The sequence below is a fragment of the Paractinoplanes rishiriensis genome (assembly GCF_016862375.1).
Classification (GTDB): Bacteria; Actinomycetota; Actinomycetes; order Mycobacteriales; family Micromonosporaceae; genus Actinoplanes; species Actinoplanes rishiriensis.
On record NZ_BOMV01000039.1, the window covers coordinates 172,276 to 258,391 of the forward strand.

The window sequence follows — 86,116 nt, forward strand, 5'->3', positions numbered from 1 at the left end:
CCTCCTCGGCGACCGACGAGGTCACCGCCGAGGTGCCGATGTTCGCGTTGACCTTCACGAGGAACCGCGACCCGATCACCATGGGCTCGGACTCCGGGTGGTTCCGGTTGGCCGGCAGCACCGCCCGCCCCGCGGCGATCTCGGCCCGCACCAGTTCCGGCTCGACCCCCTCACGGATCGCCACGAACGCCATCTCCGGCGTCACCACGCCGGCCCGGGCCGACGCGAGCTGGGTGCGCCCGCTCCGCCACGGCGCCCGCAACGGCGGCAGCCCGACCTCCGGATCGCTGCCCGGCCCCGACGTGTCGTACAGCCGCACCGGCTCGTTGCCGTCGCTCAGCACGACCTCGGTGAAGGGGACTCCTTCGACGTACACCTTGCGCCTCATACTTTCCTCCCTAATCAGTACAAAGCGGACGACGGGAAGCAGCACTGATCCCCGGTCCGGGCCTCCTCATCGATCAGGCGAAGTGGTCGAGCGGTCCGGGCCCGGCGCCCAGCTGCCACTTCTGACCACCGGCGAGCGCCGCGGTCACGTACGTCTTGGCCGCCCGGACCGCCGCCGGCACCGGATCACCGAGCGCGAGCCGCACCGCGACGGCCGAGGAGAAGGTGCACCCCGACCCGTGGTTGTTGCGGGTGTCCACCGGCTCACCGCGCAGCACCGAGGTGACCCCGTCGTGGTGCAGCACGTCGATGGCCAGCTCGCTGCCGGTCACCACCACCGCGCGGGCACCCCCGGCGGCCAGGCGTTCCGCCGCCCGGGACATCTCCTCGGCCGTCTCGACCGGGCTTTGCGAGAGGGCGCCGGCTTCGTGCCGGTTGGGCGTCAAGACACAGGGGTACGCGAGCAGCGGCGCCACCGCACCCACCTCACCCAGCCGTGACCCGGACGTGGCCACCAGCACCGGGTCGACAACCAGGTTGGGCAGCCGCGCAACCCGCTCCACGATCACCGCCGTGACCGCCGGGTCCCCGATCATCCCCACCTTGACCGCCGCCACGTCGAAGTCGGCCAGCACCGCATCAATCTGAGCCGCCACGATCGCCGCCGGCACCGGATGGATGGCGGTGACCCCCTGCGTGTTCTGCGCGGTGATGGCGGTGATGACCGAGGTCCCGTACGCCCCCAGCGCCGCGAACGTCTTGAGATCAGCCTGAATCCCCGCGCCCCCACCGGAGTCGGACCCCGCGATGGTCAACACCACGGGCGGTGTCACCACCTCACCCCCACGCCGTCACCCGGCGCTGCCGGCCGCAGCATTCCTACCGCACCGGCAGCGACCACCGCCGGAGCCGGCCGTGCCGTCGCGAGGGCCGAGCGGGCCGCGCCGAAAGCCGTCGCCAACGCGCGGGCCGTGGCCTCCGGGTCGGGTGAGCGCAGCACCGCGCCCAGCACCGCGATCCCACTCGCGCCGGCCGTCGCGCAAGCCGCCGCGCGCGACGGCGAGTCGATGCCGCCCAGCGCCAGCCACGGCACCCCGCCGGCCAGCGCCGCCGCACCCGCCGGCCCGAGCGCCGGACCGTAGCCGGGTTTCGTCGCCGTCGGGTAGATCGGCGAAAGCGTCACGTAGTCCGCATCGGACAAATCCGGGACGCCGTGACAGGAGCGGCCGACCAGGGACAGTCCCGGCGCCGGCATCGGATCGGCGGACGCCAGGTGCACCGCGTCCGCGCCCAACGGGTCCGGGCCGGCCACGATCAGCCGGCCCGGGGGCAGCAGATCGCGCAACTCGACCGCCAGACGGCGGCGTTGCGCGTACGGCAGATCCCGATCGCGCAGGACCACCCACCCGGCGCCACCGCGGACCGCGGCCGCCACCACCTCGATCAGCGGCCCGGCGGCGAGCCGCCGGTCGGTGAGCACCACCAGGCCCATCGGGGTCACCACTGCGCCAGCCCTTCGTCCGAAGTGGACGCCACCGCGTGGTAGCGCCGCGGAATCCGGCCCGACGTGTACGCCAGCCGGCCCGCCTCGACCGCGTGCCGCATCGCCGACGCCATCCCGGCCGGGTTGTCGGCCCTGGTCACGGCGCTCGCGATCAGCACCGCGTCGCAGCCCAGCTCCATCGCCAGCGCCGCGTCCGAGGCCGTGCCGATGCCCGCGTCCAGCACCACCGGCACTTCGACCGCCTGGCGGATCAGCCGGATGTGGTGCGGGTTGCAGATGCCCAGGCCGGAACCGATCGGCGAGCCGGCCGGCATCACCGCGGCACAGCCGACGTCGGCCAGGCGGCGGGCCAGGATCGGATCGTCGCTGGTGTACGGGAGGACCGTGAACCCGTCCGCCACCAGGGTTTCCGCCGCCCGCAGCAGTTCCACCCCGTCCGGCAGCAGGGTGCGCTCGTCACCGATCACCTCGAGTTTGATCAGGTCGGTCTCGAACGCGTCCCGGGCCAGGTGGGCCGTCTTGACCGCGTCGCCGGCCGTGTAGCAGCCCGCGGTGTTCGGCAGCACCCGCACGCCGGTCCGGTCGAGCATCGGCAGCAGCCCCGGCCCGGCCGCCTCGACCCGCCGCAGCGCCACGGTGACCAGCCCGGTCCCGGACGCGACGATCGCCTCCTCCAGCGCTACCAGGCTGTTCGCTCCGCCGGTGCCCAGGATCAGCCGGGAGTTCCCGAAGAACATGTCAACCTCCCTGCGCCGCGGTCAGCACCTCGACCCGGTCGCCGTCCGTGAGCGGCACCGTCGCCCAGGTCGAACGCGGCACCACCGTCCCGTTGACCGCGACCGCCACCCCGCGGCGCGCCTCGGTGACCCGCTCCACCAGGGCCGCCACCGACAGGTCGTCGCCGCCCTCGATCACGTCCCGCCCATTGACCGTCAACCTCATCGGAACCTCCCCGGCGCGAATTCGGCGAGCAACGGATCGGCCACCCCGTCGGCCACCAGCCCCGCGATCAGCTCGGCGGTGACCGGCGCCAGCAGCACGCCGTTGCGGTGATGCCCGGCCGCCACCACGACCCGGTCGTCGAGCCGGCCGAGCAGCGGCGCGTTGTCCGGCGTGCCCGGCCGGTGTCCCACGGTCGTCTCGGCCAGTTCGTGTTCGGCGAGCTGCGGCACCAGGTCGACGGCCGCGCGCAGCAGGTCGAGCACGCCGCCCGCGGTCACGGTGGCGTCGGTCCGCTCCTCCTGGGTCGCGCCCACCACGATCTCGCCGTCGGCGCGTGGCACCAGGTAGACCTCGCGACCGTCCACCGTGGCGTCCAGCACGTGCCGCAGCAGCCCCGGCTCGCCGCGCAGCCGCAGCACCTGCCCCTTCACCGGCCGGATCGGCAGCCCGGTCAGCCGCGCGGTGCCGCAGCCGGCGGCGACCACCACGGTCCCGGCCTGCACCTCGTCGAGCGACTCGACCCGCTTGGCGACGATCCGCCCGGCCAGCCGATCGCGCAGCGCGGCCACCACCCGGCGCGGGTCGACCTGCCGCTCCCCCGGCGCGTGCACCCCGGCCCGGATCCGCGGCGACAGCGCCGGTTCCCGCTCGCGCAGTTCGGAGGGCCGCAGCACCGGCAGCTTCTGCCGGGCCCACCAGCGCGCCCTCTCGGCGACGTCATCGGCGGTCAGCGCCAACCCGAGCGTCCCGGTGCCGTCGTAACCGACGTCCACCCCGAGTCCGGCGGCAAAGTCCGGCCAGAGTCCGGCCGATCGATTCATGAGTACGCCGAGAGCCGGCCCCTCGAACGCCGACTCCCCACCCGGATGCAGCATCCCGGCCGCTACGTGCCAGGCCCCGGTTTCCCCGTCGTCCAGGACGGTGACGTCGACCCCACGCTGCACCAGCCGCCAGGCGATAGCCAGCCCGATGATCCCGCCCCCGACAATCGCGACGCTCATGAGAGCACCACTCCGAGGGCAGCACCACCGCGAAAGCCGCACCGCACCGCGCTCACGACGCGCTCACCCGAGAAGGCGCGGCGCCCGGCCTCGACGACAACGCCGCCAGAAGTTCGACGGCGGCCCCGGCCGGGTCAGCCGCGATCGCCGACACCGCAGCCACCCCGTAGCAATCCAGCGTCGCCGCGCGTTCCGGGGTGATGCCGCCGATCGCGATCACCGGCGTCCCCGGCACCGCCGCGGTGACGGCCGCGATCCCGGCCGGTCCGATCGGCGCCGGCAGACCGTCCTTCGTGGACGTCGCGAATGCCGGCCCCACCCCCAGATAGCTGGCGCCGTCCGCCACCGCGGCGCGTGCCTGCTCCGGATTCCGGCAGGTGGCGCCCAGCACCGCGGAGGGTCCCAGCACCCGCCGCGCCGCCGCCACCGGCAGATCGTCCGCGCCGACGTGCACGCCGTCGGCCCCGGCCGCCAGCGCCACCCCCACCCGGTCGTCGACCAGCAGGAGGGCGCCGGCCGCCCGGCACAGCGGCAACGCCGCAGTCGTCAGGGCGTACGCCAACCGATCTGAGGTTTTGATCCTGATCTGGACGGCGACCGGTCCATGGCCGACCGCGCCGCGCACCACGTCGAGGGAGTCGGTGACGATATGCAAACGAGGAAACAACGAACGCTCCTCCCTGCGCCGGCATGATCCGGATCAGGTTCGACGGTCGGGGGCCGCGTCAGCCCCCCTCTCAGCCCGGTGCTCCGGACTCCCGTGGGGTTGTGTTGTTTCGGACCATAACCGGTCCGTTACCGAATGCGCTACCGCACGTCCCAGACCGGCTCTGGGGTCTCGATCACTTCGCCGTCGCTCTGGAACAGCACGAACCGATCGAACGACCTGGTGAACCAGCGATCGTGGGTGACCGCGATCACCGTGCCCTCGAACAGCCGGAGGCCCTCTTCCAGGGCTTCCGCCGAGGCCAGGTCCAAGTTGTCTGTTGGTTCGTCCAGCAGCAGAACGGTCGCCCCTGACAGTTCCAGCAGAAGCACCAGGAACCGGGCCTGCTGCCCGCCGGACAGCGTGCCGAACCGCTGGTCACCCTGCCCGGCCAGCTCGTACCGGTTGAGCGCCTTCATGGCACCCGCCCGGTCCATGCCGGACCGATGGTCGTCGCCCCGCCAGAGGATCTCCACGAGGGTCCGATCGAGCAGTTCCGGCCGGTCGTGCGTCTGCGAGAAATGACCGGGCCGCACCCGCGCACCGAGCCGCGCCACACCCGAGTGCGCCACGTGTGCCAGCGGTGCACCGTCGACCGGTTTGTTTTCCGCCTCGGGGTCGGTGCCGCCGGCCGCGAGCAGGCGCAGGAAGTGCGATTTCCCGGTGCCGTTCGCGCCCAGCACCGCGACCCGGTCGCCGTACCAGATCTCCAGGTCGAACGGGAAGGTCAGGTTGTCCATCTCCAGCTGCTCACAGATCACCGCGCGCTTCGCGGTCCGGCCGCCGCGCAGGTTCATCCGCAGCGACTGCTCCTTGGGCGGCAGCGGCGGCGGCCCGGCCTCCTCGAACTTGCGCAACCGGGTCTGCGCGGCCTGGTAGCGCGAGGCCATGCCGTCGTTGTACGTGGCCTTCTGCTTCAGCGTGAAGACCAGCTCGCGCAGCTTCTGGTGTTCCTCCTCCCAGCGCCGCCGGGTCTCCTCGAGCCGCTCGTGCCGGTGCACCCGGGCCTCGTGCCAGGACGCGAAGCCACCCGGGTGGGTCCAGGCACTGCCGCCCTCGACGGCCACCACCCGGTCGGCGGTCTGGGCCAGCAACTCCCGGTCGTGCGAGACGTACAGCACCGACTTCGGCGACTCGCGCAACCGGGCCTCGAGCCATCTCTTTCCGGGTACGTCGAGAAAGTTGTCCGGCTCGTCGAGCAGGAGCACCTCGTCGGAACCCCGCAGCAGCAGATCGAGCGCGAACCGTTTCTGCTGGCCGCCGGAGAGGGTCCGGACCGGACGGTGCCGCGACTCCTCCCACGATTTGCCGAGGATCGCGACCGCCACGGTGTCGAACAGCACCTCGGCGTCGTATCCGCCGGCCTCGCCCCAGGCCGCCAGGGCATTCGCGTACGCCAGCTGGCTGCGCTCGGTCTCGTCGAGTCCGGCGGCCGCGGTGGCCACGCGTTCGCCCGCCGCGTGCAGCGGCGGGTCGACCAGCGACAGGGCCAGGTCCTCGAGCGTACGGTCATCGCCGATCATGCCGATGAACTGGCGCATCACCCCCAGGCCGCCGGCCCGCGCGATGCTGCCGGACTGGTTCGGCAGGTCACCCGCCACCATCCGGAGCAGCGTGGTCTTGCCGGCCCCGTTCGGACCCACGAGCGCCACCTTGGCACCCTCACCGACCCGGAACGACACGTCGGCGAACAACTCCCGGCCGTCGGGCAGCACGAATCCTGCCCCGGCGACGTCCACGTAACCCATGAGGGGCCATTCTCCCGGTTGCGGCCGCTGAGGTCAGCCGGTTTTCCGCCGCACCTTCAGCACCCGGAACCCACGCTGGCTGGCCACCCGCTCGACCACCCAGTCCCGCTCGACCAGCCAGGCGTGCAGCGAGTCGCCGCCGAGGTTCCGGTTGATCACCAGCCAGGCGACGCCGTCCGGGGCCAGCCGGGGCAGCCAGCGCTCCATGACCGCGTGCAGTTCGCCCTTGCCGACATGGGTGGGCGGGTTGCTCCAGATCTGGTCGACCACCAGATCGTCCGGCACCTCGTCGGGGGCCGCCACCCGCACCCGGTCGCCGAGGCCGAGGCCGGCGGCGTTCTCCGCGGTCAGCTCGCGGGCCCGGCCGTTCACGTCGACCGCCCACACCTCGGCGGCCGGCGCCTCGCTGGCCAGTACGCAGGTGATCGGGCCGTACCCGCAGCCGATGTCCAGGAAGACCCCGGTGGCGCCGGCGTCCGGCAGGTCGGCCTTGCGCAGCAGCACCGCGGTGCCGGGGTCGAGCCGCCCGGCCGAGAACACCCCGGACGCCACGGTCAGCCGGTAGTCCCGGCCCGCGACGTTGAACTCGATCTCGCCGCGCCGGGCGGGGGTGGCCGGGTCGGTGCTGAAGTAGTGCTCGGCGCTCACCTGGTCAGTCTGCCGCCGGGTGCCGGACCGCCGAGCGCCGGGGTGCCGCACAGCCAGTGCGTTCATCGATCACCATGCGCTCCTACCGTGAAATGCATGCTGTACGGCACCCCTACGCGCGCCACCCACCGCGCGACCGCCGGCGGCGGCTTGGCCCTACCCCTGCGCTCCGCCGGCCAGCATCGTGTCCCGGCCCGCCGGCGCGAACCGCAGCGGACCGCGCACCTGGTGGTCCAGGGCCTGGCCGCAGTGATCGTGCTGGGTCTCACCACGCTGATCGGCTCGTTCATCGTGGCCGACGCGCAGCGGGCCCTCGACGCCACGCCACCCCGCGCGGTCGCCGGCGGCCTCGACTCACGCGCCCTCGACGACGACCCGCTGACGCTCCAGGAGATCTTTCCGGACCGGCGGACGCTGACCGCGCCGGCCGCTCCGAGCACCTACCGGATCGGCATCACGCACACCGACAGCGACTGCCGCACGGCCACCAGTGGCGCCCTCGGCGGGCTGCTCGCCGAGCGCGGGTGCAGCCAGGTGTTGCGGGCCGCGATGTCCGCGCCGTACGGCGACTACCAGGTCACCGCCGGGGTGTTCAACCTGGCCGACGCCGCGGGCGCCGAGGACGTCGACGGCCGGCTGCGGCTGCTGGTGGAGACCGGGGACGGCAACTTCGCCACGCTGCCGGCGGCGGACGCGGCGGCCACCCAGCACGTGGGCTGGCGGGCACACGGCCACTACCTGCTCTACTGCGTGATCACCCGGCCGGACGGGCAGTTGGTCAGCGGCGACGACCCGAACGCCGCCCGGATCACCGCCGACCTGGTCGACGACTACCTGGGCGAGATCATCCTGCAGCGCCGGGCGGCCGGGGTCTGAGTCAGGCACGCAGCCGGCGGGTTGCTTCGGCACGGGCCGCGTACTCGTCGGCGCCGGGATAGCCCACCGCCACCAGGGTGAGCCCGTGCGCCGGGGCCACGGTCACCTCGCTGGAGCGTTCCCGCAGCGTGAGCAGGGTGGCCGGCCAGTGCGGCGGGCGGCGGCCGTCGCCGGCGGTGAGCATCGCACCGACCAGGCTGCGCACCATCGACTGGCAGAACGCGTCGGCCTGCACGGTGGCCACGCAGATCCCGTCCGGGTCCCGGCGCCAGTCCAGCCGGGTGATGGCCCGGACCGTGGTGGCGTGCTCCTTGCGTTTGCAGTACGCGGCGTAGTCGTGCTCGCCGACCAGCCCGGCCGCGGCCTCGTTGAGCAGGGCCAGGTCGAGCGGTCGCAGCCAGCCGAGCGTGTCGTGCCGGCGCAGCGGTTCCGGCCCCCAGGGCGTGTCCGCCACCCGGTACTCGTACCGCCGGAAGGTGGCCGAGAACCGCGCGTCGAACGTGTCCGGCACCGGCGTGACGGTCCGCACCCGCGCGTCCGGCGGCATCAGCGCGGCGAGCCGGCGCAGCAGGGTGCCGTCCAGCCGGGCCCAGTCCTCGTCCGGCAGGTCGATGTGGCAGACCTGGCCGGTGGCGTGCACGCCGGCGTCGGTGCGCCCGGCCACCGTGAGTCCCAGCGGCACGCCGGCACCGACCAGCCGCTCCAGGGCCTCGGTGAGCACGCCCGCGACCGTGCGCCGGGCCGGCTGCGCGGCCCAGCCGGAGAACTCGGCGCCGTCGTATGACACGTCCAGTCGTAAGCGCATGGATCCCATCCGTACAACGGAAAGGCCCGGCACCCATCCGGGTGCCGGGCGCTTCCGTGCGTCAGTTACGCCTTGGCGGTGTCGTCGCCCTCGGCCTGGTCGCCGGGGCCCTCGGCACCCTTGTCGCCGGACGCGCTGACCGGCGGCTCGGCGTCCTGGTCGTCCGCGCGGGCGGCCGGAGCCTCGTCCTCGCGGGCCAGGGCCTCGACCTTGTCCTGCTGCGCGGTCGCCTTGCGGGCGGTCTTCTTGGTCGCCTTGGCCGGCGCCGTGGTGGCCGCGACCTCGAGCTCCTCGACCAGCTCGATGACGGCCATCGGAGCCGCGTCGCCCTTGCGCAGGCCGGTCTTGGTGATCCGGGTGTAGCCACCCGGCCGGTTGCCGTATCGCGGAGCGATCTGCTCGAACAGGGCGTACACGACGTCCTTGTCCTTCACGATGGTCAGCACCCGGCGACGGGCGTGCAGGTCGCCGCGCTTGGCCTTCGTGATGAGCTGCTCAGCCAGCGGGCGTAGCCGCTTGGCCTTCGTCTCGGTGGTCTTGATCTTCCCGTGCCGGAAAAGCTCGGTGGCCAGGTTGGCCAGGATGAGCTTCTCGTGCGCCGGGCTGCCGCCGAGGCGGGGACCCTTGGTGGGCGTGGGCATTTCAGATGCTCCTTGGGGAAAGCCGGAAGGGAGCGAGCTCTAGAGCTGCTCAGTCTCGCGGTAGTCGTCGGTGTCGTAGTCCACGTCGCCGAACGAGTCCACGACGTGCGCGGGGTCGAAGGACGGCGCGCTGTCCTTGAGACCCAGGCCCATTCCGGCGAGCTTCATCTTGACCTCGTCGATGGACTTCTGACCGAAATTCCTTATATCCAGGAGGTCGGCCTCGGTGCGTCCGATCAGCTCGCCGACGCTGTTGATGCCCTCGCGCTTGAGGCAGTTGTAGGACCGGACGGTGAGGTCCAGCTCCTCGATCGGCAGGGCCAGGTCGGCGGCCAGCTGCGCGTCCTGCGGTGACGGGCCGATGTCGATGCCCTCGGCGGTCTCGTCCAGCTCCCGGCAGAGGCCGAACAGCTCGACCAGCGTCGAACCGGCCGAGGCCAGCGCGGTGCGGGGCGAGATGGAGGCCTTCGACTCGACGTCGATGATCAGCCGGTCGAAGTCGGTGCGCTGCTCGACACGGGTCGCCTCGACGCGGTAGGTCACCTTCATCACCGGCGAGTAGATCGAGTCGACCGGGATCCGGCCGATCTCGGCGCCGGTGTTCTTGTTCTGCGCCGCCGTGACGTAACCACGGCCCCGCTCGACGGTGAGCTCCATGTCGAGCCGGCCCTTGCTGTTGAGCGTGGCCAGCTTCAGGTCGGGGTTGTGCACGGACACGCCGGCCGGGGGCTGGATGTCACCGGCGGTGACGTCGCCCGGGCCCTGCTTGCGCAGGTACATGCTGACCGGCTCGTCGTGCTCGGAGCTCACGGTGAGCTCCTTGACGTTCATGACCAGCTCGACCACGTCCTCCTTGACACCGGGGATCGTGGTGAACTCGTGCAGAACGCCGTCGATCTTGATGCTGGTGACCGCCGCGCCCGGGATGGACGACAGCAGGGTCCGGCGGAGGGAGTTGCCGAGGGTGTAGCCGAAGCCCGGCTCCAGGGGCTCGATGGTGAACCGGGAGCGGGTCTCGCTGAGCGACTCCTCCGAGAGAGTCGGCCGCTGGCTGATGAGCACTCGATACTTCTTTCTGTCAGGGCCGCCGCTATATGCGGCCCGTCCTGCAGGTGCCGGCCTGATGGCCGGCACCCGATGAGGGTTATTCAGGGCCGACCCGGACCACAACTTGGCCGCAGGTCGCCGGGGTGATCTCCACCGCCCTGAATAATCCTCATCAGCACTACTTGGAGTAGAGCTCGACGATCAGCTGCTCCTGGACCTGCGTGTCGATGACCGCGCGGGCCGGGAGCGAGTGGATCAGGATCTTCATCTCGCTCGGGATGGGCTCGAGCCACGCCGGCACCGGCCGGGAACCGGCCTGGGCCTGCGCGATGACGAAGGGAGTCATCTCCTTCGACTTCTCGCGGAGCGTGACGATGTCGTGCTCCTTCACCCGGTACGACGGGATGTCGACCTTGACGCCGTTGACCAGGAAGTGCCCGTGCTTGACGAACTGCCGGGCCTGGTCCCGGGACGACGCGTAGCCGCTCCGGTAGACGACGTTGTCCAGTCGCGACTCGAGGATCTGCAGCAGCACCTCGCCGGTCTTGCCGGGCTTGGTGACAGCCTCCTCGTAGTAGCCGCGGAACTGCTTCTCGAGCACGCCGTACGCGCGGCGGGCCTTCTGCTTCTCGCGGTGCTGGAGCAGGTACTCGGTCTCCTTGGTCCGGCCGCGGCCGTGCTGCCCGGGCGGGAACGGCCGGGACTCGAACGGACACTTCGGACCATCGCACTTGCTGCCCTTGAGGAACAGCTTCATCTTCTCGCGGCGGCAGCGCTTGCAGTCCGCACCTGTGTAACGAGCCATCTTTCCTGTCTCTCCCTCAGACCCGGCGGCGCTTCGGCGGACGGCATCCGTTGTGCGGCTGCGGCGTGACGTCGCTGATCTGCCCGACCTCGAGGCCGGCGGCCTGCAGCGAGCGGATCGCGGTCTCCCGGCCGGAGCCGGGGCCTTTGACGAACACGTCGACCTTGCGCATGCCGTGCTCCATGGCCCGGCGCGCGGCGGCCTCGGCGGCCAGCTGCGCGGCGAACGGAGTCGACTTGCGGGAGCCCTTGAAGCCCACCTGGCCCGAGGAGGCCCAGGAGATGACCGCACCGGTCGGGTCGGTGATCGACACGATGGTGTTGTTGAAGGTGCTCTTGATGTGCGCCTGCCCGTGGGCGACGTTCTTGCGTTCTTTGCGCCGGACCTTCTTGACGGCGGCCCCAGCGCGTGCCTTCGGTGGCATAAGTCAGTGCGCTCCTATTACTTCCGACCGGGCTTCTTCTTACCGGCGACCGTGCGCTTCGGACCCTTGCGGGTACGAGCGTTGGTCCGGGTCCGCTGACCGCGCACGGGGAGACCCCGGCGGTGGCGGATACCGGCGTAGCAGCCGATCTCAACCTTGCGGCGAATGTCCGCGGCGACCTCGCGGCGAAGGTCACCTTCAACCTTGAAATTGGACTCGATGTAGTCGCGGAGCTTGACCAGCTCCTCGTCCGTGAGGTCCTTGGCGCGCTTGTTCAGGTCAATCGCAGTGGCGGTCAGTGCTTCGACGGCACGGGTGCGACCGATCCCGAAGATGTAGGTGAGCGCGATCTCCATACGCTTCTCGCGTGGCAGATCTACGCCGACGAGTCGTGCCATAAGCGGGCGTACTCCTCAAGCTGTTCGGAGGTCTGTGCCCGTCCCTCCCGTCTGCCCGGACGGGCCCCGGCCTCCGACCGGGGGTGTAGCCACACGGAGGTGACTGGGACGAGCTTTGGTGTAACGGATCCCGGGCTCAGCCCTGGCGCTGCTTGTGGCGCGCGTCGGTCTTGCAGATGACCATGACGCGACCATGCCGCCGGATGACCCGGCAGTTGTTGCAGATCCGCTTGACGCTCGGCTTGACCTTCACGGTTTGCCTTAACTCTCACTCGGACGGGTTTGTCTGGCGTTTCCGCCGCCCGTCCCCGGTTTACTTGTAGCGGTAGACAATGCGTCCACGGGTCAGGTCGTATGGCGACAGTTCGACCACGACTCGGTCCTCGGGCAGGATGCGAATGTAGTGCTGCCGCATCTTGCCGGAGATGTGAGCCAGCACCTTGTGACCATTGGCGAGCTCCACGCGGAACATGGCGTTCGGCAGGGGCTCGATCACTCGGCCCTCGATCTCGATGGCTCCGTCTTTCTTAGGCATGTCCTCCGCTACCTGACACTGGGGTTCGGGGCTAGCATGCAGCGTCATACCCGAGTTGTTGCCAGCTCGGACCAGCCGCGGCACCCGCGCATCCTCGAAGCGCTGAGGACATGCAGGAGTGGACGCTGCGCGCCAGCTAGCCAGTGTACGCGCGTCGCAGGAGCCACGCCAAACCGGTGTCGCCGTTACCCGGGGTCGGGTGTGTCGGCGCCCCGCAAATGCGACAAACAGGTCGTTAATTGTCCTGTATTGCCGGTTGGTCGGCCTCCGGAGGCCGCGGTTTCGGTGGCAACTCGCCGCGTTCGATCGCCTCGGCGACGAACGCCCGGCGCTGCTCCTTGGTCGGGTTCTCGGGCAGCTCCCCGCGGGCGATGGCCCGGGCCTGCAGCGCCCTGCGCTCCCGCTTGTGCTCGCGCAGCTGCCGCCGGAACACCCGCGCCGCGGCGTACTTGCGCGGCTCACCGGTCGCCAGCCCGCCGGCCGTGCGCAGCAGCAGGATGATGCCCCACGGCCCGAGGAACCAGAGCGGCCAGTAGAAGACCGCCTCCTCGCTGGCCACCGACGTGATCACCCAGATCACCGTGAAGAAGCCGACCGCCTTGCTCCACGGACCCCAGACGTGGCCGAGCCAGGCCGAGCGGATGCTGCTGTCGGAGCCCCGGACCGGCGCCGGCGCGGCGGGCACCACCGGGATCGAGGTGGGCAGGTCGGCCAGCAGGCGGTCCAGGTCGCCGTATGTCTTCGCCGCGTACGCACCCTGCAGGCGCTCGTCGTACTCGGTCAGGTCGAGGCGGCCCTCCTCGAGCGCGGCGCGCAGCTGATCCGCGACCTGCTGCCGATCGTTGTCGGCGGCTCGCATCCGCTCCCGGCCCATGTCCTCCAGCATGCCAGTCCCGTTCCAGCGGCCAACGGTTCGATGGGGCCGGCCGCTCAGCGGCGGTGCGGCCCGCCCTTTCCGAACCACTGGCCGCAGACGCCGAACACCAGCGGGATCAGCATCCAGACCGGCCAGAAGTAGGTCAGGTGCCCGGCGCTTGCACTGGTGATCGCCCAGATAAGGACACAAACCACAATCACTGCGCCGTACGGGCCGGCCCACTGCGCGATTTGACGGGCCGGAGAGGCCGTCTGCGGGGCCGGAGCCGCCGCGGGGGTGTGCGGCTGCACCTGGGCCCGCTGGACCGGCACCGTGCCGGGCAGGTCGGTCAGCAGGCCGTCGAGGTCGGCGTAGGTCTTGGCCGCGTAGGTGCGCTGCAGCCGGTCGTCGTACTCGCTGAGGTCGAGGCGGCCCTCGTCCAGTGCCGTCTTGAGCTGATCCGCGACCGTCTTGCGATCACTGTCGCCGGCTCGCATGTCCTCGCGCCCCATGGGCCTCAGCATGCCGGAAAGTCACGGCTGGCGCGAGGTCACCAAATCGCCCAGGCGGCCCCGGCCGCCGTCCGGCGCGGTGGTCACCCAGACGCCGTCGTCGAGCAGGCACATGGTGTGCTCCACGTGCGCGGCCACCGAGCCGTCCCGGGTCACCACGGTCCAGCCGTCGGCGAGTTCCTGGGTGCGCGGCGAACCCATCGTGATCATCGGCTCGATCGCGAGGCACAGACCCGGCACCAGGCGCGGGCCCTTGCCCGGCTTGCCGTGGTTGAGCACGTGCGGGTCCTGGTGCATCTCGGTACCGATGCCGTGCCCGCCGTAGCCGTCGACGATGCCGTACCGGCCGGCCTTGCGGATCGCCTTCTCCACGTTGAAGGAGATGTCGGTGAGGCGGCCCCGGCCGTTCGCCGCGCCGCGGGCGGCCGCCGCGATGCCGGCCCACATGGCGTCCTCGGCCACCGCGGTCATCGTCAGCAGGGCCGGGTCGGTCGCGCCGACGCCGACGGTGATCGCCGAGTCGCCGTGCCAGCCGTCCAGGATGGCGCCGCAGTCCAGCGAGATGAGGTCGCCCTCGGCGAGGATCTGGTCGGTCCGCGGGATGCCGTGCACCACCTGCTGGTTGACCGACGCGCAGATCGAAGCGGGAAAGCCCTGGTAGCCCTTGAACGACGGAACGGCGCCGGCGTCCCGGATGACCTTTTCGGCGATGGCGTCCAGGTCGCCGGTGGAGATGCCCGGCTGCACGGCCTCGCGCATGGCGTCCAGCGCGGCGGCGACAACCAGGCCGGCACCGCGCATCAGCTCGATCTGCTCGGGTGTCTTCAGCTGGATGTCCAGCTGGGGACGGCGCACGTCAGCCCCCGTACGACCGCAGGGCGTCGATGGCGCGCACGGTCACGTCCTCGACCGGGCCGGTGGCGTCGATGCCCACCAGTTTGCCCTGTGCGCCGTAGAAGTCGACCAGGGGCGCGGTCTTCTCGGCGTACTCGACCAGGCGGTTGGCGATGGTCTCCGCCTTGTCGTCGTCCCGCTGGAACAGCTCCGACCCGCAGCGGTCGCAGATGTTGTCCTTGCTGGTCGGGTCGAACTCGACGTGCCAGATCTTGCCGCAACCGCGGCAGGTCCGGCGGCCCGAGAGCCGCCGGATCACCTCGTCGTCGTCGACCACGAGTTCCATCACGAGGTCGAGCGCCGTGCCGAGGTCGGCGAGGAGCTTGTCCAGCGCCGAAGCCTGCGGCACGGTGCGCGGAAAGCCGTCGAGCAGGAAGCCGTCACCGGCGTCCGGCTCGGCCAGCCGGTCCCGGACCATGTTGATGGTCACTTCGTCCGGAACCAGCTGACCGGCATCCATGTAACGCTTGGCCTCCACGCCCAGGGGGGTTCCCTGTGACACGTTGGCCCGGAAGATGTCTCCCGTTGAGATCTTCGGTACGGCGAGGTGCGCGGCAATGAACTCAGCCTGGGTCCCCTTACCGGCCCCCGGAGGGCCCACCAGTACCAGCCGCACCTACATCGCCTCGCTTCGATGAGAACGATCCTCGCTTGCCGACGACGCGAGAGCCCCCCGGCTCCGCGTCCCCACTAGCGGAGGAACCCTTCGTAGTTGCGCTGCATGAGCTGGCTTTCGATCTGCTTCACCGTCTCCAGACCCACACCCACCATGATCAGCACCGCAACACCACCGAACGGGAAGTTCTGGTACTGCTGCGCGTTCAGCCAGATGAAGAAGAAGTTCGGCATAACCGACAGGACGGCCAGGTACAGCGCGCCCGCCAGCGTGATCCGGCTGAGGATGAAGTCCAGGTAGTCGGCGGTGGGCTTACCCGGCCGGATACCCGGCACGAACCCACCGTACTTCTTCATGTTGTCCGCGACCTCGGTCGGGTTGAACGTGATCGAGACGTAGAAGTACGTGAAGAAGATGATCAAGATGAAGTAGACGCCGATGTAGATGGAGCTGGTGGGGTCGACAAGCCACTTCTGGATCCAGATCTGGTAACCCTTGAGGTTGTTCTGGTCGAAGAACTGCAGGTACAGCTGCGGAAGGTACAGCAGCGACGAGCCGAAGATCACCGGGACGACACCGGCCTGGTTGACCTTCAGCGGGATGTAGGTGGACGTACCGCCGTACATCCGCCGGCCGATCATGCGCTTTGCGTACTGCACGGGAATCCGGCGCTGCGCCTGCTCGATGAAGACGACCAGCCCGATGATGATCAGGACCAGGCCGACGACGAGCAGGAACTTGCCCGTGCCGCTCGACTCCTTGATCGACCAACCCTCGCTGGGGAGGCGAGCCGCGATCGAGGCGAAGATGAGGACGGACATACCGTTGCCGACACCGCGGTCGGTGATGAGCTCGCCGAGCCACATCACCACGCCGGTACCGGCGGTCATGGTCAGCACCAGGATGCTCAGCGTGAGCCACATGGGCAGCCCGGTGTTCTCCGGGATGATCTGCATCTGCGGGTTGCTCTGGTCGCAGACGTTGCCGAACAGCTGGCCGGTACGGGCCAGAGCGACGAACGCCGACGACTGCAACACCGCAAGCCCGAGCGTCAGGTAGCGGGTGTACTGCGTGATCTTGGCCTGACCGGACTGGCCCTCCTTGCGGAGCTGCTCGAGTCGGGGGATGACGACCGTGAGCAGCTGCAGGATGATCGAAGCGGTGATGTACGGCATAATGCCGAGCGCAAAAACGGACAACTGCAGCAGCGCGCCACCTGAGAACAGGTTCAGCAGGTTGAGCACACCACCGCCGGCGTCCTGATCGCTCACAGCGTCAAGACACCGCCGCACGTTGGTGTAAGAAACGCCGGGGCTGGGCAAGGTGGCGCCCAACCGGTACAGCGCAATGATTGCGACTGTAAACAGCAGTTTCTTGCGCAGGTCAGGCGTCCGGAACGCACTGGTAAAGGCGGAGAGCAACTTCATCCTCCTGCGCGAGGTTACCGCCGTATCCGGCGGGTGGGGGAAGGCATCGGTCCGGACGACCGATATCCCTAGCTGGGAACGGACTCTAACAGTCTTGGAGCGCCGCGGTGAGTCACGGTAGGGCTCACCGCGCGTAGGCGCCGATCTGGCCGGTGAAGCACCAGGTCAGACGCCATAAAGGGGATGCTGTCCGAGTGACGCTCTCGCGGCGCCCGGACCAGCACCCCCACAAGCCTCACAGCTCGCTGGTGGAACCACCGGCGGCTGCGATCTTCTCCTTGGCCGACTCGCTGAAGGCGTGCGCCGAAACAGTCAGCGACACGCCGCCCAGCTCGCCGGAGCCGAGGACCTTGACGGGGTGGCCCTTGCGGACCGCACCGGCCTCGACCAGCTCGGCCGGACCGATCTCGCCGCCGTTCGGGAACAGCTCGGCGAGGCGGTCCAGGTTGACGACCTGGAAGACGACCTTGTTCCGGGACCGGTTGCCCAGGCCCTTCACCTTCGGCAGGCGCATGTGGAGGGGCATCTGCCCACCCTCGAACGCCGCCGACACATTCTTGCGGGCACCCGTGCCCTTGGTGCCCCGACCGGCGGTCTTGCCCTTGGAGCCCTCACCGCGACCCACGCGGGTCTTCGCGGTCTTGGCACCGGGTGCCGGGCGGAGGTGGTGAACCTTGATCGCCATTTACTCGACCTCCTCAACGCTCACGAGGTGGTTCACGGCGAAGATCATGCCCCGAATCTCGGGGCGGTCCTCCTTGACCACCACATCGTTGATCCGCTTCAGGCCGAGCGACCGCAGGGAGTCCCGCTGGTTCTGCTTGCGGCCGATACCGGAACGGACCTGGGTGACCTTCAAGCGTGCCATCAGCGCACCGCCGCTTCCGCACGCGCCGCCAGCATGGCGGCCGGCGCCACGTCCTCGACCGGCAGGCCACGGCGAGCCGCGACCTGCTCCGGGGACTCGAGGCCGCGCAGGGCCGCCACCGTCGCGTGCACGATGTTCAGAGGGTTCGAGGAGCCGAGGCTCTTCGACAGCACATCGTGGATGCCCGCGCACTCCAGCACGGCACGCACCGGGCCACCGGCGATGACACCGGTACCGGCGGAGGCCGGCTTGAGGAGCACGACACCCGCGGCGGCCTCGCCGGTGATCGGGTGCGGGATCGTGGCACCGATCCGCGGCACCTTGAAGAAGTGCTTCTTGGCCTCCTCGACACCCTTGGCGATGGCCGCGGGCACCTCCTTGGCCTTTCCGTAGCCGATGCCGACGGTGCCGTCACCGTCACCCACGATCACCAGGGCGGTGAAGCTGAAGCGACGACCACCCTTGACGACCTTGGCGACGCGGTTGATCGCGACGACCCGCTCGAGATGCGGGGTCTTCTCGACGGGCGCGTTGCCGCGACCGCCCTCGCGGCGGTTGTCCCGGCGGTTGCCACCCTCGGTGTTACCGCCGGACCCGCCGCCTCGGCGCTGCTGACCAGGCATTGGTCAATTCCTCCTAGAACTCGAGTCCGGCTTCGCGGGCGGCGTCGGCCAGCGCGGCGATTCGCCCCGCGTACTTGTTGCCACCGCGGTCGAAGATGACCTTGGATACGCCCACGGCCTTGGCCCGTTCGGCGAGGAGAGCACCGACCTTGGTGGCCTGGGCGCTCTTGTCACCCTCGCCGCCCCGCAGGGACGCGTCGAGGGTCGAGGCCGAAGCCAGGGTGTGGCCCTTGAGGTCGTCGACGATCTGCGCGGTGATGTGCCGCGAGGACCGGGTGACGACCAGGCGGGGACGCTCGGCGGTACCGCGGACGTTCTTGCGGACCCGGAAGTGCCGGCGCGCCTTTCCCACGGCACGCTTGGCGGCGACACCGCCGCCATTGCGGCGCTTGAGCAGCGTGGCGGTCACTTCTTACCTGCCTTTCCAGCCTTGCGACGAATGACCTCGCCCTGGTATTTCACGCCCTTGCCCTTGTAGGGCTCGGGCGGGCGGATCTTCCGGATGTTCGCGGCGACCTCGCCGACGAGCTGCTTGTCGATACCGGCGACGGTGAACTGCGTCGGCCGCTCCACCGAGAAGGTGATGCCGGCCGGTGCGGGCACACTCACCGGGTGCGAGAAGCCGAGGGCGAACTCGAGGTCCTTGCCCTTGGCGGTCACCCGGTAACCGGTGCCGTTGATCTCCAGGACCTTCTTGTACCCCTCGGTGACGCCAGTGATCATGTTGGCTACCAGGGTACGCGAAAGGCCGTGCAGCTCCTTGGCCCGACGCTCGTCGTTGGGGCGGTTGACGTGCAGCTCGCCGCCGTCCTTCTGAACCGTGATCGGCTCGGCGACGGTGTGCGAGAGCTCGCCCTTGGGGCCCTTGACCTTGACGGTCTGCCCCGTGATGGTGACATCGACGCCGGCCGGGACCGGGATCGACTTACGTCCGATTCGCGACATGGTTTCTCAGTCTCCAGTTACCAGACGAAGGCGAGGACTTCCCCGCCAACGCTCCGCTTGCGGGCCTGCCGGTCGGTCAGCAGTCCCTGGGACGTCGAAATGATCGCGACGCCCAGGCCACCGAGCACCCGCGGGAGCTCGTCGGACTTGGCGTACACCCGGAGGCCGGGCTTGGAAACGCGCTTGATGCCGGCAAGGCTGCGCTCGCGGTTCTGGCCGTACTTGAGCTCAACGACCAGACGCCTGCCGACAGCGCCCTCCTCGGGCTCCTCGGCCGACCAGGACGCGATGTAGCCCTCTGCCTTGAGGACCTCGGCGATGTTCGCCTTGATCTTCGAGAAGGGCATGGTCACCTTGTCGTGGTACGCCTGGTTGGCGTTACGCAGACGCGTGAGCATGTCTGCGATCGGGTCCGTCATCGTCATGGGTGTTCGTCAACCTTTCTCGCCGCGGTTCCCAGAGACCCGGGCCTACGGCGAAGCGGTATTACAAGTCAGTAGCTCAGCCTTCAGCCCGATTGCGGGCGGTCGGCGGGGCGGTTGGACGGTTACCAGGAAGCCTTGGACACGCCCGGGAGCTCGCCGCGGTGGGCCATCTCCCGGATGCACACCCGGCAGAGGCCGAACTTGCGGTAGACCGAGTGCGGCCGGCCGCAGCGCTGGCACCGGGTGTACGCGCGCACAGCGAACTTCGGCTTCGCGGCAGCCTTCAGGATCAGCGCCTTCTTAGCCATACTCAGTTCTCCTTGAACGGGAAGCCCAGGAGCTTGAGCAGCGCCCGGCCCTCGTCGTCGGTCTTGGCCGTGGTGACCACCGTGATGTCCATGCCCCGCGGCCGATCGATCCGGTCCTGGTCGATCTCGTGGAACACCGACTGCTCGGTCAGGCCGAACGTGTAGTTGCCGTTCCCGTCCAGCTTGCGACCGTCGAGACCGCGGAAGTCACGGATACGCGGCAGCGCGATCGACAGCAGGCGGTCCAGGAACTCCCACATCCGGTCGCCCCGCAGGGTGACCTTGGCGCCGATCGGCATGCCCTCGCGCAGCTTGAACTGGGCGATGGACTTGGTGGCCCGGCGGACCAGCGGCTTCTGACCGGTGATCGTGGTCAGGTCGCGAACCGCGCCGTCGATGAGCTTGGCGTCGCGGGCCGCCTCGCCGACACCCATGTTCACGACGACCTTGACCAGGCCGGGGATCTGCATGGGGTTGGCGTACTGGTACTGCTCCTTGAGCCCGCCGACGACCTCAGAGCGGTACTTCTGCTTGAGGCGGGGCAGCGTCTTGGCTTCGGTAGCGGCAGTCATCAGAGTTCCTTACCGGTCGTACGCGCGATGCGGACCTTCTGGCCGTTGTCGTCGATCCGGTAGCCGATCCGCGTCGGCTTGCCCTGGTCATCCACGATCTGCACGTTCGAGATGTGGATGGGGGCTTCCTGGGTCACGATGCCGCCGGTCTTCGAACCACGCTGCGTGGTGCGGATGCGTTCGTGCTTCTTGACGCGGTTGACGCCCTCGACCAGGACCTTGTCCTGCCGCGGGAAGGCCGCGATGACCTTGCCCTTGGCACCCTTGTCCTTGCCGGCGATGACGACGACCGTGTCGCCCTTCTTGATCTTCACGGTCAGAGCACCTCCGGTGCCAGGCTGATGATCTTCATGAACCGCTTGTCGCGCAGCTCGCGCCCGACCGGGCCGAAGATGCGGGTACCGCGGGGGTCGCCACCGTCCTTGATGATGACGGCGGCGTTCTCGTCGAAGCGGATGTACGAGCCGTCCGGGCGACGCTTCTCCTTGCTGGTGCGGACGATGACCGCCTTGACGACGTCACCCTTCTTCACACCGGCGCCCGGGATGGCGTCCTTGACCGTGGCCACGATGACGTCGCCGATGCTCGCGTAACGGCGGCCGGAACCGCCGAGCACGCGGATGCACAGGATCTCGCGCGCACCCGTGTTGTCGGCGACACGCAGTCGCGACTCCTGCTGGATCACTGGGGTCTCCTATGTCTGCCAGTTCTTCGGGCCTTGCCGAAGCTTGGCGGAACGATGGTCGGAGGGGCCGGCCGGGGGCCGGCCCGACGACTCACTTGGCCTTTTCGAGGATCTCGACGACCCGCCACCGCTTGGTGGCGGAGAGCGGACGGGTCTCCATCAGCAGCACCCGGTCGCCGACGCCGCACGCGTTCTGCTCGTCGTGCACCTTGAGCTTGCGGGTGCGACGCAGGACCTTGCCGTAGAGCGCGTGCTTGACGCGGTCCTCGACCTCGACAACGACCGTCTTGTCCATCTTGTCGCTGACCACCAGGCCCTCGCGAACCTTGCGTGCGTTCCGCGCCGGAGTAGTGGTCACGTTTTCCTCAGTCATGCGGTCACCTCATCCGGCGCGACCGAGAGACCAAGCTCGCGCTCACGCATGATCGTGTAGATCCTCGCGATGTCCTTGCGAACCACCTGCAGCCGACGGTGATTGTCGAGCTGGCCGGTCGCGCCCTGCACGCGAAGATTGAACAGCTCCGCCTTGGCCTCCCGCAGCCGCGACACCAGCTCTTCGCTGGAGAGTTCGCGCAGCTCGCCGGCCTTAACGCCCGCTGCCATCAGCTTTCACCCACTTCGCGCGTCACGATGCGGCACTTCATCGGGAGCTTGTGGATCGCGCGGCGCATCGCCTCGCGCGCGATCGTCTCGTTCGGGAACGACATCTCGAAGAGAATGCGGCCCGGCTTGACGTTCGCCACCCACCACTCGGGAGAACCCTTACCGGAACCCATCCGGGTTTCGGCCGGCTTCTTGGTCAGGGCCTGGTCCGGGAAGATCGAGATCCAGACCTTGCCGCCACGCTTGATGTGGCGGGTCATGGCGATACGAGCCGACTCGATCTGCCGGTTGGTCACGTACGCGGGCTCCAGAGCCTGGATCCCGAACTCGCCGAAGACGACCCGGTTGCCGCCCTTGGACGCGCCGTGGCGGTCCGGGTGGTGCGGCTTGCGGAAGCCCTTCGGGGGCTTACGCGGCATCAGCATGGGTCAGCCCTCCTGCTGCGTTTCAGAGGTGGCCGGCGCCGCGGTGACCGCAGCGTCGGGCACCGACTCACCGGTCGGGGTGTCGGTCCGGGCCTGGGCGGCCGCGCGGCCGGCCTCGGTGCCGCCCGCGGTCGTGCCGGACGAGCCGGAACGGCCACGGCGCGGACGCTCGGGACGGTCACCACGATCGCGGCGCGGACGAGCCGGCGCCTCGGTGACAACCTCACGACCCGGCACGGCGTCGCCCTTGTAGATCCAGACCTTCACGCCGATGCGGCCGAACGTGGTACGCGCCTCGAAGAAGCCGTACTCGATGTTGGCCCGCAGCGTGTGCAGCGGAACGCGACCCTCACGGTAGAACTCGGTGCGGCCCATCCCGGCACCGCCGAGAAGGCCGGACACCTGCACCCGGATGCCCTTGCAGATCGGGTTCTTCATGGCCGACTGGATGGCCTTGCGCATCGCCCGCCGGAAGCTGACCCGGGAGGACAGCTGCTCGGCGACGCCCTGCGCCACCAGCTGAGCGTCCGACTCGGGGCTCTTCACCTCGAGGATGTTCAGCTGGACCTGCTTGCCGGTGAGCTTCTCCAGCTCGCCGCGGATCCGGTCGGCCTCCGCGCCCTTGCGGCCGATGACGATGCCCGGCCGGGCGGTGTGGATGTCAACGCGGACCCGGTCCCGGGTGCGCTCGATGTCCACCTTGGAGATGCCGGCGCGCTCCAGGCCCTTGGACATCATCCGGCGGATCTTGACGTCCTCGCCGATGTAGTCCTTGTAGAGCTTGTCCGCGAACCAGCGGCTCTTCCAGTCGGTGGAGATGCCGAGGCGGAACCCGGTGGGGTGAACCTTCTGACCCATTACTCGGCACCCTCCGTGCTGTTCTGGGACTCGGCCTTGTCGGCCTGCTTCGGCTCAGCGGCCTTGGTGGCCTTCTTCGCCGGCGCGGCCTTCTTCGCCGGGCGGGCCACCTGGACCGCCTCGACCGCGATGGTGATGTGACAGGTGCGCTTGCGGATCCGGTACGCCCGGCCCTGCGCCCGCGGACGGAACCGCTTGAGCGTCGGGCCTTCGTCCACGAACGCCTCGCTCACGAGGAGCGCGTCGGGGTCCAGCCGCTCGTTGGTCTCCGCGTTCGCAATCGCGCTGGCGAGCACCTTGTAGACCTGCTCGCTCGCAGCCTGCGGCGCGAACTGCAGGACGGTGAGCGCCTCCTTCGCGGGCAGACCGCGGACGAGGTTGACCACCCGGCGCGCCTTGTTCGGCGAGATGCGCACGTGCCGCGCAACCGCCCGCGCGCCCGGAAGCACCGGAGCGTCGCCCTTGACTGGCATCGCTGTAGCTCCTTGATCCTCTAATCCGTGTGTCTGCTTTAGCGGCGACGGCTCTTGCGGTCGTCCTTCTCGTGACCCTTGAACGTGCGGGTCAGAGCGAACTCCCCGAGCTTGTGCCCGACCATGGCCTCGGTGATGAACACCGGGACGTGCTTGCGCCCGTCGTGCACGGCGATCGTGTGCCCGAGCATGTCGGGAATGATCGTCGAGCGCCGCGACCAGGTCTTGATGACGTTCTTCGAGTTCTTCTCGTTCTGGACTTCCACCTTCTTGAGCAGGTGGTCGTCGACGAACGGGCCCTTCTTGAGGCTGCGAGGCATCTTCTACTCCCGTTACCCGCGCTTGCGGGTCGCGTAGCGGCGGCGAACGATCAGCTTGTCGCTCGGCTGGCCCTTGCGACGGGTACGGCCCTCAGGCTTACCCGCCGGGTTCACCGGGTGGCGACCACCGGAGGTCTTACCCTCACCACCACCGTGCGGGTGGTCGATCGGGTTCATGGCGACACCACGGACGGTCGGGCGCTTGCCCTTCCACCGCATACGACCAGCCTTACCCCAGTTGATGTTCGACTGGTCGGCGTTGCCGATCTCGCCGACCGTGGCGCGGCAGCGCACGTCGACGCGACGGATCTCGCCGGAGGGCATACGCAGCGTGGCGTACGCGCCCTCACGGCCGAGCAGCTGGATGCCGACGCCGGCCGAGCGGGCCAGCTTGGCGCCACCGCCGGGACGAAGCTCCACACCGTGGATCGTCGTACCGACCGGGATGTTGCGCAGGGGCAGGTTGTTCCCCGGCTTGATGTCCGCGCCCGGGCCGGACTCGACGCGGTCGCCCTGCTTCAGGTCCTTCGGCGCGACGATGTAGCGCTTCTCGCCGTCGGCGTAGTGCAGCAGCGCGATCCGAGCGGTGCGGTTCGGGTCGTACTCGATGTGCGCGACCTTGGCCGGCACGCCGTCCTTGTCCACCCGCTTGAAGTCGATCAGCCGGTACTGCCGCTTGTGACCGCCGCCCTGGTGCCGGGTGGTGATCCGGCCGTGGACGTTGCGGCCGCCCTTCTTGGGCAGCGGAACCAGCAGAGACTTCTCCGGCGTGGACCGGGTGATCTCGGCGAAGTCGGCGACGCTCGAGCCGCGACGGCCCGGCGTGGTCGGCTTGTACTTACGGATAGCCATTGTTTTACAACCCCTTAGCTGACCGGGCCGCCGAAGGCCTCGATACGGTCACCGTCAGCCAGCTTGACCATGGCGCGCTTGGTCGCCTTGCGCTGACCGAAGCCGGTCCGGGTGCGCTTGCGCTTGCCCTCGCGGTTCGCGGTGTTCACGGTCAGCACCCGCACGTTGAAGATCTGCTGGATCGCGATCTTGATCTGGGTCTTGTTCGCGTCCGGGTCGACGAGGAACGTGTACCAGTTCTGGTCGAGAACGCTGTAGCTCTTCTCGGAGACCACGGGCGCGATGATGATGTCCCGCGGGTCGGCGATCGTGGTCACTTGTTCCCCTCCTCGGCCGCCGCGGGCGCACCCAGGAACTCGTCGAGCGCTTCCTTGGTGAAGACCACCACGTCGGCAACCAGCACGTCGTACGTGTTGAGCTGGCCGGACTCGATGAGGTGCACGGTCGTCTCGTTGCGCAGCGACAGCCAGTTCAGCTCGTCGGTGCTGCTGAGCACGACCAGGACCTTGGTCGAGTCGGTCGCCTTGCGCAGGGTCGCGACCGCGGCCTTGGTCGACGGCTTGTCGCCGCTGACGAACGCCTCGACCACGTGCACCCGGCCGTCGCGGGCCCGGTCCGAGAGGGCGCCACGCAGGGCGGCAGCCTTCATCTTCTTGGGGGTCCGCTGGCTGTAGTCGCGCGGCACCGGGCCGTGCACCACGCCACCGCCGGTGAACTGCGGTGCCCGGATCGAGCCCTGGCGAGCCCGGCCGGTGCCCTTCTGCTTGTACGGCTTCTTGCCGCCGCCGGCGACCTCGCCCCGCGTCTTGGCCTTGTGCGTGCCCTGCCGCGCGGCGGCGAGCTGGGCGACGACGACCTGGTGCATCAGCGGGATGTTCGCCTGCACGTCGAAGACGTCGCCGGGCAGCTCGACCGAGCCGGCCTTGGCGCCCTCGACATTGATCACGTCAACCGTGCTCACTTGGCACCGCCCTTCTTGGCCGCGGTACGGACCAGGATCAGCGCGCCCTTGGGACCGGGCACAGCGCCCCGGACCAGCAGGATGTTGTTCTCGGTGTCCACCGCCTGCACGGTCAGGTTCTGCACGGTGTAGCGGCGGTTGCCCATCCGGCCGGCCATCCGGACGCCCTTGAAGACGCGACCCGGGGTGGCGCAGGCGCCGATGGAGCCGGGCGAGCGGTGCTTGCGCTCGACACCGTGGCTGCTCTTGAGGCCGTGGAAGCCGTGCCGCTTCATGACACCGGCGTAGCCCTTGCCCTTGGTCTTACCGGTGACGTCGATCGGCGCACCGACCGCGAACGCCTCGACGGTGACCTCCTGGCCGAGCTCGTACTCGCCGGCGTCGGTGGTGCGCAGCTCCACGAGGTGGCGCCGCGGCGACACACCGGCCTTGGCGTAGTGGCCACTCTCCGGCTTGTTGACCTTGCGCGGGTCGATGGCGCCGTACGCCAACTGGACAGCCGAGTAGCCGTCCTTGTCATCGGTGCGGACCTGGGTCACGACGCACGGGCCGGCCTGAACCACGGTCACCGGGACGACCTTGTTGTTGTCCCAGACCTGAGTCATGCCGAGCTTGGCGCCCAGAATCCCCTTTACTTGCCTGTCCATTAGTCCGGATCCCTACAGCTTGATCTCGATGTCGACGCCAGCCGGCAGGTCGAGGCGCATGAGCGAGTCGACCGTCTTGGGAGTCGGGTCGATGATGTCGATCAGCCGCTTGTGCGTGCGCATCTCGAAGTGCTCGCGCGAGTCCTTGTACTTGTGCGGCGAACGGATCACGCAGAAACGGTTGATCTCCGTGGGCAGCGGCACCGGGCCCGCGACCTGCGCCCCGGTACGCGTCACCGTCTCGACGATCTTCCGCGCCGAGGAGTCGACGACCTCGTGGTCATAGGCCTTGAGCCGGATGCGGATCTTCTGTCCCGCCATGGTGGCTTCTGTTTCCTTCTCTCGATGCCGCTACGTGCGAAAGCGGTGGCTTCCGCATGCCCGCAGGACGGTTGATCCTGCGTTGTCCGACCCCCGCGGTCGGGCGTGTCGCGCCTCGTCTCAGAGAGCAGCTCTGTTCAGCAACTCGACCCACGGGGATCTGGAATGCCTGGGCGGCCAGCAAACACTCGGGCCAGCAAACACGCCCCAGACACCCGGCGAGGGTGGCTGGCACCGTGAAGGCGCCAACCACCCCGCGCGGACGCAACCTGACTAGTATGCCGGATCGACGCCGGCAATGCTAATCGGGGTCACCCGACCCTACTTGTTGATCTTCGTGACCGTTCCGGCGCCGACGGTGCGGCCACCCTCACGGATCGCGAACTTCAGGCCCTGCTCCATGGCGATCGGCTGGATCAGCTTGACCGACATGGTGGTGGAGTCGCCCGGCATGACCATCTCGGTGCCCTCGGGCAGCGTGACGACGCCGGTGACGTCCGTGGTGCGGAAGTAGAACTGCGGGCGGTAGTTCTGGAAGAACGGCGTGTGCCGGCCACCCTCCTCCTTGGAGAGGATGTAGACCTGGCCCTCGAACTCCGTGTGCGGAGTCGTGGTGCCCGGACGCACAACCACCATGCCGCGCTCGACGTCCTCGCGCTTGATACCGCGGAGCAGCAGACCGACGTTCTCGCCCGCGCGGGCCTCGTCGAGCAGCTTGCGGAACATCTCGATGCCGGTGCAGACGGTCTTGGTCGACTTCTCGCGGATACCGACGATCTCGACCTCCTCGTTCGGCTTGAGGATGCCACGCTCGGCGCGACCGGTGACCACGGTGCCACGACCGGTGATCGTGAAGACGTCCTCGATGGGCATGAGGAACGCCTTCTCGGTGTCACGCTCGGGCTGCGGGATCGCGGTGTCCACAGCGCTCATGAGCTCGAGCAGACGCTCGGTCCACTCCTTGTCGCCCTCGAGCGCCTTGAGCGCCGAGACGCGCACGACCGGCACGTCGTCGCCCGGGAACTCGTAGGTGCTGAGCAGCTCACGAACCTCGAGCTCGACGAGCTCCAGGAGCTCCTCGTCCTCGACCATGTCGCTCTTGTTCAGGGCGACGACGATGTACGGAACACCGACCTGGCGGGCCAGGAGCACGTGCTCCTTGGTCTGCGGCATCGGGCCGTCGGTCGCGGCAACCACCAGGATCGCGCCGTCCATCTGCGCGGCACCGGTGATCATGTTCTTGATGTAGTCCGCGTGGCCGGGGCAGTCCACGTGCGCGTAGTGACGCGCCGCGGTCTGGTACTCGACGTGCGCGATCGAGATCGTGATACCACGCGCCTTCTCTTCCGGCGCCTTGTCGATCTCGTCGAACGGGGTGTACGGGTTCAGGTCCGGGTACTGGTCGTGCAGGACCTTGGTGATGGCCGCAGTCAGCGTCGTCTTACCGTGGTCGATGTGACCAATGGTGCCGATGTTGACGTGCGGCTTAGTCCGCTCGAACTTCGCCTTCGCCACTGGTGTCCTCCTGTGGACTGTGTCTTTTCTTTCGCCCGGCACGCCCGATAAGGCGATGGGGACTCTGTCGACTGCTCGCGCGCGTGCGGTTCTCGACGAACCGCACGCGCCTCACCGCTCACACAAAGAGGAAAGCCCCCGCAGCCTTCACGGTGTTGATTTGGCTCACCTCCGGGTGCCCTCCGCTCCGCGCTTCGTTCCTCGCGCGATGCTCACGCACCCGTCGCCTTCGCGATGATCTCCTTCGCGACGCCCTGCGGGACCTCGGCGTAGGAGTCGAACTGCATGCTGTAGCTGGCCCGGCCCTGGGTCTTCGACCGAAGGTCGCCAACGTAGCCGAACATCTCGGACAGCGGGACCAGCGCCTTGACGACGCGGGCGCCGGAGCGCTCCTCCATCGACTGGATGATGCCCCGCCGGGAGTTGAGGTCGCCGATCACGTCGCCCATGTTGTCCTCGGGCGTGGTGACCTCGACCGCCATCATCGGCTCGAGCAGCGCGGGGTCGGCCTTGCGGGCCGCCTCCTTCATCACCATCGAGCCGGCGATCTTGAACGCCATTTCGGACGAGTCGACCTCGTGGTACTGACCGTCGAGCAGCGTCAGCTTGACACCGACCAGCGGGTAGCCGGCGAGCACGCCGTACTGCATGGCGTCCTGCGCACCCGCGTCCACCGAGGGGATGAACTCCCTGGGGATGCGGCCACCGGTGACGGCGTTGACGAACTCGTACGTCGGGCCGTCGGCGCCGAGCGACAGCGGCTCGAGCTTGACGATGACCTTCGCGTACTGGCCCGAGCCACCGGTCTGCTTCTTGTGCACGTAGTCGAGCTTCTCCACGGTGCCGCGGATCGTCTCGCGGTACGCCACCTGCGGCTTACCGATGTTGGCCTCGACGTTGAACTCGCGCCGCATCCGGTCGACGAGGATGTCGAGGTGCAGCTCGCCCATGCCGGCGATGACCGTCTGACCGGTCTCCTCGTCGTTCCAGACGCGGAAGGTCGGGTCTTCCTCGGCCAGGCGCTGGATCGCGGTGCCCAGCTTCTCCTGGTCGGACTTGGTCTTCGGCTCGATGGCGACCTGGATGACCGGCTCCGGGAACGTCATCGACTCCAGGATGACCGGGTTGGCCGGGTCGCTGAGCGTGTCACCGGTGGTGGTCTGCTTCAGACCCTGGACGGCGATGATGTCGCCGGCCTGCGCCGTGGGCCGCTCCTCACGCTTGTTCGCGTGCATCTGGTAGATCTTGCCGATCCGCTCCTTGCGGTCCTTGGTGGAGTTGACCACCTGGGAGCCGGACTCGAGCGTGCCGGAGTAGACGCGAACGTAGGTGAGCTTGCCGAGGTGCTTGTCCGTCTGGATCTTGAACGCCAGGGCCGAGAACGGCTCCGAGTTCGACGGCTTGCGCTGGAGCGGCGTCTCGCCGTCCGTCGCGGTGCCCTCGATGGCCGGGATGTCCAGCGGCGACGGCAGGTACTCGATCACGGCGTCGAGCATGGGCTGAACACCCTTGTTCTTGAACGCCGAGCCGCAGAGCACCGGGTTGGCCTTGCTGGCGATCGTGGACCGCCGGATGGCGGCCTTGATCTCGTCCTGGGAGACCTCCTCGCCCTCGAGGTACTTCTCCATGACCGCGTCGTCGACGTCGGCCAGGGTCTCGATCAGCTTCTCGCGCCACTCGGTAGCGGAGTCGACCAGCTCGGCCGGGATCTCCTCGACCGCGTAGTCCTCACCCTTCTGGGTCTCCCCACGCCAGGTGAGGGCGCGCATGCCGACCAGGTCCACGACGCCGATGTGGTCGCCCTCGAGCCCGATCGGGATCTGGAGCACCAGCGGGGTCGCGTTGAGCCGGTCGATCATCATCTGCACGCAGCGGAAGAAGTCGGCGCCGGTCCGGTCGAGCTTGTTGACGAAGCACATCCGGGGAACGTGGTACTTGTCCGCCTGCCGCCAGACGTTCTCGGTCTGCGGCTCCACACCGGCCACGCCGTCGTAGACCGCCACCGCGCCGTCCAGCACACGCAACGACCGCTCGACCTCAACCGTGAAGTCGACGTGGCCGGGCGTGTCGATGATCTGGATCGTATGGCCCTTCCACTCGCACTTGGTGGCGGCGGAAGTGATCGTGATACCGCGCTCCTGCTCCTGCTCCATCCAGTCCATGGTGGCGGCGCCATCGTGGACTTCACCGATCTTGTACGTGATACCGGTGTAGAAGAGGATTCGCTCGGTGGTCGTGGTCTTACCAGCATCGATGTGCGCCATGATGCCGATGTTGCGTACGTTGGCGAGCGCGTCTGCGGCGGCCACTTCAATCCCTACTTTTCTTCGTCGTCGTCTCTAGGACCGGTACGACTTGCCTAGTGGCCCGGCGGGGAGCCGGGCCGGCAGCGGGTCTTACCAGCGGTAGTGCGCGAAGGCCTTGTTGGACTCCGCCATCTTGTGGGTGTCCTCGCGCCGCTTGACCGCAGCGCCAAGGCCGTTGCTGGCGTCGAGCAGCTCGTTCTGGAGGCGCTCGACCATCGTCTTCTCCCGGCGGGCCTTGGAGTACTGGACCAGCCAGCGCAGGCCGAGAGTGGTCTGCCGCGGGGTACGGACCTCGACCGGCACCTGGTAGGTCGCGCCACCGACACGGCGGCTGCGGACCTCGAGGGTCGGCTTCACGTTGTCCATCGCGCGCTTCAGCGTCACCACCGGGTCGGTTCCGCTCTTCTCCCGGCAACCCTCGAGCGCGCCGTACACGATGCGCTCGGCCAGCTGGCGCTTGCCGGCGATCAGGATCTTGTTGATCAGCTGAGTCACGAGCGGGGAGTTGTAAACCGGATCCGGAACCACGGGGTGGCGCGGAGCGGGGCCCTTACGCGGCATATCAGCTCTTCTCCTTCTTCGCGCCGTAACGGCTGCGGGCCTGCTTGCGGTTGCGGACACCCTGGGTGTCCAGCGAACCACGGACGATCTTGTAGCGGACGCCGGGCAGGTCCTTCACACGGCCACCACGCACGAGCACGATCGAGTGCTCCTGCAGGTTGTGGCCGACGCCCGGGATGTACGCCGTCACCTCGATCTGGCTGCTGAGCTTCACACGAGCGACCTTGCGCAGCGCGGAGTTCGGCTTCTTGGGGGTGGTGGTGTACACGCGCGTGCACACGCCGCGCCGCTGGGGACTTCCCTTCAGCGCCGGCGTCTTGGTCTTACTCGTCTTCGCCTGGCGGCCCTTGCGGACCAGCTGCTGGATCGTGGGCACCGGGTTTCTCCGCTCCCTTCGGCCGCTTTCTTGATCGGCCGCACCGTCTTGTATGTCTCTGTGCGCCGTACGCTCCCCAAATATCGGAGAGTGTCCGGCACCCGCGGTCGGGCGTGTCGTCCGGCTCACGGTCCCGCCGCGCGTGATGTCACGCGCACCGGGTCTTGTCTGTGTCACCGCGATGAACGTCAACGCGGTGAAGCTCGGCGTGCTTTATGTACCCCGTCTCTAACGTTCGACTCGGGCGCACGCACGAGTTGCCCGGGCAAGCCCGGGCACGAGGGGAAAGAGTACCCACCACGAGCACCCAGGTCAAAATCGACAGGTTGCCGACGACCGGGCTGTCACGACGGATATCTCCGAGACAAGTGTACCGGGTGCCTCGCGGCGGTTTACCGCGGTGCCCCAACCCGGCCGTCCGAAGCGCCGAGCGCCCCTCAGGACGACAGCTGCAGCATCAGTGCCAACGCCATCGACAGCGCCGCGATTCCCGCACCGGTGGCTCCACAGCAGATGCCCGCGATGGCCACGCCGTTGCCGGTGAACCGCACCTGGCCGGGCTGCACCGGGCGGCGGACCTGCCGGCGGGCGGCCACACCCACCACGATCGCTCCCCCGCCACCGAGCAGGCTGAGCACCGTGAACGCGCCGGCGGCCTGAGCGCCCCAGCCGGCGTCGGCGCCGAGAAGCCCGAAGCAGAACACCACCACCGACACCAGGATCGATCCGATGCCGGCCAGCAGCGAGCCCACCGCCAGGCCCGACGTGATCGGCTCGACCCGCAGCTGGACCAGACCGAACTCGGTGCCCGGCACGGCCTCGACCCGCTCCGGCTGCCAGCTGTCGGCGGGCGACGTCGGCGGGACGGCCGGCGGGTACGGCTGCTGGGTCATAGAGAAAGCATGTCACCCGTACGGGCCGCGCGGCAGCCCGGCCTAGTCGGTGCCGGGGGCGAAGTCGGGGCCGGCCGGCGAGCTGGCCAGGTGGAGCAGGCCGGCGATCGAAGCCACCACGAGCGTGGCCAGGGCCAGCACGATGCCGATCCAGGCCAGCCGGCGGCCGCGCCGGATCCACGCCCCGCCGGTCAGATAACCCCTGGCGGCGTACGCGTCCCGGGCCGCCTGCCGGGCCAGCACGAGTGCGATCGTGGCGGGAATCACACCGCCGACGAATGCCCCGGTCAGGAAGCCCACCAAGCCCAGAGCGAAGACCGCCCGTGCCTTGGTGGAGCGCTCCGGGTCCGGATCCATCGGGTGGCGGGTAGGTGCCGCCGCGGGGACTGTCACCCGTCCATCCTAAGAACGCCGGCCTCAGAACGCCGGAGGGCGGCCGCGCCAGCGCGCGACCGCCCTCCGAGCAACGAAACCGTCAGCGGTAGGACCCGAAGTCGAAGTCGTCCAGCGGCACAGCCTGCCCGCTGGCCGGCCCGAAGCCGTAGTCGGTCTCCGGGTACCCGGTCATCGAGTACACCTTGGCCTTGGCCTCCTCGGTCGGCTCGACCCGGATGTTGCGGTACTTGCTGATGCCCGTACCGGCCGGGATGAGCTTACCGATGATGACGTTCTCCTTGAGGCCGACCAGCGAGTCGCTCCGCGAGTTGATCGCCGCGTCGGTCAGCACCCGGGTGGTCTCCTGGAAGGAGGCCGCCGAGAGCCAGGAGTCGGTCGCCAGCGACGCCTTGGTGATACCCATGAGCACCGGACGACCGGCGGCGGGCTCGCCACCCTCGCCGACGAGCCGGCGGTTCTCCGACTCGAACAGCGCCCGGTCGACCAGCACGCCCGGCAGGAACTCCGCGGCACCCGAGTCGATGACCGTCACCCGCTTGAGCATCTGGCGGATGATGATCTCGATGTGCTTGTCGTGGATGAGCACACCCTGCGAGCGGTAGACCTCCTGGACCTCCTGGGTCAGGTGGACCTGGACCGCCCGCGGACCCATGATCCGCAGAAGCTCGTGCGGGTCGATGGTGCCCTCGGTGAGCTTCTCGCCGACGCCGACGTGGTCGCCGTCGTGGGCACGGAGCTTGACCCGCTTGGAGATCTTGTCGTACACGATCTCCTCGCTGCCGTCGTCCGGCACCACGACGATCTTGCGCGAGCGCTCGCCGTCCTCGATCCGGATGCGGCCCGGGGTGTCGGCGATGGGCGCCTTGCCCTTGGGCACGCGGGCCTCGAAGATCTCCTGCACACGCGGCAGACCCTGGGTGATGTCCTCACCCGCGACACCACCGGTGTGGAAGGTACGCATCGTCAGCTGGGTACCCGGCTCACCGATGGACTGGGCCGCGATGATGCCGACCGCCTCACCGATGTCGACCCCCTTGCCGGTCGGCAGCGAACGGCCGTAGCAGGCCGCGCACACGCCGAGCTTCGACTCACAGGTCAGCACACTGCGCACCCGGACGTTCTCGATGCCGTTGGCGACGAGGATGTCGACCAGGATCGAGTTGAGGTCCGAGCCCCGCGGCACCACGACGCTGCCGTCCAGGCCCTTGGCGTCGTCGGCCAGGGTCCGGGCGTGCACACCGGTCTCGGCGTGCACGTGCACGACCAGGGTGCCGTCCGCCTCGCGCTCGCCGACCTGCATCGGGATCGCGCGGTCGGTGCCGCAGTCCTCCTCGCGGATGATGACATCCTGCGAGACGTCCACCAGACGCCGGGTCAGGTAACCCGAGTCGGCGGTACGCAGCGCGGTGTCGGCCAGACCCTTACGGGCACCGTGCGTGGAGATGAAGTACTCCAGCACGGTCAGACCCTCGCGGTACGACGAGGTGATCGGCCGCGGGATGATCTCACCCTTGGGGTTGGCCACCAGGCCACGGATCGCGGCGATCTGCCGCAGCTGCAGCAGGTTACCGCGAGCGCCCGAGTTGATCATGACCCAGAGCGGGTTCTCCCGGGGCAGCGCGGCCTCCATCTCCTTGGAGATCTCGGTCGTCGCCGCGGTCCAGATGTCGATCAGCTCGCCGCGACGCTCCTCGCTGGTGATCAGACCGCGCTGGTACTGCTTGTCGATCTGGTCCGCCTCGGCCTGGTAGCGCGCCAGGATCTCGGGCTTGCGCGCGGGGCCGATGACGTCGCCCATGCCGATCGTCACGCCGGACCAGGTGGCCCAGTGGAAGCCGGCCTCCTTGAGCGCGTCCAGGGTGGCCGCCAGGGCCACCTTCGGGAAGCGCTCGGCGAGGTCGTTGACGATCGCCGACAGCTGACCCTTGCGGATCTCGTAGTTCACGAAGCGGTAGCCCGGAGGCAGCGTCTCGTTGAAGATCACCCGGCCCAGCGTGGTCTCGACCAGCAGCGGATCGCCCTCGGTCCACTCCTCCGGAGCGTCCCAGCGCGGGCCGTTGGCGCCGTTGTCGACACCGACCACCTCACGCAGACGCACCTTGATCGGCGCCTGCAGGTGCAGTTCGCCGTTGTCGAAGGCCATCCGCGCCTCGGCGTCCGAGCTGAACACCCGGCCCTCGCCCTTGGCACCGGGCGTCTCGTGGGTCAGGTGGTACAGGCCGATGACCATGTCCTGGGTGGGCATGGTGACCGGCTTGCCGTCGGCCGGCTTGAGGATGTTGTTCGAGGAGAGCATCAGGATCCGGGCCTCGGCCTGGGCCTCGGCCGACAGCGGCACGTGCACCGCCATCTGGTCACCGTCGAAGTCGGCGTTGAACGCCGTGCAGACGAGCGGGTGGATCTGGATCGCCTTGCCCTCGACCAGCTGCGGCTCGAAGGCCTGGATGCCCAGGCGGTGCAGGGTCGGCGCGCGGTTCAGCAGCACCGGGTGCTCGCTGATGACCTCTTCGAGGACGTCCCACACGACCGGCCGCTGACGCTCGACCATCCGCTTGGCCGACTTGATGTTCTGCGCGTGGTTCAGGTCGACCAGGCGCTTCATCACGAACGGCTTGAACAGCTCCAGCGCCATCTGCTTGGGCAGGCCGCACTGGTGCAGCTTGAGCCGCGGGCCGACGACGATCACGGAACGACCGGAGTAGTCGACCCGCTTGCCCAGCAGGTTCTGCCGGAACCGGCCCTGCTTGCCCTTGAGCATGTCGGACAGCGACTTGAGCGGGCGGTTACCCGGGCCGGTGACCGGCCGGCCGCGGCGGCCGTTGTCGAACAGCGCGTCGACGGCCTCCTGCAGCATCCGCTTCTCGTTGTTCACAATGATCTCGGGCGCGCCCAGGTCGATCAGGCGCTTGAGACGGTTGTTCCGGTTGATGACCCGGCGGTACAGGTCGTTCAGGTCGCTGGTCGCGAACCGGCCACCGTCGAGCTGCACCATGGGACGCAGGTCGGGCGGGATGACCGGGACGCAGTCGAGCACCATGCCGAGCGGCGAGTTGCGGGTGTTCAGGAACGCGGCGACGACCTTGAGCCGCTTGAGCGCACGGATCTTCCGCTGGCCCTTACCGGTGCGGATGATCTCCCGCAGCGACTCGGCCTCGGCGTCCAGGTCCATGTTCTCGAGCAGCGCCTTGATCGCCTCGGCGCCCATCCCGCCGGTGAAGTACTCACCGAAGCGGTCGCGCAGCTCGCGGTACAGCAGCTCGTCGGTGACCAGCTGCTTCGAGTCGAGCTTGCGGAACGTGTCCAGCACCTCGTCCAGGCGGTCGATCTCGCGCTGCGCCTTGTCCCGGATCTGGCGCATCTCGCGCTCGCCAGCCTCCTTGACCTTGCGGCGCACGTCCGCCTTGGCTCCCTCGGCCTCGAGCTCCGCGAGGTCCTGCTCCAGCTTGGCGGCCCGCTTCTCGATCTCGGAGTCGCGGCCGTTCTCGGACTGCCGCTTCTCCGCGAAGATCTCGTTCTCGATCGTAGACATGTCGCGGTGACGGGCGTCTGTGTCTACCGAAGTGATCACGTACGAGGCGAAGTAAATGATCTTTTCGAGGTCCTTGGGCGCCAGGTCGAGCAGATAGCCCAGCCGGCTCGGCACACCCTTGAAGTACCAGATGTGCGTGACCGACGCGGCCAGCTCGATGTGACCCATCCGCTCACGGCGGACCTTGGACCGGGTCACCTCGACGCCGCAGCGCTCACAGATGATGCCCTTGAACCGGACCCGCTTGTACTTGCCGCAGTAGCACTCCCAGTCCCGCTGCGGACCGAAGATCTTCTCGCAGAAGAGTCCGTCCTTCTCGGGCTTGAGGGTGCGGTAGTTGATCGTCTCGGGCTTCTTGACCTCGCCGTGCGACCACTGGCGGATGTCGTCAGCGGTCGCCAGGCCGATACGCAACTCGTCGAAGAAGTTGACGTCGAGCACTTGGACTATCCCTCGTGTTTCGTTGCTCGGGTGAATTCAAGGCCGGCGGGTGCGGCCCCGGTCGCCCGGGGCCGCGTCCGTCAGATCTCTTCGACGCTGCTGACACCCTCGTTCGGGCGCCGGGACAGGTCGATACCGAGTTCCTCCGCGGCCCGGAAGACCTCGTCGTCCGTCTCGCGCATCTCCAGGGCCACGCCGTCGCTGGACAGCACCTCGACGTTGAGGCACAGCGACTGCAGCTCCTTGAGCAGCACCTTGAAGGACTCTGGGATGCCCGGTTCCGGGATGTTCTCGCCCTTGACGATGGCCTCGTAGACCTTTACGCGGCCAAGGACGTCGTCGGACTTGATGGTGAGCAGCTCCTGCAGCGCGTAGGCCGCGCCGTAGGCCTGCATGGCCCAGCACTCCATCTCGCCGAACCGCTGGCCACCGAACTGCGCCTTACCACCCAGCGGCTGCTGCGTGATCATCGAGTACGGGCCGGTCGACCGCGCGTGGATCTTGTCGTCGACCAGGTGGTTCAGCTTCAGGATGTAGACGTAGCCGACCGAGATCGGGTCCGGCAGAGGCTCACCGGACCGGCCGTCGAACAGCTGCGCCTTGCCGTCGCCGTTGACCAGCCGCTTCCCGTCGCGGTTGACCAGCGTCGACTCGAGGAGGCCCTTGATCTCCTCCTCCTGCGCACCGTCGAACACGGGGGTCGCCACGTTCGAGTCCGCGGGGGACTCGTGTGCCTCGATCGCCCGCAGCTGGCGCTTCCAGTCCTCGTTCTCGCCGTCCACCGACCAGCCGGTCTTGGCGATCCACCCGAGGTGGGTCTCCAGCACCTGGCCGATGTTCATCCGCGAGGGCACACCGAGCGGGTTGAGCACGATGTCGACCGGGGTGCCGTCCTCGAGGAACGGCATGTCCTCAACCGGAAGGATCTTGGAGATGACGCCCTTGTTGCCGTGCCGGCCGGCGAGCTTGTCGCCGTCCTGGATCTTCCGCTTCTGCGCGACGTACACGCGGACCAGCTCGTTCACGCCGGGGGGCAGCTCGTCGCCGTCCTCGCGGGAGAACGTGCGGACGCCGATCACCGTGCCGGTCTCGCCGTGCGGCACCTTCAGCGAGGTGTCCCGGACCTCCCGGGCCTTCTCACCGAAGATCGCGCGCAGCAGGCGCTCCTCCGGGGTCAGCTCGGTCTCGCCCTTGGGCGTGACCTTGCCGACCAGGATGTCACCGGGCACGACCTCGGCACCGATCCGGATGATGCCGCGCTCGTCCAGGTCGGCGAGCATTTCCTCGCTGACGTTGGGGATGTCGCGGGTGATCTCCTCCGGGCCGAGCTTGGTGTCCCGGGCGTCCACCTCGTGCTCCTCGATGTGGATCGAGGTGAGCACGTCCTGCTGGACGAGGCGCTGCGACAGGATGATCGCGTCCTCGTAGTTGTGACCCTCCCAGCACATGAACGCGACGAGCAGGTTGCGGCCGAGGGCCATCTCCCCGTCGTCGGTGCACGGGCCGTCCGCGATGACCTGACCGGCCTCGATCCGGTCACCCTCGAACACGACCGGCTTCTGGTTGACGCAGGAGCCGGCGTTGGAGCGGCGGAACTTGTGCAGCAGGTAGGTGCGCCGGTGGCCGTCGTCCTGGTGCACCGTCACGTAGTCGGCGCACAGGTCCTCGACCACGCCGCCGACCTCGGCCACGACCACGTCGCCGGCGTCGACCGCGGCGCGGTACTCCATGCCGGTGCCGACCAGCGGCGACTCGGCCTTGACCAGCGGCACGGCCTGACGCTGCATGTTGGCGCCCATGAGCGCGCGGTTGGCGTCGTCGTGCTCGAGGAACGGAATCATCGCGGTGGCGACCGAGGTCATCTGCCGCGGTGACACGTCCATGTAGTCGACCTGCGCGCCCGGCACGTAGTCGACCTCACCGCCCTTCCGGCGGACCAGGACGCGGTCCTCGGCGAAAGTGCCGTCGCTGCTCAGCAGCGCGTTGGCCTGCGCCTTGATGAACCGGTCTTCCTCGTCCGCGGTCAGGTAGTGCACCTCGTCGGTGACCCGGCCGCTCTCCACCTTGCGGTACGGCGTCTCGATGAAGCCGAACGGGTTGACCCGCGCGAAGGTCGAGAGAGCGCCGATCAGACCGATGTTCGGGCCTTCGGGCGTCTCGATCGGGCACATCCGGCCGTAGTGGGACGGGTGCACGTCGCGAACCTCGAAGCCGGCCCGCTCACGCGACAGACCACCGGGGCCGAGCGCGCTCAGCCGGCGCCGGTGGGTCAGGCCCGCCAGCGGGTTGGTCTGGTCCATGAACTGGGACAGCTGGGAGGTGCCGAAGAACTCCTTGATCGCCGCCACCACGGGACGGATGTTGATCAGGGTCTGCGGCGTGATCGCCTCGACGTCCTGGGTCGTCATGCGCTCACGGACGACACGCTCCATCCGGGACAGGCCGACGCGGACCTGGTTCTGGATGAGCTCGCCGACGGTACGCAGGCGACGGTTACCGAAGTGGTCGATGTCGTCGGGCTCGTAGCCGTCCTCACCGGCGTGCAGCCGGCAGAGGTAGTCCACGGTCTTGACGACGTCTTCCTCGGTCAACGTGCCCCGGACGATCGGGACGTCGATTTCCAGCTTCTTGTTGAACTTGTACCGGCCGACCTTGGCGACGTCGTACCTCTTCGGGTTGAAGAAGAGGTTGTCGAGCAGGGTCTGCGCGTTCTCCCGGGTCGGGGGCTCGCCGGGGCGGAGCTTGCGGTAGATGTCGAGCAGGGCCTCGTCCTGCCCGGCGATGTGGTCCTTCTCCAGGGTGGTCATCAGCAGCTCGGACCAGCCGAACCGCTCACGGATCTGGTCCGCGGACCAACCGATGGCCTTGAGCAGGACGGTGACGGCCTGCCGGCGCTTGCGGTCGATCCGGACACCCACGGTGTCGCGCTTGTCGATGTCGAACTCGAGCCAGGCACCCCGGCTCGGGATGACCTTGACGCTGGAAAGGTCGCGGTCGGAGGTCTTGTCCGGCTCCTTCGTGAAGTACACGCCCGGCGAGCGGACGAGCTGACTCACCACGACGCGCTCGGTGCCGTTGATGACGAACGTCCCCTTGGGGGTCATCATCGGGAAGTCACCCATGAACACGGTCTGGCTCTTGATCTCGCCAGTCGTGTTGTTGGTGAACTCCGCGGTCACGAACAGCGGCGCGCAGTAGGTCAGGTCCTTCTCTTTACACTCCTCGATCGAGGCCTTGACCTCGTCGAATCGGGGTGACGAGAAGGACAGCGACATAGTGCCGGAGAAGTCCTCAATGGGACTGATCTCTTCGAGGATCTCTGCGAGGCCCGAATGGGCGTGCGGGTCGTCCGTCGACCGGGCCTGCCAAGCCTCGTTGCCTACCAGCCAGTCAAAAGACTCTGTCTGGAGGGCGAGGAGGTTGGGGACCTCAAGTTGCTCGGTGATCCTGCCGAAAGAGACACGGCGGGGTGCGTAAGCGCTCGACGTACGGCTGGTCTTCGCAGGGCGGGAAGCTGCCAAGATGCGTCCTTCCGAGGACCGGTGCTGCTGATGCGGCTAGCAGCTGCGGTATGCAACTGTTTGCGTTGCCCTCGTTTTGTAGGCACTGTAACGAGCCCGCAGGAAGTCATCCGGGTGGATGTCCTGGCAGGGCTCAAGGCAGAAGGCAGCGCAAACTAGCAGTGTAGCCGCTCGGCTAACCGCTGTCCAGCCCACACCAGAGGGGGCCTGCGGAACAACCCCACGGCCTCTGGACTCCACCCCATTTGACCTGGGGCCTCCATGGAGCCAGTGCCTCGTGCGGGGCCGCTCGAACGCGGCGTATCTCCCTCGGGTGCCGTCTGCCGGAGGCCCGTTGACACCGGACCACCCACAGGGCGGCTGTCGCAAGCGCGGAAGACTTGCTGATGTCAGCGTGCCTGTCAGCGGACACTCAGTCAAGGGCTCCGCCGCGGGTCGGACTCGCGGCGGCGCCCAACGGGCGCGTCCTTGGGACCATACCCAATGAAATGACCGAATAATCGGGCTTTGCCGGTCGGGTGAACGACACCCTCGGACACGGCTCCCACCAGGGACAATGCGGGCAAAAATACGGACGGCGAAGACCCGAACACGGGTCTTCGCCGTCCGCAAGAGAAGCTGTCGAGCGTTAGATCACTTGAGGGTGACCTTCGCGCCCTCGCCCTCGAGCTTGGCCTTGGCAGCCTCGGCCTTCTCCTTGTTGACGCCCTCGAGGATCGCCTTGGGGGCGGCCTCGACGGCGTCCTTGGCCTCCTTGAGGCCCAGGCCGGTCAGCTCACGCACGACCTTGATGACCTGGATCTTCTTGCCGCCGTCGCCCTCGAGGACGACGTCGAAGGAGTCCTGCTCGACGGGGGCCTCGGCGGCCGGGCCGGCCGGGCCGGCGGCCGCGACGGCAACCGGGGCAGCCGCGGTGACCTCGAAGGTCTCCTCGAACTGCTTCACGAACTCGGACAGCTCGATCAGCGTCATCTCCTTGAACGCGTCGAGCAGCTCGTCGGTGCTGAGCTTCGCCATATCTGGCAACCTTTCCTAGCTTTTGTGCTGAATGTCGTTTTGGTTCCGCGCGGCTCAGGCGGCCTCGGCGGAACCGTCCTTCTCGCGCTTCTCCTGCAGGGCGGCCGCGAGGCGCGCCACCTGCGACAGCGGGGCCTGGAACAGGCCGGCCGCCTTGGTCAGGTTGCCCTTCATGGCGCCGGCCAGCTTGGCCAGCAGAACCTCACGAGACTCGAGGTCGGCGAGCTTGTTGACCTCGTCAGCCGTGATCGCGCGACCCTCGAAGACACCGCCCTTGATCTTCAGGACGGGGTTGGTCTTGGCGAAGGCCCGCAGAGCCTTGGCCGCCTCGACCGGGTCGCCGGAAACGAAGGCGAGCGCGGTAGGACCGGTGAACAGCTCGTCGAGGCCTTCGATGCCCGCGTCGGTGGCCGCCCGCTTCGCGAGCGTGTTCTTCGACACGGAGTACTTGGTCTCCCTGCCGAGCGAACGGCGCAGCTCGGTGAGCTGCTTGACCGTGAGGCCGCGGTACTCCGTCAACACGGTGGCCGGCGAGTTACGGAAGTTGTCCGTGAGCTCGGCAACGGCGCTGGCCTTGTCGGCCCGGACCGGCTTGTCCGCCATGTCCCTCCTCTCTCAGTGCTGATGCCACTGGCCGAGAAGGAACCGGAAATGAGAAACGCCCCGGCGCAGGGCGCACGGGGCGAGGCAGGACTCGACGCATGCCGAGGCCGATCGCGAACCGTCCTCCCCTGCGCGGGTCGCCCGCATCCTGCGGGACCTTCGGCCGCGGCGTCCGATCTGGCGAACGGTTGCTGCGGCGACCAGCGGTCTATGGGTGGAACTCCGAGAAGAAAGAGTACGCGCTGGGTCCGCAACCGCCAAATCGGGGCCGTTCCGGGGCACACCGGCGGCCGGGTGGGTGGTCACTCCCCCCGGTCCGCCGCCGGGCTGTCCCGCGGGGCTGGGCAACCCCCTCAGGAGCGGGAGCGGCGCAGCCAGCCGTAGCAGGCGAAGGCCGTCGCGCACCAGGCGACGGCCCAGCCGGTGAGCAGGGCCAGGGTGGCCGCGGCCGGCGGGGTGGACGGGTCGTTCAGCGCCCGCGCGGTGGCCATCACCGGCGGCACCAGCCACGGCAGCACCGCCCCCTGGAGGCCGAGCACCACGACCAGGACCGAGGCCACCGCCAGCACGGCCACCCCGGTGCGGACCTGGCCGGTCACCGCCCGGCTGGCCAGCGCGCCGACCGCGATCGCCGGCGGCACCGCCAGCAGGTGGGCCAGCACGCCCAGGGCCACCCCGGAGGCCACCGGCTCGGTAGTGTCGATGCCGCGGAAGAGCCACGGCGCGACCATGGCGGCGGCGCAGACCAGCACCGCGACGAGAGCGGCGGCCAGCAGGCCGGCCAGCGCCTCGCGGGCCGGGCCGACCGCGAGCCGGGCCAGCCGGCGCTGCACGTCGGGCTCGGTGTCCAGCAGCAGCTTGGTGAGCCAGGCCAGGACCGGGAACAGGACGGCCGCCGAGTATCCGTAGGCCACCGCGGCCGCGGACGCTCCGCCGCCGTACAGGATGCCGAGCAGGGCGATCAGGGCGATCAGTGGGGCCAGCGACCGGCCGCCCCGCAGAAACGCGGCCAGGCGCATCCCGGCGAGCGCGGTCACGGTGCCCCGCTCCCACCGTGGACGTCCTGGTCGCGTACCCCCAAAACGCGGTGACCGGCGGCACGGAGCCGGACCACGGCCTGGTCTGCCTCCCGGCGACGGACCGCAACCTCCACGATCACCTCGGCCTCGTCAGGGCCGTCCTGGTCAGGGCCGCCCTCGGCGGCCGACGCGTGCACCGTCGACTCGGACACCGTCCAGTGCGCCGCGCCCGGCAGGCTGGTGATCTCACCGCGGTGGTCGCTCACCAGCACCGTGCCGCCGGCCGTGGTGACCTCGTCGACGATCTGCGGTATCAGCGTGCGGGCCACCGAGTCGAGGCCCTCCCAGGGCTCGTCGAGCACCAGCAGGCCGGGCGGTATGAGCAGGGCCTGGGCGAGACCGACCTTTTGCGCGGTGCCCTTGGAGAGGTCGGCCAGCCTCGTGCCGGTGAACTCGGTGAGCAGCAGGCGCTCGATCCAGGCGTCGGCCGCGGCCGGATCACGAAGCCCTCGGACCTCGGCCATCCGGTGCAGGTATTGCCGGGTGGTGAACGGCTGGTCGGCGGGGAAGCGCTCGGGCACCCAGCCGATCACCGCGGGCCGGTCGTGGATCACGCCGCGCTGCGGCCGGAGCACCCCGGCGGCCAGTTGCAGCAGCGTCGACTTACCGGCCCCGTTGTGGCCCAGCACCATGACCGTGTGCCCCGGTTCGGCCACGGCGTCCACCGCGCGCAGCGTCCAGCCGGCTCGCCGCGCGTACCGGAACCACACCTGGTCGAACCGCACGCCGGAAGCCTGCCACAAAGAAAGGCCCCCGGGTGTCCCCGGGGGCCTTCGCGCCTTGCTCGATCGGCTCTGCCTGGATCAGGCTTCGGCCTTGAGGTTCTTGACCACGTTGGGGTCGACCGGCACGCCGGGGCCCATGGTGGTGGTGACGGTGACCTTCTTGAGGTACTTGCCCTTGGCGGCGGACGGCTTGGCCCGCAGCACCTCGTCCAGCACCGCCGCGTAGTTGTCGACCAGCTGGTCCTCGGAGAACGAGGCCTTGCCGATGATCAGGTGCAGGTTGGAGTGCTTGTCCACCCGGAAGGTGATCTTGCCGCCCTTGATCTCGTTGATCGCCTTGGTCACGTCCATGGTGACCGTGCCGGTCTTCGGGTTCGGCATCAGGCCGCGGGGGCCGAGGATGCGGGCGATCCGGCCGATCTTGGCCATCTGGTCGGGGGTCGCAATCGCGGCGTCGAACTCGAGCCAGCCACCCTGGATGCGGGCGACGAGCTCGTCGGTGCCCACCTCGTCGGCGCCGGCCGCGACGGCCTCCTCGGCCTTGGCGCCCTGGGCGAAGACGATCACGCGGGCCGTCTTGCCCGTGCCGTGCGGCAGGTTGACCGTGCCGCGGACCATCTGGTCGGCCTTACGCGGGTCGACACCGAGGCGCATGGCGACCTCGACGGTGGCGTCGAACTTGGTGGGGCTGGTCTGCTTCGCGAGCTTGACGGCCTCGGCGGGCTCGTAGAGCTTGCTGCTGTCGATCAGGTCGGCTGCCTTGCGGTAGCCCTTGCTGCGCTGCATTTTCTCGTACTCCTGTGGTTGATGGCGGGGCTCCTCCTGCGAAGCCCCTCCCACTGACTTGCGGTCAGATCTTGGCTTGCGGTCAGATCTTGGTGACCTGGTTGAAGTTGAGCTCCACCGGCGTCTCGCGGCCGAAGATGGAGACCAGAACCTTCAACTTCTGCTGGTCGGCATTGATTTCGCTGATCGAGGCCGGCAGCGAGGCGAACGCGCCGTCGGTGACCGTGACCGAGTCGCCGACCTCGAAGTCGAGGACCTTGATCTCGGGCTTGGCCTTCTTTTCCTCGGCCTCGACGGCCGGGGCGAGCCACTTGAGCACCTCGTCCAGCGACAGCGGGGCCGGCCGGTCGACCCGGTCGGTGGCACCCACGAAGCCGGTCACGCCGGGCGTGTTGCGCACACACGAGTACGACTCGGGGGTGAGGTCCATCCGGACCAGGATGTAGCCCGGGAAGACCTTGTTGTGCACCTGCTGGCGCTTGCCGTTCTTGACCTCGACCTCTTCGCGGGTCGGCACCTCGACCTGGAAGATGAAATCCTCCATGTCGAGGCTGCTGATCCGGGTCTCGAGGTTGGTCTTGACCTTGTTCTCGTAACCGGCGTAGCTGTGCACCACGTACCAGTCGCCGGGGGCGTACCGGAGCTTCTGTCGCAGCTCCTGCACCGGGTCGAAGTCTTCGTCGTCGTCGGGCGCCTCGACGGCGTCCTTCTCCTCGTACGCGGCCTCGACCGACTCGTCGGTTTCCGCCGTAGCCACCGACGAGTCGTCGGCTGGCTGTGCGGTCTCGTCGTCGTACTCAGGCACGCTCGCTCACTTCCAGAAGATCTCGAAAAATCGCCCGGACGGGGCCGGACCTGGCTAGCCGCCGAACGCCCACAGCACGCCCTTACCGAAGGCGTAGTCGAGGCCGGCGACGATGGCGGTCATCACCGTGACGAACACGATCACGATGGTCGTGTAGGTCAGCAGCTCCTTGCGGGTCGGCCAGATGACCTTACGCAGCTCGCCGACGACCTCACGGACGAAACCGCCGATGCGGCCGAACGGACCGCGGCCGGTCTTCCTGGCCTTCGGCTGCTCCTCGGTCCGCTCCCGGACCGCGGTGCCGCCGCCGCGGCTCACCAGTTCGTCGTCGGAGTCCGCAGATCGCTCGTCGTCGGCGACGGCGTCGTCAAACACCTCGTCGTCGGCCGGGTCGCCGGCGTCACCGGGTCGATTCCTCTCGGCCATGGCGCCCCTACTTCCGTCTTCGGTGGTGGGTACCCCCGTCGATGCTCGACCGGCGCGGGGCTCGTGCGGACCGCTGTCCCGGGCGGGCACGTCTGGGAGGATTGCGCAGGGGTGACAGGACTTGAACCTGCAGCCTGCGGTTTTGGAGACCGCTGCTCTGCCAATTGAGCTACACCCCTGTGCGAGGCGGGTCGACCCTGATCAACAACTGCTGAACGCAGGCTGGTTCAGGGGGTCACTGCCCCACGGCGGACCAGTGTACGGGTTCACACTGGGATAGCCCAACCCGGCCTACCGTTTCCGGATGACGGCCTGTGCGAGGGACAGAACTTTCTCGCCCTGACAGGTCGCCGTGAGGGTCAGCCGGGTGCTCCCGTCGGCCGTCACCTCCTTGACCTTGCCGGTCACGACGACCTCGGTGCCCTCGTCCGTGTCGGGCACCGGAACCGGCCGGGAGAAGCGCACGCTGAACTCCACCACCGCGTCCGGCGAGCCGGCCCAGGTGGTCACGGCGCGGCCCACCAGCGCCATCGTGAACATGCCGTGTGCGATCACGCCGGGCAGGCCCACGCTGGTGGCGAACCGCTCACTCCAGTGGATCGGGTTGAAGTCGCCGGAGGCGCCCGCGTACCGGACCAGATCGGCCCGGGTCACCCGGTAGGTCTGCGGCTCGAAGGTGTCGCTCATCGGTGTCACTCCCCCCGCTGCACGAGCTTGGACCAGGCGGTCAGCACCGGCTCGCCGGCCTCGGTGGTGACCTCGGTGCGGGTGGTCAGGAAGTCGTGCCCGCCCCGCGAGCTGATCTCCTCGACCGAGTTCACGCAGACCAGAGCGTCGCCGGCCACCACCGGGCGGGTGTAGGCGAATTTCTGGTCGCCGTGCACCACCCGGCTGTAGTCGAGGCCCAGCTCCGGGTCCTCGATGATCTGCCGGCTCGAGCCCATCGTGACGATGACCGGGAACGTCGGCGGGGCGATCACGTCGGCGTAGCCGAGCGCACGGGCCGCCTCGGGATCGTGGTACTCCGCCTCGGTGGCGCCGATGGCCCGGGCGAACTCACGGATCTTCTCGCGGCCGACGAGGTACGGCTCGGTGGCCGGCCAGCTGCGGCCGGCGAATGCTGGGTCCAGGGGCATGACCCACAAACTACTCTGCGCCGCCCAGATGCTTCTGGACGGCGCAGCTGATGGTGCTCTTAAGTCAGCGGGTCTCGCGGTGCAGGGTGTGCTTGCCGTCCCGGGGGCAGAACTTCTTCAGCTCGATGCGGTCCGGGTCGTTACGGCGGTTCTTCCGGGTGATGTAGTTCCGGTCCTTGCACTCCGTACACGCCAGGGTGATCTTCGGACGGACGTCGGTCGCCTTGGCCACGGCGGGGTGCCTTCCTGCTAACGGGGTTTCACATGACTTTCACGTGTCGACGAACCAGCGTAGACGCTCGGTTGGCCGAACTGCAAAGTGGGCCCCCATCGGAGCCCATCGCAAGTAGCGGTGGCCGGACTTGAACCGGCGACACAGCGATTATGAGCCGCTTGCTCTGCCATCTGAGCTACACCGCCGAGCCAGGCTCTAGTCCAGCGCCTGCGGCGGGGAACGAACCCGGTAGAGCCCCCTTACGGAATCGAACCGTAGACCTTCTCCTTACCATGGAGACGCTCTGCCGACTGAGCTAAGGGGGCGGGCTTACTGCAAGCCCAGCGCGATCTCTTGCTTGCTGCGCACGGGTAAGACTACACGGCCCGCAGCAGGGGGTGAAATCGGATCCCCCACTGGCCTGAAACTCCTGGTCAGATCACCGCTCGGAGCCGGCGGACCTCGCCCGTGGGAGTCGACTCGGGCTCGGTCTGGGCGCTGAACCAGGCCTCCAGGCGCTCGTACGGCAGCGGGCGGCTGAACAGGTAGCCCTGACCGATCTCGCAGCCCATCTCCTCCAGCAGGTCGAGGGTGAGCTCGCTCTCCACGCCCTCGGCCACCACGGTCAGGCCGAACTCGCGGGACAGGCTCACCACGGCCCGGACGATCGCCAGGTCGCCGCTGTCGGTCGCCATACCCTGCACGAAGCTGTCGTCGATCTTTACCTCGTGTACCGGCCACTGCCGCAGATAGGACAGCGACGAGGCGCCGGTGCCGAAGTCGTCGACGCTGAGCCGGACCCCGAGGTCGCGCAGCCGGTAGAGCGTCGGCAGCACCCGCTCGATGTCACCCAGCATGCCCGGTTCGGAGATCTCGAAGGTCACCTGGGCCGCGGCCACGCCGTACCGCTCCAGGAGCTCGGCGACCTGATCGGGGAAGCGCGAGTCGAGCAGGGTGCGGACCGACAGGTTGACGGCGATGGAGAGCGGCCGGTCGGCGTCCGCCCACTCCCGGCAGCGGCGCAGGCCCGCGGTGAGCACCTGCTCGGTGAGCCGGGACAACTGGCCGGTGTGCTCGGCGACCGCCACGAAGTCCTCGGGGGCGACCTCGCCGTGCGCCGGGTGGGTCCAGCGGGCCAGGCACTCGACGCCGACCAGATGACGGTCGGCGAGCGTGACCTTGGGCTGGAAGTAGACGTCCAGCTCGTTGTTCTCCAGGGCCTGGCGCAGATCGGAGGCGATGCCGAGGCGGCGTACCGCCCGGGACTCCAGCGCCGGGTGGAACAGCTGCACGCCGTACGGCAGCACCTTGGCCGCGTTGGCGGCCAGCTCGGCCCGCTGCAGCAACATCTCGGGCTCGCCGCCGTGGTCGGGGTAGACCGAGACACCGACCGCCGTGTCGAGGTCGAGGGTGAGTGCGCCCACCGTCATCGACCCGCGCAGCTGCTCGCGCATCTCGGTGGCCAGCCGGACCGTCGCGTCGGTGCTCTCGGCCCGCAGCGTCACCACGAACTCGTCGCCGCCGATCCGGCCCACCAGGGCGCCCGGGCCGGCGATGCCGCGCAGTTTCTCGGCCACCTGGGCGAGCAACTTGTCGCCGGCGCCGTGGCCCATCGACTCGTTCACGTCGCGCTGACCGTCCACGTCGAAGAGCAGGACCGCGACCACCTCGTCCTCGGCGCGGACCTTGACCGACTCGGCGAGCGCGTCGGTCACCCGGCGCCGGTTGGGCAGCCCGGTGAGGCGGTCGTGGTACGCGTCGTAGCGCAGCCGGTCGACCAGCCGGGAGTTTTCCACCGCCACCGCGACGTGAGCCGCGATGGTCTCGAGCACCTGCACGTCGGCGTCCCGGAACGTACGGGTCCGGCTGTCGCCGATCCGGTTGACCACCTCGAGCGTGCCGATCACCGTCTGGCCGGACCGCAGCGGCACCACGATCGCGTCCTTGACCCGGAACTCGCGCAGAGTGGGACGGAGGTTTTCGGTGTCCGGGAAGCGGGGGCCGACCGCGACGGTCGTGCCGTCCGCGGTCGCCTGCATCCGGACCGCGACCGGAACGGGCGACAGGTCCAGCAGGGCTTCGTTCTCCACCCGGGCGGTGAGCAGGACCTCGGGGTTGCGGCCCTGAGCGGCCACCCAGAGCGTCGCGTACTCGGCCCGCATCAGCGCCTGCACCCGGCCCAGCAGGGCGTCGGGCAGGCCGCTGGTGGTGCTCTCGTTGCGGACCGCCTTGGTCAACTCGTAGACGTCGGACAGCGTGCGGTGCTGCCGGAAGAACTCCGTGAACGAGCGCTGCACCAGCGCCAGCGCGACGATCAGCACGGCCAGCGGGACCACCGACCACTTGGTCGCGGTGATCGCGGCCAGGATGACCAGGCTGATCGCCACGTTGACGGCCGAGATGCCGAGCGCCGGCACGCCCGCGAGCAGCGCGTCCATAGCGGACCGCAGGCCCTGCACCGCGCCCATCACGCCGGTGATGCTGAGCAGCTCGACCAGCGTGTTGACGAACACCGCGGCGGCCAGCACGGCCCAGGCGGCGGGCCCGCCGCCGTGCACCCCCGGCAGGGCAGCGAGGGCGATGCAGGCGAACGTGACGGCGGCCGACGACTTGGCGACGTTGAACCAGCGCTTGGTCACCGCGGCGGTGCGGAACTGGATCAGCAGGCTGGCCACGCCGACCATGAGGATCACCATGGTGGGAGGCAGGAAGTAGAACGCCAGCAGCAGCGGAATGTCGGTCAGGAAGACGGTGAAGATGTTCCGCTTGATCGTGAAGTTGAAGACACCGACGAAGGCGATCAGAAAGGCGCAGAGCAGCAGGAGGCCCTGAGGCCAAGCCTTGTACCAGTCGGTGTCATTGATCCAGAAGATCGTGGTCGCAACGATGGTGACGATCGCCAGCGGGCCGGTGACCAACCACGCATACTCAGCGGAACGAACCCGTGCTCGCGGACGCCCGGCCATAGCGCTCCCTCAAGGAGTAGGTGTGACGCAGCGCCGCCTGGCGGGACGGACGAAGTCAGTCCCAGTCGATGATGCGAGTCGTTACCTGAGTAACCGAGTCGCCCTGTTCCATGGCGTTCGCGACAGCGGTGGCCCCGAAGATCAGACCGCCGACGACGGCAGCCAACGCGATCGCGCGGCCAACGAGGCGGCCCAGCCTCCGTGCGGACATCTACGACTCCTGAGGTGTAACGCTTACCAGCGGGGGGTTCCATGATGGTGCCACACCAGTTGTGCGACGGGGAGTGTTCATCGGCGGGTCGGAACCGCACATGCCGAAATCCTGACCGAACGGCTGAGTACGAGGACGCCCCCGCGGGCAAGACAATTGACGGCTTTGCGCGGGATATAGACGGAGAAGCATGGCAATTCGACCTTCGACCGTCAGGCTTGCTTGACGTCAGGTCGGCCTGACGAAAGACTGCCCGCATGCCCGCCTCACCGGACGATTTGGAGCGTCTGCACACGCTGTCAAGCGCCACCGCCCGTTACGATGAGTTACGAATGCGGGACGCACTGGCAGCGATGGCCGTGAATACGGCGGGGCCGACGGCTCGGCTCAGCCGCGACGAGGCGCTCGAGATGCTGGCGCTCAGTGAGGTCGTGATCCGCAAGGCCGGCTACGGCCGGCAGGCCATGGTGCGGCAGGCGCGCGAGTCCGGTGCTTCGTGGACGCAGATCGGGGCCGCCCTGGGCACCACGAAGCAGGCCGCGTGGGAGGCACACCACCGCTGGACCGAGGAACAGGGCCGGTCCGACTGAACTTTGCCGGGCGGTCGGAACCGGTTAGGGCGAGTCCGCGGCTCTTGTCCGCTTGCGCCGGCAGCGCTCGGCGGCGGCCTTCCAATCTTGTCGACTTTGCTCGCCGGCGCGGCAGCAGATCTACCAGATCGACGCAGGTGCGGCGGCGCAAACGCGCCGATCAGGCGCCGGTTGCCGCCGGGCGGTCGGTATGGGCGTATTGCGACCAGGAACCCGGGTAGAGGCGGCCGGGTCCGAGGCCGGCCCGCTCCAGGGCTAGCAGGTTGTGGCAGGCGGTCACGCCGGAACCGCAGTAGGAGACGACCTCGGCCCCCTCGGCGACGCCGACCGTGGCGAACCGCTCGCGCAACACGGCCGGCGGCAGGAACCGTCCGGCCGCGTCGATGTTGTCCCGGCAGGGCAGGTTGCGGGCGCCCGGAATGTGCCCCGGGCGGGGGTCGATCGGCTCGGACTCGCCGCGGAACCGCTCCGGCTGCCGGGCGTCGAGCACCACAAAGGAGCCGGACACGGTGTCGTCCAGGCTGGCGAGGCGCTCGGCCGGCCACGGCCGGGAGGTGAAAGAGGCCGTCGTCCGCTCCGGCACGTCGGTGGTCAAATTGCCCGGGTACGCGTCCAGTCCGCCGTCCAGGAGCGCGGCGTCGTGCCCGGTGGCCCGCAGCATCCAGACCAGGCGGGCGGCCATCACGCCACCCGCGTCGTCGTACGCGATCACGGTGTCGTCGTCACCCACGCCGAGCGCCGCCATCCGGGCCGCGAAGAAATCGGGGTCGGGCAGCGGGTGCCGGCCGCCCTCGGGTGAGGCCGGCAACGCGAGGTCGGCGTCCATGTCCACGAAGATCGCGCCGGGCAGGTGACCGGCCTCGTAGGCGGCCCGGCCCGAACGCCCGTCCAGGTAGTAGCGGACGTCGGCCAGGATCACCCCGGCACGCTCATCGAGATCAACGACCGGCTCGATCACGCGTACGTCTCCTTCTGTTTTATCTCTGTACCGCGGCATCACCACCCGGAGGGCGCCGGTGCCCGCGCGGCCGGAAGCGGACCACCGCCACCCCCACCATGATCGTCGCGAGCACAGCGGCGATGACGGCGACCAGGCCGCGCATCACGGTGCCGAACACCACCAGCATCAGCCCCACCCCGAACAGCAGGTGGTACCGGCCGGCGTCACGAATGCTGCGGAACGCCCGGAGAGTCGCGTCCGGCGCCCGCCCCGTGATCAGCATCCCGGCCCCGAACACCGCCAAAGCCAGGCCGGCCGTCCCGCCGGCCACCAGGGTCCAGCTACTGGTGCTCATGGCCCCAGTCTGCGTGCCCCGGCGGCCGCACCTACGGCAATCGCGGAAGTAGCGTGAGCTAGCGGTAGTTGGTGAACTGGAGCGCGACCCCGAAGTCCTCCTGCTTGAGGAAGGCGATCACGGCCTGCAGGTCGTCCTTCTTCTTGGCGGTGACCCGCAGCTGGTCGCCCTGGATCTGCGCCTGCACACCCTTGGGCCCGTCGTCGCGGATCTTCTTGCTGATCGCCTTGGCCTTCTCGGTGTCGATGCCCTCGAGAACCTTGCAGTCGATCTTGAACGTCTTACCGGACTGCCGCGGCTCGCCGGCCTCCAGGGACTTCAGCGAAATGTTCCGCTTGACCAGCTTCTCCTTGAAGACGTCGAGGGCCGCGCTGACCCGCTCCTCGGTCTCCGAGGTGATGGTCACCCCCGACTCACCCGACTTGGCGATGCTGGTGCCCGTACCGCGAAAGTCGAACCGGGTCCCCAGCTCCTTTTCCGCCTGGTGAAACGCGTTGTCGACCTCCTGCCTGTCGACCTTGCTCACGATGTCGAAGGACGGGCTGGCTGCCATGATCTGACTCCTGCGTCTTGCTGTTGGCGAGTGAACAACGGTGCGAACGGAGCCCACCGGGACGGTCTCCGACATGCCGACCGTACCCGGTTGCGGAGCCGGTCGCGGGTGCGGCTATCCTGTTGTCCGCTGCTGCGGGAGACCGCAGGAGTGTGCCCAGGCGGGTTGCCCGAGCGGCCAATGGGAGCGGACTGTAAATCCGTCGCGAAAGCTACAGAGGTTCGAATCCTCTACCCGCCACCAGCACAGAGACCGGCCCCGAGCGCTGCGCTAACGCAGACCGGGGCCGCTTCTTTCGAGGCAGGTCAGTAACCGGGATTTCGCCGCCGCCAGACGGGCCGCGGCCTCTGCGGGAGTGTCGCCGTAGCCCGGGCGTGCGCCACCACGACGCTCCATCCGTGGATCATCGCAGGACCGCCTGATTGATGTCTGCAAATAGAGTTCGGGCGTGCCTTCCAGGAAACCCGACACCGGTGAGTCGGGAGACGTCCGTGCCTCGCGGACGCCGGGATCTCATTCTGTCGGCACCGTGGCGCAGGAGGAGCAGGCGCTTTCGCTCGTTGCGGAGCAAGGTCGCGCCACGGTTAGTCGCGGCACCGGCCAGCCCGCGCGGCATCCGGACGACGTCCGGCTGGCCCAGATCATGCGTACGTATGACCAGCTCGGTGCCGAGCCGCCCGAGTTCAACGTCGCGGCCAACGACGACGCCTACCGGTCCCGCGGAGCGCACACCATTGACCGGCACGGGTACGACATGCCGCTTCGGAGGGACCCGGCCGAGAAAACGATCGAGGGCCGGATCTACGGCGATGACGGGTGGGACCGGCCCGATAACTGGTCGTTGCGCTGGACGGATCCCACCACCATGAATCGGGAGATCAACGACTACGTGCGGCAGAACTGGGAGGAGATCCGCACCAACCTGGCGGTCGACGGCTCGCATTCGGGGGCGTTCAATGCCGGCCATCGCGTTGGGGAGGGCTTCTACAACGACGGCATGTTCGGTGTGGGGCCGCGGAATGCGCATTACACCGCGGCCAGCCTGGTCCGGGTCTCGATCGACCTGGTGCCGGGCTCGGACCCGCCGCAGCCGTTCATCGTCACGGCCTTCCCCGCCGGGGTCGTGCCGTTCGGATTACTGTGAGCGCCATGGCGATGTCCGACCTCCCCGAATCGATGCGGGTGCATCTTGCTCGGCAGGAGGCGCGGCCGCCGATCGAGAAGGTGCGCGAGTTTCTGCTCGGGTACGTGGCTGACGCGGAGAGCCTCGCCGAGGTGGAGGGTCGCCTTCGGCAGATTGCGTTGACCAGCACGAGCCTGCACCGGCGGGTGCTCGACGCCATCGAGGCCGTGCTTGCCGCGTCGTGGCCGGACGGGACGCTGGCCCGGCTGGTCGGGTGGGATGGCAACTGGGTGCTGGATGATCCGTCCGACGCGGGGGCCGCCGAATTCCTGCGTCGGCTGGCCGGGATGCTTCGGGCGATCGCCGGCTGAACCTCGTCAGTCGAGGCGGAGGACGGTTTCCTCTATCTCTGTGCGGCGGGCTGAGGCGTACGCGATCTCGGTGGTTTGCCTTTGGAATCCGGCCTTGGTCAGGACCCGCAGGGAACCCAGGTTGTCGCTGGCTGCTCGGGCGTGCAGGGGGCGGATCGGGACCGTCTTCAGGAACAGCGTCAGGGCCTGGGACGCGATGCCTCGGCCCCACAGCGCGCGGTCCACCCAGTAGGTGAGTTCCAGGTCGCCCTCCATGCGGAACGCGGAGATGCTGCCGGCCAGGCGGCCGTCGTAGGTGATGGCTCGCAGGGTGATTTCGGGGTCGGTGCGGATGCGGGACATTTTGGCGTCGAAACTGGCGCGGTCGGTGGGGTCTTGGGGAGTGAAGGCGGCCATGGTCACCGCCTCGGGGTCGCGCATCATGTCGAACAGGGCGTCCAGGTCCGCGTCTACTACCGGACGCAGCGCAATCACAGCCATACAGCGGAAGCTATCAGGCAACTCACAGTCACCTGATGGGATGAATTCTGTTAGCCGGGAACGTTGTGGGTAGCGCCGGTCCGATCGGGCCGCATGCCGAAGGAGTTCCTGTGCACAGCCATCACAACGGCCTCAAGACGGCCGCTCTGCTGGGTCTGCTTACCGCCCTCATCCTGGGTGTCGGTTACTGGCTCGGGGGCAGCGCCGGCCTGGTGTTGGCGGTTTTGTTCGCGTTGGCGATCAACGCCGTCAGCTACTTCTTCTCGGACAAGATTGCGCTGCGGGCGATGCGGGCGCGGCCGGTGAGCGAGGCCGAGTTCCCGGCGCTCTACGAGATCGTCCGGGAGCTTGCGACGACGGCGCGGCAGCCGATGCCGCGACTCTACGTGTCGCCGTCCATGCAACCGAACGCGTTCGCGACGGGGCGTAACCCGCAGCACGCGGCGGTCGCGGTGACCGTGGGCATCACCCAGATTCTCGACCGCCGGGAGTTGCGCGGTGTGATCGGGCACGAGCTGTCCCACGTCTACAACCGGGACATCCTGATCTCCAGCGTCGCGGGCGCCCTGGCCGGCATCGTGACCAGCATCGCGCAGCTGGCGATCTTCCTGCCGCTCGGTGGCGGGGACGACGAGGACAGCCCCAACCCGGCCGCGCTGCTGCTCATGCTGATCCTCGGGCCGCTGGCCGCCACGATCATCCAGTTGGCGATCAGCCGGAACCGGGAGTTCCAGGCGGACGAGTCCGGTGCCGCACTGACCGGCGACCCGCTCGCGCTGGCCAGCGCGCTCGAGAAGATTCAGTACGGGGCGCAGCGCCTGCCCCTGCCGGCCCAGGGTCAGCTGACCAGCGCCGCGCACCTGATGATCGCCAACCCGTTCCGGGGCGGCGGCCTCTCCTCCCTGTTCGCCACGCACCCGCCGATGGAGCAGCGCGTCGCCCGCCTGCGGCAGCGGGCCGGGGCGATCCAGTACGCACGCTGATCAGAGCCGAGAAGCTTCAGGGCCAGAGCCGAAACGGCGGAGGGCCGCTGTGTCTCCGGACACGCGGCCCTCTCGTTAGGGGCACATCGCCGTTACGGTCGTTACATGGCGGCGTTGCGGCAATATCTCAGCGTGTGGCGGCTCCCGGGTGGGCGGGTGCTGCTCAGCGTCGGCGTCCTGGCCCGGCTCGGGATCGGGATGACCCCGCTCGCGCTGCTGCTCCTCGTCCAGCAGACCACCGGGCGATATTCGGCGGCCGGCCTGGCCGGTGGCGTCTACGCGCTGGCCGGCGCCGCCCTCAGCCCGGTCGCGGGCCGGCTCGCCGACCGGATCGGCCCGGCTCCGATTCTGCTCGCCACCGCCGTACTGCATCCTCTTGCTCTTGTCGGTTTGGTCCTGACCAGCCGCCGTGGCGAGGCGGCGCTCACCTGGATCTTCGTGACGTCGGCGCTGGCCGGTGCCACCTACCCGCCACTGAGCGCGGCGATCCGGCGGGCCTGGACCGACATGACCGGCCCCGGCACCGGGCGGCACCATCTGCGCGGCGCCGCGATGGCGGCCGAGACCTCACTCTTCGAACTGGTCTTCGTGCTGGGTCCGATGCTGGTCGCGGCGTTCGTGGTGGTGACGCACGGGCCGGCGGCCGCGCTGCTCGGCGCCGCGGTCGCGACGTTCCTGGGCACCTCCTGGATCGCGCGGCTGCCGATCATGCGCCGGCGGCACCGGCCCGAGGCGGAGCACGGTGCTCGCGGGCTCGGCCCGCTGCGGGCGGGCGGTTTCCCCGCCCTGCTGCTCTGCGTGGTGGCGCTGGGAGTCGCTTTCGGCGCGGCGGGCGTCATCATTCCGGCGTACGCGGGCCGGCACGGCGGCGGCGACGGTCTGGGCGGCGTCCTGCTCGGCGTCTGGGGTGTGGGCAGCGCGATCGGCGGCATCTACTTCGGCACGCGGCGGCCGGCGATGGCGTTGCCGCGACAGTTCGCCTGGCTGCTGGCGGCGGTGTCGGCCAGTTTCCTGGTGCTGGCATTCATGCCCGGTCCGCTCTATCTGGGCCTGGCGCTGGTGCTCGGCGGCGCGACCATCGCACCGGCGCTCACCGTGGAGAACAACCTGGTGGGCCGGATCGCGCCGGCCGCGATGCTGAACGAGGCCTACACCTGGGTGGTGACCGTGTCGGTGGCGGGCAGCGCGGCCGGCGGGGCGCTGGCCGGCGTGATCGTCGACCAGCCGGGCGGGCTGCCCTGGGCGTTCGTCTTCGCCTCCGGGGTGCTGGCGGTGGCGGCGCTGGTGGCCGCGGTGCCGAGCGGGTCGATCGCCCGGGCCGACCAGCGGGCCACAGATCGATTGCGGCAGGCTCTCACCCATTGACGCTATACCCCCTAGGGGTATGCTGCCTGCATGGACACTTTGACCCGCACCGCTGTCTCAGCGACGCTGCACTGCCTCACCGGGTGCGCCATCGGCGAGGTGCTCGGCATGGTGATCAGCACCGCCCTGGGCTGGCATGACGCGGCCAGCATCCTGCTGGCGATCGCGCTGGCATTCCTGTTCGGGTACGCGCTGGCGATGCGCCCTGTGCTCAAGGCGGGCATCGGCTTCCGGCAGGCAGTCGGCGTCGCGCTGGCCGCCGACACCGTCTCGATCGCGGTGATGGAGCTCGTCGACAACGCGATCCTGCTGGCCATCCCGGGTGCCATGGACGCGGGCGTGACCTCGCTGCTGTTCTGGGGCAGCCTGGCCGTCGCGCTGGCCGTCGCGTTCGTGGTGACCGTCCCGGTGAACCGCTGGATGATCGCCCGGGGCAAGGGGCACGCGGTCGCCCACCACTATCACCACCACCAGTAGTTCAGGGATTTTCCCCCTGCCCGCCCCCGGTCCCCCTCGGATAGCCTGGCCGGACCAGCGGGGTGGGGCAGAGGAGCGTCCGATGGGGAAAGAAATACGGACCGAGATCGAGTCGCTCCGGGCTGCCGACGCCGATCGGCAAAAGGTCGCCGACCAGTTGAAAGACGCGCTCGAGGAGGGCCGCCTTTCCCTTCACGAGTACGACGAACGCGTCGGTCTCGCGTACGCCGCAAAGACGTACCAGGAACTGCTGGTGATCGTCTCCGACCTGCCGAAACCCGGGCTCAGTTCGGCCGAGGTGCGCGCCCGCCGCCAGCAGGAGGAACGACGCGCGGCCCGCCGGCTGCCGACCGCCATGGTGGTGTTGTGGATCATCTGGGGATCGCTGGCCGCGGTCAACCTGATGGTCTACGGGCTGGTCGCGTTCACCACTTCCGGCCCGGTCTATCCGTGGCCGGTGTGGCTGCTGGTGCCGGGCGTGGCGCTCGGCGTGGTGACGGTCGGGGTGCAGGCGATCCGCCTTCAAAATTTGGCCCGCAGGTCGCGCTAAGGTCGGATTTGCACCACCTGACGCAGTCGGCAGAACGGACAACTTCATGAGCGCCCCGAACCGCGTCCCGCTCTCCGTGCTCGACCTGGCCACGGTCCGCGAGGGGCACAGCAGCGCCGACGCCCTGCGCGGCACCATCGATGTCGCCAAGACCGCCGACGAGTTGGGCTACTCACGATTCTGGGTCGCCGAGCACCACAACATGCCGGCCGTGGCGGCCACCTCGCCGCCGGTCCTGATCGCCTCGGTCGCGGCGCAGACCCGCACCATCCGGGTCGGTTCCGGCGGCGTGATGCTGCCCAACCACATGCCGTTCGTGGTCGCCGAGCAGTTCGCGCTGTTGGAGGCGCTGCACCCGGACCGCATCGACCTGGGCATCGGGCGCGCGCCGGGCACCGATCAGGCCACCGCGGCGGCCTTGCGCGGGGTGTCGCCCTATCTGACCGTCGAGCAGTTTCCCGAGCACCTGCAAACCCTGCTGGCACTGCTCGGCGACACCCGAGCGGACGCCGGCCGGCTGCGCGCCACGCCGTTCCCGGAGACATATCCCGAGGTGTGGATGCTCGGCTCGTCCACGTACGGCGCGCAGGTCGCGGCCGCGCTCGGACTGCCGTTCTGTTACGCGTATCACTTCGCGGTCAGCTCCGAAGTGGACAACGCGCTGCGCCTCTACCGGTCCGGTTTCCAGCCGTCGCCGCGCCTGGCCCGGCCGCACGTCATGGTCAGCGCGTCGGTGATCGCGGCCGGCACCACCGAGGAAGCGCAGTACCTCGCCGGCCCCAGCCGGATCATGGCGCTCAGCCTGCGCACCGGGCGGCTCGGCCCGATCGTCTCGCCCGAGCAGGCGGCCACAGTCGAACTGTCCGATCTGGACCGCGGTCTGCTCGACAAGCTCCCCGGCACGCAGTATGCGGGCACCGCCGACGAGGTGGTGGCCGGCCTCGACGCGCTGGTCGAGCGCACCGGAGCCGACGAGTTGATGCTGGCCGGCACCGTTTACGACCCGGCCACCCGGCAGGACACGCTGCTGCGGCTGGCCAAGGCCTGGGGCCTTTAATCGGGTGCGCGCCCCGGCCGCCCCACGGAAAATCACCCCATGACCTGGGAACTGACCGAGGATGTCGAGGCGTTCGCCACGACGGCGGGGGAATTCCTCCGGTCCCGTCCGGTCCAGCACACCGTGTTGCTCACGCTGGTCGGCACGCTGCGGCGCCGCGGGTTGCACGCGTACGGTGCGGGCGATCCGATCTTCGGCCGATGGCGGTCGCCGGACGGCCGGACCGGCGGGGTGCTGCTGCAGACACCACCGCACCCGATGATGTTCAGCAGCCTGCCCGCCGAGGCCGTGCCCGCCGCGGTGGAGGCACTCGGTGACCGGCCGCTGTCGGGGGCAAATCTGCTGGCCGGCGACGTGGACGTGTTCGTGGCGGGCCGCCGGCGACGCACCGGGGCCGACGCGAAGGTCAGGATGCGCACCCGGCTGTTCCGGCTGGACACGCTGACCCCGCCGGCCGAGCCCGCGGGACAGGCCCGCACCGCCACCGCCGACGACCGTGAGCTGCTGCTGCGCTGGCACGCCGAGTTCCACGACGAGATCGGCGAGGGCCACTCGGACAGCTTCGGCCCGCTGGTCGACGAACGCCTCGGCTACGGCGGCATCACTCTCTGGGAGGTCGACGGCGAGCCGGTGGCGATGGCGATCCGGTCGCGCGTCGAGTCCGGCATGGTCCGGGTGCAGACCGTCTACACCCCGCGTGCCCACCGCGCCCGCGGTTACGGCGGCGCCGCCACCACGGTCGTCACCCGCCAAGCCCTCGATCTGGGCGCGGCACATGTGGTGCTCGTCACCGACCTGGCCAACCCGACCAGCAACGCCCTGTACCAGAGACTGGGTTACCGGCCCATCGAGGATCGAGTGGTGGTGGAGTTCTCGTCATGACCGACGGCAGGGTTCTTACCGTGAACGTGGGGGTGCCCCGGGTCAACCCCGACAAGGGGCTGACCATGACCGGCATCGACAAGCGTCCGGTCGACCATCCGGTGCGGGTGCGTCCGCCCGGCCCGAAACGGACCGGCCTGCACAGCGGGCTGGTCGGCGACCCGATCGGCGACACCAAGCATCACGGCGGGGACAACCAGGCGGTTTACGCGTACGCCCGGGAGGACTACGACTGGTGGGAGAAGGAACTCGATCGCACGCTGCCCGGCGGGCTGTTCGGGGAAAACCTGACCACCGCGGGCGTGGACGTCAACGGCGCGCTGATCGGTGAGATCTGGCGGGTCGGTGACGTCGTCGAGTTGCAGACGACATTCGGCCGCATCCCGTGCATGACGTTCCAGGCCCGGATGGCGGAGCGGCGCTGGATCAAACGGTTCGCCCGGGAAAATCGCACCGGCGCCTACCTGCGTATTTTGACCGCCGGCGAGGTGCGGGGCGGCGACCCGATCGAGGTCGTGCACCGGCCGCAGCACGGGTTGACCATCGCCGAGGCGTTCCGGATCTACATGTTCGAGCCGGAGTCGCTGGCGCGGCTGCTCGACGCCGAGGAACTCCCCGAAGACCTGCGCGAGGACGTGGCCGAGCGGGTGGCGCGCTCGGGCTGACCCGACGCGAATGAGGCCTCGACGGTTGCCGCCGTCGAGACCCCATCCGGTCGTGCATTGGCCGGGCGCTCGGGGCGTTGAGGGCCCGGAGAACCGCCTAGTGGGGGGCTAGGAACAGGTGGGATCCACCGGGTCGCAGTCGCCAGTGGTGGTCGGAGTCGGCGGCGGCGGGTTGGTGGTGGACGGCGGGCTGGTCGGCGGACCCACGGTGGGCTCCGTCGTCGGCGGGACCGGCGTGGTCGGCTCCACGGTGGGCGGGGTGGTCGGGACCTCTCTCGGCGGAACCTGGGTGGCCTGCACCTCGACCGTCACCCGGAAGCCGCAACCGGTCTTCGAACTCGCCGCCAGGCTCACCGCATCCGGCACCGTGACCTCCTGCTGATCGCCCGGATTCAGATAGACGCGCTGCCCACCGGTCAGGCGCATCCCCGAGCGGGCCAGCAGCGGGCCGGCAACCTTGGACGTGCAGCCCTCCGGCCGAGCCTCCCGCAGCGGCAGCAGCGCGGTGACCCGGTCGGCGACCGCCGGGATGGTCCCGCGGTTGCGCACCGTGAAGACGAAATCCGCTCTGCCACCCGGGCTCAGCGGCGCGGACAGCCGCACGCCGGTGACCTCGAGGCCCGCGGTTTCGAGCGGTTCGACGACCAGCTCACCCCGGCCGCGCAGCATGATCGCCGCCGACGCGACGGCCGAGCCGATCACCACGAAGGAACCGACCGCAACGACCAGTGCGACGGGACGGCTGAGCTTGCGCAGGCGCTTACTGACCACAGTGGACTCCTGGACGGGTCTCGACGGAGAGTGCCCAACCTAACGCGCGGGGCGCGCCGCCTCGATCGCCCCAAGTCCACACTCGACCGTCGATCGGGTTGCGCGGACCGGACCGATCAGGTGAGGGCGTCGAACAGGATCTGCGGGACGAAGCCCAGCGCCACCGCCACCGCCGCTCCCCCGAACAGCGCCGCAGCCACCGGACGGGACACCGGCAGCCTCGGGTGGGTGGCCGCCTCCAGCAGGTCCGGGTCGACCACCTGAATGCCGGGCCGGGGCGGGTGCGCGTACAGGATGGCGGTCGCCCGGATGTAATAGGCCAGGCCGATCACCGCGTTCAGGGCCACGATCCCGGCCAGCCAGCCCCAGCCCTGGTCGATCAGGGCGTCGACGATGGTGACCTTGGCGAACAGGCCGGCCAGGCCCGGTGGCAGGCCGGCCAGGCCGGCGAACGCCAGCACCAGCACGGCCGCGACCCACGGCGAGCGCCGGCCGGCGCCACGGTAGGCGCGGAGGTCGCCGCCGTCGGCGCCCGGTTCGCGGAGCGCGACCACCGCGGCGAAGGCGATGAACTCCAGGGCCACGAAGAGGACCGCGTAGACGGCCGCGGCGCGTACACCTGCCTCGCCCAGCGCAAGTGCCGCCAAGATGTAGCCGGCCTGGGCGATGGAGGACCAGGCCAGCAGCCGGACCATGCGGGTCTGCCGGAGCGCCACCAGGTTGCCGAGGGTCATGGTGAGGATGGCCAGGGCGGCCACCATCGGGCCCACGTCGAGGCGGGACACCACCGCGACCAGCGCCAGCACGCCACCCAGCTTGGATGCGGTGGAGAGGTACGCGGCGACCGGCAGCGAGGCGCCCTCGTAGGTCGGCGGCGCCCAGGCGTGCAGCGGCACCGCGGCCACCTTGAACGCGAAGCCCAGCACCAGCAGCGCGGCGCCGATGTCGGCCACCTGGCCCATCGGGCCCAGGCCACCGATCAGGCGGTCCAGGTGCAGGGCGCCGGTGGCCGCGTAGTTGAGGGCCGCGCCGAGCAGCGCGATCGCCGTCGAGATGACGCTGATCAGGAAGAACGTGATGGAGGCCGAGGCGCCCGCGGTGCTGACCCGTTCGCCGGGAGCGAAGCGGCGCAGGCCGACCAGGACGTACAGCGGCAGGGTCAGCGTCTCGAGGCCGACGATCAGGGTGATCAGGTCGGCGCTGTAGCCGATCACCACGCCGCCGGTCATCGAGCAGGCCAGCAGGAAGCAGAACTCGCCGGCGGGCGCGATCTCCTGGCGGAGCAGCGGCATCGACAGGCCGAGGACGCCGACCGTGAGGGCCGCGAACACCACGGCGCTGACCACGGCCAACGGGCTGGACACCCAGGAGCAGAGGTCGCCGGCACAGAACGTGGGCTCGCGGCCGGAACCGGCGAGCAGCGCGCAGACCGCGGTGGCCAGCCCGCCCAGTGCCAGCGTCGCGCAGGTGGCCGCGCGCCGGGCCACGAGCAGGTCCATCAGCAGCACCAGGACCGCCGTGCCGGCCGCGGCGTACAGCGGCAGCAGGGAAATCTGGTCGATGGTCATGGCAGGACTCCGGTCAGCGACGCCACCGGGCCCTCGGTGGCGGCCAGGGCGAGGGCCGGCACCAGGCCGACGGCCAGGGTGAGGGCGACCAGCGGCGCCCAGGCGAACCACTCGGCGCCGGTGATCCCGGGCGCCACCGGGGCGGTGGCGGGTCCGTGCGTCACCTTGCGCAACAACCGGAGGAAGTACGCGGCGGTCAGCGCGCCGCCGATCGCCGCGATCACGGCCAGCGTCAGCCACAGGCCGCCGCCGCGCTGGACGGCCGCCACCACGGCGAACGCCTCACCCCAGAACCCGGCCAGGCCGGGCAGTCCGAGCGAGGCGATCGCGGCGAAGCCGAGCAGCGCGGCCAGGCGCGGCGCGGTCTCCCGCAGGCCGCCCAGGTCAGTGAGTTCGCCGGTGTGCGCGCGGTCCTTGATGGCCCCGGCCAGGAAGAACAGCAGGCCGGTGATCAGACCGTGGGCGATGTTGCCGATCAGCGCGGCCTGCAGCCCGGTGGCGGTCAGCGTGGCGATGCCGAGCAGCACGAAACCCATGTGGCCGACGCTGGAGTACGCGATCAGCCGCTTCAACTCGGTCTGCCGCAGACAGATCAGTGCGCCGGCCAGGATCGCCGCCGCGGCCAGGATGCCCAGCGCGGGTGCGGCCCAGGCGGCGCCGAGCGGCACGACTCCCACGCCCACCCGGATGAGCCCGTACGTGCCCATCTTGAGCAGGACCCCGGCCAGGATCACCGAGCCGACCGTCGGAGCCTGGGTGTGCGCGTCGGGCAGCCACGTGTGCAGCGGCCAGAGCGGCGCCTTCACCGCGAACGCCACCGCGAACAGGCCGAACGCCGCGTACTGGGTGGTGCGGCTCAGGTCGGCGCCGCCGGTGAGGGTGACCAGGTCGGCGGTGCCCGCGGTGACCGCGACGGTGACCACGCCGAGCAGCAGCAGGACCGAGCCGAACAGCGTGTAGAGGACGAACTTGCGGGCCGCCCGTCGCCGCTCCTCGCCGCCCCAGCCCGCGATCACCGCATACATGGGCAGCAGGACGACCTCGAAGAACAGGAAGAACAGCACCAGGTCGAGGGCCAGGAAAGTGCCCAGAATGCCGGTTTCGAGCACCAGCAGCAGGGCGGCCAGGGTCCGGCCGGTGCCGCCTTCCGGCACATGCCAGACGGTGTACGCGCAGCAGAGCAGGGTGAGCAGCCCGGTGAGCGCGACCAGCGGATACGAGACGCCGTCCACGCCCAGGTGGAAGTCGAGGTGCAGGGCCGGCACCCAGGTCAGATCAAGTTCGGTCCAGGGGCGTACGGCGGGCGTGCCGGCCTCGTACGACATCCACCCGGCGTCGCGGGCGAAGGCCAGCACCACGATCGGCACCAGCGTGCCGGCGGCGAATCCGGTGGCGGCGATCCGGGCGGCGCGGTCGAGCCGGGCCGGCAGCAACGCGATCACGACCGCACCCAGCGCCGGGAGCAGCAGGGTAGCGGCCAGCATGGCCTGGTAGAGGGTCACGAGGCGGCTCCGTACCAGATGACCAGCAGCAGTGCGCCGGCAAAGACCGTGACCACGGCACCGGGCAGGGCGATCCGGTGCAGCGCGGCCATCACCGTGCCGACCTCCGTGGTCGTGGTGCCGGCGCCGACCACGGCGGCGTCGACCACCCGCTCGTCGGTGGTCTTGGCGAGGCCGGCCAGCGCGCGCACCGGGCGGACCACGAGCCGGTCCTGCACCGCGTCCAGCTTGAAGCCGGCGGCCAGGAACGGGCGGGCCGGGCCCAGCACGGCGGCCGGGTCGACGCCGGGCACCATCCGCCACAGCCACCAGGCGGCGCCCGCGCCGGTGACCAGCAGCACCATCGGCAGCACGACGGCGACGCTCAGGTGCGGCTCCGCCAACTCCAGCGCGTGCCGGAAACCGGGTGCCCAGGCGGCCAGGCCGAGCAGCGCGGACGGGATGGCGAGCAGCAGGATCGGCCAGCGCATCAGGGCCGGCGGGTCGTGCGGGGTGGCCGGCCGGGCGTAGCGGGCGTCGTCGAACCCGACCTCCCAGTCCGGCCCCTCCGGACCGTGCTGGCGGGAGACGCCGAAGAACGCGCAGAGCAGCAGCCTGGTCGCGTACCAGGCGGTGATGCCGACCGCGAGCAGCGCGGCGAGCCAGACCACCCACCCCACCCAGATCGGCGCGGGTCCGCCGCCCGGCTCGGTGGCGTGAGTGGCTGCGGTCAGCACGTTCTCCTTGGACCAGAAGCCGGCCAGCGGCGGCACCCCGGCCAGCGCGCCCAGCCCGATCACGAACGACCAGAACGTGATCGGCATGTGCTCCCTGAGGCCGCCCATCCGGGACAGGTAGTTGGTGCCGACCGCGTGGATCACGGCACCGGCGGCGAGGAACAGCAGGGCCTTGAAGGCGGCGTGGGTGAGCAGGTGGAACAGCGCGGCGGCCGGTGAGCCGACGGCCAGCGCCCCGGTCATGTAGCCGATCTGCGAGACGGTCGACCAGGCCAGCACGCGTTTCAGATCGTCCTGGGCGGTGGCCGACAGCGCGCCGATCAGAATGGTGATCGCGGCGGCCACGCCGAGCACCGCCAGCGCGGCCGGTGACTGCTGGTAGAGCGGATAGAGCCGGAAGACCACGTAGACGCCGGCCGCGACCATGGTGGCGGCGTGGATGAGCGCCGAGATCGGGGTGGGGCCGGCCATCGCGTCGGGTAGCCAGGTGTGCAGCGGGAACTGCGCGCTCTTGCCGGCGACTCCGGCGAGTAACAACAGCAGCGCTGCGGTGAGTGTGCCGGCCGAGTAGTCGTGGGCGAGCACGTCCTCGATCCGGGTGGTACCGGTCTCCACGATCAGCAGCGCGATGCCGAGCAGGAAGCCGACGTCGCCGACCCGGGTGACCACGAACGCCTTGACCGCGGCGGCCGGCGCCTCGGGCAGCCGGCGGTCGTGCCCGATCAGCAGGTACGAGCAGGCGCCCATCACCTCCCAGCCGACCAGCATCCCGATCAGGTCACCGGACGTGACGACCAGCAGCATGGCGCCGGTGAACAGACTGACCTGTGCGGCGTAGGGGGCATAGCGGCGGTCGTCGTGCAGGTAGGCCACCGAGTAGATCTGCACGAACAGGGCCACCACCGCGACGGCGAGCGCGACGTAAAGGGCGGCGTAACCGGCGGAGAAACCGAGCGTGACCTCGATGCCGCCGATGTTCACCCAGGGTTGGTCAACCGCGATCGGCATGGTCGCAGAGAGCAACAGCAGCAGCGTCACCACGAGTGCGGCGGCGGCGCCGGCAATACCGAGCGCGGCGGAAATCCGTCGCGGAGCGTCATGTGCGGTGCCGTCACCGGGCGGCAGCAAAAGGCCGATCAAACCCAACAGCAGGGGTACGCCCGAAATGAGCGCGACGGCAGTCATCCGGACACCCGCTCGGTCGTCTCGTGGTCATGTCCGCCCAGCGCGACCTCGTCCACCACGACCGCGCGACGGAACCGGTAATACTGCAGCACGATGGCCAGGCCCACCCCGACCTCGGCGGCGGCCAGCACGATCACGAACAGCGCGAAGACGGCACCGGCCCGCGGCTCGGGCACGGGGTGCGCCCACGCCTCCACCTGCACGCCGACCAGCCCGGCCTTGATGGTGGAGTCGGCGGCCACCAGGATCAGGTTGACCGCGTTGAGCATCAACTCGACCGCCATCAGCACCAGGATGGCGTTGCGGCGGCGCAGCACTCCATAGACGCCGAGAGCGAAGAGCAGGGCGGCGATCACGTACGGGATGACGGGATGCATCAGGCGTCCGTCCCCTCGTCGTCATCGGCGGGCTTGCTCGGCAACGCCGGCCGGCCTGGCTCGCGGCCCTCGATCGCCGCCTTGCCGGCCGCGCCCTGGTCACGGCCCTCGATGGCCCGCTTGCCGGCGGTGCCCGCATCACGACCCTCGATGGCCGGCTTGCCGGTTTGGTCCTGGTCGCGGCGGCCGGTTGCCGGCTGGCCGGGGAGCTTGCGGGCGGGCTCGCGGCCGGCGACGGCCGGGCGTTCCGCGGTGGGGGTCGGGCGGCTGGTGCCTTCGATCACCCGGGGATCCTCGGTGGCCGGCGCGGGCTCGTCCAACTCACCTACCCGGGGCCGGGCCTGGTGGGCGCCGAAGATGACGTCGTGGGCGCTCTGCTTGAGCGGGTCGGGTGGGGGAGCCGGTTCGCCCGCCTCGACGGCGACGCGGGCCTCGGCGGCCAGTTTTTCGGCGTGGGCCTGGCGGACCCGGGCCTGGGCGGCGGCCTGGCGGGCGGCGATGCGTTCCAGGCGGGCCACCACCTCGGCGGACTCGTCGACCGGGTCGGGAGCCGGACCCTCCTCGGCGGCTGCGGGGTCGCGGCGGGCGCCCAGGTCGGGGCGGGACAGCACGATCGCGCCGACCAGGGCCGACAGCAGCAGGATCGACAGCACCTCGAAGGGGAGGACCCAGGCGCCGAAGACCTGCTCACCGACCCGCTGGGCGGTGCTGGGCGGGGGCAGTTCGTACCTGGTCCACTGGAACGCGTCGGCCAGCAGCGCGGTCAGTCCGAAGCCGACACCGCCACCGATCAGGGCCGCCGGCAGGGCCGGGCGGTCGAGGTCGGGCGACGGGCCGATCGGCGCGCGGGTCAGCATCACCGCGAACAGCAGCAGCACCACGACGGCGCCGACGTAGACCAGGATCTGCACCCAGGCCACCATCTCGGCACCCAGCACCAGATAGAGGCCGGCGACCGCGCCCAGGCTGACCACCAGGTAGAAGCCGGCGCGGACCAGGTGGTTACTGGTCACCACGAGGGCGCCGGAACCGACCGCGATCACGCCGAGAGCCAGCATGAGCGCGTCCGCGACGGTCACTGCCCGGACTCCGGCAGGTCCGGCTTCTCGGTGGGCGCCGGCTTCTCGGCGGGCTCTGGCTTCTCGGTGGGCGCCGGCTTTTCGGCGGGCGGGGCTGTGCGGCGTACGGCCGGCCTTGCGGTTTTGGCGGCAGTTGCCGCACCCGGGCCTGCCGCCTTGCGTGCCGCGGTGGCCTCCTCCTTGGAGGGCTCGCCCTTGGCGTCATGAGCCGGCGGCGGGGGCACCGTGCGCATCCAGTCGCCCAGCCGGTCCTTCTCGTGCAGCAGGTCGCGCAGGTCGAGTTCGGCGTACTCGAACTCGGGGGTCCAGTGCAGCGCGTCGAACGGGCACACCTCGATGCAGATGCCGCAGTACATGCACAGTGAGAAGTCGATGTCGAACCGGTCGAGCACGTTGCGCTGCCGGGCCCGGGCCGCGCCGGGGACGATGACCTCTTCCTTGTGCGAGTCGATGTAGATGCACCAGTCCGGGCACTCGCGGGCGCACAGCATGCAGACCGTGCAGTTTTCCTCAAGCAGGGCGATCACACCGCGGCTGCGCGGCGGGAGATCGGGCTCGACGTCCGGGTACTGCCGGGTGGTCGACCGCTTGGTCATCGTCTTGAGCGTGACGGCGAGGCCGTTGACCAGGCCACTGCCGGGCGCGCCGCGCTCCCCGTCGTCACTCACAAACGCATATCCTGCACCGTCACCCGCTGCGACGCGAGCACACCCCCGCGAGTTCTTGCCCGAGATATCCACAGCCAGCACCGGCAGGAGGCCTGCTGTGGACGCAGGGCACCCTCGTCAGATCTTCCGGTAACGTCGGCCGCACGGAACGCTACCCCTGCTCCGGAGGCCTCGACATGACCGCTGCGATGAGCGACCTACCCCCCGCAGACGGCTGGACCGTGGATGATCTTGACGCCCTGCCTGACGACGGCGTGCGCCGCGAGTTGCTCGATGGAGTACTGCTCGTGTCCCCCTCCCCCACCGACGTTCATCAGATAATCGCCGGACGGCTGATGGTCGCCCTGGAGGGCTCCTGTCCGCCCGAGTTCCAGGTCACCCAGGGCGTCGAGGTGCGGATCAACGCGCGTCGCGGCTTTATCCCCGACGTGCTGGTCGCCACCGACGCGGCTGCGCAGCGCCGGTCGCGGCACTATGCGCCGCACGAGGTGGTGCTCGCGGTGGAAATCGTCTCGCCGACCTCGGTCAGCATGGATCGCATCACCAAGCCGGCGCTCTTTGCCAGCGCGGGCATTCCGCATTACTGGCGGATCGAGACGGACGGCGGTCTCGAGGTGCACACCTACCAAATCGATCCGGCCGGTGAGATGTACCGGCCGGGCGGGTCATTCGCGGTGGAGATCGACACGTTTGAGCCGTGGCCGATCAGGATCCCGATCGCGCGGCTGCGGCCTCGGCACCTCTGATCACGAGACGACCTTCACCGCGGCGGTCAGGACCAGTTGGAGCAGGGCCACCGGGACCAGGACCAGCCAGCACAGGCGTTGCAGCTGGTCCTCGCGCAGGCGTGGGAAGGTCACCCGGAACCAGATGATCACGAAGGACAGGGCGAAGATCTTGGCCAGGGTCCAGAGCCAGCCCAGTTGGTCGGCGAACGGGCCGTGCCAGCCGCCCAGGAACAGGACCGTGGTCAGGGCGGCGATCACGATGATGCCGACGTATTCGGCCAGTAGGAAGAACGCGAAGCGCAGGCCGGTGTATTCGGTCATGTAGCCGAAGACCAGCTCGGAGTCGGCGATCGGCATGTCGAAGGGGGGACGGCGGATCTCGGCCAGGCCGGCGATGAAGAAGACCACGGCGGCGGGGGCCTGCCAGAGCAGCCACCACGGCTGCCACGCCTCGACGATGCCGGGCAGGCTCAGGGTGCCGGCCGCGGTGGCGACGCTGGCCGCCGCCAGGACCAGCGGGAGTTCGTAGCCGAGGAGTTGGGCCGCGCCGCGCAGACCGCCCAGCAGGCTGTACTTGTTGGCCGAGGCCCACGCGGACATCAGCACCGCGAGCACGCCCACTCCGAGCACCGCCAGCACGAAGAACAGGCCGACGTCCAGCGGCTGGGCGACCAGGTCACCGGGGCCGAGGGGGATGGCCAGAAGCACGAGGAGGTACGGGAAGAGGGCGACGATCGGGGCGAGCCGGAAGACCCCGCGATCGGCGTCCCGCGGGGTGATGTCCTCTTTCTGGACGAACTTCACGCCGTCGGCCACCAGCTGGGCCCAGCCGTGGTAGGCGCCCGCGTACATCGGACCCAGGCGGCCCTGCATGTGCGCCATCACCTTGTGTTCGGCCTGGCCGACGATCAGCGGGAGGACGAGGAAGCCGACCACCACGGCGAGCACCCGTACGGTCAAATCCAGCCAGAGCGGCATCTAGTCAGCCTCCGGTCGGCGCGCCTGCGGACCCCACTCGGCGGGATCGGGAACGCCGGGCGGGCGCATCGGCGCGCGTTTCGCCGTACCAGCCTCGGATTCTCCCGGCTCTTTGGCCCCGGGCCAGGCCTTGGCCACCCGGGACGCCAGCACGAACTCCTTGCGCAGCGGATGACCCTCGAAGCCGGGCGGCAGCAGCAGCGGCCGGAGGTCGGGATGCCGGGCGAAGGTGATGCCGAACATCTCGTGCGTCTCCCGCTCGTGCCAGGCGGCACCGGGGAAGAGCTCGACCACCGACTCGACCACCGGATCGGCGCGCGGCACCCGGGTGCGCAGCAGCAGGCCGTGCTTGCGGCGGCTCGAGTAGAGGTGGGCGACCACCGAGAAGCCGTCCTCCAACTCGTCGACGGCGGAGAGCCAGTCGAAGAAGTCGCAGCCCAGGGCGCCGTTGTGCTTGGCCGTGCCGACCGCCTCCCACCAGCGGGCCACCGGCACGTCGATCACCGCCCGCTCGTGGCCGGGACCGCCGCCGGACAGGCTCGCGAACACCGTGGGCTCGGCGCCTTCGGTGTCGTCGGCCAGCAGGGCGACCAGACGCTCGCCGACCTCTTCGGGCTTCATGGAGGCCATCCTATGATCCGAGCCGCCGCTGCAACCCCCGGCCGGGCCCGGACGTGTAGTTGGCGTGACCACCACCGCCGAACCGGAGACACCGAGCATCGTGCCGGATCAACGCCCCTCGTTCGACGAGGTGTACGCGGCGCACTACGCCGACCTGACCGTGCAGCTGTTCGCCTACTTCGGCGACCGGCAGGAGGCGCAGGACGTGGTGCAGGAGGCGTTCTGCCGGGCGCTGTCCCGGTGGTCGGCCGTGTCCCGCTACGACGATCCGGTCGCCTGGGTGCGCCGGGTCGCCTGGAACCTGGCGGTGAGCCGCTGGCGCCGGGCCCGGACCGCGTTGCTGCACCTGCGCCGGCAGCGGCCGGCCGAGCCACAGGTGGACGGGCCTTCGCCGGAGCGGGTGGCGCTGGTGGCGGCGCTCGGCAAGCTGCCCGCGCAGCAGCGCCGGGCCGTGGTGCTGCACTATCTGGCCGACCTGCCGCTCGCCGAGATCGCCGACCGCGAGGGGGTGGCCGAGGGCACCGTGAAGTCCTGGCTGCACCGCGGGCGGGCGGCCCTGAACACCCAGCTGAATCTGACCGACACCACCGGGGAGGGGCTGTGACCGACCAGCTTGAAAGGCTCTTCGCCGAGATGCGCACCGAGGTGATCGCCGAGGTGCGGCCGCCGGGGGTGGGGATGGCCCGGCGGACGGTCCGGCGGCGCCGGGTCGTGACCTCGGCCGCCGCCGGGGTGACGTTGGTGGTGGCGGCGACGGGCTTGGTACTCGGTGGCGCGGCAGGGCACGACGAACCCACCGCCGACGAGGCTCGGCCGGCTGCCTCGGCCGCCGCCTTGGCGGCGTGGGCCGACGAGGCTTCGCGGGCGGTCGGTATGGACCGCCGGGACGGGCCGGGGAACGTGCTGACCAGCACGAGCTGGGAGCCCATCAACGTCGGCGTCTACGTGATCGCCGGGACGTTCTCCGCGCAGGTCGCGTGCGCGGGGCAGGGCGCCATGACGGTCTCGATCGGGGATGCGCAGCCGGTGGAGGTTTCCTGCGCCGCACCGATCCGGCCGGTGACCGTCACCTTCACGGCCACGGAACCACTCGGCCCGGTCGGCCTGCGGGTGGTGCCGGACGGCTTGGCCTCCGGCAATGCTGCGATCGCGTACCAGTTCATGCTGTCCGACGCAGACGCCGCACGCCTCGAGGACGCGGCAAAGGACGCGCTGGAAGCGGTGGCCGGCAAGGATCTGGTCTTCAGCACGTCGGGCCCGCTGGCGGACTCCTGGGACGCGCGCCACGAGGAGATGGCACCAGGGCGGTATCAGGTGGCGCTCAGCTGCGCCGGCACCGGCAAGGTGCGCTTGAACGTCGACCTGGTGATGACCGGGGACGAGGAGCGGACCACGCCGGCCGGCACCTGGACGCTGGGATGCGACCCGGACCCGAGATCGAGTTCGATGTTCTTCACCGTCCCCGCCGCGGGCGTCGCGGCGGTGAACGTCACGGTGACCGCGGATGAGGTCGGTACCGGGCAGGTGGCGGCCGGGGTCCGGGTGGATCGGGCGTGAGCGGTCAGATGCCCGGGAGGCGGCCGTTGCGGAACAGGTCGACGAACTCCTGATGGTCCTCCCGGGCCTGGTCGCCGTACCGGTGCGCGAACTCGACCAGGTGCTGCACGAAGCCGTTCTCGTCCTTGTCCACGGCCGCCACGATCGCCTCCTCGGTGGAGAAGTCGACCAGGTCGTGGCTCGATTCGTCGTCGGCCACCGAGTGCATCCGGGCCACCGCCCGGCCCAGGTCGGTGATGACGCCGGTCAGCTCCTCGGGCTCGTTGACGTCCGACCAGTCCAGGTCGGCCGCGTACGGCGAGACCTCGGCGACCAGCTGGCCCACCCCGTTGAGCGTGGTGAAGCCGAGCCACGAGTCGGCGTGCGCCTGCAGCGCCCGCTGCGATTCGGCGGTGCGGTGCCCCTGATGTTTGAAGTACGACCGGACGCGCTCGTCGTCGATCCAGCGCGCCACGGCCGGCACCTGGGCCTGCTTCATGTAGATGATCACGTCGTTCTCGAGCGCCTGGGTGTGTCCCTCGAGCAGGAGGTTGTACGACGGCAGGCCGGCCGACCCGATGCCGACGCCCTTGCGCAGCTTGATGTCCTTGATGTGGTTGGCCACCGGCCGCGAGGCCGCCGGCAGCGTGCCGAGGTAGTCGGCGAACGCGCCCTGCACCAGCGCCGCGGTCACCTCGTCGACCTCGTAGACGCCCTCGCCCATCGAGAACCGGCGCTCGAAGTCGTCGATGGTGGTCTGGGTCGCGAGCAGGTCGACGCGGGTGTTGAGCCGGGCCTCCTGCAAAACCCGCAGCAGTACGCCGTCCGCGTTGTCCAGGGTGATCGAGCCGATCGCGTCGTCACCGCCGGCCGCGATGGCCCGCAGTTCGGTCAGGTAGGACTTCGCGAACCCGGTGACCAGCGCGGTGATGTTGTCGTCGGAGAGGGCCTTCTGGTAGCCGATCAGCGCCACGCTCGCGGCGAACCGCTTCAGATCCCAGGAGAAAGGTCCGACGTACGCCTCATCGAAGTCGTTGACGTTGAACACCAGAACCCCGGACGAGTTCATGTACGTCCCGAAATTTTCCGCGTGCAGGTCGCCGTGGATCCAGACTCGGCTGGTCTGCTCGTCGAGGAAGCTGTCATCCCGGAAAGCGCTGGTCAGGTCGGCGTAGAAGAGCGACGCGCTGCCCCGGTAGAACGCGAACGGGGACGCCGCCATTTTGCGGAACTTGCGCCGGAACGCCGCCGGGTCCTGGGCCATGGGCTCACCGAATTCCCTGGTGAGCACGTCGATGATGAAGTCCGCGCGAGGCCGTTCGCTCATATGGCGGAGATTAGTCGGCGGCGGCCACCGGCGGGGTGACCATCGGTGCAGTCAATGAGGAAACATCGCGGCGCAGCGGGTCGGGCCGGGCCACGCCGCCGACCCCGGCCTGCTCGGCCGCGATCTTTTCCTGGAGGCGCAGGATGCCGTGCAGCAGCGCCTCGGGCCGCGGCGGGCAGCCCGGCACATAGACGTCCACCGGGATGAGCTGGTCGACGCCCTTGGTCACCGAGTAGGAGTCCCAGTACGGGCCGCCGCAGTTCGAGCAGGAGCCGAACGAGATCACGTACTTGGGTTCGGGCATCTGGTCGTACAGCCGTCTGATCGCCGGTGCCATCTTGTCGGTCACGGTGCCGGACACGACCATCAGGTCGGCCTGCCGCGGACCGTGCGCGAACGGGATCACCCCGAGCCGCATGAAGTCGTGCCGGCTCATGCTGGACGCGATGAACTCGATCGCGCAGCAGGCCAGCCCGAAGTTGAACACCCAGAGCGAATAGCGCCTCCCCCAGTTCAGCACGAACCGGATGGGCTCCCCGAGCACTCCTGGCAGACCGGCCACGTGGTCAACCTACTCCCCTGCCGGACCGGTGCCCGGGGCCGGGCGCTGGAGCATGCTCAGGAAGCCGGTCAGCAGGGCCTCGCGTAGCGCCGGCGGGGCGGCGTCGAGCAGCGTGTTGACCGCGGCCATCCGGTCGAAGCCGGCGCCGTCCAGGCCGAGGCCGGCGGCCAGGCCGGCGACCAGGTCGGGGGTGACCTGCTGCGGGGTCAGCGCGGCGGCGGCGCCGAGCAGTTCCGCGGGAAGCTGCACCGGCCCGCGCTGCCGGGCGGCGGCCACCGCGTCGGCCAGGTCGGCCGCGAACGCACCGGCGGTGGGCTGCACCGCGGCGGTCACGGTCAGGTGGATGGTGGCGGGCAGGTCGCCGTACGCCATCTGCGGTTGGGTGTGCCAGCCCCGGGCGGCCAGCTCGTCGGCCAGCACGAAGAGGTCGACGCCGTCCGAGGCCAGGCACACCACGCTCGTCTCGGGCGGCGCGAAGAGGCGTACCCCCTCAATGGCGGACACCGCGCCGGCCAGAGTGACCACCGCCTCCCGGGTCTGCTCGGCCAGCCGCAGATAGCCGGCGTCGCCGATGCTGCGCAGCGTGGCCGCCGCGGCGGCGATCGGCCCGCCCGAGCGGGTCGACGAGATCACCGAGTTGACCATCGGGTAGCCGGGCCAGTCCGCATACGCGAAGTACTGCGGCCGGCGCAGCGCCTCGTCACGGTGCAGCAGGACCGAGACACCCTTCGGCGCGTACGCATATTTGTGCAGGTCGACCGAGATGCTGGTGACCCCCGGGACGGCGAGGTCGAACGCGGGCAGGCCGGCGCCGAGCCGCCGCAGGTAGGGCAGGATCCAGCCGCCGAAACAGGCGTCCACGTGGCAGCGCACGCCACGCTCGGCGGCGACCGCGGAAAGCTGCGGGATGGGGTCGACCACGCCGTGCGCGTACGACGGCGCGGAGCCCACCACCAGCACGGTGTCGGCGCCGATCGCGTGCGCGGTGGCCGCCGGGTCGGCACGCAGGTCGGCGCCCACCGGGACGACGTCGAGCGCGACCCGCAGGTAGTGCGCGGCCTTGGCGAACGCCGCATGGGCGGTGGACGGCACCACGATGCGCGGCGCCGGCAGGTCGGGCCGGCTGTCGCGGGCCGCCTTGACCGCGAGGATCAGCGATTCGGTGCCGCCGCCGGTGACGCTGCCGACCGTCTCCGGGCCGCCGCCGAGCAGCCCGGCGGCGGCCGCGACCAGGGCGTTCTCCATCGCCAGCAGGGACGGGAAGGCGGTCGGGTCGAGCCCGTTCACCGAGGCCGAGATCGCGTGCGCCGCGTGCGCCAGATCGTCCAGCCCGTCGAGCGCCGGGTCGTAGACGTAGGCGAAGAGGCGGCCGCCGTGCGTCGGCAGATCGTGCTCGCGCAGCGCCCGCAACTCAGCCAGGATCTGCTCGCCCGGGACACCCTTCGCGGGCAGCGCTTCGAACATGTGGACGACACTAACGCGCTACGTCCCGATAGGCCCTCAACAGCAGGACCGCGGTCCCGACCAGCAACGCCGGCAGCACCGTGAAACCGAGCAGCACACCCAGCCGGGCGGTGTCGTCCTGAACGGCCGCCTCGCCGGTGGACGACGAGACATAACCGAACAGTTGCAGGGTCAGGGCGTAGATCCCGGGGCCGACGGCGAGGCCGAGGGTCTCGCCCGCGGTCCACACGCCGGTGAAGACGCCGGCCTGGCGACGACCGGTGCGCGCGGTGTCGTGGGCGATGCAGTCCGGCAGCATGGCCATGGCGAAGACCTGCTGACCGGCGTATCCGCAGCCGATCAGGGCGACGACGAGATAGGTCGCGAAGGCGGGCAGGGCCGGTGCGGCCAGCAGGGCAAGGGCGCCGGCCGCGAAGAGAAGCGAGGCAGCGACCAGCGAACGCGGCTTGCCGTAGCGATGACCGACCCGGGTCCACAGCGGCATGACCAGTAGCGCCGGTCCGACGAAGGCGGCGAACAGGAAGGTGGCGCCGGAGCGAGCGCCGACCACGTGTTCGGCGAAGTACTGGACGCCGGCCAGCATGGCGCCGATGCCCACCGCCTGGATCACCCAGCAGAGCAGCAGGGCGCGGAACGGGCCGTTGGCGGCGGCCACCCGCAGTTGGGAGCGCAGGTCGGGCTCGGACTCCCGGGCCGCCTGGGTGGGGGCGTTCCGGGTGCCCAGATAGACGCCGAGCGTGCCGACCAGGATGAGCGCGCCGACGAAGACGCCGGACCACCGGTGACCGGGCAGGCCGCCGCCGGTCTGCTCGACCACCAGCGGCGCCAGGGCGCCGGAGATCAGGATAGCCAGCGCCAGGACCGCGACGCGCCAGGTCATGAGCCGGGTGCGTTCGGCGTAGCCGTCGGTCAGTTCGGCCGGCATGGCGACGTACGGGACCTGGAAGAAGGCGTACGCGGTGGCCGCCGCCAGGAAGGCGAAGGCGACGTAGCCACCGGCCGCGGCCGCGCTGCCTCCACTGCGGACCGGGCCCGCGAAGATGGCCGCGAACAGCACGCTGAGCACCAGGCCGGCGCCGAGCAGGAACGGCCGGCGGTCGCCGCGGCGGTCGGAGATCCGGCCGGCGACCGGATTCACCAGGACGTCCCACGCCTTCGGCAGCAAGACCAACAATCCCGCCACACCTGCCGCAACACCTAACGTATCCGTCAGATAGGGCAGCAAGAGCAAACCAGGCACGGTTCCGAAGGCGCCCGTGACCAGCGAACCCAGCGAGTAGCCCGCCAGCACGCGACGGGGCAGGACGCCGGCCGGGCGTACGTCGGGAGAGGGACCGGCGGCTGTCATGGACGCGCATGCTACGACGATCACGCTGCTGGGCCTACGCTTCGCCGCATGAAAGGCATACCCGCCGGAGTTTCGGCGAGCCATCCGGCCACCGCGCGCGCCGGTCTCCAGGTGCTGCGGGACGGCGGCACGGCGGGCGACGCCGCGGTGGCGGCCGTGCTCGCCTGCTGCGTGGCCGAGACCATCTTCACCGGGCTGGGCGGCGGCGGCTTCGCCACCTACTTCGACGCCGCCACCGGCGAGGTCACCTGCCTCGACTTCTTCACCGCGGTGCCCGGTCTCGACGACGACTGCCGGGCCGGGCCGATGATCGCGGTGGACGTGTTCTTCGGCGGGTTGCCGCAGGTGTACTCGATCGGCGGGGCGAGTGTCGGGGTGCCCGGGGTGCCGGCCGGCTGCGGCGAGGTGCACCGGCGGTGGGGACGGCTGCCCTGGGCCGAGGTGGTGTCGCCGGCCATCTCGCTGGCCAAGACCGGCGTGCCGACCCCCGAGGCGCACGCCCGCACGCTGGACGCCTGCGCACCGGCGCTGGCGTGGGGCGAGGGCGCGGCCGTCTACACCCCGAACGGGCGCCGGCTGGCTGGTGGCGACCTGCTGTTCCACCCGGGACTTGCGACGGCGCTGGACGCCCTCGCGCTGAACGGGCCGTCGATCTTCTACACCGGGGACTTCGCGCCGATCGTGGTCGACACGGTACGGCGGGCCGGTGGCGTGCTGGGGCCCCGGGACCTCGCCGAGTACCGGGTGCTCGAGACCCCGGTCGACCACGCCGAGCTGGGCGGATATCGGGTGCGGGCCCGGCACGACCTGAACCGTACGGTCGACACGATCGGCGGGCTGCCGGCCGACCTGACCCGGCCGCACCGGGCGCCGGGGGTGGCGGCCGCGCTGCGCGACCAGGGCCGGCAGCGGATCGGCGACACCACCAACATCTCGGTGGTGGACCCGGACGGCAACGCCTGCGTGATCACCACGACGCTCGGGCTCGGCTCCGGGGTCTGGCTGCCCGGGCTCGGCATCAACCTCAACTCGATGCTCGGGGAGGGCGAGCTGATCACCGACGACATGCGGCCCGGCCGGCGGATGTCGTCGAACATGTGCCCGCTCGTGGTGATCGACCCGGACGGCCGGCTCGCGGTGGCGGCCGGGTCGGCGGGTGCGTCCCGGATCCGCACCGCGCTGATCGACACGCTGCTCGGGGTGCTGATCGACGGCCTCGACATGACCGAGGCGATCGCCCGGCCGCGGTTCCACGTGGTCGACGACACGGTGCACGCCGAGTTCGGCTACCCGCGCGCCGAACTGGCGGCGCTGGACCAGGCCGGCTGGCGGATCAAGCAGTGGCCGGACCTCAACCACTACTTCGGCGGCGTCACGGCGGTGGGCCAGGCCGGCGCCGCGGGCGATCCCCGCCGCGCCGGCGTCGGCCTGCTGCTCTGACGGTCAGTTCATCCGGCGGGCCAGCGTCGCCTCGGCCTCCGCGGCGATCTCGCGCAACGGCACGTCCAGGTCGGTGGGCGCCAGGCCGAAGGTCTGCTCGGTCCGGGTGCTGTCCAGGTGGAACGGCGCGTAGAACTGGTAGTCCATCTCGGCCATCTCGCGGGCCATCGGGACGACCAGGCCGGCGGTCCGCATCACGAAGCGGGGCAGCCGGCGGATCTGCGGCAGCCGCTCGCCGGTCAGCGCCACGTACCGGGCGGCCAGCTCACGGATGCTGATCGCGGGCTGGGTGGGCGCATGCCAGGCCCGGCCGTGGGCGCGCTCGTCGCCGGCCAGTGCGACCATCGTGCGGGCCATGTCGCCGGTGTAGGTGAAGCTGTGCGGCAGGCCGGGATCGCCGGGCGCCCAGGCGGTGCGCCCCTTCCGGATCGCCGGGAGCAGCACCGCCGAGAAGACGCCGACCGCGCCGGCGCCGATGTAGTCCGAGCCGCGGACCTCGATCGTGCGCACGCCGCTGGTGAGCGCGTCCCGCCACATCCTGTTGCGCACCTTGCCCTTGCGGCTCACGGCGGCCGGCGGCGAATCCTCGGTCATCCGGCCGCCGGGCTGCGGGCCGTACCCGTACAGGTTGCCGGTGATCACGTAGACCGCGCCGGCCGCCCGGGTCGCGGAGATCATCGCGTCGTTCATCGGGAACCAGAGGCGCTCCCACTCGGTGTACTTCGGGTTGGCGCAGTTGTAGAGGGCGGCGGCGCCCGCGGTCAGCTCGGTGAGCCGGCCCGCGTCGGAGGCGTCCGCGGCGACCCGCTCGATCAGCGGGTGCTCCGGGCCGCCGCCGCTGCGGGTGATCATCCGGACGCTCTCGCCACGGTCGGCGAGCAGGTGGGCAACGGCGGTCCCGATCGGGCCGGATCCGACGACGACGTGCTTTGACATCTCTGCTCTCCTTTGCGAGCACCGCTCTCTGTTGAGAACGACTGTCGCACCGATCGTGCGAGAAAGCAAGAGCAGTGCTCTCGTTGTGGCACACTGGTCTCCATGAGCGCCTCAGGAGTACGGGCCCGGGTCCGGGCCGAGATGACCGAAGAGATCAAGGCGGCGGCCCGCCGGCACCTCGCCACCGACGGGGCCAACCTGTCGCTGCGTGCGGTCGCCCGCGAGGTCGGCATGGCCTCGTCGGCCGTCTACCGCTACTTCGCGAGCCGGGACGACCTGCTCACGGCCCTGATCATTGAGGCGTACGACGCGGTGGGCGCGACCGCCGAGCGGGTGGCCGCCACGGTCGAGGACCCGCTCGACCGGTGGATCGCGCTCAGTCACGCGGTCCGCGAGTGGGCGATCGCCGAGCCGCACCAGTGGGCGCTGATCTACGGCAGCCCGGTACCCGGTTACCAGGCGCCGCGGGACACCGTCGGACCCGCCAGCCGGGTCATCTTCCTGATCGCCGCGGTGGTGCGGGACGCGTACGGGATGAACCGAATCGCGGAACGGGAACCGATCCAGGGCCGTTATGTCGAGGAACTGGCCGCCGTGGCCGAGCACTTCGGCGAAAACCTCCCGCCCCGCGTGGTCGGCGCCGCCATGGCCGCCTTCATCCACCTGTGCGGCGCGGTCAGCGCGGAACTGTTCGGCCAGCTCAACAACTCGATCGAGGACGACCGGCGAGGCTTCTTCGAGTTCCAGATGCGCGGCGCCGCCACCTTCATCGGCCTCACCTGAGCGCGCGCAACACGTGCCCACCCGGCGTCTCCGCCGGCACGTCGTCACGCCCGAAAAAGCGCGCCGCCAGCCCCGCCGGCCCCAGGTCCTCGATCTCCCAAAAGCCCAGTCCACCCGCGCCTCCATCAGGGCATCCAGTGGGCTCGGGCGATGTCGACCCGGTCGCCCTTGAGTGGTACGCCGTCGGCCAGGAGGCGCTGGCGGGCCTCCTGCTCGTGGCCTGGGGGCATGCGGCCGGCGCTGTTCACGACGCGGTGCCAGGGGACGCCGCCGCCGTGCCGGGCCATGATGGTGCCGACCTGGCGGGCCGAGTTGCGGCCGGAGCGGTCGGCCAGCGCGTCGGCGATCGCGCCGTACGACATGACCTTGCCCTCGGGGATGCGCTCGACCAACGCGAGCACCTCTTCCACGTACTCCTGGGGTGTCACCCGGGCCACGATATGGGATCTCGGCGCAGGGCGGTGCACCCGGCCGAGCAGAATGGGCCGGGTGCGCGAAGTGGTGACCGAGGCGCGCCGGGTCGTGGTCAAGGTGGGGTCGTCCTCGCTGACCACGGCGGGCGGCGGCCTGGACGAGACGCGCGTCGACGCCCTGGTCGACGTGCTCGGTGGGCTGGCCGCCCAGGGCCGTGAGGTGGTGCTGGTCTCCAGCGGTGCGATCGCCGCGGGGCTGGCCCCACTTCAGTTGCGCCGGCGACCGCGTGATCTCGCCACCCAGCAGGCCGCCGCGTCGGTCGGGCAGGGGCTGCTGATCGGACGGTATGCGGCGGGCTTCGCGCGGCACGGGCTCACGGTCGGCCAGGTGCTGCTCACCGTCGACGACGTGACCCGGCGGGCGCACTACCGCAACGCGTACCGGACCCTCCGAAAGCTTTTAGATCTTGGCGCCCTGCCGATCGTCAACGAGAACGACACGGTGGCCACCGAGGAGATCCGGTTCGGCGACAACGACCGGCTGGCCGCGCTGGTCGCCGCGCTGGTCGACGCCGAGTTGCTGGTGCTGCTCTCCGACGTGGACGCGCTCTACACCGGCAGCCCGTCCGACCCCGCGTCGCGGCGCATCGCGCTGGTGAAGGGCGACGGTGACCTGGGCGGCATCAGCATCTCGAAACCCGGCAAGTCCGGCGTCGGCACCGGCGGCATGGTGACCAAGGTGGAGGCTGCCCGGATCGCCACCGGGTTCGGCATCCCGGTCGTGCTGACCTCGGCCGACCGGGCCGGTGCCGCGCTGGCCGGCGACGAGGTGGGCACGCTGTTCCAGGCCGCCGACCGGCGCCCGGCCGCGCGACTGTTCTGGCTGGCCCACGCCACCGCCCCGCGCGGACGGCTGCACCTCGACCCGGGCGCGGTCACCGCGGTGGTGGCCCGCCGCAAGTCGCTGCTGCCGGCCGGGATCACCGCGGTGGACGGTTCGTTCGCGGCCGGCGACCCGGTCGACCTGGTCGACGCCGGCTCCGGTGCGCCGGTGGCCCGCGGCCTGGTCAACTACGACGCGGTGGAGTTGCCCGCGCTGCTAGGCCGGTCCACCCCGGAGTTGGCCGCGGCGCTCGGTCCGGCGTATGAACGAGAGGTCGTCCACCGCGACGACCTGGTTCTTCTCTGAAGGAGTAGACGGAATGACTGTGCAGCAGCAGGCCACCGACGCACGCGTGGCCGCCATCGATCTGGCCGCCGCCACCCGCGCCGAGAAGGACCGGGCGCTGCTGCTGATGGCCGACCGCCTGGAGGAGAGCGCCGAGGAGGTCGTCGCGGCGAACGCGGTGGACGTGAACAACGCCCGCGCGGCCGGCCAGAGCGAGGCGATGATCGACCGGCTCACGCTCACCCCGGCCCGGGTCGGCGCGATGGCAGACGGCCTGCGGCAACTGGCCGCGCTGCCCGACCCGATCGGTGACGTGGTGCGCGGCTCGACCCTGGCCAACGGCCTGGAGCTGCGGCAGGTGCGGGTACCGTTCGGGGTGGTCGGCATGATCTACGAGGGCCGGCCGAACGTGACCGCGGACGCCGCCGGCATCTGCCTCAAGTCCGGCAACGCCGCCCTGCTGCGCGGCTCCGGCTCGGCGCTGAGCTCGAACGCGGCGATCGTGGCCGTGCTGCGCAAGGCGGTTTCCGACGCGGGGCTGCCGGCCGACACCATCCAGCTGGTCGACGCCACCACCCGGGACTCGGTCAAGGAGCTGATGCGGGCCCGCGGCCTGGTCGACGTGCTGATCCCGCGGGGCGGCGCCGACCTGATCCGGACCGTGGTCGAGGAGTCCACGGTTCCGGTGATCGAGACCGGCGTCGGCAACTGTCACGTGTACGTGGACGAGGCCGCCGACCTGGAAAAGGCGCTGGCCGTAACGATCAACTCCAAGACGCAGCGGCTGTCCACCTGCAACACCGCCGAGTCGCTGCTGGTGCACGCCGCGATCGCCGACGCGTTCCTGCCGCTGGTGATCGAGGAGTTGATCTCGGCCGGGGTGACCGTGCACGGCGACCCGCGGGTGGCCGGCTACAGCGCCGACGTGGTCGCGGCCACCGACGCGGACTGGCGCACCGAATACCTCTCGGCCGACATCGCGGTGGCCATCGTCGACTCGATCGACGACGCGCTCGACCACATCCGCCGGTTCGGCACCGGGCACACCGAGGCCATCGTGAGCGAGTCGACCACGGCCACCCGCCGGTTCGCGGCCCGGGTGGACGCCGCCGCCGTGATGATCAACGCGTCGACCCGGTTCACCGACGGCGGCGAGTTCGGCTTCGGCGCCGAGATCGGCATCAGCACCCAGAAACTGCACGCCCGCGGCCCGATGGGGCTGCCCGAGCTGACCTCGACCAAGTTCATCGTCACCGGCAACGGGCACACCCGCGGCTGACCGGCACACTGTCCAATGTGAACCAGGCTCGTTATTTTCACGCATTGAGGGGGTGAATGCGGGCAGGCACAATGTCCCGCGTGAACATCCTGCGGCTGGTGCGGGCGGTCATCACCGCAGCCGCGGGCGCCGTGGTGATGCTCGCCCAGCTCAATCTGCCGAGCAAGGAATTCTGGGCCGCTCAGGAACTCGTGCAGTGGGTTAGCGTCGCACTCGTGGCGTTCTCCGTTTTCTATGACGCCGCCGTTGCCGTGACCAACGCTATTCATGACGCGGAAGTGCGGAAATACGAGGACGGGCTGCGGCAGGCCATGAGTGCGACCATCGGTCGGATCGTCGAAGATTTCGATGCCCCCTGGGACAAAGTAGCCGTGTACTACTACCTCGCCCGGCGGGTCTCCTATTTCAGGCATCTTGCGCGGGTTGACGGGGTACGCGCCGGCATTGCCGCCGCCGAAATGGAGCACAGATTCCGCCTCGGTGTCGGCATCGTCGGGGTCGCGTTCCTGGAACGCGACATCGTGGCTTTGGAGTGGCGTGACTTTGCCCGAGCAGCAAACATCAAGGGCCCACAGGCGTGGGAACGTCGGCCGGCACGCCAACGGTATGGCCTCACGTGGGGCCAACTCCGACGATCCCCGCCGGAAGACGGCATGGTCGCGAGCCCGACATACGGGCCCGACGGCAAGCCGGTGGGTTGCATCCTCGTGTGTAGCCCGCTGAAGCGGGCCACCCTCGGAAGCGATGCGATGCGTCAAATTCTCGACCAATGCGCTGCGACCCTGGATCGGTTGGGGCCGCCGCCGAAGGGCTGGTGGAGGCGCCATGAGCGATGACTCACCGGCAACGGAACGGCGCACCGCCGACCTCTCACCGGAGTTCGTACGGCTACTCGAAAGGTACGGCGCGCCGGAGCGCCTGACGGAACCGTCCGAGATCCTGGTACACCAGGCCCAGGCTTCCGCTCGCCGCCGGTCCGCACGAATCACTCAACTGCTGCTGGTTGCGCTGGTGGCCGCCTTGTCGGCCACAACCGCGATCCTGATCAATGCGGCGACCGCGGCGGACCAATCCTGGCCGTCGTGGCTCGACCCACTCCGCTCACACCCCTGGTTGTTCGCCCTGCTGCTGACGCTCGCGACAGCCGCGCTTTCCATGCTGTCCTGGTACTGGGAGAACCGGGAACCTCCGCCGCCCGACGACCCGCCGGCGCCACCGCTACCCGCACCCGGACCGTGGACCGTGCATCGCACGGGCGAGGTCGATCAAATCGTGCGTGAGCTGACCCGCGGACGGGCTGGCGCTGTCGGGATCACCACTGCGCTCCATGGCGCGGGCGGGTTCGGCAAAACGACCCTCGCGCGCACGGTTTGCGCGGATCGACGTGTGCGCCGTCATTTCCGTGGGATCTACTGGGTCACGTTGGGGCCTGAGGCGCAGGGGTGGGACGCAGTCGTCGAGCGCGTCAACGACGTCATCCGGGCCATCACCGGCAGGCCGGCCGATTTCACCGATCCGCAGGCGGCCGGCGAGACACTCGGTCGTCTGCTCGACGAGCGCCCACGGTCTCTGCTTGTCGTCGACGACATCTGGACGGCCGCCCAAGTCGCCCCGTTCCTGATGCGGGGCAGCCGCTCGGCTCGCCTGTTGACCACGCGAATGCCCGAAGCGCTGCCGTCGGGCACCGTCCTCGTCCAGGTCGACGCCATGTCAGCCGCCCAGGCTCGAGCAGTCGTCAATTTGGATCTCCCGACGCTGGAAACGGATGTCGCCGACCGGCTTGCGGACGCTGTCGGACGTTGGCCGCTACTACTTCGGTTGATCAACAGCAGACTGGCGGCGGAGAGTGCGGACGATGTGAACGTCGCGGCCGGCGGCCTGTTGGAACAGCTGCAGGGATCCGTTCACCGGCTGGAGTCACCGGAGGAACGCGCCCGTGCGGTACGCGCCACCATCGAGACGAGCACCGCATGGCTGGGAGCCGAATCGACTGAACGCCTGACCGAGTTGGGAATCTTTGTCGAGGACGAGACCATCCCGATCGCCTTGGTAGCCGCCCTCTGGTCGCAAACCGGTGGCCTTGGTGCGGCCGACTCGGATCGGCTGTGCCGCCGGCTGGCCGACCTGTCACTCATCTCGATCAACGGCAGCGGTCTTGCGCTGCACGATGTCGTGCGGCAATACCTGCGGGCCGAGTTGGGCGCCGACCGGATCGTGGAGCTGAACGCCAGCTTCCTCGACGCCGTTGCGCCCGAAACCGGCTGGTGGAAGTTGTCCGAAGAAGACAGTTACCTGTGGCAACACCTCATCGACCACCTGGTGGCGGCCGGCCGGATCGCCGAAGCGGAAGCCGTCGCCGGCGATCTGCGCTGGGTGACCGCGAGACTGCTGCGATTCGGGGCGCCGGCTCCTCTGGACGATCTCGCCCTGGTCGGAACCGACCGGGCTCGAATGCTTGGTGCTGGGCTGGCCCGGGCGGCACATCTGCTGAGCCCGACCGAGCCGGCCTACGCAGTGGTTGACGTGTTGCTGAGCCGCCTTCAGGACGACCTTGCATGGAGCAACCAGGTCGAGGCGATGCGAACGACTCTGGCTCGACCGATGCTCGTCAACCGCTGGTCTCTGCCGGATCTTGCGGATGAGGCGACCTATCGGATTCTCGCCGGTCATCAGGGTGGGACAACCGCTGTCGCCATCTCCCCCGACGCCACCTGGCTCGCCACGGCAAGTGACGACCGGACCGTTCGCATCTGGGACCCAGCCACCGGACAAACCCGCGCCCGGCTCACCGGCCACACCGAATCCGTCACCGCGGTCGCTGTCGCACCCGGCTCCGCCTGGCTCGCCACGGCAAGCCGCGATGGGACGGTTCGAATCTGGGACCCAGTCATCGGAAGAACTCGCGCCGTGCTCACCGGCCACACCGAATCCGTCACCGCGGTCGCTGTCGCACCCGACTCCGCCTGGCTCGCCACGGCAAGCGAAGACCAGACCGTCCGCATCTGGGACCCGGCCACCGGACAAACCCGCGCCGAACTCACCGGCCACACCGACTGGGTCCGGGCGGTTGCCGTCGCCCCCGACGGTCAATGGCTCGCCACCGCAAGCGACG

The 86,116-nt window shown here is 69.7% G+C and carries 100 protein-coding genes, 4 tRNA genes, 2 pseudogenes and 1 riboswitch (1 of these 107 cut by a window edge); of the genes and pseudogenes, 21 read left to right on the forward strand and 85 right to left on the reverse strand.

The features are described 5' to 3' along the window. From thiC to Ari01nite_RS17715, 9 genes are all read right to left on the reverse strand, one after another. On the reverse strand, positions 1–388 hold the 5' end (the start) of the coding sequence (gene thiC / locus Ari01nite_RS17675; protein WP_203782354.1) for a phosphomethylpyrimidine synthase ThiC. It extends 1,112 nt beyond the left edge of the window; the window shows 388 of its 1,500 coding nt (coding positions 1–388); its start codon is at positions 386–388; the stop codon falls past the left edge of the window. Between the two features lie 73 nt (positions 389–461). Beyond that, positions 462–1,220, reverse strand: coding sequence for a bifunctional hydroxymethylpyrimidine kinase/phosphomethylpyrimidine kinase (gene thiD, locus Ari01nite_RS17680; protein WP_203782355.1), 759 nt, complete (start codon positions 1,218–1,220; stop codon positions 462–464). After that, positions 1,217–1,891 carry a thiamine phosphate synthase gene (locus tag Ari01nite_RS17685; protein WP_203782356.1) on the reverse strand — a complete coding sequence of 225 codons (675 nt, stop codon included), beginning with the start codon at positions 1,889–1,891 and terminating at the stop codon, positions 1,217–1,219. Before Ari01nite_RS17685 ends, thiD begins: the two co-directional genes overlap by 4 nt. Beyond that, positions 1,885–2,628, reverse strand: coding sequence for a thiazole synthase (locus Ari01nite_RS17690; protein ID WP_203782357.1), 744 nt, complete (start codon positions 2,626–2,628; stop codon positions 1,885–1,887). Before Ari01nite_RS17690 ends, Ari01nite_RS17685 begins: the two co-directional genes overlap by 7 nt. Before the next feature lies 1 nt (position 2,629). Continuing rightward, positions 2,630–2,833, reverse strand: coding sequence for a sulfur carrier protein ThiS (gene thiS / locus Ari01nite_RS17695; protein ID WP_203782358.1), 204 nt, complete (start codon positions 2,831–2,833; stop codon positions 2,630–2,632). After that, the gene (gene thiO / locus Ari01nite_RS17700; RefSeq protein WP_203782359.1) at positions 2,830–3,834 is read right to left on the reverse strand and encodes a glycine oxidase ThiO; all 1,005 of its coding nucleotides are present in this window, start codon (positions 3,832–3,834) and stop codon (positions 2,830–2,832) included. Before thiO ends, thiS begins: the two co-directional genes overlap by 4 nt. A gap of 52 nt (positions 3,835–3,886) precedes the next feature. Then, positions 3,887–4,501 carry a thiamine phosphate synthase gene (gene thiE, locus Ari01nite_RS17705; protein WP_438872189.1) on the reverse strand — a complete coding sequence of 205 codons (615 nt, stop codon included), beginning with the start codon at positions 4,499–4,501 and terminating at the stop codon, positions 3,887–3,889. After that, positions 4,495–4,606, reverse strand: a riboswitch (TPP riboswitch). It overlaps the preceding gene by 7 nt. Positions 4,607–4,641: 35 nt before the next feature. Beyond that, positions 4,642–6,288, reverse strand: coding sequence for an ABC-F family ATP-binding cassette domain-containing protein (locus Ari01nite_RS17710; RefSeq protein ID WP_203782360.1), 1,647 nt, complete (start codon positions 6,286–6,288; stop codon positions 4,642–4,644). Between the two features lie 33 nt (positions 6,289–6,321). Further along, positions 6,322–6,936 carry a class I SAM-dependent methyltransferase gene (locus Ari01nite_RS17715; protein WP_203782445.1) on the reverse strand — a complete coding sequence of 205 codons (615 nt, stop codon included), beginning with the start codon at positions 6,934–6,936 and terminating at the stop codon, positions 6,322–6,324. A gap of 96 nt (positions 6,937–7,032) precedes the next feature. Here Ari01nite_RS17715 and Ari01nite_RS17720 point away from each other — a divergent pair, with 96 nt between their 5' ends. Then, the gene (locus Ari01nite_RS17720; protein WP_203782361.1) at positions 7,033–7,812 is read left to right on the forward strand and encodes a hypothetical protein; all 780 of its coding nucleotides are present in this window, start codon (positions 7,033–7,035) and stop codon (positions 7,810–7,812) included. A gap of 1 nt (position 7,813) precedes the next feature. Here the strand turns inward: Ari01nite_RS17720 and truA are convergent, their stop codons facing one another. The 57 genes and pseudogenes from truA to Ari01nite_RS18005 form a co-directional block, all read right to left on the reverse strand. Further along, on the reverse strand, positions 7,814–8,617 hold the full coding sequence (truA, locus tag Ari01nite_RS17725; protein WP_203782362.1) for a tRNA pseudouridine(38-40) synthase TruA: 804 nt from the start codon (positions 8,615–8,617) through the stop codon (positions 7,814–7,816). Positions 8,618–8,682: 65 nt separating this feature from the next. Continuing rightward, positions 8,683–9,258, reverse strand: coding sequence for a 50S ribosomal protein L17 (rplQ, locus tag Ari01nite_RS17730; RefSeq protein ID WP_203782363.1), 576 nt, complete (start codon positions 9,256–9,258; stop codon positions 8,683–8,685). Between the two features lie 39 nt (positions 9,259–9,297). Further along, positions 9,298–10,320 carry a DNA-directed RNA polymerase subunit alpha gene (locus tag Ari01nite_RS17735; protein ID WP_020513615.1) on the reverse strand — a complete coding sequence of 341 codons (1,023 nt, stop codon included), beginning with the start codon at positions 10,318–10,320 and terminating at the stop codon, positions 9,298–9,300. Positions 10,321–10,483: 163 nt separating this feature from the next. Then, positions 10,484–11,110, reverse strand: coding sequence for a 30S ribosomal protein S4 (gene rpsD / locus Ari01nite_RS17740; RefSeq protein ID WP_203782364.1), 627 nt, complete (start codon positions 11,108–11,110; stop codon positions 10,484–10,486). Between the two features lie 16 nt (positions 11,111–11,126). After that, positions 11,127–11,534 (reverse strand): 30S ribosomal protein S11, encoded by a 408-nt coding sequence (rpsK, locus tag Ari01nite_RS17745; protein WP_014440747.1) that lies wholly within the window; start codon positions 11,532–11,534, stop codon positions 11,127–11,129. Positions 11,535–11,551: 17 nt separating this feature from the next. Continuing rightward, positions 11,552–11,932 (reverse strand): 30S ribosomal protein S13, encoded by a 381-nt coding sequence (gene rpsM, locus Ari01nite_RS17750; protein ID WP_203782365.1) that lies wholly within the window; start codon positions 11,930–11,932, stop codon positions 11,552–11,554. A 136-nt stretch (positions 11,933–12,068) separates the two neighbouring features. After that, on the reverse strand, positions 12,069–12,185 hold the full coding sequence (gene rpmJ / locus Ari01nite_RS17755; protein ID WP_015619018.1) for a 50S ribosomal protein L36: 117 nt from the start codon (positions 12,183–12,185) through the stop codon (positions 12,069–12,071). 60 nt (positions 12,186–12,245) lie between these two features. Next, on the reverse strand, positions 12,246–12,467 hold the full coding sequence (gene infA, locus Ari01nite_RS17760; RefSeq protein WP_007073013.1) for a translation initiation factor IF-1: 222 nt from the start codon (positions 12,465–12,467) through the stop codon (positions 12,246–12,248). 343 nt (positions 12,468–12,810) lie between these two features. Beyond that, a pseudogene (locus Ari01nite_RS17765) lies at positions 12,811–13,326 on the reverse strand (DUF1707 SHOCT-like domain-containing protein); the annotation flags it as partial. Between the two features lie 71 nt (positions 13,327–13,397). Beyond that, the gene (locus tag Ari01nite_RS17770; RefSeq protein WP_239162820.1) at positions 13,398–13,835 is read right to left on the reverse strand and encodes a DUF1707 SHOCT-like domain-containing protein; all 438 of its coding nucleotides are present in this window, start codon (positions 13,833–13,835) and stop codon (positions 13,398–13,400) included. Positions 13,836–13,856: 21 nt separating this feature from the next. After that, on the reverse strand, positions 13,857–14,690 hold the full coding sequence (gene map, locus Ari01nite_RS17775; protein ID WP_203782366.1) for a type I methionyl aminopeptidase: 834 nt from the start codon (positions 14,688–14,690) through the stop codon (positions 13,857–13,859). Position 14,691: 1 nt separating this feature from the next. Beyond that, positions 14,692–15,345: an adenylate kinase gene (locus tag Ari01nite_RS17780; RefSeq protein ID WP_203782367.1), complete on the reverse strand. Its 654-nt coding sequence runs from the start codon at positions 15,343–15,345 to the stop codon at positions 14,692–14,694. A gap of 74 nt (positions 15,346–15,419) precedes the next feature. Continuing rightward, positions 15,420–16,766: a preprotein translocase subunit SecY gene (secY, locus tag Ari01nite_RS17785; RefSeq protein WP_203782448.1), complete on the reverse strand. Its 1,347-nt coding sequence runs from the start codon at positions 16,764–16,766 to the stop codon at positions 15,420–15,422. Between the two features lie 241 nt (positions 16,767–17,007). Continuing rightward, positions 17,008–17,457 carry a 50S ribosomal protein L15 gene (gene rplO, locus Ari01nite_RS17790; RefSeq protein ID WP_203782368.1) on the reverse strand — a complete coding sequence of 150 codons (450 nt, stop codon included), beginning with the start codon at positions 17,455–17,457 and terminating at the stop codon, positions 17,008–17,010. Next, positions 17,458–17,640: a 50S ribosomal protein L30 gene (gene rpmD / locus Ari01nite_RS17795; RefSeq protein ID WP_014440739.1), complete on the reverse strand. Its 183-nt coding sequence runs from the start codon at positions 17,638–17,640 to the stop codon at positions 17,458–17,460. After that, entirely contained in the window at positions 17,640–18,263 is a 624-nt protein-coding gene (gene rpsE, locus Ari01nite_RS17800; RefSeq protein ID WP_203782369.1) for a 30S ribosomal protein S5, read from the reverse strand. The genes rpmD and rpsE overlap by 1 nt, the downstream gene beginning before the upstream one ends. Before the next feature lie 13 nt (positions 18,264–18,276). Beyond that, complete coding sequence (gene rplR / locus Ari01nite_RS17805) at positions 18,277–18,672, reverse strand: 50S ribosomal protein L18 (protein WP_438872190.1); 396 nt, start codon at positions 18,670–18,672, stop codon at positions 18,277–18,279. After that, on the reverse strand, positions 18,669–19,208 hold the full coding sequence (gene rplF, locus Ari01nite_RS17810; RefSeq protein ID WP_203782370.1) for a 50S ribosomal protein L6: 540 nt from the start codon (positions 19,206–19,208) through the stop codon (positions 18,669–18,671). Before rplF ends, rplR begins: the two co-directional genes overlap by 4 nt. Before the next feature lie 17 nt (positions 19,209–19,225). Then, complete coding sequence (gene rpsH, locus Ari01nite_RS17815) at positions 19,226–19,633, reverse strand: 30S ribosomal protein S8 (protein ID WP_071803329.1); 408 nt, start codon at positions 19,631–19,633, stop codon at positions 19,226–19,228. A 122-nt stretch (positions 19,634–19,755) separates the two neighbouring features. Further along, positions 19,756–19,941, reverse strand: a complete 186-nt coding sequence (locus Ari01nite_RS17820; RefSeq protein WP_106130632.1) for a type Z 30S ribosomal protein S14 — start codon at positions 19,939–19,941, stop codon at positions 19,756–19,758. Between the two features lie 2 nt (positions 19,942–19,943). Next, entirely contained in the window at positions 19,944–20,513 is a 570-nt protein-coding gene (rplE, locus tag Ari01nite_RS17825) for a 50S ribosomal protein L5 (protein ID WP_203782371.1), read from the reverse strand. Beyond that, entirely contained in the window at positions 20,513–20,833 is a 321-nt protein-coding gene (gene rplX, locus Ari01nite_RS17830; RefSeq protein ID WP_203782450.1) for a 50S ribosomal protein L24, read from the reverse strand. Before rplX ends, rplE begins: the two co-directional genes overlap by 1 nt. Beyond that, the gene (rplN, locus tag Ari01nite_RS17835) at positions 20,830–21,198 is read right to left on the reverse strand and encodes a 50S ribosomal protein L14 (protein WP_203782372.1); all 369 of its coding nucleotides are present in this window, start codon (positions 21,196–21,198) and stop codon (positions 20,830–20,832) included. The genes rplX and rplN overlap by 4 nt, the downstream gene beginning before the upstream one ends. 91 nt (positions 21,199–21,289) lie before the next feature. Further along, on the reverse strand, positions 21,290–21,571 hold the full coding sequence (gene rpsQ / locus Ari01nite_RS17840) for a 30S ribosomal protein S17 (RefSeq protein ID WP_203782373.1): 282 nt from the start codon (positions 21,569–21,571) through the stop codon (positions 21,290–21,292). Next, positions 21,568–21,801, reverse strand: coding sequence for a 50S ribosomal protein L29 (rpmC, locus tag Ari01nite_RS17845; protein ID WP_203782374.1), 234 nt, complete (start codon positions 21,799–21,801; stop codon positions 21,568–21,570). Before rpmC ends, rpsQ begins: the two co-directional genes overlap by 4 nt. Beyond that, the gene (gene rplP / locus Ari01nite_RS17850) at positions 21,801–22,226 is read right to left on the reverse strand and encodes a 50S ribosomal protein L16 (RefSeq protein ID WP_015618999.1); all 426 of its coding nucleotides are present in this window, start codon (positions 22,224–22,226) and stop codon (positions 21,801–21,803) included. Before rplP ends, rpmC begins: the two co-directional genes overlap by 1 nt. Before the next feature lie 3 nt (positions 22,227–22,229). Then, positions 22,230–23,084 carry a 30S ribosomal protein S3 gene (gene rpsC, locus Ari01nite_RS17855; protein ID WP_203782375.1) on the reverse strand — a complete coding sequence of 285 codons (855 nt, stop codon included), beginning with the start codon at positions 23,082–23,084 and terminating at the stop codon, positions 22,230–22,232. Further along, a complete protein-coding gene (gene rplV, locus Ari01nite_RS17860; RefSeq protein WP_203782376.1) occupies positions 23,084–23,557 on the reverse strand; it encodes a 50S ribosomal protein L22 in 474 nt (157 codons plus the stop codon). The genes rpsC and rplV overlap by 1 nt, the downstream gene beginning before the upstream one ends. A gap of 38 nt (positions 23,558–23,595) precedes the next feature. Then, positions 23,596–23,877 carry a 30S ribosomal protein S19 gene (gene rpsS, locus Ari01nite_RS17865; RefSeq protein ID WP_020513590.1) on the reverse strand — a complete coding sequence of 94 codons (282 nt, stop codon included), beginning with the start codon at positions 23,875–23,877 and terminating at the stop codon, positions 23,596–23,598. A 12-nt stretch (positions 23,878–23,889) separates the two neighbouring features. Next, positions 23,890–24,729 (reverse strand): 50S ribosomal protein L2, encoded by an 840-nt coding sequence (rplB, locus tag Ari01nite_RS17870; RefSeq protein ID WP_203782377.1) that lies wholly within the window; start codon positions 24,727–24,729, stop codon positions 23,890–23,892. A gap of 14 nt (positions 24,730–24,743) precedes the next feature. After that, positions 24,744–25,046 carry a 50S ribosomal protein L23 gene (gene rplW / locus Ari01nite_RS17875; RefSeq protein ID WP_203782378.1) on the reverse strand — a complete coding sequence of 101 codons (303 nt, stop codon included), beginning with the start codon at positions 25,044–25,046 and terminating at the stop codon, positions 24,744–24,746. Then, positions 25,043–25,690 carry a 50S ribosomal protein L4 gene (gene rplD / locus Ari01nite_RS17880; protein ID WP_203782379.1) on the reverse strand — a complete coding sequence of 216 codons (648 nt, stop codon included), beginning with the start codon at positions 25,688–25,690 and terminating at the stop codon, positions 25,043–25,045. The genes rplW and rplD overlap by 4 nt, the downstream gene beginning before the upstream one ends. Further along, entirely contained in the window at positions 25,687–26,337 is a 651-nt protein-coding gene (rplC, locus tag Ari01nite_RS17885) for a 50S ribosomal protein L3 (RefSeq protein ID WP_203782380.1), read from the reverse strand. The genes rplD and rplC overlap by 4 nt, the downstream gene beginning before the upstream one ends. Positions 26,338–26,349: 12 nt before the next feature. Then, entirely contained in the window at positions 26,350–26,658 is a 309-nt protein-coding gene (rpsJ, locus tag Ari01nite_RS17890) for a 30S ribosomal protein S10 (RefSeq protein WP_007073037.1), read from the reverse strand. Between the two features lie 321 nt (positions 26,659–26,979). Further along, positions 26,980–28,173: an elongation factor Tu gene (tuf, locus tag Ari01nite_RS17895; RefSeq protein WP_203782381.1), complete on the reverse strand. Its 1,194-nt coding sequence runs from the start codon at positions 28,171–28,173 to the stop codon at positions 26,980–26,982. Between the two features lie 212 nt (positions 28,174–28,385). After that, entirely contained in the window at positions 28,386–30,482 is a 2,097-nt protein-coding gene (fusA, locus tag Ari01nite_RS17900) for an elongation factor G (RefSeq protein WP_203782382.1), read from the reverse strand. Between the two features lie 87 nt (positions 30,483–30,569). Then, entirely contained in the window at positions 30,570–31,040 is a 471-nt protein-coding gene (gene rpsG, locus Ari01nite_RS17905; RefSeq protein WP_203782383.1) for a 30S ribosomal protein S7, read from the reverse strand. Position 31,041: 1 nt separating this feature from the next. Beyond that, positions 31,042–31,416 carry a 30S ribosomal protein S12 gene (gene rpsL / locus Ari01nite_RS17910; RefSeq protein WP_014440718.1) on the reverse strand — a complete coding sequence of 125 codons (375 nt, stop codon included), beginning with the start codon at positions 31,414–31,416 and terminating at the stop codon, positions 31,042–31,044. Between the two features lie 437 nt (positions 31,417–31,853). After that, a complete protein-coding gene (locus Ari01nite_RS17915; RefSeq protein WP_203782384.1) occupies positions 31,854–32,309 on the reverse strand; it encodes a hypothetical protein in 456 nt (151 codons plus the stop codon). A gap of 42 nt (positions 32,310–32,351) precedes the next feature. Further along, the gene (locus Ari01nite_RS17920) at positions 32,352–32,666 is read right to left on the reverse strand and encodes a hypothetical protein (RefSeq protein ID WP_203782451.1); all 315 of its coding nucleotides are present in this window, start codon (positions 32,664–32,666) and stop codon (positions 32,352–32,354) included. Between the two features lie 118 nt (positions 32,667–32,784). Beyond that, entirely contained in the window at positions 32,785–36,675 is a 3,891-nt protein-coding gene (locus Ari01nite_RS17925) for a DNA-directed RNA polymerase subunit beta' (RefSeq protein WP_203782385.1), read from the reverse strand. Positions 36,676–36,755: 80 nt separating this feature from the next. Beyond that, positions 36,756–40,196, reverse strand: coding sequence for a DNA-directed RNA polymerase subunit beta (gene rpoB / locus Ari01nite_RS17930; protein ID WP_203782386.1), 3,441 nt, complete (start codon positions 40,194–40,196; stop codon positions 36,756–36,758). Between the two features lie 633 nt (positions 40,197–40,829). Next, positions 40,830–41,213: a 50S ribosomal protein L7/L12 gene (gene rplL / locus Ari01nite_RS17935; protein WP_203782387.1), complete on the reverse strand. Its 384-nt coding sequence runs from the start codon at positions 41,211–41,213 to the stop codon at positions 40,830–40,832. A 54-nt stretch (positions 41,214–41,267) separates the two neighbouring features. Beyond that, complete coding sequence (gene rplJ / locus Ari01nite_RS17940) at positions 41,268–41,816, reverse strand: 50S ribosomal protein L10 (protein ID WP_203782388.1); 549 nt, start codon at positions 41,814–41,816, stop codon at positions 41,268–41,270. A gap of 353 nt (positions 41,817–42,169) precedes the next feature. Beyond that, positions 42,170–42,853, reverse strand: coding sequence for a hypothetical protein (locus Ari01nite_RS17945; RefSeq protein ID WP_203782389.1), 684 nt, complete (start codon positions 42,851–42,853; stop codon positions 42,170–42,172). Then, positions 42,850–43,620 carry an ATP-binding cassette domain-containing protein gene (locus tag Ari01nite_RS17950; protein WP_203782390.1) on the reverse strand — a complete coding sequence of 257 codons (771 nt, stop codon included), beginning with the start codon at positions 43,618–43,620 and terminating at the stop codon, positions 42,850–42,852. The genes Ari01nite_RS17945 and Ari01nite_RS17950 overlap by 4 nt, the downstream gene beginning before the upstream one ends. Before the next feature lie 78 nt (positions 43,621–43,698). Continuing rightward, entirely contained in the window at positions 43,699–44,406 is a 708-nt protein-coding gene (gene rplA / locus Ari01nite_RS17955; protein ID WP_203782391.1) for a 50S ribosomal protein L1, read from the reverse strand. A gap of 82 nt (positions 44,407–44,488) precedes the next feature. Beyond that, positions 44,489–45,211 (reverse strand): transcription termination/antitermination protein NusG, encoded by a 723-nt coding sequence (gene nusG / locus Ari01nite_RS17960; RefSeq protein ID WP_203782392.1) that lies wholly within the window; start codon positions 45,209–45,211, stop codon positions 44,489–44,491. A gap of 54 nt (positions 45,212–45,265) precedes the next feature. Next, positions 45,266–45,637 (reverse strand): preprotein translocase subunit SecE, encoded by a 372-nt coding sequence (gene secE, locus Ari01nite_RS17965; RefSeq protein WP_203782393.1) that lies wholly within the window; start codon positions 45,635–45,637, stop codon positions 45,266–45,268. Between the two features lie 106 nt (positions 45,638–45,743). After that, a tRNA-Trp gene (locus Ari01nite_RS17970) sits at positions 45,744–45,816 on the reverse strand. 112 nt (positions 45,817–45,928) lie between these two features. Continuing rightward, entirely contained in the window at positions 45,929–46,324 is a 396-nt protein-coding gene (locus Ari01nite_RS17975; RefSeq protein WP_203782394.1) for a MaoC family dehydratase, read from the reverse strand. Positions 46,325–46,329: 5 nt separating this feature from the next. Further along, positions 46,330–46,773 (reverse strand): MaoC family dehydratase N-terminal domain-containing protein, encoded by a 444-nt coding sequence (locus Ari01nite_RS17980; protein WP_203782395.1) that lies wholly within the window; start codon positions 46,771–46,773, stop codon positions 46,330–46,332. A gap of 64 nt (positions 46,774–46,837) precedes the next feature. Further along, on the reverse strand, positions 46,838–47,005 hold the full coding sequence (gene rpmG, locus Ari01nite_RS17985) for a 50S ribosomal protein L33 (RefSeq protein WP_071803282.1): 168 nt from the start codon (positions 47,003–47,005) through the stop codon (positions 46,838–46,840). Positions 47,006–47,120: 115 nt separating this feature from the next. Next, positions 47,121–47,193, reverse strand: a tRNA-Met gene (locus Ari01nite_RS17990). A gap of 47 nt (positions 47,194–47,240) precedes the next feature. Continuing rightward, positions 47,241–47,313: transfer RNA gene (locus Ari01nite_RS17995), tRNA-Thr, on the reverse strand. Between the two features lie 108 nt (positions 47,314–47,421). Next, positions 47,422–49,953 carry a putative bifunctional diguanylate cyclase/phosphodiesterase gene (locus tag Ari01nite_RS18000; RefSeq protein ID WP_203782396.1) on the reverse strand — a complete coding sequence of 844 codons (2,532 nt, stop codon included), beginning with the start codon at positions 49,951–49,953 and terminating at the stop codon, positions 47,422–47,424. A 55-nt stretch (positions 49,954–50,008) separates the two neighbouring features. Beyond that, complete coding sequence (locus Ari01nite_RS18005; RefSeq protein ID WP_203782397.1) at positions 50,009–50,164, reverse strand: hypothetical protein; 156 nt, start codon at positions 50,162–50,164, stop codon at positions 50,009–50,011. Positions 50,165–50,496: 332 nt separating this feature from the next. On the opposite strand from Ari01nite_RS18005, the gene Ari01nite_RS18010 reads away from it, so the two are divergent. Beyond that, a complete protein-coding gene (locus Ari01nite_RS18010) occupies positions 50,497–50,754 on the forward strand; it encodes a hypothetical protein (protein WP_239162821.1) in 258 nt (85 codons plus the stop codon). A gap of 160 nt (positions 50,755–50,914) precedes the next feature. Here Ari01nite_RS18010 and Ari01nite_RS18015 read toward each other — a convergent pair whose 3' ends face one another. Genes Ari01nite_RS18015 through Ari01nite_RS18025 form a run of 3 tightly spaced genes read right to left on the reverse strand, consistent with a single transcriptional unit; the run spans position 50,915 to position 52,602 of the window. Continuing rightward, positions 50,915–51,712 (reverse strand): sulfurtransferase, encoded by a 798-nt coding sequence (locus Ari01nite_RS18015; protein WP_239162822.1) that lies wholly within the window; start codon positions 51,710–51,712, stop codon positions 50,915–50,917. 19 nt (positions 51,713–51,731) lie between these two features. Beyond that, complete coding sequence (locus Ari01nite_RS18020; RefSeq protein WP_203782400.1) at positions 51,732–52,049, reverse strand: hypothetical protein; 318 nt, start codon at positions 52,047–52,049, stop codon at positions 51,732–51,734. A 58-nt stretch (positions 52,050–52,107) separates the two neighbouring features. Next, a complete protein-coding gene (locus Ari01nite_RS18025) occupies positions 52,108–52,602 on the reverse strand; it encodes a YajQ family cyclic di-GMP-binding protein (protein ID WP_203782401.1) in 495 nt (164 codons plus the stop codon). Positions 52,603–52,761: 159 nt separating this feature from the next. Between Ari01nite_RS18025 and Ari01nite_RS18030 the strand changes: the two genes are divergently transcribed. The 3 genes from Ari01nite_RS18030 (at position 52,762) to Ari01nite_RS18040 (ending at position 54,096) form a co-directional block, all read left to right on the forward strand. Then, positions 52,762–52,845 (forward strand) — tRNA-Tyr (locus tag Ari01nite_RS18030). Positions 52,846–53,131: 286 nt separating this feature from the next. Further along, entirely contained in the window at positions 53,132–53,746 is a 615-nt protein-coding gene (locus tag Ari01nite_RS18035; protein WP_203782402.1) for a hypothetical protein, read from the forward strand. A 5-nt stretch (positions 53,747–53,751) separates the two neighbouring features. After that, positions 53,752–54,096, forward strand: a complete 345-nt coding sequence (locus Ari01nite_RS18040; RefSeq protein WP_239162823.1) for a hypothetical protein — start codon at positions 53,752–53,754, stop codon at positions 54,094–54,096. 6 nt (positions 54,097–54,102) lie between these two features. Here Ari01nite_RS18040 and Ari01nite_RS18045 read toward each other — a convergent pair whose 3' ends face one another. Continuing rightward, the gene (locus tag Ari01nite_RS18045) at positions 54,103–54,576 is read right to left on the reverse strand and encodes a GNAT family N-acetyltransferase (RefSeq protein ID WP_203782403.1); all 474 of its coding nucleotides are present in this window, start codon (positions 54,574–54,576) and stop codon (positions 54,103–54,105) included. 110 nt (positions 54,577–54,686) lie between these two features. Between Ari01nite_RS18045 and htpX the strand changes: the two genes are divergently transcribed. From htpX to Ari01nite_RS18080, 7 genes are all read left to right on the forward strand, one after another. Further along, the gene (gene htpX / locus Ari01nite_RS18050) at positions 54,687–55,559 is read left to right on the forward strand and encodes a zinc metalloprotease HtpX (protein WP_203782404.1); all 873 of its coding nucleotides are present in this window, start codon (positions 54,687–54,689) and stop codon (positions 55,557–55,559) included. A gap of 105 nt (positions 55,560–55,664) precedes the next feature. Continuing rightward, positions 55,665–56,924, forward strand: a complete 1,260-nt coding sequence (locus Ari01nite_RS18055) for an MFS transporter (protein ID WP_203782405.1) — start codon at positions 55,665–55,667, stop codon at positions 56,922–56,924. 30 nt (positions 56,925–56,954) lie between these two features. Beyond that, the gene (locus Ari01nite_RS18060) at positions 56,955–57,401 is read left to right on the forward strand and encodes a DUF4396 domain-containing protein (RefSeq protein ID WP_203782406.1); all 447 of its coding nucleotides are present in this window, start codon (positions 56,955–56,957) and stop codon (positions 57,399–57,401) included. Positions 57,402–57,483: 82 nt separating this feature from the next. Continuing rightward, positions 57,484–57,951, forward strand: coding sequence for a DUF1707 SHOCT-like domain-containing protein (locus Ari01nite_RS18065; RefSeq protein WP_203782407.1), 468 nt, complete (start codon positions 57,484–57,486; stop codon positions 57,949–57,951). Positions 57,952–57,997: 46 nt separating this feature from the next. After that, positions 57,998–59,008, forward strand: a complete 1,011-nt coding sequence (locus Ari01nite_RS18070; RefSeq protein WP_203782408.1) for an LLM class flavin-dependent oxidoreductase — start codon at positions 57,998–58,000, stop codon at positions 59,006–59,008. 39 nt (positions 59,009–59,047) lie between these two features. Beyond that, positions 59,048–59,890: a GNAT family N-acetyltransferase gene (locus tag Ari01nite_RS18075; protein WP_203782409.1), complete on the forward strand. Its 843-nt coding sequence runs from the start codon at positions 59,048–59,050 to the stop codon at positions 59,888–59,890. Further along, entirely contained in the window at positions 59,887–60,555 is a 669-nt protein-coding gene (locus tag Ari01nite_RS18080) for an MOSC domain-containing protein (RefSeq protein ID WP_203782410.1), read from the forward strand. Before Ari01nite_RS18075 ends, Ari01nite_RS18080 begins: the two co-directional genes overlap by 4 nt. Positions 60,556–60,663: 108 nt before the next feature. Here the strand turns inward: Ari01nite_RS18080 and Ari01nite_RS18085 are convergent, their stop codons facing one another. From Ari01nite_RS18085 to Ari01nite_RS18115, 7 genes and pseudogenes are all read right to left on the reverse strand, one after another. Beyond that, entirely contained in the window at positions 60,664–61,326 is a 663-nt protein-coding gene (locus Ari01nite_RS18085; RefSeq protein WP_203782411.1) for a hypothetical protein, read from the reverse strand. Between the two features lie 116 nt (positions 61,327–61,442). Then, on the reverse strand, positions 61,443–62,894 hold the full coding sequence (locus Ari01nite_RS18090; protein ID WP_203782412.1) for an NADH-quinone oxidoreductase subunit N: 1,452 nt from the start codon (positions 62,892–62,894) through the stop codon (positions 61,443–61,445). Beyond that, complete coding sequence (locus tag Ari01nite_RS18095; protein ID WP_203782453.1) at positions 62,891–64,378, reverse strand: complex I subunit 4 family protein; 1,488 nt, start codon at positions 64,376–64,378, stop codon at positions 62,891–62,893. The genes Ari01nite_RS18090 and Ari01nite_RS18095 overlap by 4 nt, the downstream gene beginning before the upstream one ends. 14 nt (positions 64,379–64,392) lie before the next feature. Further along, positions 64,393–66,297, reverse strand: coding sequence for an NADH-quinone oxidoreductase subunit 5 family protein (locus tag Ari01nite_RS18100; protein ID WP_203782413.1), 1,905 nt, complete (start codon positions 66,295–66,297; stop codon positions 64,393–64,395). After that, the gene (nuoK, locus tag Ari01nite_RS18105; protein ID WP_203782414.1) at positions 66,294–66,674 is read right to left on the reverse strand and encodes an NADH-quinone oxidoreductase subunit NuoK; all 381 of its coding nucleotides are present in this window, start codon (positions 66,672–66,674) and stop codon (positions 66,294–66,296) included. The genes Ari01nite_RS18100 and nuoK overlap by 4 nt, the downstream gene beginning before the upstream one ends. A gap of 521 nt (positions 66,675–67,195) precedes the next feature. Next, a pseudogene (locus Ari01nite_RS18110) lies at positions 67,196–67,753 on the reverse strand (NADH-quinone oxidoreductase subunit J family protein); the annotation flags it as partial. After that, the gene (locus Ari01nite_RS18115; protein WP_203782415.1) at positions 67,750–68,421 is read right to left on the reverse strand and encodes a NuoI/complex I 23 kDa subunit family protein; all 672 of its coding nucleotides are present in this window, start codon (positions 68,419–68,421) and stop codon (positions 67,750–67,752) included. The pseudogene Ari01nite_RS18110 and the gene Ari01nite_RS18115, both read right to left, overlap by 4 nt. A 176-nt stretch (positions 68,422–68,597) precedes the next feature. On the opposite strand from Ari01nite_RS18115, the gene Ari01nite_RS18120 reads away from it, so the two are divergent. Beyond that, entirely contained in the window at positions 68,598–69,167 is a 570-nt protein-coding gene (locus tag Ari01nite_RS18120; protein ID WP_203782416.1) for a Uma2 family endonuclease, read from the forward strand. Here Ari01nite_RS18120 and Ari01nite_RS18125 read toward each other — a convergent pair whose 3' ends face one another. Further along, complete coding sequence (locus tag Ari01nite_RS18125; RefSeq protein WP_203782417.1) at positions 69,168–70,127, reverse strand: complex I subunit 1/NuoH family protein; 960 nt, start codon at positions 70,125–70,127, stop codon at positions 69,168–69,170. Continuing rightward, entirely contained in the window at positions 70,128–70,748 is a 621-nt protein-coding gene (locus Ari01nite_RS18130) for an NADH-quinone oxidoreductase subunit C (RefSeq protein ID WP_203782418.1), read from the reverse strand. It lies immediately after the preceding gene. A 64-nt stretch (positions 70,749–70,812) separates the two neighbouring features. On the opposite strand from Ari01nite_RS18130, the gene Ari01nite_RS18135 reads away from it, so the two are divergent. Together Ari01nite_RS18135 and Ari01nite_RS18140 are read left to right on the forward strand one after the other, a co-directional pair. Continuing rightward, a complete protein-coding gene (locus tag Ari01nite_RS18135; RefSeq protein WP_239162824.1) occupies positions 70,813–71,352 on the forward strand; it encodes a SigE family RNA polymerase sigma factor in 540 nt (179 codons plus the stop codon). After that, positions 71,349–72,305, forward strand: a complete 957-nt coding sequence (locus Ari01nite_RS18140; protein WP_203782419.1) for a hypothetical protein — start codon at positions 71,349–71,351, stop codon at positions 72,303–72,305. Before Ari01nite_RS18135 ends, Ari01nite_RS18140 begins: the two co-directional genes overlap by 4 nt. A 4-nt stretch (positions 72,306–72,309) precedes the next feature. On the opposite strand, the gene Ari01nite_RS18145 is transcribed toward Ari01nite_RS18140, so the two are convergent. The 4 genes from Ari01nite_RS18145 to Ari01nite_RS18160 are packed head-to-tail and all read right to left on the reverse strand — an operon-like array spanning position 72,310 to position 76,985. Further along, a complete protein-coding gene (locus Ari01nite_RS18145; protein WP_203782420.1) occupies positions 72,310–73,611 on the reverse strand; it encodes a DUF2252 domain-containing protein in 1,302 nt (433 codons plus the stop codon). Positions 73,612–73,621: 10 nt separating this feature from the next. Continuing rightward, positions 73,622–74,173, reverse strand: coding sequence for an NADH-quinone oxidoreductase subunit B (locus tag Ari01nite_RS18150; protein WP_275410856.1), 552 nt, complete (start codon positions 74,171–74,173; stop codon positions 73,622–73,624). Between the two features lie 9 nt (positions 74,174–74,182). Then, positions 74,183–75,637, reverse strand: coding sequence for a pyridoxal phosphate-dependent decarboxylase family protein (locus Ari01nite_RS18155; protein WP_203782421.1), 1,455 nt, complete (start codon positions 75,635–75,637; stop codon positions 74,183–74,185). Positions 75,638–75,647: 10 nt separating this feature from the next. Beyond that, positions 75,648–76,985, reverse strand: coding sequence for an MFS transporter (locus Ari01nite_RS18160; protein WP_203782422.1), 1,338 nt, complete (start codon positions 76,983–76,985; stop codon positions 75,648–75,650). 48 nt (positions 76,986–77,033) lie between these two features. On the opposite strand from Ari01nite_RS18160, the gene Ari01nite_RS18165 reads away from it, so the two are divergent. Further along, positions 77,034–78,425 carry a gamma-glutamyltransferase gene (locus Ari01nite_RS18165; RefSeq protein ID WP_203782423.1) on the forward strand — a complete coding sequence of 464 codons (1,392 nt, stop codon included), beginning with the start codon at positions 77,034–77,036 and terminating at the stop codon, positions 78,423–78,425. A 3-nt stretch (positions 78,426–78,428) separates the two neighbouring features. Here the strand turns inward: Ari01nite_RS18165 and Ari01nite_RS18170 are convergent, their stop codons facing one another. Further along, positions 78,429–79,361, reverse strand: coding sequence for an NAD-dependent epimerase/dehydratase family protein (locus Ari01nite_RS18170; RefSeq protein ID WP_203782424.1), 933 nt, complete (start codon positions 79,359–79,361; stop codon positions 78,429–78,431). A 102-nt stretch (positions 79,362–79,463) separates the two neighbouring features. Between Ari01nite_RS18170 and Ari01nite_RS18175 the strand changes: the two genes are divergently transcribed. After that, complete coding sequence (locus Ari01nite_RS18175; RefSeq protein ID WP_203782425.1) at positions 79,464–80,144, forward strand: TetR/AcrR family transcriptional regulator; 681 nt, start codon at positions 79,464–79,466, stop codon at positions 80,142–80,144. A gap of 125 nt (positions 80,145–80,269) precedes the next feature. On the opposite strand, the gene Ari01nite_RS18180 is transcribed toward Ari01nite_RS18175, so the two are convergent. Then, entirely contained in the window at positions 80,270–80,572 is a 303-nt protein-coding gene (locus Ari01nite_RS18180) for an MGMT family protein (RefSeq protein ID WP_203782426.1), read from the reverse strand. 61 nt (positions 80,573–80,633) lie between these two features. Between Ari01nite_RS18180 and proB the strand changes: the two genes are divergently transcribed. The 4 genes from proB to Ari01nite_RS18200 all read left to right on the forward strand — a co-directional run. Continuing rightward, positions 80,634–81,746: a glutamate 5-kinase gene (proB, locus tag Ari01nite_RS18185; protein WP_203782427.1), complete on the forward strand. Its 1,113-nt coding sequence runs from the start codon at positions 80,634–80,636 to the stop codon at positions 81,744–81,746. 13 nt (positions 81,747–81,759) lie between these two features. Next, entirely contained in the window at positions 81,760–83,004 is a 1,245-nt protein-coding gene (locus Ari01nite_RS18190; RefSeq protein ID WP_203782428.1) for a glutamate-5-semialdehyde dehydrogenase, read from the forward strand. Positions 83,005–83,084: 80 nt separating this feature from the next. Next, positions 83,085–83,840: a hypothetical protein gene (locus tag Ari01nite_RS18195; protein WP_203782429.1), complete on the forward strand. Its 756-nt coding sequence runs from the start codon at positions 83,085–83,087 to the stop codon at positions 83,838–83,840. Further along, a partial coding sequence (locus tag Ari01nite_RS18200; RefSeq protein ID WP_239162825.1) for an NB-ARC domain-containing protein occupies positions 83,830–86,116 on the forward strand: 2,287 nt, incomplete at its 3' end. The genes Ari01nite_RS18195 and Ari01nite_RS18200, both read left to right, overlap by 11 nt.

Excerpts from the sequence above, each read along its gene's own strand:
- Ari01nite_RS17690 (WP_203782357.1), bottom strand. The coding sequence starts at position 2,628 with ATGTTCTTCGGGAACTCCCGGCTGATCCTGGGCACCGGCGGAGCGAAC.
- thiS (WP_203782358.1), bottom strand. The coding sequence starts at position 2,833 with ATGAGGTTGACGGTCAATGGGCGGGACGTGATCGAGGGCGGCGACGAC.
- thiO (WP_203782359.1), bottom strand. The coding sequence starts at position 3,834 with ATGAGCGTCGCGATTGTCGGGGGCGGGATCATCGGGCTGGCTATCGCC.
- Ari01nite_RS17710 (WP_203782360.1), bottom strand. The coding sequence starts at position 6,288 with ATGGGTTACGTGGACGTCGCCGGGGCAGGATTCGTGCTGCCCGACGGC.
- Ari01nite_RS17720 (WP_203782361.1), top strand. The coding sequence starts at position 7,033 with ATGCTGTACGGCACCCCTACGCGCGCCACCCACCGCGCGACCGCCGGC.
- truA (WP_203782362.1), bottom strand. The coding sequence starts at position 8,617 with ATGCGCTTACGACTGGACGTGTCATACGACGGCGCCGAGTTCTCCGGC.
- rplQ (WP_203782363.1), bottom strand. The coding sequence starts at position 9,258 with ATGCCCACGCCCACCAAGGGTCCCCGCCTCGGCGGCAGCCCGGCGCAC.
- rpsD (WP_203782364.1), bottom strand. The coding sequence starts at position 11,110 with ATGGCTCGTTACACAGGTGCGGACTGCAAGCGCTGCCGCCGCGAGAAG.
- rpsK (WP_014440747.1), bottom strand. The coding sequence starts at position 11,534 with ATGCCACCGAAGGCACGCGCTGGGGCCGCCGTCAAGAAGGTCCGGCGC.
- rpsM (WP_203782365.1), bottom strand. The coding sequence starts at position 11,932 with ATGGCACGACTCGTCGGCGTAGATCTGCCACGCGAGAAGCGTATGGAG.
- infA (WP_007073013.1), bottom strand. The coding sequence starts at position 12,467 with ATGCCTAAGAAAGACGGAGCCATCGAGATCGAGGGCCGAGTGATCGAG.
- Ari01nite_RS17770 (WP_239162820.1), bottom strand. The coding sequence starts at position 13,835 with ATGGGGCGCGAGGACATGCGAGCCGGCGACAGTGATCGCAAGACGGTC.
- rplO (WP_203782368.1), bottom strand. The coding sequence starts at position 17,457 with ATGGCGATCAAGGTTCACCACCTCCGCCCGGCACCCGGTGCCAAGACC.
- rpmD (WP_014440739.1), bottom strand. The coding sequence starts at position 17,640 with ATGGCACGCTTGAAGGTCACCCAGGTCCGTTCCGGTATCGGCCGCAAG.
- rpsE (WP_203782369.1), bottom strand. The coding sequence starts at position 18,263 with ATGCCTGGTCAGCAGCGCCGAGGCGGCGGGTCCGGCGGTAACACCGAG.
- rplF (WP_203782370.1), bottom strand. The coding sequence starts at position 19,208 with ATGTCGCGAATCGGACGTAAGTCGATCCCGGTCCCGGCCGGCGTCGAT.
- rpsH (WP_071803329.1), bottom strand. The coding sequence starts at position 19,633 with ATGACGATGACGGACCCGATCGCAGACATGCTCACGCGTCTGCGTAAC.
- Ari01nite_RS17820 (WP_106130632.1), bottom strand. The coding sequence starts at position 19,941 with ATGGCTAAGAAGGCGCTGATCCTGAAGGCTGCCGCGAAGCCGAAGTTC.
- rplE (WP_203782371.1), bottom strand. The coding sequence starts at position 20,513 with ATGACTGCCGCTACCGAAGCCAAGACGCTGCCCCGCCTCAAGCAGAAG.
- rpsQ (WP_203782373.1), bottom strand. The coding sequence starts at position 21,571 with ATGACTGAGGAAAACGTGACCACTACTCCGGCGCGGAACGCACGCAAG.
- rpmC (WP_203782374.1), bottom strand. The coding sequence starts at position 21,801 with ATGGCAGCGGGCGTTAAGGCCGGCGAGCTGCGCGAACTCTCCAGCGAA.
- rplP (WP_015618999.1), bottom strand. The coding sequence starts at position 22,226 with ATGCTGATGCCGCGTAAGCCCCCGAAGGGCTTCCGCAAGCCGCACCAC.
- rpsC (WP_203782375.1), bottom strand. The coding sequence starts at position 23,084 with ATGGGTCAGAAGGTTCACCCCACCGGGTTCCGCCTCGGCATCTCCACC.
- rplV (WP_203782376.1), bottom strand. The coding sequence starts at position 23,557 with ATGCCAGTCAAGGGCGACGCTCCGGTGCTTCCGGGCGCGCGGGCGGTT.
- rpsS (WP_020513590.1), bottom strand. The coding sequence starts at position 23,877 with ATGCCTCGCAGCCTCAAGAAGGGCCCGTTCGTCGACGACCACCTGCTC.
- rplB (WP_203782377.1), bottom strand. The coding sequence starts at position 24,729 with ATGGCTATCCGTAAGTACAAGCCGACCACGCCGGGCCGTCGCGGCTCG.
- rplC (WP_203782380.1), bottom strand. The coding sequence starts at position 26,337 with ATGGACAGGCAAGTAAAGGGGATTCTGGGCGCCAAGCTCGGCATGACT.
- rpsJ (WP_007073037.1), bottom strand. The coding sequence starts at position 26,658 with ATGGCGGGACAGAAGATCCGCATCCGGCTCAAGGCCTATGACCACGAG.
- rpsG (WP_203782383.1), bottom strand. The coding sequence starts at position 31,040 with ATGCCGCGTAAGGGCCCCGCTCCGCGCCACCCCGTGGTTCCGGATCCG.
- Ari01nite_RS17915 (WP_203782384.1), bottom strand. The coding sequence starts at position 32,309 with ATGACCCAGCAGCCGTACCCGCCGGCCGTCCCGCCGACGTCGCCCGCC.
- Ari01nite_RS17920 (WP_203782451.1), bottom strand. The coding sequence starts at position 32,666 with ATGGATCCGGACCCGGAGCGCTCCACCAAGGCACGGGCGGTCTTCGCT.
- rplL (WP_203782387.1), bottom strand. The coding sequence starts at position 41,213 with ATGGCGAAGCTCAGCACCGACGAGCTGCTCGACGCGTTCAAGGAGATG.
- rplJ (WP_203782388.1), bottom strand. The coding sequence starts at position 41,816 with ATGGCGGACAAGCCGGTCCGGGCCGACAAGGCCAGCGCCGTTGCCGAG.
- rplA (WP_203782391.1), bottom strand. The coding sequence starts at position 44,406 with ATGCAGCGCAGCAAGGGCTACCGCAAGGCAGCCGACCTGATCGACAGC.
- secE (WP_203782393.1), bottom strand. The coding sequence starts at position 45,637 with ATGGCCGAGAGGAATCGACCCGGTGACGCCGGCGACCCGGCCGACGAC.
- Ari01nite_RS17975 (WP_203782394.1), bottom strand. The coding sequence starts at position 46,324 with ATGAGCGACACCTTCGAGCCGCAGACCTACCGGGTGACCCGGGCCGAT.
- Ari01nite_RS17980 (WP_203782395.1), bottom strand. The coding sequence starts at position 46,773 with ATGCCCCTGGACCCAGCATTCGCCGGCCGCAGCTGGCCGGCCACCGAG.
- Ari01nite_RS18000 (WP_203782396.1), bottom strand. The coding sequence starts at position 49,953 with ATGGCCGGGCGTCCGCGAGCACGGGTTCGTTCCGCTGAGTATGCGTGG.
- Ari01nite_RS18005 (WP_203782397.1), bottom strand. The coding sequence starts at position 50,164 with ATGTCCGCACGGAGGCTGGGCCGCCTCGTTGGCCGCGCGATCGCGTTG.
- Ari01nite_RS18010 (WP_239162821.1), top strand. The coding sequence starts at position 50,497 with ATGCGGGACGCACTGGCAGCGATGGCCGTGAATACGGCGGGGCCGACG.
- Ari01nite_RS18020 (WP_203782400.1), bottom strand. The coding sequence starts at position 52,049 with ATGAGCACCAGTAGCTGGACCCTGGTGGCCGGCGGGACGGCCGGCCTG.
- Ari01nite_RS18025 (WP_203782401.1), bottom strand. The coding sequence starts at position 52,602 with ATGGCAGCCAGCCCGTCCTTCGACATCGTGAGCAAGGTCGACAGGCAG.
- Ari01nite_RS18040 (WP_239162823.1), top strand. The coding sequence starts at position 53,752 with ATGGCGATGTCCGACCTCCCCGAATCGATGCGGGTGCATCTTGCTCGG.
- Ari01nite_RS18045 (WP_203782403.1), bottom strand. The coding sequence starts at position 54,576 with ATGGCTGTGATTGCGCTGCGTCCGGTAGTAGACGCGGACCTGGACGCC.
- Ari01nite_RS18055 (WP_203782405.1), top strand. The coding sequence starts at position 55,665 with ATGGCGGCGTTGCGGCAATATCTCAGCGTGTGGCGGCTCCCGGGTGGG.
- Ari01nite_RS18060 (WP_203782406.1), top strand. The coding sequence starts at position 56,955 with ATGGACACTTTGACCCGCACCGCTGTCTCAGCGACGCTGCACTGCCTC.
- Ari01nite_RS18065 (WP_203782407.1), top strand. The coding sequence starts at position 57,484 with ATGGGGAAAGAAATACGGACCGAGATCGAGTCGCTCCGGGCTGCCGAC.
- Ari01nite_RS18070 (WP_203782408.1), top strand. The coding sequence starts at position 57,998 with ATGAGCGCCCCGAACCGCGTCCCGCTCTCCGTGCTCGACCTGGCCACG.
- Ari01nite_RS18075 (WP_203782409.1), top strand. The coding sequence starts at position 59,048 with ATGACCTGGGAACTGACCGAGGATGTCGAGGCGTTCGCCACGACGGCG.
- Ari01nite_RS18080 (WP_203782410.1), top strand. The coding sequence starts at position 59,887 with ATGACCGACGGCAGGGTTCTTACCGTGAACGTGGGGGTGCCCCGGGTC.
- Ari01nite_RS18090 (WP_203782412.1), bottom strand. The coding sequence starts at position 62,894 with ATGACCATCGACCAGATTTCCCTGCTGCCGCTGTACGCCGCGGCCGGC.
- Ari01nite_RS18095 (WP_203782453.1), bottom strand. The coding sequence starts at position 64,378 with ATGCTGGCCGCTACCCTGCTGCTCCCGGCGCTGGGTGCGGTCGTGATC.
- Ari01nite_RS18100 (WP_203782413.1), bottom strand. The coding sequence starts at position 66,297 with ATGACTGCCGTCGCGCTCATTTCGGGCGTACCCCTGCTGTTGGGTTTG.
- nuoK (WP_203782414.1), bottom strand. The coding sequence starts at position 66,674 with ATGCATCCCGTCATCCCGTACGTGATCGCCGCCCTGCTCTTCGCTCTC.
- Ari01nite_RS18120 (WP_203782416.1), top strand. The coding sequence starts at position 68,598 with ATGACCGCTGCGATGAGCGACCTACCCCCCGCAGACGGCTGGACCGTG.
- Ari01nite_RS18125 (WP_203782417.1), bottom strand. The coding sequence starts at position 70,127 with ATGCCGCTCTGGCTGGATTTGACCGTACGGGTGCTCGCCGTGGTGGTC.
- Ari01nite_RS18130 (WP_203782418.1), bottom strand. The coding sequence starts at position 70,748 with ATGAAGCCCGAAGAGGTCGGCGAGCGTCTGGTCGCCCTGCTGGCCGAC.
- Ari01nite_RS18145 (WP_203782420.1), bottom strand. The coding sequence starts at position 73,611 with ATGAGCGAACGGCCTCGCGCGGACTTCATCATCGACGTGCTCACCAGG.
- Ari01nite_RS18155 (WP_203782421.1), bottom strand. The coding sequence starts at position 75,637 with ATGTTCGAAGCGCTGCCCGCGAAGGGTGTCCCGGGCGAGCAGATCCTG.
- Ari01nite_RS18160 (WP_203782422.1), bottom strand. The coding sequence starts at position 76,985 with ATGACAGCCGCCGGTCCCTCTCCCGACGTACGCCCGGCCGGCGTCCTG.
- Ari01nite_RS18165 (WP_203782423.1), top strand. The coding sequence starts at position 77,034 with ATGAAAGGCATACCCGCCGGAGTTTCGGCGAGCCATCCGGCCACCGCG.
- Ari01nite_RS18170 (WP_203782424.1), bottom strand. The coding sequence starts at position 79,361 with ATGTCAAAGCACGTCGTCGTCGGATCCGGCCCGATCGGGACCGCCGTT.
- Ari01nite_RS18175 (WP_203782425.1), top strand. The coding sequence starts at position 79,464 with ATGAGCGCCTCAGGAGTACGGGCCCGGGTCCGGGCCGAGATGACCGAA.
- Ari01nite_RS18190 (WP_203782428.1), top strand. The coding sequence starts at position 81,760 with ATGACTGTGCAGCAGCAGGCCACCGACGCACGCGTGGCCGCCATCGAT.